This window comes from Martinezella rhizogenes, assembly GCF_007002745.1.
In the GTDB taxonomy this organism is placed as follows: domain Bacteria; phylum Pseudomonadota; class Alphaproteobacteria; order Rhizobiales; family Rhizobiaceae; genus Agrobacterium; species Agrobacterium cucumeris.
Map to the genome: position 1 here is coordinate 846060 of NZ_SGNY01000001.1, position 115343 is coordinate 961402.

Annotated in this window: 99 protein-coding genes, 4 tRNA genes and 1 riboswitch (2 of these 104 cut by a window edge); of the genes, 39 read left to right on the top strand and 64 right to left on the bottom strand. The window is 59.4% G+C overall.

Annotation, left to right across the window (positions count from 1 at the left end; all coding sequences use genetic code 11):
* The 4 genes from EXN68_RS04270 to EXN68_RS04285 all read right to left on the bottom strand — a co-directional run.
* Nucleotides 1–119: the beginning of an ABC transporter permease gene (locus EXN68_RS04270; RefSeq protein WP_269699565.1), read on the bottom strand. Its footprint begins 796 nt before the window's first position; 119 of the gene's 915 nt are visible here — the first part of the coding sequence; its start codon is at nucleotides 117–119; the stop codon falls past the left edge of the window.
* A 6-nt stretch (nucleotides 120–125) separates the two neighbouring features.
* Nucleotides 126–1622, bottom strand: coding sequence for an ABC transporter substrate-binding protein (locus tag EXN68_RS04275; protein ID WP_142839744.1), 1497 nt, complete (start codon nucleotides 1620–1622; stop codon nucleotides 126–128).
* Between the two features lie 16 nt (nucleotides 1623–1638).
* The gene (locus EXN68_RS04280) at nucleotides 1639–2430 is read right to left on the bottom strand and encodes a (2Fe-2S) ferredoxin domain-containing protein (RefSeq protein ID WP_237681350.1); all 792 of its coding nucleotides are present in this window, start codon (nucleotides 2428–2430) and stop codon (nucleotides 1639–1641) included.
* A gap of 90 nt (nucleotides 2431–2520) precedes the next feature.
* Nucleotides 2521–2714, bottom strand: a riboswitch (cobalamin riboswitch).
* Between the two features lie 208 nt (nucleotides 2715–2922).
* Nucleotides 2923–3810, bottom strand: a complete 888-nt coding sequence (locus EXN68_RS04285; RefSeq protein ID WP_142839745.1) for a LysR family transcriptional regulator — start codon at nucleotides 3808–3810, stop codon at nucleotides 2923–2925.
* A 119-nt stretch (nucleotides 3811–3929) separates the two neighbouring features.
* On the opposite strand from EXN68_RS04285, the gene EXN68_RS04290 reads away from it, so the two are divergent.
* Complete coding sequence (locus tag EXN68_RS04290; RefSeq protein ID WP_142839746.1) at nucleotides 3930–4124, top strand: hypothetical protein; 195 nt, start codon at nucleotides 3930–3932, stop codon at nucleotides 4122–4124.
* 37 nt (nucleotides 4125–4161) lie between these two features.
* On the opposite strand, the gene EXN68_RS04295 is transcribed toward EXN68_RS04290, so the two are convergent.
* From EXN68_RS04295 to EXN68_RS04385, 20 genes are all read right to left on the bottom strand, one after another.
* Nucleotides 4162–5391, bottom strand: coding sequence for an SDR family oxidoreductase (locus EXN68_RS04295; RefSeq protein ID WP_142839747.1), 1230 nt, complete (start codon nucleotides 5389–5391; stop codon nucleotides 4162–4164).
* A gap of 13 nt (nucleotides 5392–5404) precedes the next feature.
* Nucleotides 5405–6172: an SDR family NAD(P)-dependent oxidoreductase gene (locus EXN68_RS04300; protein ID WP_142839748.1), complete on the bottom strand. Its 768-nt coding sequence runs from the start codon at nucleotides 6170–6172 to the stop codon at nucleotides 5405–5407.
* A complete protein-coding gene (locus EXN68_RS27800) occupies nucleotides 6169–7533 on the bottom strand; it encodes an aspartate aminotransferase family protein (protein WP_205125313.1) in 1365 nt (454 codons plus the stop codon). The genes EXN68_RS04300 and EXN68_RS27800 overlap by 4 nt, the downstream gene beginning before the upstream one ends.
* Nucleotides 7530–9227 carry a PfaD family polyunsaturated fatty acid/polyketide biosynthesis protein gene (locus EXN68_RS27805; protein ID WP_205125314.1) on the bottom strand — a complete coding sequence of 566 codons (1698 nt, stop codon included), beginning with the start codon at nucleotides 9225–9227 and terminating at the stop codon, nucleotides 7530–7532. The genes EXN68_RS27800 and EXN68_RS27805 overlap by 4 nt, the downstream gene beginning before the upstream one ends.
* Nucleotides 9224–13387 (bottom strand): hotdog fold thioesterase, encoded by a 4164-nt coding sequence (locus EXN68_RS04310; protein WP_142839749.1) that lies wholly within the window; start codon nucleotides 13385–13387, stop codon nucleotides 9224–9226. Before EXN68_RS04310 ends, EXN68_RS27805 begins: the two co-directional genes overlap by 4 nt.
* A 132-nt stretch (nucleotides 13388–13519) precedes the next feature.
* Nucleotides 13520–20623, bottom strand: a complete 7104-nt coding sequence (locus tag EXN68_RS04315; protein WP_142839750.1) for a type I polyketide synthase — start codon at nucleotides 20621–20623, stop codon at nucleotides 13520–13522.
* Between the two features lie 412 nt (nucleotides 20624–21035).
* Nucleotides 21036–21692: a TetR/AcrR family transcriptional regulator gene (locus tag EXN68_RS04320; RefSeq protein WP_142839751.1), complete on the bottom strand. Its 657-nt coding sequence runs from the start codon at nucleotides 21690–21692 to the stop codon at nucleotides 21036–21038.
* 95 nt (nucleotides 21693–21787) lie between these two features.
* The gene (locus EXN68_RS04325; protein WP_142839752.1) at nucleotides 21788–22567 is read right to left on the bottom strand and encodes an amidohydrolase; all 780 of its coding nucleotides are present in this window, start codon (nucleotides 22565–22567) and stop codon (nucleotides 21788–21790) included.
* Nucleotides 22568–22591: 24 nt separating this feature from the next.
* On the bottom strand, nucleotides 22592–23359 hold the full coding sequence (locus EXN68_RS04330; RefSeq protein WP_142839753.1) for a 4'-phosphopantetheinyl transferase family protein: 768 nt from the start codon (nucleotides 23357–23359) through the stop codon (nucleotides 22592–22594).
* Entirely contained in the window at nucleotides 23356–26475 is a 3120-nt protein-coding gene (locus EXN68_RS04335) for an efflux RND transporter permease subunit (RefSeq protein ID WP_237681351.1), read from the bottom strand. Before EXN68_RS04335 ends, EXN68_RS04330 begins: the two co-directional genes overlap by 4 nt.
* Complete coding sequence (locus EXN68_RS04340; protein ID WP_161991188.1) at nucleotides 26475–27722, bottom strand: efflux RND transporter periplasmic adaptor subunit; 1248 nt, start codon at nucleotides 27720–27722, stop codon at nucleotides 26475–26477. The genes EXN68_RS04335 and EXN68_RS04340 overlap by 1 nt, the downstream gene beginning before the upstream one ends.
* Before the next feature lie 59 nt (nucleotides 27723–27781).
* Nucleotides 27782–29083, bottom strand: coding sequence for an MFS transporter (locus EXN68_RS04345; protein ID WP_142839756.1), 1302 nt, complete (start codon nucleotides 29081–29083; stop codon nucleotides 27782–27784).
* A gap of 424 nt (nucleotides 29084–29507) precedes the next feature.
* The gene (locus tag EXN68_RS04350; protein ID WP_142839757.1) at nucleotides 29508–31289 is read right to left on the bottom strand and encodes a chloride channel protein; all 1782 of its coding nucleotides are present in this window, start codon (nucleotides 31287–31289) and stop codon (nucleotides 29508–29510) included.
* A gap of 100 nt (nucleotides 31290–31389) precedes the next feature.
* Complete coding sequence (locus EXN68_RS04355) at nucleotides 31390–32214, bottom strand: MBL fold metallo-hydrolase (RefSeq protein WP_142839758.1); 825 nt, start codon at nucleotides 32212–32214, stop codon at nucleotides 31390–31392.
* Nucleotide 32215: 1 nt separating this feature from the next.
* Nucleotides 32216–32998: a TatD family hydrolase gene (locus tag EXN68_RS04360; protein WP_142839759.1), complete on the bottom strand. Its 783-nt coding sequence runs from the start codon at nucleotides 32996–32998 to the stop codon at nucleotides 32216–32218.
* Nucleotides 32999–33009: 11 nt separating this feature from the next.
* The gene (metG, locus tag EXN68_RS04365) at nucleotides 33010–34560 is read right to left on the bottom strand and encodes a methionine--tRNA ligase (protein ID WP_142839760.1); all 1551 of its coding nucleotides are present in this window, start codon (nucleotides 34558–34560) and stop codon (nucleotides 33010–33012) included.
* A 305-nt stretch (nucleotides 34561–34865) separates the two neighbouring features.
* Nucleotides 34866–35891 carry a DNA polymerase III subunit delta' gene (locus EXN68_RS04370; protein WP_142839761.1) on the bottom strand — a complete coding sequence of 342 codons (1026 nt, stop codon included), beginning with the start codon at nucleotides 35889–35891 and terminating at the stop codon, nucleotides 34866–34868.
* Nucleotides 35884–36558: a dTMP kinase gene (gene tmk / locus EXN68_RS04375; protein WP_142839762.1), complete on the bottom strand. Its 675-nt coding sequence runs from the start codon at nucleotides 36556–36558 to the stop codon at nucleotides 35884–35886. Before tmk ends, EXN68_RS04370 begins: the two co-directional genes overlap by 8 nt.
* Before the next feature lie 136 nt (nucleotides 36559–36694).
* Nucleotides 36695–37861 carry a D-alanyl-D-alanine carboxypeptidase family protein gene (locus EXN68_RS04380; RefSeq protein ID WP_142839763.1) on the bottom strand — a complete coding sequence of 389 codons (1167 nt, stop codon included), beginning with the start codon at nucleotides 37859–37861 and terminating at the stop codon, nucleotides 36695–36697.
* A gap of 72 nt (nucleotides 37862–37933) precedes the next feature.
* Nucleotides 37934–39022 carry a septal ring lytic transglycosylase RlpA family protein gene (locus EXN68_RS04385; RefSeq protein ID WP_142839764.1) on the bottom strand — a complete coding sequence of 363 codons (1089 nt, stop codon included), beginning with the start codon at nucleotides 39020–39022 and terminating at the stop codon, nucleotides 37934–37936.
* A gap of 320 nt (nucleotides 39023–39342) precedes the next feature.
* Here EXN68_RS04385 and EXN68_RS04390 point away from each other — a divergent pair, with 320 nt between their 5' ends.
* The gene (locus EXN68_RS04390) at nucleotides 39343–39687 is read left to right on the top strand and encodes a hypothetical protein (RefSeq protein WP_142839765.1); all 345 of its coding nucleotides are present in this window, start codon (nucleotides 39343–39345) and stop codon (nucleotides 39685–39687) included.
* 145 nt (nucleotides 39688–39832) lie between these two features.
* Here the strand turns inward: EXN68_RS04390 and EXN68_RS04395 are convergent.
* From EXN68_RS04395 to EXN68_RS04415, 4 genes are all read right to left on the bottom strand, one after another.
* Nucleotides 39833–39922 (bottom strand) — tRNA-Ser (locus EXN68_RS04395).
* Between the two features lie 89 nt (nucleotides 39923–40011).
* Nucleotides 40012–40164: a hypothetical protein gene (locus EXN68_RS27590; RefSeq protein ID WP_193559496.1), complete on the bottom strand. Its 153-nt coding sequence runs from the start codon at nucleotides 40162–40164 to the stop codon at nucleotides 40012–40014.
* Between the two features lie 355 nt (nucleotides 40165–40519).
* Nucleotides 40520–40747 carry a hypothetical protein gene (locus tag EXN68_RS04410; protein ID WP_142839768.1) on the bottom strand — a complete coding sequence of 76 codons (228 nt, stop codon included), beginning with the start codon at nucleotides 40745–40747 and terminating at the stop codon, nucleotides 40520–40522.
* Between the two features lie 14 nt (nucleotides 40748–40761).
* Nucleotides 40762–41025 carry a hypothetical protein gene (locus EXN68_RS04415; protein ID WP_046800151.1) on the bottom strand — a complete coding sequence of 88 codons (264 nt, stop codon included), beginning with the start codon at nucleotides 41023–41025 and terminating at the stop codon, nucleotides 40762–40764.
* A gap of 137 nt (nucleotides 41026–41162) precedes the next feature.
* Here EXN68_RS04415 and EXN68_RS04420 point away from each other — a divergent pair, with 137 nt between their 5' ends.
* From EXN68_RS04420 to EXN68_RS04430, 3 genes are all read left to right on the top strand, one after another.
* Nucleotides 41163–41882: a hypothetical protein gene (locus EXN68_RS04420; RefSeq protein WP_142839769.1), complete on the top strand. Its 720-nt coding sequence runs from the start codon at nucleotides 41163–41165 to the stop codon at nucleotides 41880–41882.
* 139 nt (nucleotides 41883–42021) lie between these two features.
* A complete protein-coding gene (locus tag EXN68_RS04425; protein ID WP_142839770.1) occupies nucleotides 42022–43503 on the top strand; it encodes a D-alanyl-D-alanine carboxypeptidase family protein in 1482 nt (493 codons plus the stop codon).
* Nucleotides 43504–43585: 82 nt separating this feature from the next.
* Entirely contained in the window at nucleotides 43586–43846 is a 261-nt protein-coding gene (locus tag EXN68_RS04430) for a hypothetical protein (RefSeq protein ID WP_046800148.1), read from the top strand.
* A gap of 96 nt (nucleotides 43847–43942) precedes the next feature.
* Here EXN68_RS04430 and gyrA read toward each other — a convergent pair whose 3' ends face one another.
* Complete coding sequence (gene gyrA, locus EXN68_RS04435; protein WP_142839771.1) at nucleotides 43943–46735, bottom strand: DNA gyrase subunit A; 2793 nt, start codon at nucleotides 46733–46735, stop codon at nucleotides 43943–43945.
* A 217-nt stretch (nucleotides 46736–46952) separates the two neighbouring features.
* On the opposite strand from gyrA, the gene EXN68_RS04440 reads away from it, so the two are divergent.
* Both EXN68_RS04440 and EXN68_RS04445 read left to right on the top strand, forming a co-directional pair.
* On the top strand, nucleotides 46953–47582 hold the full coding sequence (locus tag EXN68_RS04440; RefSeq protein WP_142839772.1) for a MarC family protein: 630 nt from the start codon (nucleotides 46953–46955) through the stop codon (nucleotides 47580–47582).
* A gap of 132 nt (nucleotides 47583–47714) precedes the next feature.
* On the top strand, nucleotides 47715–48863 hold the full coding sequence (locus EXN68_RS04445) for a CBS domain-containing protein (RefSeq protein ID WP_142839773.1): 1149 nt from the start codon (nucleotides 47715–47717) through the stop codon (nucleotides 48861–48863).
* A 53-nt stretch (nucleotides 48864–48916) separates the two neighbouring features.
* Here the strand turns inward: EXN68_RS04445 and EXN68_RS04450 are convergent, their stop codons facing one another.
* Together EXN68_RS04450 and EXN68_RS04455 are read right to left on the bottom strand one after the other, a co-directional pair.
* Complete coding sequence (locus EXN68_RS04450) at nucleotides 48917–49186, bottom strand: hypothetical protein (RefSeq protein ID WP_142839774.1); 270 nt, start codon at nucleotides 49184–49186, stop codon at nucleotides 48917–48919.
* 39 nt (nucleotides 49187–49225) lie between these two features.
* A complete protein-coding gene (locus EXN68_RS04455; protein WP_052760243.1) occupies nucleotides 49226–49819 on the bottom strand; it encodes a single-stranded DNA-binding protein in 594 nt (197 codons plus the stop codon).
* Nucleotides 49820–50096: 277 nt separating this feature from the next.
* Here EXN68_RS04455 and uvrA point away from each other — a divergent pair, with 277 nt between their 5' ends.
* From uvrA to EXN68_RS04470, 3 genes are all read left to right on the top strand, one after another.
* Nucleotides 50097–53018: an excinuclease ABC subunit UvrA gene (gene uvrA / locus EXN68_RS04460; RefSeq protein ID WP_142839775.1), complete on the top strand. Its 2922-nt coding sequence runs from the start codon at nucleotides 50097–50099 to the stop codon at nucleotides 53016–53018.
* 57 nt (nucleotides 53019–53075) lie between these two features.
* The gene (locus tag EXN68_RS04465) at nucleotides 53076–53876 is read left to right on the top strand and encodes a DUF72 domain-containing protein (protein ID WP_142839776.1); all 801 of its coding nucleotides are present in this window, start codon (nucleotides 53076–53078) and stop codon (nucleotides 53874–53876) included.
* Between the two features lie 188 nt (nucleotides 53877–54064).
* Nucleotides 54065–54589 (top strand): GNAT family N-acetyltransferase, encoded by a 525-nt coding sequence (locus tag EXN68_RS04470; protein WP_142839777.1) that lies wholly within the window; start codon nucleotides 54065–54067, stop codon nucleotides 54587–54589.
* Nucleotides 54590–54777: 188 nt separating this feature from the next.
* On the opposite strand, the gene dusA is transcribed toward EXN68_RS04470, so the two are convergent.
* Nucleotides 54778–55788 (bottom strand): tRNA dihydrouridine(20/20a) synthase DusA, encoded by a 1011-nt coding sequence (gene dusA / locus EXN68_RS04475; RefSeq protein ID WP_142839778.1) that lies wholly within the window; start codon nucleotides 55786–55788, stop codon nucleotides 54778–54780.
* A 138-nt stretch (nucleotides 55789–55926) separates the two neighbouring features.
* Here dusA and EXN68_RS04480 point away from each other — a divergent pair, with 138 nt between their 5' ends.
* Nucleotides 55927–56616: a fumarylacetoacetate hydrolase family protein gene (locus EXN68_RS04480; RefSeq protein ID WP_142839779.1), complete on the top strand. Its 690-nt coding sequence runs from the start codon at nucleotides 55927–55929 to the stop codon at nucleotides 56614–56616.
* Between the two features lie 35 nt (nucleotides 56617–56651).
* The gene (locus EXN68_RS04485; protein WP_142839780.1) at nucleotides 56652–57185 is read left to right on the top strand and encodes a gamma carbonic anhydrase family protein; all 534 of its coding nucleotides are present in this window, start codon (nucleotides 56652–56654) and stop codon (nucleotides 57183–57185) included.
* Between the two features lie 38 nt (nucleotides 57186–57223).
* On the opposite strand, the gene zur is transcribed toward EXN68_RS04485, so the two are convergent.
* From zur to znuC, 3 genes are read right to left on the bottom strand one after another with little or no spacing between them, the layout of a single operon-like run.
* A complete protein-coding gene (zur, locus tag EXN68_RS04490) occupies nucleotides 57224–57637 on the bottom strand; it encodes a zinc uptake transcriptional repressor Zur (RefSeq protein ID WP_065115613.1) in 414 nt (137 codons plus the stop codon).
* Nucleotides 57634–58452, bottom strand: a complete 819-nt coding sequence (znuB, locus tag EXN68_RS04495; RefSeq protein ID WP_142839781.1) for a zinc ABC transporter permease subunit ZnuB — start codon at nucleotides 58450–58452, stop codon at nucleotides 57634–57636. The genes zur and znuB overlap by 4 nt, the downstream gene beginning before the upstream one ends.
* The gene (znuC, locus tag EXN68_RS04500; protein WP_142839782.1) at nucleotides 58445–59368 is read right to left on the bottom strand and encodes a zinc ABC transporter ATP-binding protein ZnuC; all 924 of its coding nucleotides are present in this window, start codon (nucleotides 59366–59368) and stop codon (nucleotides 58445–58447) included. Before znuC ends, znuB begins: the two co-directional genes overlap by 8 nt.
* 104 nt (nucleotides 59369–59472) lie before the next feature.
* Between znuC and znuA the strand changes: the two genes are divergently transcribed.
* A complete protein-coding gene (gene znuA / locus EXN68_RS04505; RefSeq protein WP_142839783.1) occupies nucleotides 59473–60456 on the top strand; it encodes a zinc ABC transporter substrate-binding protein ZnuA in 984 nt (327 codons plus the stop codon).
* Nucleotides 60457–60647: 191 nt separating this feature from the next.
* Here the strand turns inward: znuA and EXN68_RS04510 are convergent, their stop codons facing one another.
* Entirely contained in the window at nucleotides 60648–61700 is a 1053-nt protein-coding gene (locus EXN68_RS04510; RefSeq protein WP_142839784.1) for a LacI family transcriptional regulator, read from the bottom strand.
* Nucleotides 61701–62189: 489 nt separating this feature from the next.
* Here EXN68_RS04510 and EXN68_RS04515 point away from each other — a divergent pair, with 489 nt between their 5' ends.
* The 3 genes from EXN68_RS04515 (at nucleotide 62190) to EXN68_RS04525 (ending at nucleotide 66875) form a co-directional block, all read left to right on the top strand.
* The gene (locus EXN68_RS04515; RefSeq protein ID WP_161991190.1) at nucleotides 62190–64688 is read left to right on the top strand and encodes a beta-mannosidase; all 2499 of its coding nucleotides are present in this window, start codon (nucleotides 62190–62192) and stop codon (nucleotides 64686–64688) included.
* 103 nt (nucleotides 64689–64791) lie between these two features.
* A complete protein-coding gene (gene mgrA / locus EXN68_RS04520; protein WP_142839786.1) occupies nucleotides 64792–65823 on the top strand; it encodes an L-glyceraldehyde 3-phosphate reductase in 1032 nt (343 codons plus the stop codon).
* Between the two features lie 725 nt (nucleotides 65824–66548).
* Nucleotides 66549–66875, top strand: a complete 327-nt coding sequence (locus tag EXN68_RS04525) for an RcnB family protein (RefSeq protein ID WP_003525025.1) — start codon at nucleotides 66549–66551, stop codon at nucleotides 66873–66875.
* Nucleotides 66876–66944: 69 nt separating this feature from the next.
* On the opposite strand, the gene gndA is transcribed toward EXN68_RS04525, so the two are convergent.
* From gndA to ccoG, 5 genes are all read right to left on the bottom strand, one after another.
* Entirely contained in the window at nucleotides 66945–68375 is a 1431-nt protein-coding gene (gndA, locus tag EXN68_RS04530; RefSeq protein ID WP_142839787.1) for an NADP-dependent phosphogluconate dehydrogenase, read from the bottom strand.
* A gap of 163 nt (nucleotides 68376–68538) precedes the next feature.
* Nucleotides 68539–68697, bottom strand: a complete 159-nt coding sequence (gene ccoS / locus EXN68_RS04535; RefSeq protein WP_035223387.1) for a cbb3-type cytochrome oxidase assembly protein CcoS — start codon at nucleotides 68695–68697, stop codon at nucleotides 68539–68541.
* Nucleotides 68694–70985 carry a cation-translocating P-type ATPase gene (locus EXN68_RS04540; protein ID WP_142839788.1) on the bottom strand — a complete coding sequence of 764 codons (2292 nt, stop codon included), beginning with the start codon at nucleotides 70983–70985 and terminating at the stop codon, nucleotides 68694–68696. The genes ccoS and EXN68_RS04540 overlap by 4 nt, the downstream gene beginning before the upstream one ends.
* Nucleotides 70982–71482, bottom strand: coding sequence for a FixH family protein (locus EXN68_RS04545; protein ID WP_142839789.1), 501 nt, complete (start codon nucleotides 71480–71482; stop codon nucleotides 70982–70984). The genes EXN68_RS04540 and EXN68_RS04545 overlap by 4 nt, the downstream gene beginning before the upstream one ends.
* On the bottom strand, nucleotides 71479–73062 hold the full coding sequence (gene ccoG / locus EXN68_RS04550; protein WP_142839790.1) for a cytochrome c oxidase accessory protein CcoG: 1584 nt from the start codon (nucleotides 73060–73062) through the stop codon (nucleotides 71479–71481). Before ccoG ends, EXN68_RS04545 begins: the two co-directional genes overlap by 4 nt.
* Before the next feature lie 119 nt (nucleotides 73063–73181).
* On the opposite strand from ccoG, the gene EXN68_RS04555 reads away from it, so the two are divergent.
* Genes EXN68_RS04555 through EXN68_RS04565 form a run of 3 tightly spaced genes read left to right on the top strand, consistent with a single transcriptional unit; the run spans nucleotide 73182 to nucleotide 74417 of the window.
* Nucleotides 73182–73586, top strand: a complete 405-nt coding sequence (locus EXN68_RS04555; RefSeq protein ID WP_142839791.1) for an SRPBCC family protein — start codon at nucleotides 73182–73184, stop codon at nucleotides 73584–73586.
* 11 nt (nucleotides 73587–73597) lie between these two features.
* A complete protein-coding gene (locus EXN68_RS04560) occupies nucleotides 73598–73954 on the top strand; it encodes a VOC family protein (protein WP_142839792.1) in 357 nt (118 codons plus the stop codon).
* Between the two features lie 16 nt (nucleotides 73955–73970).
* Nucleotides 73971–74417: a VOC family protein gene (locus EXN68_RS04565; RefSeq protein WP_142839793.1), complete on the top strand. Its 447-nt coding sequence runs from the start codon at nucleotides 73971–73973 to the stop codon at nucleotides 74415–74417.
* A gap of 55 nt (nucleotides 74418–74472) precedes the next feature.
* Here EXN68_RS04565 and ccoP read toward each other — a convergent pair whose 3' ends face one another.
* The 5 genes from ccoP to cobU all read right to left on the bottom strand — a co-directional run bounded on the left by ccoP (nucleotide 74473) and on the right by cobU (nucleotide 78630).
* Complete coding sequence (gene ccoP / locus EXN68_RS04570) at nucleotides 74473–75336, bottom strand: cytochrome-c oxidase, cbb3-type subunit III (protein ID WP_142839794.1); 864 nt, start codon at nucleotides 75334–75336, stop codon at nucleotides 74473–74475.
* Nucleotides 75337–75339: 3 nt separating this feature from the next.
* Nucleotides 75340–75492, bottom strand: coding sequence for a CcoQ/FixQ family Cbb3-type cytochrome c oxidase assembly chaperone (locus EXN68_RS04575; protein WP_003502810.1), 153 nt, complete (start codon nucleotides 75490–75492; stop codon nucleotides 75340–75342).
* A 12-nt stretch (nucleotides 75493–75504) separates the two neighbouring features.
* The gene (gene ccoO, locus EXN68_RS04580; RefSeq protein WP_137003548.1) at nucleotides 75505–76236 is read right to left on the bottom strand and encodes a cytochrome-c oxidase, cbb3-type subunit II; all 732 of its coding nucleotides are present in this window, start codon (nucleotides 76234–76236) and stop codon (nucleotides 75505–75507) included.
* 10 nt (nucleotides 76237–76246) lie between these two features.
* Nucleotides 76247–77869 carry a cytochrome-c oxidase, cbb3-type subunit I gene (ccoN, locus tag EXN68_RS04585; protein ID WP_052818410.1) on the bottom strand — a complete coding sequence of 541 codons (1623 nt, stop codon included), beginning with the start codon at nucleotides 77867–77869 and terminating at the stop codon, nucleotides 76247–76249.
* Between the two features lie 239 nt (nucleotides 77870–78108).
* Nucleotides 78109–78630 carry a bifunctional adenosylcobinamide kinase/adenosylcobinamide-phosphate guanylyltransferase gene (cobU, locus tag EXN68_RS04590; protein ID WP_142839795.1) on the bottom strand — a complete coding sequence of 174 codons (522 nt, stop codon included), beginning with the start codon at nucleotides 78628–78630 and terminating at the stop codon, nucleotides 78109–78111.
* Between the two features lie 502 nt (nucleotides 78631–79132).
* Here cobU and EXN68_RS04600 point away from each other — a divergent pair.
* Both EXN68_RS04600 and EXN68_RS04605 read left to right on the top strand, forming a co-directional pair.
* Nucleotides 79133–79825 carry a DUF599 domain-containing protein gene (locus EXN68_RS04600; protein WP_142839970.1) on the top strand — a complete coding sequence of 231 codons (693 nt, stop codon included), beginning with the start codon at nucleotides 79133–79135 and terminating at the stop codon, nucleotides 79823–79825.
* Between the two features lie 60 nt (nucleotides 79826–79885).
* Nucleotides 79886–80851: a heparan-alpha-glucosaminide N-acetyltransferase gene (locus EXN68_RS04605; RefSeq protein ID WP_142839796.1), complete on the top strand. Its 966-nt coding sequence runs from the start codon at nucleotides 79886–79888 to the stop codon at nucleotides 80849–80851.
* A 300-nt stretch (nucleotides 80852–81151) separates the two neighbouring features.
* On the opposite strand, the gene EXN68_RS04610 is transcribed toward EXN68_RS04605, so the two are convergent.
* Both EXN68_RS04610 and mgtE read right to left on the bottom strand, forming a co-directional pair.
* Complete coding sequence (locus EXN68_RS04610; RefSeq protein ID WP_046800119.1) at nucleotides 81152–81538, bottom strand: MerR family transcriptional regulator; 387 nt, start codon at nucleotides 81536–81538, stop codon at nucleotides 81152–81154.
* A gap of 69 nt (nucleotides 81539–81607) precedes the next feature.
* Entirely contained in the window at nucleotides 81608–83035 is a 1428-nt protein-coding gene (gene mgtE, locus EXN68_RS04615) for a magnesium transporter (protein ID WP_142839797.1), read from the bottom strand.
* A 327-nt stretch (nucleotides 83036–83362) separates the two neighbouring features.
* Here mgtE and EXN68_RS04620 point away from each other — a divergent pair, with 327 nt between their 5' ends.
* Genes EXN68_RS04620 through EXN68_RS04630 form a run of 3 tightly spaced genes read left to right on the top strand, consistent with a single transcriptional unit; the run spans nucleotide 83363 to nucleotide 86474 of the window.
* The gene (locus EXN68_RS04620) at nucleotides 83363–85663 is read left to right on the top strand and encodes an FdhF/YdeP family oxidoreductase (protein WP_142839798.1); all 2301 of its coding nucleotides are present in this window, start codon (nucleotides 83363–83365) and stop codon (nucleotides 85661–85663) included.
* Entirely contained in the window at nucleotides 85663–85962 is a 300-nt protein-coding gene (locus tag EXN68_RS04625) for a hypothetical protein (protein ID WP_142839799.1), read from the top strand. The genes EXN68_RS04620 and EXN68_RS04625 overlap by 1 nt, the downstream gene beginning before the upstream one ends.
* 17 nt (nucleotides 85963–85979) lie before the next feature.
* Nucleotides 85980–86474, top strand: a complete 495-nt coding sequence (locus EXN68_RS04630) for a peptide deformylase (RefSeq protein ID WP_142839800.1) — start codon at nucleotides 85980–85982, stop codon at nucleotides 86472–86474.
* A gap of 3 nt (nucleotides 86475–86477) precedes the next feature.
* Here the strand turns inward: EXN68_RS04630 and EXN68_RS04635 are convergent, their stop codons facing one another.
* Nucleotides 86478–86906: an OsmC family protein gene (locus EXN68_RS04635; protein ID WP_142839801.1), complete on the bottom strand. Its 429-nt coding sequence runs from the start codon at nucleotides 86904–86906 to the stop codon at nucleotides 86478–86480.
* 123 nt (nucleotides 86907–87029) lie between these two features.
* Between EXN68_RS04635 and EXN68_RS27595 the strand changes: the two genes are divergently transcribed.
* Nucleotides 87030–87197 (top strand): Thivi_2564 family membrane protein, encoded by a 168-nt coding sequence (locus EXN68_RS27595; protein WP_003495928.1) that lies wholly within the window; start codon nucleotides 87030–87032, stop codon nucleotides 87195–87197.
* A gap of 66 nt (nucleotides 87198–87263) precedes the next feature.
* Here the strand turns inward: EXN68_RS27595 and EXN68_RS04645 are convergent, their stop codons facing one another.
* Together EXN68_RS04645 and EXN68_RS04655 are read right to left on the bottom strand one after the other, a co-directional pair.
* Nucleotides 87264–87689 (bottom strand): PAS domain-containing protein, encoded by a 426-nt coding sequence (locus tag EXN68_RS04645; RefSeq protein ID WP_142839802.1) that lies wholly within the window; start codon nucleotides 87687–87689, stop codon nucleotides 87264–87266.
* Nucleotides 87690–88242: 553 nt separating this feature from the next.
* Nucleotides 88243–88327: transfer RNA gene (locus EXN68_RS04655), tRNA-Leu, on the bottom strand.
* A gap of 189 nt (nucleotides 88328–88516) precedes the next feature.
* Between EXN68_RS04655 and lipB the strand changes: the two genes are divergently transcribed.
* The 3 genes from lipB (at nucleotide 88517) to EXN68_RS04670 (ending at nucleotide 91390) form a co-directional block, all read left to right on the top strand.
* A complete protein-coding gene (gene lipB, locus EXN68_RS04660; RefSeq protein WP_142839804.1) occupies nucleotides 88517–89248 on the top strand; it encodes a lipoyl(octanoyl) transferase LipB in 732 nt (243 codons plus the stop codon).
* A 66-nt stretch (nucleotides 89249–89314) separates the two neighbouring features.
* A complete protein-coding gene (locus EXN68_RS04665; protein WP_142839805.1) occupies nucleotides 89315–90382 on the top strand; it encodes an NAD(P)-dependent alcohol dehydrogenase in 1068 nt (355 codons plus the stop codon).
* 72 nt (nucleotides 90383–90454) lie between these two features.
* Complete coding sequence (locus EXN68_RS04670) at nucleotides 90455–91390, top strand: DMT family transporter (protein WP_161991192.1); 936 nt, start codon at nucleotides 90455–90457, stop codon at nucleotides 91388–91390.
* A gap of 16 nt (nucleotides 91391–91406) precedes the next feature.
* Here EXN68_RS04670 and EXN68_RS04675 read toward each other — a convergent pair whose 3' ends face one another.
* The 5 genes from EXN68_RS04675 to yajC form a co-directional block, all read right to left on the bottom strand.
* On the bottom strand, nucleotides 91407–91865 hold the full coding sequence (locus EXN68_RS04675) for a hypothetical protein (RefSeq protein ID WP_046800099.1): 459 nt from the start codon (nucleotides 91863–91865) through the stop codon (nucleotides 91407–91409).
* Between the two features lie 129 nt (nucleotides 91866–91994).
* Complete coding sequence (locus EXN68_RS04680; protein WP_142839806.1) at nucleotides 91995–92840, bottom strand: phytoene/squalene synthase family protein; 846 nt, start codon at nucleotides 92838–92840, stop codon at nucleotides 91995–91997.
* 23 nt (nucleotides 92841–92863) lie between these two features.
* Nucleotides 92864–93256, bottom strand: coding sequence for an Mth938-like domain-containing protein (locus EXN68_RS04685; RefSeq protein ID WP_142839807.1), 393 nt, complete (start codon nucleotides 93254–93256; stop codon nucleotides 92864–92866).
* A complete protein-coding gene (gene secDF / locus EXN68_RS04690) occupies nucleotides 93256–95820 on the bottom strand; it encodes a protein translocase subunit SecDF (protein ID WP_142839808.1) in 2565 nt (854 codons plus the stop codon). Before secDF ends, EXN68_RS04685 begins: the two co-directional genes overlap by 1 nt.
* 82 nt (nucleotides 95821–95902) lie before the next feature.
* Nucleotides 95903–96250, bottom strand: coding sequence for a preprotein translocase subunit YajC (gene yajC, locus EXN68_RS04695; RefSeq protein WP_003495911.1), 348 nt, complete (start codon nucleotides 96248–96250; stop codon nucleotides 95903–95905).
* Between the two features lie 207 nt (nucleotides 96251–96457).
* On the opposite strand from yajC, the gene EXN68_RS04700 reads away from it, so the two are divergent.
* Together EXN68_RS04700 and fdhA are read left to right on the top strand one after the other, a co-directional pair.
* A complete protein-coding gene (locus EXN68_RS04700) occupies nucleotides 96458–97330 on the top strand; it encodes an ATP-binding protein (RefSeq protein ID WP_142839809.1) in 873 nt (290 codons plus the stop codon).
* A 341-nt stretch (nucleotides 97331–97671) separates the two neighbouring features.
* The gene (gene fdhA / locus EXN68_RS04705; protein WP_046800115.1) at nucleotides 97672–98862 is read left to right on the top strand and encodes a formaldehyde dehydrogenase, glutathione-independent; all 1191 of its coding nucleotides are present in this window, start codon (nucleotides 97672–97674) and stop codon (nucleotides 98860–98862) included.
* Between the two features lie 93 nt (nucleotides 98863–98955).
* Here the strand turns inward: fdhA and EXN68_RS04710 are convergent, their stop codons facing one another.
* The gene (locus EXN68_RS04710; protein WP_142839810.1) at nucleotides 98956–99615 is read right to left on the bottom strand and encodes a TetR/AcrR family transcriptional regulator; all 660 of its coding nucleotides are present in this window, start codon (nucleotides 99613–99615) and stop codon (nucleotides 98956–98958) included.
* Nucleotides 99616–99726: 111 nt separating this feature from the next.
* Between EXN68_RS04710 and EXN68_RS04715 the strand changes: the two genes are divergently transcribed.
* A complete protein-coding gene (locus EXN68_RS04715; protein WP_142839811.1) occupies nucleotides 99727–101100 on the top strand; it encodes a cytochrome P450 in 1374 nt (457 codons plus the stop codon).
* A 69-nt stretch (nucleotides 101101–101169) separates the two neighbouring features.
* On the opposite strand, the gene EXN68_RS04720 is transcribed toward EXN68_RS04715, so the two are convergent.
* The 3 genes from EXN68_RS04720 to EXN68_RS04730 all read right to left on the bottom strand — a co-directional run bounded on the left by EXN68_RS04720 (nucleotide 101170) and on the right by EXN68_RS04730 (nucleotide 103285).
* Nucleotides 101170–101373 carry a DUF3126 family protein gene (locus tag EXN68_RS04720; RefSeq protein ID WP_003502851.1) on the bottom strand — a complete coding sequence of 68 codons (204 nt, stop codon included), beginning with the start codon at nucleotides 101371–101373 and terminating at the stop codon, nucleotides 101170–101172.
* A gap of 119 nt (nucleotides 101374–101492) precedes the next feature.
* Entirely contained in the window at nucleotides 101493–102317 is an 825-nt protein-coding gene (cysE, locus tag EXN68_RS04725; RefSeq protein WP_046800091.1) for a serine O-acetyltransferase, read from the bottom strand.
* Nucleotides 102318–102508: 191 nt separating this feature from the next.
* On the bottom strand, nucleotides 102509–103285 hold the full coding sequence (locus EXN68_RS04730) for an alpha/beta fold hydrolase (RefSeq protein ID WP_142839812.1): 777 nt from the start codon (nucleotides 103283–103285) through the stop codon (nucleotides 102509–102511).
* A 170-nt stretch (nucleotides 103286–103455) separates the two neighbouring features.
* Here EXN68_RS04730 and EXN68_RS04735 point away from each other — a divergent pair, with 170 nt between their 5' ends.
* Both EXN68_RS04735 and EXN68_RS04740 read left to right on the top strand, forming a co-directional pair.
* On the top strand, nucleotides 103456–103701 hold the full coding sequence (locus tag EXN68_RS04735; RefSeq protein ID WP_046800090.1) for a zinc-finger domain-containing protein: 246 nt from the start codon (nucleotides 103456–103458) through the stop codon (nucleotides 103699–103701).
* Nucleotides 103702–103729: 28 nt separating this feature from the next.
* Nucleotides 103730–104911: an FAD-dependent monooxygenase gene (locus EXN68_RS04740; protein WP_142839813.1), complete on the top strand. Its 1182-nt coding sequence runs from the start codon at nucleotides 103730–103732 to the stop codon at nucleotides 104909–104911.
* Nucleotides 104912–104939: 28 nt separating this feature from the next.
* Here the strand turns inward: EXN68_RS04740 and EXN68_RS04745 are convergent, their stop codons facing one another.
* Nucleotides 104940–106127 (bottom strand): cystathionine beta-lyase, encoded by a 1188-nt coding sequence (locus EXN68_RS04745; RefSeq protein ID WP_142839814.1) that lies wholly within the window; start codon nucleotides 106125–106127, stop codon nucleotides 104940–104942.
* 375 nt (nucleotides 106128–106502) lie between these two features.
* Between EXN68_RS04745 and EXN68_RS04750 the strand changes: the two genes are divergently transcribed.
* From EXN68_RS04750 to EXN68_RS04780, 6 genes are all read left to right on the top strand, one after another.
* Nucleotides 106503–107525, top strand: coding sequence for an amino acid ABC transporter substrate-binding protein (locus tag EXN68_RS04750; protein ID WP_161991193.1), 1023 nt, complete (start codon nucleotides 106503–106505; stop codon nucleotides 107523–107525).
* A 108-nt stretch (nucleotides 107526–107633) separates the two neighbouring features.
* Complete coding sequence (locus EXN68_RS04755) at nucleotides 107634–108830, top strand: amino acid ABC transporter permease (RefSeq protein ID WP_142839815.1); 1197 nt, start codon at nucleotides 107634–107636, stop codon at nucleotides 108828–108830.
* Nucleotides 108831–108833: 3 nt separating this feature from the next.
* The gene (locus EXN68_RS04760) at nucleotides 108834–109991 is read left to right on the top strand and encodes an amino acid ABC transporter permease (RefSeq protein WP_142839816.1); all 1158 of its coding nucleotides are present in this window, start codon (nucleotides 108834–108836) and stop codon (nucleotides 109989–109991) included.
* Between the two features lie 12 nt (nucleotides 109992–110003).
* Nucleotides 110004–110777, top strand: coding sequence for an amino acid ABC transporter ATP-binding protein (locus EXN68_RS04765; protein WP_142839817.1), 774 nt, complete (start codon nucleotides 110004–110006; stop codon nucleotides 110775–110777).
* 422 nt (nucleotides 110778–111199) lie between these two features.
* Nucleotides 111200–111274 (top strand) — tRNA-Glu (locus tag EXN68_RS04770).
* A 448-nt stretch (nucleotides 111275–111722) separates the two neighbouring features.
* A tRNA-Glu gene (locus EXN68_RS04780) sits at nucleotides 111723–111797 on the top strand.
* 128 nt (nucleotides 111798–111925) lie between these two features.
* Here EXN68_RS04780 and recJ read toward each other — a convergent pair.
* From recJ to EXN68_RS04795, 3 genes are all read right to left on the bottom strand, one after another.
* Complete coding sequence (gene recJ, locus EXN68_RS04785; protein WP_142839973.1) at nucleotides 111926–113734, bottom strand: single-stranded-DNA-specific exonuclease RecJ; 1809 nt, start codon at nucleotides 113732–113734, stop codon at nucleotides 111926–111928.
* A gap of 103 nt (nucleotides 113735–113837) precedes the next feature.
* Nucleotides 113838–114062 carry a hypothetical protein gene (locus tag EXN68_RS27360; protein ID WP_046800083.1) on the bottom strand — a complete coding sequence of 75 codons (225 nt, stop codon included), beginning with the start codon at nucleotides 114060–114062 and terminating at the stop codon, nucleotides 113838–113840.
* A gap of 211 nt (nucleotides 114063–114273) precedes the next feature.
* A protein-coding gene (locus EXN68_RS04795; protein ID WP_142839818.1) for a homoserine dehydrogenase crosses the window boundary here: on the bottom strand, nucleotides 114274–115343 show its 3' portion. The gene runs 241 nt beyond the window's last position; only the last 1070 of its 1311 coding nucleotides appear in the window; its start codon lies off the right edge, out of view — the gene reads right to left on this strand; it ends in the stop codon at nucleotides 114274–114276.

A 115343-nucleotide genomic window follows, 5' to 3' on the forward strand; every position in this document is an offset into this window, starting at 1 on the left:
CACACCCGAATGGCAATCTGCACCGGATCGGCGGGCATCCATGCGATGAGCGTGAAGGATGCGAATGAAAGCGCAACCATTCCCACCACGGAATATATGCCGAACCGGAGCAATTGCATCTGACCTTACCGCGCTTCGCCTATATCGCCGCGCAGGACATAATAGTCGGAACCCCAGGGCTCGTAGTTCTGCAGCCGCTTCGAAACGCCGACATACCAGACCGGCGAAACCAAGAAGGATGCGGGAACGTCGGTAAACAGCTTTGCCTGCGCATCAAGCGCGATCGTGGCGCGTTCGCCGGCCTCGCCAGCCGTCGCGAAACGATCGAGAATGGCATCGAATTCGGGCGAGGCGTATTTCGCATAATTGAGCGAGGCGCCGCTGCGCAGCATCGAATTGAGGAAAAAGGCCGGGTCTCCGTTCGGTGCGGTATGCTGCGCCCAGAGCGCGATGTCGAATTCACCGGCAGCAGCCACGTCCTGGATATTTTCAACGACCTTCGTGTCGAGTTCGATGCCTATTCTGGCCAGCTGCGCCTTGACCACCGGCAGCATGGTGACGAGGTCCGGGCGCTGCGGATAGGTAATGGCGAGAAGGCGCAACGGCGTGCCGTCCTTCTCACGCTTCCCTGACCCGTTCTTCGTCCAGCCGGCTTCGTCGAGAAGCGCTTCGGCCTTTACAAGATCGGTCTGTCGCTGCTCTTTCCCGGCAAAGGGGAAATAGGCGGCATAAGCACCGGTCGCGGGTTCACCGCCATTGATGGCGGCCGCCAGTTCCCTGCGGTCGAAGCCGAGATCGAGCGCCTGGCGTACTTTAATATCGGCGGTAACCGGCCTCGTTGTGTTCAGGAAAGCGAGATATTGATAACCGACAGGGAAAGACTTGATCGTCAGATCCGGATTGGCTTTCAAACGGCTTACGACTTCCGAAGGCAATCCGAAGGCAAGGTCCAGTTCACCCGCCTCCAGCGCCAGTGTCATGCTTTGCGCATCGCCGAACCTGCGGAAATCAACCGGGGAACGGGCATCCGCATTGGCAAATTGGGTGTTCGGCGTAAGTGTCAGTGATGTATCGGCCTTGAAATCCGCAATCTGGTACGGCCCGGTGAACAGCGCCTTATCATCGGTTGCTGGCTTGTAGGCGATCAGCGGCCATTCGGCGAAAAGCGCCTGAAGAAAAGCCACCGGCTTTTCCGTGGTGATCATCAGCGTCAGGTTGTCAGCCGCCTTGAAATCCAGCTTTCCACCCGTTGCCAGCGCCGCCTTGTTGGTCGCAAATGTGTGGTCGAAACCGGCGGCAAGCGCAGCCGCCGTTACAGGCGAACCATCAGAAAAGGCGCGGCCCGGTTTCAGCGTCACCTTCCAGCTGAGATCGCCGGTGCGTTCCGCTTTTTCGGCAAGACCGGCCACAAGCCGCCCTTCCCGATCGACGGTGAAGAGGTTTTCACCCACGCCATGGCTGACAAGCGCCCAGCCGTTCGATCCCTTTGCCGGGTCGAGACCGCTCGTGATGTAGGTGGCGCCAACGCGCAACGGCTCGGTGGCGAGAGCGCTGGCGCCCACACCCGTGATCAAGGCCGCAAGCGCGGCCGCGGCCAGACGTGAAAAGCTCTTTGCCGACATTCTATTTCCTCTCATGCTATTCGGACAGATTACGAAGCCGCTGTTTGCGGCCGGTCGGGTGGTAGGCGAAATCGTCAACGACGCGGCCACCCAGCAGATGTTCGGCAACGATGCGATCGACTGCCTCTTCCGTGACGCCGCCATAATAGGTGCCCTCGGGAAAGACCTGCAGGACAGGCGCAAGGTTGCAGGGGCCAAGACAGGTGGACTTGGCGGTCATGGTCCCCTCTCCCGTTACCCGAAGTTTCTGCCGTTCCTGCTGGTTGCGCAGATGGCCCCAGATCACATCCGCACCCGCCGAGTTGCATGGCGCCCCCTGGCAGACGAGCACACGACGCTTCTGCGCCGGGACCAGCGATCCTTCACCTGCCGGGCGAACAGGCCCTGAAAGGTCAAGCGCCTGCGCCGTTTCGGCCAGATCTTCGAGCAGGCGCGCCATCAGGCTGCTCGATGTGGGACTTGCTGTTATGGAAAGGGACGGCCATGGCCGGAGGTCGCCTGCCCGCCATCGTTTCAATGTCTTGGTCATCCAGTTGTGAAAACTGGGCTCGAGCGGCAGCATCAGCGGAACGATCAGGACATGGCCGACATCCTCATCGATCAGCTCGAACAGCGCTTCATGGAGTGACGGTGTTCCCTGCTCCGTGAAGGCGATGCGAACGGTCTGAGCGCCGCAAAGCCCTTCGGCCTGCATTGCCAGCCGCTGCATGTCCTGATGAGGCGCGGCGGCAAAGGCCGACTTGGCGACAAGCAGCACCGCGTCCGGCACGGAAGGCTCGCGATGGGTGGGATGGGTACTATCTGTCACATTGCCTCATTCACGAGGCGGCGTCGAAAATGACGGGTCTCCGGCAGAAGACCGGAAACAGCCATCATTCCCATGGCACCCCCCGACCACGGAATTACATGATGTCAGGCAGGTCTCCTGGCTTGCGGGTCGAGGCCGTCTCACCTGTCTTCCCGGCATCGCTGCCAGTGACATCGTGGGCGATCGGCTCACCGCTTACAGTTGCGGGACAGCTCCGGAATTTAACCGGATTCCCTCTTAGCTTCCGCCGGGCGGCGAAAGAACCATGACGGAGCGACCCTACACTGCCGCCGGTCACTGTCAACCGCCTGCACGGGTAGTCTGATTTCCACGCAACAAAGCTTTATAATCATGTTACGTTATAAAGTAACGTTAAACATGACAGATACCTGGCCGTCAAGGCTCTCCTCTAAGGAATTGGCTGAGAGACTGGCGGGACGCGAAACCACAATGTTTGATGTCTGTGGGTCAAATCGACGAAAGACAGGCGACCTAGCCTTTCAACGCCGTCAGATAATCGACCACGGCGCGGGCATGCACGGGAAGTCCCGCAAAACTTCGCGCGCAGATAAGCAGATGACGGCGCGCCCAGACATCGGAGATCGAGACTGTCCTGAAGGGCAATTCGGCCTGATACCTCAAGGCATAGACCTCCGGCACGATGGCAAGCCCGACACCGCTGCTGACCATGGCGCAGATATCTTCGAAACTATCCAGACGGATACGCAATTTGAACGGCCGGCCCTCGCGCGCCGCATGGGTTGCCAGATGCCCCTGAAGCGCACTTTCCGCCGGCAGACCGACAAAGGGTTCGTCGAGAAGCTCCGCGAACGTCACCATATCCCGGTCCGCGAGCGGATGGCTGGCAGGTGTGATCAGAACAAGGCTGTCGATCTCGAAAGGCCGTGTTTCCAGCGTTCCCGTATCGGTCGTGTCCGCCGCAATGCCGAGATCCGCTTGCCCGGCGGCAACGGCTGCAACCACATCGGGGCTCTGGCGCTCTTCAAGGTCTATGTCGATGGTCGGGTGATCCACGAGATATCGGAGAAGGGCGCCGGGAAGATGCGCCATTGCCGCCCGCCCCGAAAATATCCGGACCTGCCCTCGCAGACCCCGCGCATAAAGCTGCAGATCACCCCTCATCTGCTCCATCTGCCCAAGCACGATACGGGCATGATGGGCCAGAGCATCCCCCGCCGGCGTCGCTTTGACCCCGCGGGCGCCACGATCGAGAAGGGATACGCCGCTCATTTCTTCCATGCCGCGAATACGCGCGCTCGCCGATGGCAAGGCCATGCCCGTGCGGTCTGCTCCCTGCGTAATACTTTCCGCCTCGACCACGTGAAGAAACAGGCGGAGGTCGGTCAAATCGAAGCGCATTTGCCCCTCCGGTCCGGACCCTTCGGATAATCCGAAGGGTTTCCTTGTATCTTCCGCATTGTGCGAAGTCACGGACAACGATCATTGTCGCCGTAGTTTATTGATCCGGAACGACATACATGGACGCCTCAGAAGCCCTCCTCCGCGCCATCGCCTTCAGACTGGCGCTGCTCGTCCTTGCTGTGTTCGCTGCAAGGACGCTCCCCGACAACAGGTCGGCAATCGACGCAACAGTTACCGCATCCGTCGCCTACGGATCACTGCATTCGGACAAGGACAGCGCCCTCATGCACGACATGGCTTTGCACGACTAGGGAGCCGGATGCCCGATAGACACGGAAGCACTCGCATCTAAACCAGCTTCGCGTCGTAAAGCCGCTCCATGAAACCGCGCGGCGCAACCGTCCTCGAAATTTCCGCCAGCGGAAAGCCGCTTCCGGCCAGCGGCAGGAAACCTTTTTCGAAGGCGTAATCGAGATAACGCATCATCAGCATCACATCGCATTCGTGGCAGTTGATTCCGGTTCCGGCGAGCGCCTGCCGGGCTTTGCTGGTGTCGTATCTGGCGCTGTCACGCACATAATCGGCATTGCCCAGCATCGACAGAAGATCGGTGAAGACCGAGCTGTAGGCTTTACCGTCCCGCAGCATCCGGCCCTGATTGAGCGCATCGAAATAATTGTCGCGTGACAATTCGCGCACCACATAGCCGCAATCGCGCACCTGTTCCACCAGCGTGTTCCAGTCGATCGGTTTCGGATTGACGAGATTGAAGGTGCGGCGGTTGTGAGCGCGCCAGTTCATGGCGAGATTCAGGCTCGCCCGTGCCACGTAATCGACCGGCGTGATATCGAAATCTTCATCCGATGCGAAAGTGAAGCCGGTTTCCACAATGGCGCGCACCGCTTCGTAATAGATACCCTTCACCTTGGTCTGCGTCAGCGGATAACGACCGGTGCGGCTGTCACCCCAGATGTTGCCCGGGCGTACGATGATGAAATCGAGACCCTTTTGCCCGGCGGCGTGCATCAGCTTTTCCGACTCGAACTTGGAGCGTTCGTAATCCATGTCGGGAAAACGCTGGCCGACGTCGAGCGCATCCTCATAGAGCGTAAACTCCTCGTAGAGCTTGTCGCCGATGACGCTGAAGCTCGATGTATGCATCAACGGGATCTTACCCTCGAGGCAAAACTCCACCATATTGGCCGAACCGCCGACATTGACCGGCGCGATCTTGCTATAGGATGCGATGAGATTGACATTGGCCGCGCAATGCAGCGCAATATCGATCCTTTCGGCAAGGTCACGCCATGCATGCCTTTGCAGGCCGAGATGCGATCTGGAAACATCGCCGAGAACAGGCACGATGCGGGCGGCGGCCTCCCCCTTGAGGCTGCGTTCCTCGTCATAGCAGAAGAGGATGCTCTCGATCTTGCCCATCGCCTCCGCCATGTCGGCGGCACGCACCAGGCAATAGATCGTGGCTTTCGTTGTGTTGAGCAGTTCCTGCAGCAGGCGTCCGCCCATGACGCCGGTGGCGCCGGTTAGCAGAATATTGTCCACGCCGTTATCGTAAGTCATCGCCGATCTCCGTTTAGAGCGTTCCGACCCGCATGCCGCCATCCATCGGGATCACTGCGGCATTGAGGTAATTGGTTTTGCAGGTGGCCAGAAACGTCACCACTTCCGCCACATCATCAGGCGTGCCCCAGCGTCCGACCGGGACGATCGAGCGCACCAGACGTTCATCGGCCACCGTGTCGTTGATGCCTTCCTGTTCGAAGGGTTTGGACATGTTGGTCTTGCAGATGCCCGGCGCAATCGCCGTGACGCTGATGTTGAACTGTCCGAGTTCCTGCGCCCAGGATTCCGAAGCCTTGATGAGACCGGCCTTGGAGGCGGCATAAGCCGCCCCACCCCCTGCCCCCCAGATGCCGGCAATCGAGGCGATGTTGATGACCCGCCCGTAACGCTGGCGCACCATCGAGCGCGTAAAGACACCCGTGCAGTTGAACGCACCCGCAAGGTTGACGTCGATGACCTTGCGGGACTGCGTCTGGCTGCGGTCGTTGACGCAATAGGTGCGATCGAGAATGCCGGCATTATTGACCAGTACGGTCACCGGCAAACCCATTTTCTGGGCAATGGCACCCGATGCCTGCTCGACGCTGCCATGATCGGTGACATCCATGGCGAAAATGCCAAGGTGCCCGGGTTTTCCGATCTCCTGTTCAAGGCGCTGCAGCGCGGTAACGTCGATATCAACAGCCGCTACCGCATAACCAACATCGAGCAACGCAAGGGTAATGGCGGCGCCGAAGCCGCCTGAAGCACCGGTCACGACCGCAATTTGCTGGCTCACGCGACTTCCTCGTCCTTGAAGGCGATTTCCATGACCTTGCGGGCATTGACGAGCGCATCGGAGATGCGTTCCTCGAAGAAATGCACGTCGTCCTGGTTCATCAAGAGGTTGGAATAGATGCGCGACAGCGGTGAGAACTGGATGCCGTGGCGCTTGCTCACCTCGCGGATGATGATGTCGCAGAATTTCACCTTGTGCGAATAGCCCTCGGAGCGATCCACCGGCTCTTCCTGCGAATGGTAGACCAGCGCCGTCGGCATGCCCTGAATGACGAGCGGCATTCCGGCAGCCTTCGCCGCCTTGGTGAAGACGCCCGAAATTTGTTCGGTGTAGCGACGCATCCGGTCATAGCAACCCGGATCCTTCTCGACGATATCGAAGGTCGCCTTGATGGCGGCGAGACCCAGCGGGTAACCGTTGAAAGTGCCGGCATGGATGACTTTGCCGCGCGTATAGAGATCCATGATGTCGCGCCGGCCGGCAATGGCGGAAATCGGCATCGATCCGCCGCCCAGCGCCTTGCCGAAGGTGGCGAGATGCGGCGTGACGCCGAGAATATCCTGCGCGCCGCCGAGACCCAGACGCACGCCGGTGATGATCTCGTCGAAGATCAGGACGATATTATGCTCTTCGCACAGTTCCTTGGTGCGCTCCAGATAACCTTCGACCGGGAAGATACCGCCGCCATTGATGCAGATCGGCTCCATCAGCACGGCGGCGATCTCGTTACCGTAGCGGCGGATGGTGGCTTCCAGCGCGTTGATGTCGTTCCACGGCAGCATGAAGCTCTGGCTTTCCAGCACGCCCTCGGCGCGGCCTAGCGTATCGAGCATGTCGCCCTGGTATTTTTCCGGTACGGGGAAATCGAGATTGTCCTTCTTGCGGAAGCCCATGACGTTGTCGGCATTGCCGTGATAATGGCCATGAAAGCGGATGAAGCGGTTCTTGCCGGTAAAGCCGCGCGCCAGCCGCAGCGCATTCTGCACCGCCTCGGTACCGCTCAGGCAAAACCGGACCATCTCGGCGCAGGGAATATGCTTGATCATCAGTTCCGCCACCTCGATCTCCAGATCGCAGGTATCGACGGAAGTGACCTTCTCCATGTAGCGGATCAGCGCCTCATTATAGGCCTCATTGTGGTGGCCGACGAAAAGTGCGCCGAATTTGCAGAAGAGATCCAGATGTTCATTGCCGTCGAGATCCCATACGCGGGAATTGCGGCCCTTGTTGAAGGGCACCACGAAGGCACGCTCGGCGTCGCCGAAATTATAGTGGGTGCCGCCCGGCATCAGTTCCCAGAGCCGTTTGTAAAAATCGCGCGAAATCTTCAGCGTCAGCTTGCTGTCCGTATCTGTGATCATGGCTGTGCGTTCTCCAGTTTGGCCGGCGATGCTGCCGGGGCGGTTCCGATTGACGGGGATGGATGCCGTGTTGGCGGCGTTGAAGGACGGGCCGGATTTTCCGTCCAGGGCCGGCAGCGGTAGAGTTCGTCTGGCACCGGTAGGCCAGCGTTTTTCAGCGCTTCGAGCCTTGCAAGATAGGCCGCGTTGCGCATCAGAAGATCGGCGATAACGACGACGGAGCGGTGCTCGACCGGCTCGTAAGGGCTGCCACGCAACCATTCATTGATCGCGCCCATGGCCGGGCCACACCAGATCTGGTAGTCGACCGCGCGGGATTTCTCTCCGGCAATCGCCCAGCGGGAGGATTGGCCGAGATACCACTGGAAGACCAGCGCCATGCGCTTTTTCGGATGCGTTTCCGCCGCCTCGATAAGTCGGGGGTTGCCGCGTGCCTGAAAGAACTGCCGGGTCTCTTCCCAGACCTGCGGCAAGGAGCGTTGGAAAAATCCGCTTTCCAGGCTGGCGATTTCCGCTGCCGGAATGTCTTCGAGGCCGTCATATTGCTTGTAGAGATTGTAAAGCTTCTGGGCGCGCATGGCATACATGGTGCCGCCCTTCAGCACCTGCACCTTGGAGCCGATCTCGAACATGTCGGCGGATGGCGCCATCGCCATGTCGTCCATCTTCGCCCGCCCCAGCAGGGTCTTCACCTGCGGCGACGTGCCGGCCTCGATGCAGGCCTGATTGATCGACCCCGTGCAGACATAGGCCGCGCCCATGGCGAAAGCCGCATAGACCGCCTGCGGATTGCCGATGCCGCCAGCTGCGCCGATGCGGATGCGGAATGCCTCTCCCCTGAGGTCGGCTATTTCATCTCTTAGCGCCGCAACGGAAGGAAACGCGCAATTCAGCACGCCATTATCGGTATGGCCACCGGAATTGGCCTCGACGGTGATGTCGTCGGCCATCGGCAGCTCGCCCGCCATCGCCGCCTGTTCGGCGGAAATCAGACCGTCCTCGACCAGCCTTGAAAGGATTTTTTCCGGGGCCGGATTGATGAAATGCTGCGCCACTTCGCGGCGCGAAACCTTGGCGATGATGCGATGGCGTGCTTCGACTGTCCCCTGCCCGTTACGAACAAGCCCGGCCGCACGCCAATAAACGATGGCCGGCGAAAGGTTCATATAGGCAGAAGCCTCTACCACCTTCACGCCATGGCGGATGCACAGACGCACCACATCCATTTCCCATTCGGCATCGCCGGGATTATGCAGCAGATTGACGCCGCAAGGCCCATGCGGCAGGACGGCGCTGATGCGCGCCAGCGCCGAGACGACACGCTCCCTGCCAAGGCCCCCTGCACCGAAGAAACCCAGAAGCCGCTCCTTGCCAAGTGCGATCACCATGTCTTCGGAGTGAATGCCATTGGCCATCGCCCCGGCATAATAGGCCATGCGCACGCCGTAATCGCGCAGGAAACCCGGATCGCCGAGTTGGCTGGGTGTCAGCACGGGTACAATTCCCCGGCATTTTTCCACGTCGGTACAGGAAGCTTCGAGCGACCGCTGGCCACCAAATTCGAGTACATAGAGGCGTTTATCGAGATCAGCGAGAAGCCCACCCATTGCCTCGATGGTAGTGGGGTCAATACCCGCCTGTTTTTTCCATGTCCGGAAAAGCGGTGTGGAATTGATGTGCGGATTTTCATTCATGCTGCGGCCACCCATGATGATTGGTCGGTGCGGCGACGGGCAAAACCGGCGCCGAGATTGTCGCAAATGCCGATGACATTGCCTTTGTGGATGATCTCGGCGACGAAGACGAAGGATGCGGTCTCCAGCGTCACACCGTCCTCGCCATAAGCGAGGTCGATCGACTTGCAGGTCAGGCGATACCTCAGCGTATCGCGCTGTGGTTTCACCTCCCCCCGGAACTTGGCGCTGTATTGATGGTCGGTCAGCGTATGTCCGCTCAGGTGAGGCACCGAATAAAGCCCGAGATAGGCCAGGTAGAATTTCAGAAGCTGTTCGCAACCTTCCACCAGCAATGTTCCCGGCACACAGGGGTCGTTCTTGAAATGCGCCTTGAAAGCCCAGTGATCAGGATCAATGTCGCGCTCGCCGACCACCACGCCGAGGCCGAACGCGCCGCCTTTGGGGTCGACATCCACCACCCGGTCGAGCATTCTGGCCATCGGTGTCCACAGCTTTGGCGCGGCAGTTTCAGTTCTGTAGTCAAGACCAAAGCAGCTTGCCGGATCGCCGTGGCCCAGTGCCTCGATATCGTCTTCGGTGAAACGATCCTTCGTGCAGTTCAGCAGCGGTGTGAAGGGTTGCCGCACAGCGCCGTCATTTTTCAGGAAGGGAGCCGGATCGACACCCTTTGAGCGTTCCAGATCGCGCGGCAGGAAAAAGCCGGAATTAGCCTCCAGCCGGAAAACGGGCCGCTCATCGGCAAGGCACCAATATTCGTAGGAAACCAGAATATTACGGCCGACCTTGAGGAAGGATTTGATATCCACCCGACCGCGCAGCAATTCGCCGGCGCGCGGCATTTCGCCATAAACGAAGGTGCGGCTGTCCACCGCCCGATAGCGCAATTCACCCCGGAACAATTGATCGCAGCCGATAAGCGTGAAGGCGACGATCATCGCATGTGACGATTCCAGCGCCACGAAAGCTGGAACCTTGTCCTCGCACATGAACCAGGCATCGGCGGGCAGATCGAGTTCCCATTCGATGCGGCAGGGCTCCAGCGCACCGGCCTTGGCCGTCGTGCCGGTAATGCGCGAGGCGAACATATAGGGCGGCGATGGCATGCGCGTGCGCACCGCATAGGTATCGGCCAGCGCATAATCCGGCCCGAGCACGCGGCTGACCGCACCATCCGTCAGCTCGATCAACTGCGCTTCATCGAACAATGCGGCACGCGCTGGACTAACCGTCTCACCGGACATCATATGGCTCAAGCGACGATAGAACGCCTGCTCGGTCTGCATGAAGCGCAGGTTCGTCTGCGCATTCCGGATCGCCTGCCGCTGCTGCCAGGTCAGCGGCAGGCGTGGGAAGCAGCCGGAGACCGGGCCATCGAGAGCTTCGGTCACCACTGCCGGGGACATCTGTGGCCGCATTGCAGGTGGAGATTTTCCAAACAGGGCAAAATTGGCGGGATCGAGAATGATCTCGGCCATGGTCCGCTCCCGCCCGGTGAAGACCCTTACGAGCAAAGGATCGGTCGCCGAAACACCCGCGGGAGCGCTGACCGCCTGAGGCCGCGCCACTGTCGGGCTTTCCAACAATATATGCGTATAGGCCCGATCGACCCCCATACCACTGATTGCCGCCAGTTGCGGCCCCGTCGAGCGCTGCGGTGACAGGCCGTAATGCAGGACCAGCGCGGTATGGATGAGGCTCAGCATGCCGGAAGCCGCGCCAAGATGGCCGTAGTGACGCTTTGAACTGTCCGCAGCAACGGTGGCGCCATAGACCCTGGCAAGCCCCTCCGCCTCGATGCGGGCTTCCACATCATCCGCCATGCTGTAGCGTTCGAGATAACTTATCTCTTGCGGCGCAACGCCTGTTTTTTGCAGGCAGGCCTCCGCCACATTGGCCACGGCATCCGCCGATGGCTGGAAGGTGGTGCCCGGCGTTGTGTCATGGCGGATTTCAAGGCCACGAAGGCGGGCATAGGCGCGTCCGGCCGGTCCGCCATCCGCTCTTTCGAGCATAAGCACGCCGCAGCCTTCCCCCACGGGCTGGCTGCGATTTGGGTTGGCATAGATCATGTTTTCCAGCCCGCCATCACAGGCGCTGCTGGCCAGAATGACCGCATCGACCATATTCTCGGAAAGCATGTAGCGCGCCAGTTGCAGCCCCTTGAAAGCCGAGCTTTCATGCGCGCACAGGGCAAAAGCCGGTCCATCCAGCCGCAGATGCGCAGCCACGCGGCTTGCGGCTATATTGCCCACCCCACCGGTAATGCCTTCGGCGAAGGGTTCGGGAAAAAGACTTTCTTTCACGATTCCTTGCAGACCGACGAGCTGCTCTGCCGAAAGTTTTATGCCCGACCTCTCGAGGCCGTCGCGCAATTGCCAGCCGATCTCGTTGCGCGCCTGATAACGCAGGCAGCTATGATCGACATCCCGTGCGACGATGACCGCGATGTTACGCCTCTGCCCGTCCAGCGCATAACCCGCATCCAGAAATGCCCGCTCGGCCACCGGCAGCAGAAAGGCGTGGGCCAGAAGGTGATTGCCGATGACTTTCGGCGGCAGCTTGAAGTGGCGGCAATCGAAATCGAAACTCTCGATATAGCCGCCGGCCGGCGCTTCTCCGATCCCACCCAGCGCCAGAATATCGGCACGCTTTTCGAGACCCAGCCAGCGCGTGCGTGGCAATGGCTGAAACCATTGACGTCCGGTCGTTATCGTCTCGCGAAACGCCTCGATATTATCGGTTCCCGGCAGGGCCATGGCTATGCCGACAATATCAATTCCGGCCGGAGTGGTGGTAGGTGGGGTTGTAATCGTCGGCACCATCGCGCCCGCAACATGCTCGCGCAGCACCATGTGGCCGTTCACGCCGCCGAAACCGAAGGCATTGATGCCGGCACGACGCGGTTTTTCACCCCTCGCCCAGGGTTTGTTTTCGCGAACGATATGATCGCGATTCACAAGCCCTTTGGGCGTCGTCACAAGGTTTTCTATTTGCAGCGTCGCCGGTATCAGGTCGTGCTGCATCGCCAGCAGCACCTTCAGCAGGCTTGCCATGCCCGATGCGGTGAGGCTGTGGCCGTTATTGGCCTTGTTGGCGCCAAGAAGCGGTATCGACGTTTCGCCAAAGAAGCGCTCGATGGTCGAAAGCTCCACCTGATCGCCCGCCGGTGTGCCCGTCGCATGGCATTCCAGATAATCGATATCAGGCGAAATGCTGGCATAGGCGCGTTGCAGCGCCAGCATCTGCCCATGCGGATCGGGTAGCAGCATGTGCTTGGCGCCGCCATCATTGGAAACGCCGATCGCCTCGATGACACCGTAAATCCGGTCGCCGTCGCGCAGCGCGTCTTCGTAACGTTTCAGCGCCACGATGCCGGCGCCTTCCCCGGCCTTCAATCCTTGCGAGGACTGGTCGAAGGGGACCGAGCGGCCATCGGTCGGAAAAGCCTTCAGAACGTTGAAACCATGGTCGAGATAGATATGGTCCGCATGGCAGACCGCGCCCGCCAGCATCATGTCGGCGCTGCCGTCGAGAAGATAGGAACTAGCCACGCGGATGGCGTAAAGCGCCGAGGAGCAGGCCGCGTCGATGGCATAGGTCGGCCCTGAAAGACCAAGTGCCAGCGCCGCGATCGTGGCATTGTGACTGCCGGTCATGAGATTGAGCCCGGACAGGCCGCTGGTATCCCAATAGGCGGGGAAGGAAAAGTCCGGCCGGTCCAGCAGTTCCCGCAGATAGGGCTCGAGAATCCGGTGATAAAAGCCCGACATCAGGCGTTTGCCGGAATGAGTCGGCATGCCGATATTGCCGGCGATCAGGCCGCAACGCTGTGGAGATGCGCCGCTGTCTTCAAGCGCCTGACGTGCCGCATGCATGGTCCAGTGAAACAGCGGGTCGAGTGTGGCAAGGTCCTCCGCCGGCAGGCGATAACCTTCGGCCTCGAAACGGAAGTCACGCACGTGGCCATTTCGGTTGTAGCAGATATGATCGGCCGTACCCGGCTCGGGATGATAATAAAGCGCTGGATCGACACCCAGTTCAGCAACGGAGAGCGGCGACGTACTGTCCCTGCCCTCGACCAGATTGCGCCAGTAACGATCCGGGGTATCCGCACCCGGAAAGACGCATCCAAGCCCCGTAATTGCTATCTGTCCCATCGCGATCATCCTTCAAATGGCGCGCAGAGGGAGAGCGTCTCCGGCCTGAACCGGAACACGGAAACGCTTCTCACTGCCTGTCGTTATGAGTTTATGGCAAGCCTTCGCTTTTCCGGACCTTGATCGGGGCGGCTATTCTGCCGCCTCGACCTTGTCTTCGCGCCCGACCAGCCGCTCTCGCAATTGCCGGGAAACGGTGAACTGGACATCCGAGAGCCGGAAATAAAGTTGTCCTGTCTCGTCATGCACGGCGATATCCACCAGAAGGCTCGCCTGCGTCAGGGATTTTATCGTCATGGAGAGGAAGAACGGCTGGCCGAAACCGAGCGCTGCAAACTGGTCGACGCGGCCGATGGCGGAAGGAAGCCCAGCATAATCGCTGCCGAGGATCAGCCACAACCACGGCGCCTGCATGAAGACATCGCCGAGATAGGCATTAAACGAGGTGGTGCGAAACTGCCCTTGCATTTCCTCTTTCACCGGCGTCAGCTCGCAAGCGAGTGTGAGGCCGTGATCGCCACCGTTCAGCACCTCCCGCAGCCCCCGGAAGCTCGGGCCATGGAACAGAAGCGGACCTTCCTGCGGCATGCCGTAAAGCGGGTAACCCAGCGGCTCGTCATCCTTACCCAGATCAAAGGCCCCGAGACGTGGGCGAAGGCTCAGCTCGTGGCTTAACACCACGGTGCCCATATAGCGGTTCTGACGCTCGGAGCCCGTCCGGCTATAGACCGAGATCGTCAGGGCATGCCTGTCACCGGCCATAGGGCCTGAAACGTCCGCCGCCGGTTCTATCTGCGCTTCCAGCAAGCAGGATTCTTCCGCCTCCAGCGTGACACCCTTCAGAACCTTGAAACCGAGCAGGGTTTCAAAACGGTAGCCAGGCAGCATATCTTCCGCCAGCTTGACCAGCCAGCTGGCCGCGGCCGTGGCAGGCAGGACGTAACGTCCGTCGACCACATGGTCGGCCAGGAAAGGCGCAGTAGTGAGATCGACCCTGCGCTCCACGACACGCGGTGCGACCTTCGTCTTGACCGTTTTTGCGACCCTGTAGCTGTCGCCGCCGACGAGAATTTGTGGACCATGACCGGAACCGAATTCTTCAGCGAAGAACCGTGTCCCCGTTTCCACCGGAATGATCGCCAGCCCGCGTTCACCATAGGCCTTCTTGAGCACGTCATTGACCATGCCGCTGTCCCAGGGACCCCAGCCTATGCTGCGTACGAAGGCATCCGGATAATGCGCCTTGAACATATGCGCGAACTTGTTCAGCACCTCGTTCGCCATCGCATAGTCGGTCTGTCCGGCATTGCCGAAGAAGCCTGATACGGATGAAAAGAGCATAAGCTGCCTGATGGTATCCGGCTGCATTGCCTGGATCAGATTTTGCAGACCCCGCACCTTGGTGTGGAAGACCGCGCGGAAATCCTCCGCCGTCTTTTTCTCGATCCGCTTGTCCGCAAGCAGGCCCGCACCGTGAATGATGCCGGTTATCTTGCCAAAGGTCTCCTCCACCGCAGTCATGGTGCGTTCGACATCCTTCGCGTCGGCGATATCGCAGGCGAAATAGGCCGCCTTGCCACCAAGCTCTTCGATCTTCGCCAGCGTCTGCCGAATTTGCACCACATGGCGTACACCATTCAGCATTTTTTCGACCTTCACCGGCGTAGGCTGTTCACCTTCGGCCTGCATCGCCGCAATCGCGGCTGCCTTCAGCGCCTCATCTCCCTCGATGCCTTCTGCCCAGTCGGGCAATGGCGCGTCGATATCGGTTCGTCCAAGGAGAGCGAAACGAACGGGATGGCGCTCCGCAAGAGCGATCACGCAATCCGCGGTAATGCCACGCGCGCCGCCACTGACGAGAAGCACGCTATCCGCATCGAGCACGGTTTCCGGCTGGTCGACCACCGGTTCGGCCTGGTTCGTCAGGGTCATGCGGGATCCATCAGGACCACGTCCCACCTCCGCCAGTGCGGTTTGCGGGTCTTCCAGCTCTTCGATCAGGATGCCGGCTGCTTCCTCGTCGGGCAGTGCCGGATCGATATCCACAAAGCGGCAGAAAACATCGTCCCACTCAACGGCAAGTGATTTCGACAATCCGCCGAAACTTGCACCGATGGCGTTGAACAATCCCCTGCCCGATGTTCCAAGAGCACCGTCGCATCGGCTGGCGATGAAGAAGGAACTGCGTGCTCCCGTCCCCGTCAGGCGTGGCTGAAGCACTCCAGCCAGCGTGAAGAGTATTTCCGCCGCCTCGTAACCCGTTTCCGTAAACACCTCGCCGATCGATGCCGCAGCCGTTGATGGCTGCAGATGGATGAAGCCGCCAATCGGGCCTTCCGCCTGTTCGATTTCAGCGATCATGGCCTCTATAGCCACCCTGCCGCGATCCTGAAGACCGTAATCCCGCACACCTTCCATCGTCGGCATGGACGATGACTGTTTTGCGGTTCTCTTGCCCTTTGCCGGTTTGGCCGGCGCGGACAACTGAAGGCGTGCGACCTTCTCGCCCAGGGTAACGAGGCGGGAAGCCACCGCCTCACTCAGTCCCTTGCCATCATCAACAAGCAGCCAGATCCGTCCGGCACCAAGGGTCAGCGATGTCCGGTCGGGCCGGGCAAGGGCCTGACGAACCACCCGCTGACGATAGACGGAAGGGGCGGCATTGAGCGGCTGAGCAGGAAACGCAGACGCATCCCGCTCAGCCGAAGCTTTTTTTGGCTGTGATATCTCCTCATCGCCGATGTCCGACAGTTTCGTTGATGTCACCACGCCGAGACGTTGCAGGGTCACAACTGAGGCGCCGGTTGAAGCCGGGGCGCTGGCGGGTGCAGTCGACGCGGAGGTTTTGGCGACGGCCGCGGCCATTGGAGTGGCCCCTTTGATATCGGCCAGCAACTCACCGATAGTGCGCAGGAAGAACTGCGTCATCTTGTGAATATTGCTCATGGTTTCGATATCGAAATTCTCGTCGTTGCGGTTCTTGTCCGCATCTTCAAGAAGCCGGGAGCCGTTCGACAGGCGATCGAACATGGCCCCGAAAATCTCCAGCCGCTTGATGGAGTCGATGCCGAGATCGGCCTCGAGATCCATCTGATCGCCGATCATGTCGACCGGATAACCCGTGCGCTCGCTGACGATGTCAGTCAGTTCGCGGATCAGCCGCTCCTCGGTGATCCCTTCAAGCACCGTAATTCTTGCCTGATCCTCGGCGCTGAGTGCCGGGGCCGAGATAACCGGTGCTGGGGCAGCAGCAACGGCTGAGCTGCCTTTCACGGCCACAAGCAACTCATCGACCGTACGCAGGAAGAATTGCGTCATCTTGCGGATATTGCTCATGGTTTCGATGTCGAAATTCTCGTCGTTGCGGTTCTTGTCCGCATCTTCAAGAAGCCGGGTGCCGTTCGACAGCCGGTCGAACATCGCCCCAAAAATCTCCAGCCGCTTGATGGAGTCGATGCCGAGATCGGCCTCAAGGTCCATCTGGTCGCCAATCATATCGACCGGATAACCCGTGCGCTCGCTGACGATATCCGTCAACTCGCGGATCAGCCGCTCTTCGGTGATACCTTCGAGAACGGCGATCCTCGCCTGGTCCTCGTCACTGAGAGCAGGAGCCGGTGCGGCGGGTGCCGGCGTTTGAGGCACGGTTATCTGCGGCGCAGCCATCACCGGCATCACCGGTTTCGGTGCAGCTATGGAGGCGATCGGTGCAGAAACCGCCCTATCGGCAGCCCTGGGGGCAGCCAATGGCGCCGGCGCGAAACTCTCCTGCCGCGTTACCGTAACCGGCTGCGCCGGTTTCGGCATGTCCAGCATATTGGGAATATAGGCGGGGGAATGCGGCAGGCTACGAACCACCTCGCCGCTGATCAGGGACATCTGGTTGTCGAAATAGCGCTCGTGATTGAGATGGTAGAGTTCCTGATTGCGCTCCAGCAATTGCAGGCTGCGCGCAAGGCTCGCGGTCATGCTTTCCATCTGCGGATGACCTTGGAATTTTTCCAGAAGGTTATGCTGCTTGCTGACCAGAGATCCCAGCATATTGATATATTCGCTCTGGTTGGTCTGAAACTGCTGGTGAAGCTGGCTGAGCAGATTCTGGCTTTCGATCTGCCTGTCCATCTGGTCCGGCTTCGACATATTTTCGGATTGGCTGGTCATCGCTATCTCGATCCTGTCAGTGTCATGGGAGGGCTGAATGGAGGAGGACAAAGGGGGAAAGGAAGGAAGAGTTTTCGCAATCGGCGCAACAGGTTGAGGCACAGCCTGAACGACCGGAGAAGTGGCCGGTTCAGGCGATCCTGCAGCACGCTCAGCGATGAACTTCTCCACCACGGCCGTATCATGCCGCAGCGCGTGTTCGCGCCGCGCCCGGTTTTTGTCGGTCAGATAAAAGCCGCCCTGCAGCCTGAAGCTAGTCGCCGGCTTCACCGATCGATCCTCCGGCGGGCGCGGGCGGGCATAGGGGTCGGCTTCGGCAAGAGCCACACCTTCCACCACCAGTTTTGCCAGTGCCCGGCGGAATTGCAGTGCTTCCTCGCCATTGGCGCTTGGGTTGAGCGAAACCACCGCATGCGGTTTGCCCTTCAGTATGTCACCGGTCAGTTTACCGAGAATGCCTTTCGGGCCGATCTCGACGAACAGATAACCGCCATCGGCGTGTAGTCGCTCGATCATGTCCCGGAACCGCACCGGCTGCACCAGTTGCTCGACAAGTGCATCACCATAAAGTGCGGGGTCGCTGCCGTAAGGCTCCGCCGTCGCGCTTGAATAAAGCGCGCAGTTTGGCTGCGAGAATTCAATTCCGGCAATTCCATCCCGGAACGGATCCGCCGCATGTCTGACGTAAGATGTATGAAAGGCCGTCGAAACCGGAAGCGTCTGGCAACGGCGGCCCCGTTCGGCAAGCCAGGCCTGGGCGCGGGCAATCGCCTCGGTTGCACCGCCGAATACCAGCTGCTCCGGCGCATTATCATTGGCGATTACGATATCCGGCACGGCCGCCAGCAGTTCCGCCGCATCCTCCCGGCGCATCTGTGCCGCCAGCATCGCACCGGGATCGTCAAGCCCGCTCGGAGTTTCGACAGCCCGGCCACGGGCAAGCGAGGCCCTGTGAAAATCCGCATCCGAAAGCACGCCTGCCGCCCACAGGGCTGTAAGCTCGCCATAGCTGTGTCCAGCAACAAAATCCGGAGTGAAACCAAGCCGTTTCAGCAATTGGAAATAACCCGCGCTTACCGCACCGATAGCCGGCTGCGCATTGGCGGTGCGGGTAAGTTCACGGGCCTGCCGCATGATCTCTTCGTCGGAAAAGGCTGGCGGCGGATAGATCACACCCGAAAGGGCTGGCAGGCCTGCCTCTACAGCCACGGCATCCGCGGCTTCCACGGCATGACGCAACTCCGGGTAATCGACCGCGACCCCGGACCCCATATTGACATATTGCGCGCCCTGCCCGGGGAAAAGTGCGACGATACGGCCTGCCACTGGGGCGGCCTCAGGCTTGTAGTAAATTCCGGCCGGATGATCGAAACCCTGATCGGGACTGGATTGCAACAGCGCCAGAGCTTCCGTCAGCAACGCGCGCGCCTGTTCGGGCGTCGCGGCCGCAAAACCGAGGCGAGCGGATGCCGCAGGTGGAGAAAGCCTGCCGCCATCGGCCAGATGTGCGTCGAAGAACGCCGCCCTGCCCTCGCCGGAAAGCTGCGAAAGCGCATCACGGCAGGTCGCCTCCAGCAGAGCCGGGTTTGCCGCATGAAACACGAAGACCTCAGCGGCGCGGTTCAGCCGGTATGTCTGTTCCCGCGTTTCCGGTTCGTATTCCTCGAGAATGACGTGAAAATTGGTGCCGCCGAAACCGAAGGCGCTCAGGGCGCCGCGCCGCAGCTCGCCGCCGGCCGGGCGCATCCATGGCCGTGCGAGGCTGTTGACGTAAAAGGGTTTTGCGAGAACATCGGTGGGGTCTTCCACATTGATGGTCGGCGGCAGGACCTTGTGATAGAGGCCAAGCGCCACTTTCATCATTGCCACCGCACCTGCCGCGCAGCGCGTATGCCCGATCTGCGATTTGATGCTGCCAATCGCAATGGCATGGCCCGCATCGATGCCCTGTTCCTCGGATAGTCTGATAAGGCTTTTGATCTCGGTCTCGTCACCGGATTCCGTGCCGGTGCCATGCGCTTCGATCAGCTGAATATCGGCAAGCGTCAGCCCGGCCTGGCTATAGGCGCGCTTCAAAGCCTTCACCTGCCCTTCGGAACGCGGCGCAAAGATGCTTTTGGCGCGACCGTCGCTGGAGGCGCCAAGCGCGCGGATCACTGCATAAATGCGGTCGCCATCACGCTCGGCATCCGCAAGCCGCTTCAGCACCAGATAACCGACGCCATCACCCAGCATCATGCCGTCCGACTGCTTGTCGAATGGCCGCGAACGGTTGCTTTTCGACAAAGCCGGCGTCTTGCTGAAGCACAGGAACGAGAAAATCGAGTTTTCGAGATTGACGCCGCCGGTCAGAACAGCGTCACAGCTGCCATCCGTCAGTTCACCAATGGCGGCCTTGATGGCGGCGAGACTGCTCGCGCAGGCGGCATCCACCATATAGGACGTGCCACCGAGATCGAAATAACTGGCGATACGGCCACAGGCAACGTTGCCGAGAAATCCTGGAAAACTATCCTCGTTCCATTCCAGCGACAGCCCCTGCAAGCGTTCAATCGTTTCTTCCGCCACTTCGGCTGACAGCCCGCTATTTACAAGAATCTGGCGCAGGAACGGAACCTGCTGCCGCACGGCGAGCGAGAACGCCGTATTGCCGTTGCCGGAGCCGCCCAGAATGACACCGATGCGGTCACGGTCGGTCTTTTCAGCGCCTGCGCCGAGCAGCCCTGCATCCGCCATCGCCTGTTTTGCAACATGCAGCGCGAAAAGCTGCGCCGTGCTGATTGATTGAAGCATCAGCGGCGGCAGCTTGAAACCGGCGGGATCGAAATCGATCGGCGGCACAAAGCCAGCCTTGCGGCCATAGACCTTGTCAGCGGCGCGCGGATCGGGATCGTAGAAGTCCTCCGGCCGCCAATATTCCACAGGATCGACCGTGCCTATGTCGCGGATCGCATCATGACCGTTCACGATATTGGACCAGAAATCATAGAGATCGGCCGCATCGGGAAAATGGCTGGCCATGCCGACAATGGCGATATCGAGAGGTGGCGGTGCGGAATTACGGTTTTGCAGCATCACAGGAATAGTCCTTCCCTGGGGACGAGAAGCAACGCTCCCGTCAGAGACAAGAAAAATTACGATGTAATTCAGAAATGGAGGCCGTATCGCATGCAAAAAATATTATTAATACTCCGAGTTCGGAATATTAATATGAGAGTTTTCTCAGCTCATTTCGCCTTTATGCGTCTGAGGCTGTATAAAACATACATTCATTCATTTGAAAAGCATTAATATACTTTGCGTTGAAATTTTCATAAATCCGACATCTTCAGTTGAATTAATGAAAACTGACTGTCAAAAGCCCCGCTTTAAATCTCGGATTTTCTCGTAAATATCCGCGAACCCGGAGCCGCCTGTCAGCGACTGCCGGAAGCAAAGGAACAGAAAACCGCGGACCGATTTTCCCTGGGCATTCCCTGCAGGCCTATCAACCAGCCGTTGCCGGCGTCGGATTTTGCCCGATCTCAGCCATTTCACCGGCAGATTGTCTTGCAGCCAGAAAGCGGCCGATAATCAGATGCATCATGTCGGCTTCTTCGAGTGGCCGGAAATCGGGATCAACCGCCAGGCGTGAGAAAACGCCGTCTATCAGCGCCGCGATCCATGTCGCAGCACGCTCGGCGTCGAGATTGGCGTCGATCTGGCCACGCTCCATTCCCTTGCGCAAAAGATCGGTGATCCCTGCCCGGATTTCCTGATCGGCTGCCCTGACAAGCGCGTGAATAGCCGGGTTGCGGATCGCCTCGGAGGCGATCTCCAGCACCAGCCGGGCATAGGTGGGGTCGGTGGCAAGTTCCAGCGATGCATCGACAAAGCCCAGAACCGCACCGAACTGATCGTCCGCCGCGCCAAGTTCGGCAAAATAGGCGGCGGTTTCCCGCCGCTCTTCGGCAACGATCGTTTCGATGATCGCTTCCTTGCTGGCGAAATAATGGAAAAGATTGCCGGAGCTCATGCCGACCGCCGCGCATATCTGCGCCGTGGTGGTCTGGTGAAACCCGTTTTGCGCAAAGCAGCTTATGGCAGCTTCAAGTATCTGCTGCCGTTTGGCTTCATGCTTTGCCGGATCGAGCTTGCGGGCCATCGTTGCTCCCATAAATTAACTGAGCGCTTAGTCCATTAATTATATCGAGGCGGACTGTCAACCCGCCACGACTGGACCTGTGCGCCGATTACACCTTAAACGGTCAATTCAAACTGCTCGCATTCACGCAGGAACGGCAATTTCGCCCTTGTATCGTCGAGCATCCGGCGCGAAAGCTGCTGTTGGTGCACGACAGCATTCACATTGGCGTGAAAACATATGTCTCCCAGGGGATCGATGACCATGCTGTCGCCTTCATAAGCAAGGTCGTTGCCGTCAATGCCGACGCGGTTCACCCCTATGACATAGGCCTGGTTCTCAATGGCGCGTGCCGGCAGCAGGCTTTTCCAATGCGCAGCCCGGCGGGCGGGCCAGCTCGCAATATAAAGCGCCGCGTCATATTGACCGCGATTGCGCGACCAGACCGGAAATCTGAGATCGAAGCAGATGAAGGGCGCAATGTTCCAGCCCTTCAGGTGCACCACCTGCTGCACCTGCCCCGGCGTATAGTGCTCATGCTCCCCGGCATAGGTGAAGAGATGCCGTTTGTCATAATGAATGAGCGTACCATCCGGGCGGGCCCAGAGCAGCCGATTGAAATAACGGCCGTCCTCTCTAATCGCCACACTCCCGACGATGTCGGCATCGTGCTGACGGGCAGTCTCCCGCAACCATTCCACCGCCGGCCCGTCCATGGGTTCCGCGACAGCCTGCGGATTCATGCTGAAGCCGGTTGTGAACATTTCCGGTAAAACGATCAGGTCCGTCGCACCGATCTCATCCAGATGACGGTCGAATTGCAGCAGGTTCTGCCCGGCATTTTCCCAGGCCAGATCCGCCTGCACCAGCGTTATGCGAAGATCCCTGTCACTCATGAATATCTCCTTGAAAACATGGTTTTAACGACAAATCAGCCAGGTGCGGACGAAACTGCCTGTCACTGAAAAACGAATATGGAAACGGCTGCCGGCCGGAAGCGACCGATGCAGCGGGCGTGTCAGCTCCAGCCGCAATTCGTCACGGTCGGGCCTCTCGAAAAGACGTGCGGCATGAAAATCGAAGTGACGTCCAACGATCGGATAAAGTGCTTTGAACAGCGTCTCCTTGGCGGAAAACACCAGAAAAGGCAGCACCCGACCGTCGCATTGTTCCCGGTCGGCAATCAGCTCTCGCTCCAGCGTGTCGAGGGCGCGTTTCAGGATGATCTCGGTAACCGCGCTAGGTTCTATTTTCTCGACGTCAACGCCAACCATCGCTTCACCGTCCAGCGTCGCCATGCTGACGCATATGCCGTGGGAATGGCTGATGGAACCGGATATGCCCGGCGGCCACACAGGCTCGCGCTTGTTGCCGATGCCGATCGGAACAGAAGGCCTGCCCAGAAGCTTCAGCGCCGCCTGCCCCAGAAAACGCCCTGCGAGAAACTCGGCCTGCCGTTTGGGAACAGCCTCGGCAAGCAGCGTTGGCATCACCACCTCCAGCCTGTCGAACAGCGCCGGCCGATAACAGGGCAGATGATATTGCGCTTCGAGCGCGACGACGTTTTTCGAGCCGGTATCGAGAAAAACCGGGCCGGACAGGAAACCGTCCGAACGGCAAACGGCGGCGGCAATATCGTCTCGCATGACGGGTGCGTTGGTGCCTGAAATCTGGTGGCCGGGCATCATCCTTGCCCCCGCAACGTTTCGGCCCCGCCGGTCATCAGCTGTTCCGCCCCTGCCCGGTCAGCGGCCGTGACGGAAGTGAGGCGCTGCAGCCTGCGGCCCAGCCAGCCGCGCAGGTCGTCCATATAGGTGAAAACGACAGGCACGAAAACGAGGCTCAACAGGGTGGAGGTGATGAGGCCACCAATGACGGCAATCGCCATCGGCGCGCGAAAACCGGCATCCGCCCCCACGCCCAGCGCCGCCGGCATCATGCCGGCAACCATGGCAAGCGTGGTCATGATGATCGGCCGGGCACGTTCAACCCCGGATTCAACCAGCGCTCGATGGCGGTCAAGGCCGTTGTTTCGCTTCTCGATGGCGAATTCCACCAGCAGGATGGAGTTCTTGGTAACGATGCCCATCAGCATCAACAGGCCAATGACGGCCGGCAGATCGAGGGCGCCGCCGTAAAGCATGAGGCCGACGATCGCTCCCCCCACCGAAAGCGGCAACGCCACAAGAATGGTGATCGGCTGGAGAAAGTCCTTGAAGAGGACGACCAGTACGGCGAGCACCATAAGCAGGCCGAACAACATGGCCGCGCTAAAACTCTGGAACATCTCGCCAATATATTCCGCATCGCCATATTGCACTTCCCGCACCCCGGCTGGAAGCGACGCCATGGCAGGTAAGGCGTGAATGCGCTCCAGCGCCACGCCCAGCGGAATGCCGGCAAGATCGGCACTGATTGTCACACGGCGCTGACGGTCAAAGCGGTTGAGTTGTCCCGGCCCTTCCGAAACTGAAAGATCGGCGATGGACATCAGCGGCACGCTGCCATTTGCTCCCGACACCCTGAGCATGCCGAGCGTATCGAGATTGCTCTGCGCATCCCTGTCGATCATCACGCGGATCGGCACCTGCCGGTCGCCAATGTTGAACTTGGCGGAGTTGGCGTCGGTATCGCCCGTGGTTGCAATGCGCATGACGGCGGCGATGGACTGCGTGGAAATGCCAAGCCGGGCCGCTTCATCGAAACGTGGCCTTATCTGCAATTCGGCGCGTGGCAGGGGTTCGATGGTCTGCACATTGGCAATGCCGGCAAGGCCGCGCATTCCTGTTTCGACGGCAAACGCCGCGGCCGCGAGCTTCTCCGGCGCATCGCCGACGAGAATGATGGAAATATCGCGCGCCGCATTTTCGTTCTGGAATGCAAAGCGAATATTCGGCGTGCGGGCTATGACGTTTGCGGCAGCCAGTTCGAACTGGCGCTGGGAAAGCGTCCGCTCGGACGAAGGCACCAGATTGACCAGCAGCGAAGCGCGAGCAACATCCGGCCCGTCATCAGTGCGGCCGACAGAGGCGAAGATGCTTTTGACCTCCGGCATTTGCCGGAGCGCCGCCGTTACCGACTGCACGGCATCATCCGTATCGCGCAACGTCGATTCCGGCGGCAGTTCGATCTGGATTCGCGACAGGCTGCGGTCGTCGCTCGGCAGGAAGCCCGATGGCAGGAGTGGAACGAGAAGGAAGGAACCCACCAGCACCAGAACGCCAATGCCACAGGTTTTCAACCGGTGGCGCAGCGCAAGCTCGAGAAGCGCAACATAAGCCCGGCCAAGGCGTGATTTCGGCGCTCCATGCTCCTCCACTTTCACCGCCTTCGGCGCCAGAAGATAGGCGGCCATCAGCGGGGTGACGAGACGCGCAACCAGCATGCTGGCAAGGACTGCGACCGAAACGGTAAGCCCGAACTGCTTGAAATATTGCCCGATCACCCCACCGATAAAGCTGACCGGCAGAAACACTGCAACAATGGTGGCGGTGATTGCCAGAACCGCAAAACCGATCTGGTCCGCCGCATCGATCGACGCCTGAAACGGCCGCTTGCCCATATGGAGGTGGCGGTCGATATTCTCCACCTCAACGATGGCGTCATCAACGAGAATGCCGATCACCAGCGTCAGCGCCAGAAGGGTGATGCTGTTGAGCGTGAAATCAAGCCACAGCATCACCGCAAACGTAGGCAGGATCGATAACGGCATGGCAACGGCGGCGATCAGCGTTGCACGCCAGTCGCGCAGGAAGAAAAACACCACCACGACCGTCAGCACCGCGCCCTCGATCAGGGTTTCCATGGCGACCTCGTAGCTCGCCCTCGTATAATCGACCGTCGAAAGCACCCGATCGATTTCGACGCCCGGATAAGTGTCGATCAGCCGTGCGATGGTGGCGTTCACGCCATTTTCGACGGCCGTATCGCTCGAACCCTTGGTCCGGAACACCGAAAAGCCGACCACCGGTTCACCATCAAGGCGCGACAACTCGCGCGGTTCGGCCGATCCGTCCGTTACCTTGCCAAGCGTGGCGAGTGTCGTCCATTGGCCGTTGGGAAGGCTGATCGGCCGTTCCGCAAGCTCGCCGGCGGTAATCGCGCCGCCGACGGCGCGGATCGACTGTTCCTTTTCATTGAGCCGGCTTCTGCCGCCGGGCACATTGGTGTTGAACGCCTGAACCTGATTGTTGATATCCTCGGCGGTAATGCCGAAGGCAATGAGCTGGTCGGGGTCAAGCTGCACCGTGATTTCGCGGCTGACGCCGCCAAGCCTTTGCACGCGCTGCACGCCCTTGGTTGTCAGGAGTTCCCGCGCAATCGTCTCGTCAACGAACCATGAGAGATCGACAGGCGACATCTGCGGTGCACGAACGGCGAAATAGAGGATCGCCCCACCCTCGACATCCAGGCTGGCAATGATCGGCTCCTCGATGTCGCGCGGCATTTCGGTACGGATTTGCAAGACTGCCTGGCGCACATCATTGGTGGCGCGGGCGGTGTCAATGCCGAGCTGGAACTCCACCGTCGTGGTCGACAGGCCGTCACCGATGGTCGACTGGATATGCCGGATGCCGGCAAGGCCTGAAATCGCGCCTTCGACACGCCGGGTCACCTGTGTTTCCAGTTCGGCCGGGGCAGCACCGGCCTGGGCGATGGACACCGTGACGATCGGAAAATCGACGCGGGGATTGGCGTTGACCGGCAGCTTCAAAAAGGACTGAATGCCGACGATCGTCAACAGCAGGAAGAGAACGAGAGTGGGGATCGGACGGCGGATGGCCCAGGACGAAATATTGGTCATCAACGCCCCTCCCCTTTCTGCGCCATCTCATCCACGCCGACGATCTGGTCGCCGTCACGCAGAAAAGCACTGGCGCTTTTAACGACGCGTTCGGCCGGCTCCAGCCCCTCAAGGATTTCGATGATGCCGTTCTGCGCCTGCCCCAGGCGAACGGTGCGTCGCGCCACCCTGTCATTGTGATCGACCACGACGAGCTGTGCGGTGCCTCCACGGCGCAGCCGCAGGGCCGCCTCGGGCACGGCGACACGGAACCGGCGCTCACCAAGATCGACCTTGCCACGGGCAAACGCGCCGGTGCGCAGATCTGCGAACGGAGAAACGGCGATCCGCACGATACCGAGGCGGCTCTGGGTGTTGACCGCCGGTTCGACGACACGGATGGTGCCCTGAATGGGCCGGCTGACACCATTGACAGTGATCGTCACCGACTGGCCGGCCTGCAGCGACGGCAGCACCCGTTCCGGCGCTTCGGCCAGAAACTCCAACTCTCCATCCTGCAACAGACGAAACAACGGTTCAGTGCTATCGGGCATCGCGCCGATGCGGGCGTAACGCTGGGTGATGACGCCGGGTTTGGGCGACAGGATTTCGGTACGCTCCAGTTCAAGACGGTTCTGGGTAAGCTGCGCCTGCGTGCCGGCAAGTTCCGCCCGCGCGCCTTCGATTTTCGCCGCCGCCATGGCCGCCGCAGCGCGCCGCTGGCCAAGCTGCTCCTTGCTGACGCTGGAGCCGGAAAGCCCTTCTGCGCGACGCAGATTTTCGCTTGCCTCGATCTCGGCGGCCTCGGCTTCCGCAAGCGCAGCACGCGAACGGGCAACATTGGCCTCCGTCTGCTGGACCTGTGCGGCGAGCGTCTTGCTCTCCAGCCGCGCCAGCAGCTGCCCGGCGGCGACGGTATCGCCGACATCAACAGAAACCTCGACAATGCGTTGACCGGTCACGGCCGTTCCGATCGAAATATCATTGCGGGCGGCCAGAAGACCGGCCACATCCTGGCTCGCGTTAAAGTCATAGGACGCTGCCGCAACAACGGACACATGCGGCAACACTTTGGCGGCCTGCGCATTCTGCGCCGCTGCCGGTGTTTCTTCGCCAGCCAGCATCAGCCACACAGTGACACCCAAAAAAGCGGCAGCTGCCGCCCCCCACCAGAACAGTCTGGTGGTGAAACCCCGCCTGCGTTTTTCGGAAGATGTGGGCTCGGCATATCCGGTGGAATTTTCAGCGATAGAGTTCGGTTCGGTCATGATGGAAGCGGTCCGGATGGGAAATTGAAGGAGATGGGAGGATTGCGACGGCTCCCCGATCATGGCGGCGATTTGCCGAGCATCCGCGTCGCCCGGCTGAGGAGAACCCAGAGCACCAGCAAACAGAGGGTTGCCGTCAGCCCCCACAGGAACAATGCGGGACCGACAGCCTCCATGCCGAAACCGGCGATCAGCACGGCGAGCGGCGTCGCCATCATGGCAATTGCCGCGGTCGTCCCAAGCACGCTGCCCCGGATCGAGGCCGGTGCGCGTTTCAGGAACATCGCATTGGCGAGCGGGCCAAGCGCCCCGGTCGACAGGCCGATCAAGGCAGCCGCGAAAAATAGATATGGACCGGTCTCAATGAAGGCTATCAGACCGATCGCAAGCGTGGCGCCGGATATGCCCGCCAGAAGCACAAAGCGTCCGTTCCAGCCATGGCCCCATATGGCAAAGGTGACAGCCGAGAAGGCCGCCCCTGCCCCGGAAACCGCGAGGAACAGCCCGAGGTCGAGAACATCCGCCCCGCTTGCCTTGAACAGGACCGGTAGAACAACGGCGTTGAGCGCACCGAAAACCGCCAGCATCACCATGGCGACGACAAGCATGAGACGCAGCAGCGGTTCGGTCAGCAGGAAGCACAGGCCCGCAAGCGCCGCACCGCCCTTGTCCGGATCGGTGATCCTGCGGCGATGACGCGGCAGGCAGATCGCGCCGATGACGGCGGCAAGCAGCGAGCAGCCGGCCGTGATCAGCAGGGCATATTCAATGCCGAAAGCGGCGATTGCGATGCCGGCGACCGGCGGGCCGAAGATCAGCGCAGTGTTTTCCAGCAGTTCATCAATCGACGTCACCCGCTCGATCGGCATGCGTGCAACACGGGCGAGTTCCGGCACCCTTGCATCATGGGCGATCATGCCCGGCCCATCGAGAAGCGCGCCGATCACGATCAGGCCGATCAGCAGGCCGATATCCAGCTGTCCGGTCATCATCAGCAACGGAATGGCTGCAACGCTCAATGCGCTGGCAAGATCGGCAGTAACGGCAACGACACGCGAACCGAAACGGTCAACGATCGGCCCGCCGAAAAAAGCGCCGATCACCAGCGGCATCATGCCGGCCGCCGCCGCAATCCCGGTCCATGCGGCATTGCCTGTCAGGGAAAGCACGATCCATGGCAGCACGACGCCGGCCACCGCATTCCCGAAAAGCGACAGGGCGCCGGCAAGGATGATGCCATAGAGCGGAATGCGGCTGTGCGGAAGACCAAGTCCGCGAGGCCCCGCCTCGGAGCCGGCGTCGAGATCAGCATATGCCGCCGCAAGGCGCATCGTCTCGGCAGGGCTGCTGTCTGAAGGCATTACGATCTCCAAATTTCACCGAACCAGTGCTGCGGGCGATGATGACGGCGGCAAATGACTTGAGCGCACGGCTGCGCCAAGGCGCGCGACAGGTCACGTCAGCAACCCCGCTCGCCCACTCATAAGCATCAAATGTTTCATTAATTAAGTAGTCAGTCTATTTATTATGGAGAAGTCTTTTTTGTCAAGCTGGCACGAGAAAAATCAGGAAGGCAGCGAGAACGCCGTGCGGGCTAGCGCGCTCCAGACATTGGACCGTGCATGAATGCAGGACGTTGAGATGGCTTGAAGGTCAGGGCGTCACAGGTTCGACACTTGCGCTTGCATGGTTTTCACGCGTGAACATATCAAGCCGTGCTAATTTCCGTATTCGTAAAGAAATGCGAATTATATCAATATATAAAAAGAATTTTCTAATCCAAATTTATAGTTCTCCGGATGCCTCCCGGCGTCTCAGTTCCAGCTCTTCGCTGTAGCGCCTGAGCGTATGGCTCTCGGTAAGCAGACCAACCGGGCGGTTCTCTATCTTGTCGTTAACGACAACCAGCGCTTCGCTTTCCGTGGCATCAAAGGCGGCTGCTGCCTGACGCGCATTCATGGTCGGCAACAGCACGTCGTTCTTATATTGCAGATAGGTCTCAAGGCTGATCTTGCTTGGATCACGATCCATCGGGTCGGCGTAAATTTCCGGCACGAGGACGATGCCGGCATAACGCCCGTCATCATGGGTCATGATCACCCGCTGCGTCGAACCGAGCGGGAACTTCTCCTTGAAGGCCGGGAGCCCCATGCTGACATTGGCCTTGCGGATATCGGCACGCATCATCTTGCCGACCGTCAGGTCGCGGATCCAGCCAATATCATGGGCGCTGCGAATACTCTCTCCGCGCAGGTGAAAACGCCACGTGGCGAAGGAATAACCGAAGGTCGTGCGCACCACCAGCGACGTTGTGATGACGGCGGCGAGCACCAGAGCCGTGATCTGGAAGTCACCCGTCAGTTCCAGCGCCAGGAACGTCATCGTCAAAGGGCCACCGATGATGGCGGCGGCAAAGGCGCTCATACCGATCACCGCATAAACGATGGGCGCTGTCGAGCCATAGCCGATATAGGGGGCGCAGAGCGCAAAAACTTTACCCAGAAGCGACCCCATGAACAGCGAGGCGAAAAACAGGCCGCCGCGAAAATTGGAACCGATGGAAATGGCGCTGGCCGCCGCTTTCAGCAGGAAGAGCCCGACCAGCCCGTAAATCGTCAGTTCGGCATCAATATTGAGATGCAGCGCGCCGTGGCCGCTCGACAGGACCTGCGGTGAAATCAGCGCAAGAGCGCCGACCGCCATGCCGCCAATCGCCGGACGCAGCCAGCCGGGAATGGCGCTTTTGCGGGCCGTCTCCTCAATGAAGGAAACCGTCTGCATCAGCACGATACCGATCGCCGCGCACACGACTCCCAGAAAGATGGCGGGCACATAATCTGCAGGCGTCACGCGGCTGGCATCGACAATATCGATCGACAGGCCATGACCGCCGATAATCCCGATAACGGTGGTGGCCACCAGCGCCGACACAATGAGCGGCGCAAGCGTCACGACGGTGTAGGTGCCGATAATGAGTTCGATGGCGTAAAACGCCCCCGTCAGAGGCGCATTGAAGGCCGCCGCAATCGCACCTGCAGCACCACAGCCGACGAGGATGCGCATATCCCCTCGCCGCAGTTTCAGCTTGATGCCGATCTTCGAGGCCACACCGCTGGCGATCTGCGTATAACCGGCTTCAAGCCCGACCGACGCGCCGAAACCGTTGGAGACGATGTTCTGCACGCAAACGATGATGCTGTCCGTCAGCGACAGGCGGCCGCCATGCAGGGCATTGGCCTCGATCGGGTCGACCATCGGTTTCTTGCGGGTCTTTGAAAGAATGAAGATAATCACGCCAAGCACGATGCCGCCGACAACCGGTCCGGCAAGCACGACGGGGCCAGAGAGATCGCTGCTGCTCAGCCGCTCGGTACCGAAGACCAGCACATGCAGCGCCGTGCTCAACGCGCCGATCAGCGCCACCAGAAGGCCCGCTGCAATGCCAATGAGAGCGGCAAGAGCCACCAGCCCCAGTTCGCCGCGACGGAACATTGCCCGCAACCGGCTGGCGCGCAGATTGTCGAAAAAGCTCGCCATACTGGGTGCACGGAAAGGCCGGGTCGACATGCTGTTCCTTCTCAGGCAACGTCAAAGCGCGACGCGCCTGTACTAGTGTTTCAAAGCACGTCTCTGTTCCAAAACCGGCAACCGATTTTGAGAGACATGCTCAGGGCGCTTCGAACTCCACTTCAAAACGCATCTGGTCGTAGGCCGGTTCGACGCGATCAGGCGTTTCACGCATTACCGTCTCATAATCGAGCGGAATATGCATATGGGTCAAGATCGCCCGTTTGGGTGCGAATCTTTCGATCCAGCCAAGCGCCTGTTCCAGCGAAAGATGGCTGGGGTGGTAACGGTGCTGAAGCGCGTCGATGACGAGAATATCAAGGCCAGAAAGCTTGGGCACACTTTCAGCAGGAAAATCGCTGACGTCAGTGCAATAGGCGACATCGCCTATGCGGAAGCCGAGCGAATGTACATCACCATGTTGCTGCATATGCACGTTGAAAGCTATCGGCCCACCTGCCCCGTTAATAATCACCGGCGCATTGATGTCGGCGATGATCCGCGGTTCAACGATTGGCGGATAACTGCTGCCCGGCGGGGTCTCCAGGCAATAGGCAAAACCATCCCATATGCGCGCCATGGTGACGGGATCGGCATAGATCGGAATACGGTTTTGCTGGATGGCGAAATAGATGCGCAGATCATCAATGCCATGCAGGTGATCGGCATGGGCATGGGTGTAAAGCACCGCATCGACGGCCTCCACCTTGGCTGCAATCATCTGTTCGCGAAAATCCGGTCCAGTATCGATGACGACAGTTGTCTTGCCGCCATCCGGGCCGATCTGCTCCACCATGAAGGCCGTGCGCGTGCGCCGGTTCTTCGGATTTTCGGGATCGCAGGCACCCCAGTCGCCGTTGATGCGCGGCACACCGGGCGAAGACGCGCAGCCGAGAACCGTGAAGCGACGACGGTAGATTGCCACGCTACACCCTTGTCATCTTCGAAAAGCAGCGGAAGGCGTTCTCGGTGGTGATTTCGGCCATGCGCTCGAAAGAAACACCATGCACTTCGGCCAGAACTTCTGCCGTATTGACCACGTAGGAAGGCTCGTTGCGTTTTCCCCGCCAGCGCTTGGGGGCAAGATAAGGCGCGTCGGTTTCGACAAGCAGCCGGTCAAGCGGGACGGTTGCGGCAATATCGCGGATATCCTGTGATTTCGGGAATGTGAGAATGCCCGAAAAGGAAACATACCCGCCCAGTTCGACACCGGTTTTCGCCAGCTCAGGACCAGCGGAGAAGCAGTGCAGGATGAAGGGGAATGCCCCCTTGTCGCTTTCCGCGCGCAAAATAGCGGCCATGTCGTCATCCGCGCTGCGGCTGTGAATGACGAGCGGCAGCTTCGTCCGTCTTGCCGCCTCGATATGGCGAATGAGGCCGGTCTTCTGGTCTTCCGGCTTCTGCGTATCGTAGAAATAATCCAGTCCCGCCTCACCGATCGCCACGATCTTGTCGTGGCTCTCCGCCAGCCGAACCAGATCGTCAGCCGAGATATCCAGTTCCTCGGCAGCGCTGTTGGGATGCGTGCCGACCGAGCAGAAAACCGACGGATACTTTTCCGCGATTTTTAGAAGCTCGGGCAGACGACGCACCCGGGTCGAGATCGTCACAATCTGGCTCACGCCGGAGGCATGGGCGCGGGCGATGATGTCGTCGCGCTCAGCATCGAAGTCAGGAAAATCCAGATGGCAATGGGTATCGATCAGCATGGTTGTAGCCTTCACGCTTCCGGCGCAACGTAACGCGGGAAGACCGGCTTCGGTGCCTCGAGCGGCGTGCCCGGAACCAGACGACCGGCCTCGCCGAGCGCTGCGAAATCGCGTTTGTCAGCGGCCGCTGCCACAAGATCAAGCAGTTTGTCGCAGGATTCCGGCATGAAGGGCTGCAGGAGAATGCCGATCTGGCGCACCACTTCCGCCGTCACGTAAAGCACGGTGCCCATGCGCTCCGGATCGGTCTTCTTCAGAGCCCATGGCTCCTGCGATGCGAAATAACGGTCGGTTTCCGAAACGACGGCGATGATGGCAGCGAGTGCGCGGTGAATGAGCTGCTTGCCCATTTCCTCACGGCACACTGCCAGCAGGCCGTCGGCCGAAGCGAGCATCGCCCTGTCTTCGTCGGTGAACGCGCCGGGTGCCGGGATCTGGCCATCGCAACTCTTGACGATCATCGACAGCGAACGGCTGGCAAGATTGCCGATGCCATTGGCGAGATCGGCATTGATGCGGGTGGCGATGCCGTCTTCGCTGTAGCTGCCATCCTGGCCGAAGGAAACTTCACGCAGGAAGAAATACCGCACCTGATCAAGGCCGAAGTGAGCAACCAGATTGGCAGGATCAACGACATTGCCGAGCGACTTCGACATCTTCTCGCCCTTGTTGAGCAGGAAGCCATGCGCATAAACGCGCTTGGGAAGCGGCAGCTTGGCGCTCATCAGGAAGGCGGGCCAATAGACCGCGTGGAAGCGGATGATGTCCTTACCGATGATGTGTACATCGGCCGGCCAGTATTTGGCGCGCGGGCCGTTCCTGTCTTCGATGTAACCCGTGGCGGTGATGTAGTTGGTCAGCGCATCGACCCAGACATACATGACATGCTTGGGATCATTCGGAACCTTGATGCCCCAGTCGAAGGTGGTGCGGGAAATCGACAGGTCCTTCAGGCCGGATTTCACGAAGGAGATGATCTCGTTGCGCCGTTCGGCCGGGCCGATGAATTCAGGGTTTTCCTCGTAGAGCTTCAGCAGCCTGTCCTGGTATTCGGAGAGCTTGAAGAAGTAGCTTTCCTCTTCCACCCATTCCACCGGTGTGCCCTGCGGCCCATAACGGACGCCATCGGCGCGCACTTCCGTTTCGTCTTCGCCGTAATAGGCTTCGTCGCGCACGGAATACCAGCCGGCATAGCTGTCCTTGTAGATGTCGCCGCTATCGGCCATCAGGTTCCAGATATTGCGCGAGGTCTCGTGGTGACGCTCTTCCGTGGTGCGGATGAAATCGTCATTCGAGGCGTTGAGCAGCTTGCCCATCGCGCGGAACTGGTCGGAATTGCGCTGCGCCAGCTCTTCCGGCGAAATGCCTTCCGCCCGCGCCGTCTGCTGCATCTTCTGGCCGTGTTCGTCGGTGCCTGTCAGGAAGAAAACATCCATTCCATCCAGGCGCTGGAAACGTGCCATGGCGTCCGTTGCAATCAACTCATAGGCATGGCCGATATGCGGCTTGCCGTTGGGATAGGAGATCGCAGTGGTGATGTAGAATGGTGTCTTGTCTGTCATGACGGTCGATCGACTTTACAGGCTGTTTTTTGGATAGACCGCTCTTAAACCATTGTTCGCAGCAGCGAAAGAAAAAGCGTACGTTTTGTACGACAGCTTGCAGACAAAGTGGATTTTGGCGAACGCTCGGCTCCGCACTCCGTCACCCCGGACGAGATCCGGGGTCCAGCGCGATCAAGTCCTTGATCGCAAAAGACTCGTCTCACGGCGCAGACGCGCCGTGGCTGGATGCCGGCTCAAGGCCGGCATGACGGAAGAGGTTTATACGCCATCGAAATCGTACGTTCCATACGATCTCTCGCCCGTCAGACGCCCCGAACATCTTCCAGAATGGAAAGCACCATCTGCTTCTTGTCGAGATTATAGGCCTGCGCCACGCTGATGCGCTCCGCAAGCATCGAGGATAGCCGCGCATGTCTTTCCGCTGCCGCGATGTCACCCGCCATGGCCGCCGCCCGGGCCCGCTCCATCAGCTCTTCCGTCACATGCTCCATGAAGAAGCCGAGGACGATGTCGCCATCCTTCTGCGCCAGAACTTCGGCCAACTTGTGCATCTTCTTGCGGGCGCCCGGCCCTTCCGCAGACATCACCTCGGCAAAGGCCTCGACAATGTCGGAACCGCCGTAATTCATCAGCTTGAGCGCCTGCGTCACGCTGCCCTTCGAGGCGGCAATCAGGGCATCGCGCTTTTCGCCGGCGGAGCCGATGCCGAGATGATCGAGTGATTGCACCATATCCGCATCGGAAAGTGGCAGGAGCCGGAGCGGCATGCAGCGCGAGCGGATGGTCGGCAGCAACTTGCCCGGCGCGTGCGACAGGACGAGGAACATCGCCCGCTTGGGCGGCTCCTCCAGTATTTTCAGGATCGCATTCGCGGCGTTGCGGTTGAGATCATCAGCCGGATCGATGATGACGATGCGCCAGTTGCCGGTGCCCGAGGTTTGCGAGAAGAAATGCCCGGCCCGCCGCACCTCATCCACGGTGATGGCGGATTTCACGCGGCCGGTCTTTTCATCCACCGGACGTGTCAGATGCAACAGGTTGTGCGACGCCCCGGCAGTGATCTGCCGGCTGACGAGCGATTGCGGATCGGGATCGGCAAGGACATCCGGTGCCAAAGACGGATCGGGATGGTTGAGGACATGATTGGCGAAACGGAAGGCGAGTGTTGCCTTGCCGATCCCTTCCGGCCCCTCGATGAGAATGGCGTGATGGCCCTTGCCGGAACGATAGGATTGGGCGAGGAACGCTTCGACTTCCTCATGCCCGAAAAGCTTCGTGTTCTGCTGCGGCGCAATCGCGCCGTCGAGAACGCCCTGAACCTCACTCATGCGCCGCGCCCGCCGCAGTTCCCAGTTGTTCGAGCAAGGGCTCGACAAAGGACCTCACATCCTCCGCCACCTTCTCCTCCGGCTGGTCGGCATTGACGATACGGCAGCGACGCGGCTCGGCAAGCGCTATATCAAGATAGGCTTCCCGCCGCTTCTCGTGGGTTTCGATTTCCTCTTTTTCGAACCGGTCAGGCGCAGCCCCCTCATCCGCCCGTTTTCTGGCGCGGGCCAGCCCCTTTTCGGCGGCAATGTCGAAGATCAGCGTCAGTTCCGGCACCACACCATCGATGGCAATGCGTTGCAGCGTCTCGATGAAATCCGGCTCCAGATTACCGGTCGTGCCCTGATAGACGCGGGAGGAATCAAGAAAGCGGTCGCAGAGCACGATCTCGCCACGCGCAAGCGCCGGGCGAATGACCTCCTCGACATGGTCGTTGCGCGCCGCCGCAAACAGGATTGCTTCCATGCGCACACCGAAGGATTCCGCCGCACCGGACAAAATCACATGCCGAACGGCCTCCGCACCCGGCGAGCCGCCCGGCTCGCGCGTCACGACCACCTCGAAGCCCCGACCACGAAGCACCTCGGCAAGTGTGCGAATCTGCGTGGACTTGCCGGCGCCCTCGCCGCCTTCGAAGCTGATGAACAATCCAGTCTTTTCGGCCAATGTCACGTCCTGCGAGGAATTCCCGGAAATATTGAAATGCCTGTTTACAGCATCGAACCAAAAAGTGTGAAGCGCTTTTCAGAAAATCCGGTGCCTGAACAAAAGCATAGAGGAAAGTAGCGCAAAGCGCGGATTTTCAGAGCCAGAACAGTAGCAGTTCTTTCAACGCGCCCGCCGCATTCTGCGTCAGCGAGCCCTTGCCGACCGAACCCTTGGTATAAAGCGGCACTTCGCGCAGCAGCCGCTCACCGGAAAAGACCTTGAGCGTTCCCGCATTGGCGCCCACGTCCAGCGGTGCGTTCAATGGCCAGCGATAAACAATCCGTCCGGAAATTCGCTCCGGATTGTTGACCGGCACCAGCACGCTGACATCTTCCTTCGGCGAGAGATCGACATAGGACGCATCACCGCCATAGACGCTGACCGACCCCACCACTTCATCCTTGCTGAAAAGATGGCGCTTTTCGAAAGCTGTGAGGCCCCACTCGACCACACGGCGGGCTTCTTCCTGCCGCGTCTTGTCGTCTGTTATGCCTGACAGCGCGAGATAGACCCGCCGACCCTCCCGCTCAGCCGAAACCACGGCCGCAAAGCCGCTGCCTTCCGCAAAGCCAAGCCCGAGCCCATCTATGCCGCTTCCAAGCAGTGTGTTCTTGTTGCGCTGGAATATCCGGTTCCATTCGAAATCCGGCTTGGTGAAAAGCCCATAACGATCCGGATAGGTATCGTGCAGATGCTGGGCAAGACGCACCATATCCCTGGCCGTCGTCTGGTTGCCCGGATCAGGAAGCCCCGTGGAATTGGTGAACCTGCTGCGGTTCATGCCGAGTTCACCCGCCCGCGCGGTCATGCGCTTGGCAAATGCCGGGTCCGACCCCGCCATGCCTTCGGCGATGATGATGCAGCCATCATTGGCGTTCTGCACGATGATGCCGGTCAGGAGATCGTTGATGCTGACGGAAGATTTCAGCGCCGCGAACATGGTCGAGGTTCGTGACGGCGCGCCGCCCGTGCGCCAGGCATATTCAGAGACGGGATAAGCGGTCTCCGGTGTCACCTGCGCCTTGGAAAGCGCATCCAGCGCCACCTCCACCGTCATCAGCTTGGCAAGCGAAGCCGGTGGAAACGACTGATCCTCATTTTGCGAGAGAAGCACGGTGCCGGTTTCGGCATCGATCATATAGGCCTGTTCGGCCTTGGCGATGAAGGGTGCAGTCTGCGATTGCGCCGCACCCGCACTGAAAAACGCCAGTCCGGCCGCGACGACGACCGAACAATAGGAGCGATAAATGGCCTTGCGCATGAAACCGCCCAGTCCTGCCTGCCGCAACCGGCCGCCCGAAATGAAACGGATGCAGCCCTACCCTTCAATCCGTCAGCGAGACTTCGCCTGCTGACGCTTCACATGGGCGAGTATCGATTGCTCGTTGAGCGCGCCACGATCGACCAGCACGCTGTCGAAGGCACGTGCGGTCCGGGAAACCGTAGCAGATTCTTCCGAATAAGCCGCTGCATATTTGGACGATGGTGTCGGCACGCGAAGATAATTGCCGCCGGGTGCTGTCGGCTCACGCATGAAGTTTCCTTCGGGACGCTCGGCCAGGAACGGACCGATTTCCGGCAGGATCGCAAATTGCTCGAATACCGGCGCCGGACCATTGACCAGCGGCATGGCCTGCAGGGCCGCATTCTTCTTGGAACCGACCAGCGCCGTCTGCGTCGAACCGCTATAATTCGGATTGGAGGCCGGAGCCGGAACGAAATTCGGAGAGGCCGAAGCCACCATCACGCCCGTTGCGATCTGCCCTTCCGGCGCCACACCCGGCGAGCGCGAGCCCTTCGGAATATAAGACGCCATCAGATAGGGCATGTCGTGACCGTCAAGCGGGGCGCGGCCGGCATATTGCACCCGCACATTCGCCGTACCTGTCGCCTTCATGTCGAGAAGATCGGCTGTCTTGCTGGAAACGTCGATCAGGCGGCCTTCATGGAAAGGTCCGCGATCGTTGACGCGCACCAGAACCGATGCGCCATTTTCCGTATTGGTGATGCGCGCATAGCTGGGCAGGGGAAATGTCGGATGTGCGGCAGAAAGATGTTCTTTATCGTACACTTCGCCATTCGCCGTCAGGCGGCCATGGAAGGCGGAACCGTACCAGGAGGCAAGACCGGTCTTGTTATAACCCGGCTCTTCTTTCGGAAAATAACGACGTCCCTTGACGGTATAGGCATTGCCGATCAGCTCTCGCCCGCCGCCCTTGGGAATGCTCTTGCCATCGGCAACGCGCGGGCTGGCTTTGACGCCATATTCCGATTCAGAGAAATATTCCTTGCTGCGCTTGGGCTTAGGCTTGGTCTCGGTCGTGGTGGAACACGACGCTGTCGCAGCGCAAAGCACGGAAATTGCAAGCCACTTCGCACCCGATCTGGTGCTGATGCCGAGTTTCTTGACCGTAGAATTCAAATCGTCTGCCCCACGCTGCTATTGGCTCGGAGAACCGCACCCTCACTTGCCTCGATTAATTGCCCCTGCCATCGAAGCACCTAACAGTCGCTTAATCTTGTGCATAACGTGGCGAAAATGCGAACGACTTCTGCAAATTCGATAAAATTGTAATGAACGTGGTTAATGATTTATCTCTTTTTTGGGTGCCTGAAATCTGCCGTTGACGCTCATCCGCACCTTACCCGGCATCCGTGATTACGGAACAAAGGCAGTGCGACCGCGTTTCTTCCCCGCAAACAAACAAGCTTCCGCCGGTTTTTCGGCTGAGGGAGGAAACCATGATCAAGTCAATAAAAGCTACGGGTCTGGCGCTTGGCATCGCCCTGGTATCCATCACCGCGCCGGTCCCGGCCGCGGCGCAGGACATGGAATTGAGGATTGGTCCCGATGGCGTCCGCCCCGTCATCCGCGATCGAGATCGCGACAGAGACGTTGACCGCCGTGGCCCGCCCCGCATGCGCGGCTGCAGCGAACGCGAAGCCCGCGCCGCCGCCCGTGAGGCTGGCCTTCGAGATCCTGAAGTCGTGCGCGTCACCCCCGGCCGCGTCGTTGTTCAGGGTTTCACCCGCCGCGGCCCGGATCGCATCACCTTCGCCAACGAACGGGGTTGCCCCGAAATCTGATGACGAAATCTAATTCAATGTGAAATCTGGAGCCCGCCGAAAGGCGGGTTTCTTCGTTGTGGATAAGATTAAAGCAGCACCGGCGAGACGACGCGACAAGGATCGGCAATCGTTGCGCGTTTTAAAGAGTCACTTTTGAGCTGAATGGCAGATGGGGTGGGATTCGAACCCACGGTACGCTCTCACGCACGCCGGTTTTCAAGACCGGTTCCTTAAACCACTCGGACACCCATCCTTCGGTGGTGAGGCTTTATAGCGGTTTGAAAAGGGCCGTCAATCCCGGCAGGCGCACGCCGTTGCGGTCCCTTGTCTTCCGTTCACCCGTCATTGGCCGGGCGTTGTCGCCGGCGGCAGCAGAGACCCCTCGCCCGCGGGAACCGTTGGACCTTGCTCGGCCGAATCAAACAGCGTCAGGCTGAGAACGATTGCAACAAGCACCAGCAAAAGCGCCACGAAGAAGATTCCGGATTTATCCATGCGTCTGCTCATGTCTCTTTATGTTAGGAGCAAATATGTGCAATTCGAGGCAAGCGAAAGAATAGGATGGCTTGCTGTCAAGTTGCCTGACAGATTTAGCGAGTTCATCTCTTTAAATCCCCCTCACTTGAGCAAATTTTATGCGCCGGAGTACTGTTTGGGACGGAAGTGGCCTATCGCGTCAGCAATATTGTCGCTTATATAGTCACATCGCTCCCGGGCATTGCCCAACTTTCCCCGAGCGATCAACCTGCCCCGCCCGTTTGCGGGGCTTTTTTTCTTTTATGCGCCTCTAAAAAACGTCTGTGTGCGAGAGACCCGGCCTGCAGGCAAACCCTGTTGTCGGCTTGTCTATTCAGACCCCGATGCTGGGGCCGCCATCACCGTGTCGTCCGCCACCCCGGAGAATATCCTCGAACAGGTTCAGCACCGCTGGCGGCAACGTGTCAGACAATTCGGCAAGGATTTCGTTGGCGCGATTATAGGAGTAGATGGCGCAGAGCGTCAGCACCAGAAGCACGATCCACGGCCAGATTGGCTTGCGCCTTGGCGGCGCTCCGTTCGGTTGTTGCGGCATGGTCATCCGGCACCTCCCGTTCAGGCCTTCACGCGCGGTTCGCCTCCGGGCGCATAGGCAGTTTTCTGCAGGAAACGAAATATGTTGCCGCACTGGCCGCAGCGGATCATGAAATCGGTCGGATCACCCGAGGCGCGTTCGGTGCGAAACCCCCGCGGCATTTCATCGACGCGAAAATCGACATCGGCGCGGCTCTTCTCGTCTGATTCCGACACTTCGGCAAAACCCTGATGACCACATTTGGAACATTCGAGTTTCCGGGAATATCTGTCGCGCGCTGCCATATGCCGTCCTTTGCTTGCGCCCTATCAGGTAGCAGCGGCAAAACAGCATTTCAATGGCGATCGCCGCAGGTTAAAGCTTTGTCAGCCAATTTTCGGCCCGGAAATCCCGCCCGCGACAAGAACGAATCTGGACGCCCATGCAGAACGGAACACCCCTGCTTTCATCGTCGCTGATGCGCCGCGCCGCCATCATCGCCGGAATCCTTCTCGTTTTAGTCGTCGCTCTTAATTTCGGCGTCAAATTATATGGCGAACGCATACTGAAGGCGGGCCACACGACGGCGACCGACGAGGTGCAGATAGTGATCGGCAACGACCGGCTGAAGCTCGCGAAGAACACGCTGCGCCTGCCCTCCGGTCGTGAGGGCGGCGAACAGGAGCGGGTCGATCTTTATCTGACTTGGCCCGGTCTCAAGGGATACGAGGAAGGGAATCGCGCAATATTCGACGATCCGGCTGAGGCAACGGGGCTGATTTATATTCAGCTGTCGCAAAGCACCATGTCACAGGACATGTCCGGCCGCTTCGCGCCGATCTATACACGGCTGACGGAAGGAGACCCCGTACAGCTGAAGCACGGATTGTTGCTGCACCGCCTGCGTGCCGATTCCGGTTACGGCAAGGAAGTTATCCTGACCGGACGGCGCGAAGGCGAAAGCGACTATGTTGTGCGCTGCCTTCTGCCGCAGACACCCCAGGAGGCCACGGGCAGCGACTGCCAGAGGGATATCCACGTCGGGCAGGATCTCAGTCTTTTTTACCGATTCTCCTCCGGCCTGCTGCCGCAATGGCAAAAGCTCGACACCGATGTGAAACATTATATTGAGCAGCGCCTCGCAAAAGACGGAAATCCGTGAAACGGCATGGCACAGATTGCGTGCGAAAAGTCGCATTTTATGGAGGGTGGATACCTTTCATAAACCACTTGGTAACGCCATCCCGATAAAGTTTCTCCCCGGAGCTATCGGGCGGGGCATGTCCGAGCGGAACAGAAATATGCGATTGAAGAGTTCAGCAGTGTTGAAAAGTGTATCTTGGGCACATTCGCGCAAAGCGGGTGCGACGTCTTTTGTAAGGTTTCTGGCGTTGACCCTTGCTGCGGCGTTCATAACCGCAACATCCGTGGGCACCGCGCAGGCGGAACCGAAATATGCGGGCATCGTCATCGACGCCAAGACCGGCAAGGTTCTCTACGGCGAGGATCCGGACGGTTTGCGTTATCCCGCCTCTCTGACAAAGATGATGACGCTTTATCTGACGTTCGAGGCGCTTAATTCCGGACGCATCTCACTTGATTCCAAGGTGCCGGTCTCGGCCAATGCCGCCAAGGAGCCACCATCCAAGCTTGGCGTGCGCGCTGGCGGTGCCATTACGGTCGAGCAGGCCATTCTGGCTCTCGTCACCCGCTCCGCCAATGATATGGCGACGGCGCTCGGCGAATATCTCGGTGGCTCGGAAGACCGTTTCGCCAGAATGATGACCGCCAAGGCCCGTGCGCTCGGCATGACCCGCACGACCTACCGCAATGCCAACGGCCTGCCCAACACGGCGCAGATGACGACGGCACGCGATCAGGCCCGCCTCGGCATCGCCCTTCGCCAGCATTATCCGCAATATTACGGTTACTTCTCCACCCGCACCTTCAATTTTGGCAAGCAGGTCATCGGCAACCACAATCGCCTTGTCGGAACCGTCAAGGGCGTGGATGGCATCAAGACCGGTTACACCCGTGCAGCCGGCAGCAATCTTGCCACTTCGGCGCAGATCGATGGTCGTTCCATCGTTGCCGTCGTTCTCGGCGGTCGCTCCAGCGCCGCCCGTGACGCCACCATGCGCAAGCTTGTCGCAACCTATCTGCCGCAGGCATCGCGTGGCGGCAACAGCAACCTGATCGCCCAGACGCGGTCTGCACCCGTCGAAGAGCCCGTCGCCGTGGCGGCAGCTGTTCCTTCCGTTGCGGTTGCGGCTACCAATGCCGGCCTGCCCAATGCCGGCCCTGTACCGCAGGCCCGTTATGAAGAAGCGCCGGTCACCGCCTTTGCAGGCTCCTCTTCCAATGCCGCCGTCAAGGCCATGGAAGCCGCTACCTGGCAGAAGGGCAAGGATCCGATTGTTCGGGCGCCGATCGCTCCTGATCGCAGCATGATCACCAACTCGACCAAGGTGGACAATATCGTCACCGCCTCCGTCGCCCCTGCCCCTTCGGCGTCGGCTACGTCTGCCGCACCTCAGGGTGGCTGGGTAATCCAGATCGGCGCATCGCCGGACGAAAACTCCGCCCGCGGCCTGTTGCAGAACGCACAGGAAAAAGGTGGTGCGGCCCTGCGTTCCGCAAAGCCCTTCACGGTCGCCTTCAGCAAGGACGGCTCCCAGATCTACCGCGCCCGTTTCGGCGGCTTTGATGGCCAGAATGCCGCGGTAAATGCATGCAATGCATTGAAAAAGAAAGGCGTCAGCTGCTGGGCGTCACTCCAGTAACCGACGTTTCCGCAGGCGGTGTTCATTGTCGCAACATCGCCTGTCTCCTCGAATTGTGTAATGTGTAGCGAGGCTTTCCAAGATGGCAGTTAACGAGAATTATTCGGACATTGCGTCTGGCAACGGGCAAAGCAGTCTGTCGGTTCTGCATCCCATTCATGAAGCGGCGATGCGGATCGCCGATCTCGGTCTCAACCGTTCCAAGGCAAAGACGCGCGATCTGGTCAGCCTGCTCCTGTCGCATGGCGCCCGCGCCTGGCGCGCCAACCAGCCGGAAGCCAGCATCCACCTTCACGTAGCCCGCCGTTCCGGACGTGCGCCGATCCATATCCGCATTCGCTAACAAACCGAACTAACCAGATAAGACTCAAAGAAAAACCCCGCGGTGCCTGAGCGCCGCGGGGTTTTCCGTTGATTGACGAAAGGGAAACGAGGCGGCTTACGCCTCGCTCTCCGGTGCCTCAGGCGTATCCGGCAGATTGTCTTCCGCCTCGTCGCCATTGCCGTTTTCCGCCTCTTCGTCGCCTTCCGGCTCGTTGATGCGTTCCACGGAAACCACCTTCTCATCCTTGGCGGTGGAGAAGATCGTCACGCCCTTGGTGGCGCGGCTGGCGATGCGGATGCCGTTGACCGGCACGCGGATAAGCTGGCCGCCATCGGAAACCAGCATGATCTGGTCGCCTTCGTCCACGGGGAAAGCCGCGACGAGTTCGCCGATCTCCGCCGTCTTCGAGGTATCGGTGGCGCGGATGCCCTTGCCGCCGCGACCAGATGTGCGGAAGTCGTAGGAGGACGAGCGCTTGCCGTAGCCCTTCACGGATACCGTCAGCACGAATTCTTCGCGTGCCTTCAGCTCCTGATAACGCTCTTCGCTGAGTTCGCCCTCTTCCGTCACTTCTTCACCAACGAGCGCGATGTCGTCTTCATCGACGCCTGCGGCACGCCGTTCGGCTGCCGAGCGCTTGAGGTAAGCGGCACGTTCCCACGGTTCAGCGTCCACATGGCCGACGATGGTCATGGAGATGATGCGGTCGCCATCTGCCATGTTGATGCCGCGCACGCCGACCGAGTTGCGGCCGGCAAAGACGCGCACATCGTCCACGGGGAAGCGAATGCACTGGCCAAGCGCCGTGGTCAGAAGCACGTCATCCCGATCCGTACAGGTTTCAACGGAGAGGATTTCATCACCCTCTTCATCGAGCTTCATGGCGATCTTGCCATTGCGGTTGACCTGGACGAAATCGCCGAGCTTGTTACGGCGAACCGTACCGCGAGTCGTCGAGAACATCACATCAAGCGTTTCCCAGGTGGTTTCATCCTCGGGCAACGGCATGATGGTGGTGATGCGTTCGCCGGGTTCCAGCGGCAGCATGTTGATAAGGGCCTTGCCCTTGGACTGCGGCGTGCCGATGGGCAGGCGCCAGACCTTTTCCTTGTAGACGATGCCGCGCGAGGAGAAGAACAGCACCGGCGTATGGGTGTTGGCAACAAAGAGACGGTTGACGAAATCCTCGTCGCGCGTCGCCATGCCGGAACGACCCTTGCCCCCACGACGCTGCGCCCGGTAGGTGGTGAGCGGCACGCGCTTGATATAGCCGAGATGCGAAACGGTGACGACCATGTCTTCCCGGGCGATGAGGTCTTCATCGTCCATGTCAGGACCGCCCTCGACGATCTCGGACCGGCGCGGCGTGCCGAACTCGTCACGGATGGCGATGAGTTCCTCGGTGACGATCTGCATGATGCGCAGGCGTGAAGACAGGATGTCGAGATATTCGCTGATTTCCGCGCCGATCTTGTTCAGTTCGTCGCCGATTTCATCGCGACCCAGCGCCGTCAGACGGGCAAGACGCAATTCGAGAATGGCACGCGCCTGCTCTTCGGACAGATTGTACGTGCCGTCTTCATTGATGCGATGGCGCGGATCGTCGATGAGCAGGATCAGGCTTTCCACATCCCGCGCCGGCCAGCGCCGCGTCATCAACTCCTCGCGGGCCGAAGCCGGATCGGGAGCGTGACGGATAACGCGGATGACCTCGTCGATATTGGCAACCGCAATCGCCAGACCCACCAACACATGCGCGCGGTCGCGCGCCTTGCGCAGCAGGTACTTGGTGCGGCGGCTGACGACATCCTCGCGGAACGCGACGAAGGCGCGCAGCATGTCGAGCAGCGTCATCTGCTCCGGCTTGCCGCCGTTCAACGCCACCATGTTGCAGCCAAACGAGGTCTGCAGCGGCGTGTAGCGATAAATCTGGTTCAGGATGACGTCGGCATTGGCATCGCGCTTCAGCTCGACGACGACGCGATAACCCTGACGGTCGGATTCGTCGCGCAGGTCGGAAATGCCCTCGATGCGCTTTTCCTTGACCAGTTCGGCCATCTTCTCGATCATCGAGGCCTTGTTCACCTGGTAGGGAACTTCGGTGATGATGATCTGCTCGCGGTCGCCGCGCATCGGCTCGATGGTGGCGCGGCCGCGCATGATGACCGACCCGCGACCCGTCTCGTAAGCCGAGCGGATGCCGGAGCGGCCCATGATCAGAGCACCGGTCGGGAAATCCGGGCCGGGAATGATCTGCATCAGTTCAGGCAGCTCGATCGCCGGGTTCTCGATCAGCGCAATACAGCCGTCAATGACCTCGGACAGATTGTGCGGCGGAATATTGGTGGCCATGCCCACCGCAATGCCACCTGCCCCGTTGACCAGCAGGTTCGGGAACTTCGCCGGAATAACCACCGGTTCCTGCAACGTGCCATCATAGTTGTCACGGAAATCGACGGTTTCCTTGTCGAGATCGTCGAGCAGCGAATGCGCGGCCTTTTCCAGGCGGCATTCGGTATAACGTTCGGCCGCCGGCGGATCGCCATCGATGGAACCGAAATTGCCCTGGCCGTCAATCAGCGGCAGGCGGAGCGACCAGTCCTGCGCCATACGCGCCAGCGCATCATAGATCGCCGAATTGCCGTGCGGGTGGAATTTACCCATCACGTCACCGGTGACGCGGGCGCATTTGACGTATTTCTTGTTCCAGTCGATGCCGAGTTCGGACATGCCGTAAAGAATACGGCGGTGAACCGGCTTCAGACCATCACGGACATCGGGAAGCGCGCGGGACACGATGACGCTCATGGCGTAATCGAGATAGGACCGCTGCATTTCCTCCATGATGGAAATCGGTTCAATGCCTGGCGGAAGTTTTCCGCCGCCGGGGGGGCTCTGGTCAGTCAAAACGGATCACATTCTCTGTTAAGAATCGGATGGATTTTTATAGCGGAAACAGCCACGTTAAGCCAATTTCCCGGCGAGTTTTGAACAGTCTTTTGCGTCATTTGCAAGACGAACACCGCTTTTCGCGATTTAGCCCGGCAAAAGCAACGCCGCTCCCTTTCAAAGCAGCCGCGACTTGCGTAGGCTCGCGCACAAAAAGGCAATAAGCGGGGAAAGAATGGCCAGCAGCGAAACGCTCATCAACGCGCTTACCACACTTTTGGTCACGCTCGATCCGCCCGGTCTTGCGCCCGTATTCCTTGCGCTTACCGCAGGGATGACGCGCAGCCAGCGCAGTCAGGTTGCCCTGCGCGGCTCGCTGATTGCTTTCGGCATTCTCGCCGTCTTCGCCCTGTTCGGCCTTACCATCCTCAACCTGCTCGGCATTTCGCTTGGCGCCTTCCGCATCGCCGGTGGCCTTCTGCTGTTCTGGATTTCTTTCGAGATGATTTTCGAGAAGCGTCAGGAGCGCAAGGAAAAGACCTCCGAAATCGCCATAACCAAGGACCATCTGCACAATCTGGCGGTCTTTCCGCTGGCCTTGCCGCTGATTGCCGGGCCGGGCGCCATTTCCGCCACCGTGCTTCTTGCCGGCACGATGAAGACCACCATCGAGATGGTCGTACTGATCCTGATCCTCGCTTTCGCCATGGCCCTTGTCTACGCGGCCCTGATCGTTGCGGAACGCATGGACCGTTTTCTCGGCAATACCGGCCGGGCGATCCTCACCCGGCTGCTTGGCGTGCTGCTTGCAGCCCTTTCGGTGCAATTCGTGGTCGACGGCATAAAATCGGCCTTTGCCTTCTGAAACGCGGCATGGTGGCGATATCTCGCAACAAAATCCCGCATCCCGCTGAAACTGTAAAAAATCCATCCTTTAAATCCGGCCATCGTTTCGGTTAAAAGACGCGCATCTTTTCCGGATTCGAAAGTTTTCTTCATGCGCTCCACGCTGCGTCGCCTCATCCCGGATGCCGCACCCGTCAGTATCAGGGAAAGGCTGCGTTCCGCGACCGGCGCCTTCGTGGGCATTCTCCTGACCGGATTTCTGGGCAGTCTCGCACTCAGCTTCGACCCCACCCTGCCCGCCATGATCGCGCCGATGGGCGCTTCGGCCGTGCTTTTATTCGCCGTGCCCTCGAGCCCGCTGGCGCAGCCCTGGTCCATCATGTGTGGCAATCTGGTATCGGCTTTCGTGGGTGTCACGGTGGCGCTGCTGGTTCCGGATCTATTCCTCGCCAGCGCGCTCGCCATCAGCCTTGCCATCGCCGCCATGATGGCGCTGCGCTGCCTGCACCCGCCAAGCGGTGCTGTGGCGCTGACGGCGGTTCTTGGCGGCCCCGCCGTGCACAGCCTCGGATATGGTTTCCTTCTGTGGCCGGTCGCCGGAAATTCGCTGATCCTTCTTGCGCTGGCGCTCGCCTATAACAATGCCACCGGCCGCGCCTATCCGCATGGTCTGAAGCTCGGAAAGGCCGCCCACGGCACGACGGATCCGACCCCCATCCAGAAAATCGGCTTCTCCTCCACCGACCTCGATGAGGTGCTGAAAGAATATGACGAAGTTCTCGACATCGATCGCGAGGAGCTGGAGACCATCCTGCGCAAGACCGAGCTGCGCTCCTATCGCCGCCGCGCGCTGCATCTCGATTGCGCCAGCGTCATGTCGCGCGATGTGGTCGGCGTTGCCCCTGACGACAGCCTGCGCCATGCCCATGCGCTGATGCACAGCCACCATTTCAAGGCCCTGCCCGTCACCAATGACAGGGCGGAAATCGTCGGCATCGTCACCCAGACGGATTTTCTGGAAAAGGCAAGCTGGAGAAACGGCCGCCCCTCCATCGGTTTCCTGCAGCGCCTGCGCCTCATTCTTTCCGGTGCAAGTGCCCCCAACGATACCGTCAAGGACATCATGACATCGCCGGTCAGAACCGTGCGACCGGAAACCTCGATCGAAGAAGCCATCATCCGTTTTGCGGAAGAAGGGCTGCATTACCTGCCGGTGATCGATGCCAATGGCAAGATGGTGGGGATTGTCTCACAATCCGACGTCATGGTGGCGATGCTGGCCGACAAAGTCGCGGCGTAACCACCGCGACATCGAAATAACCGGCTCCCCTAAAAACCGGCAAAGCCTTTTGGCTAACGTTTAGCCTTCAAAAGCCGCTGCCACAGCGTGCCGCCGAAAAACCGGCCGAGCACGATGAAATAGGCGATGATCAGCATTAAGGCGATAAAGGCAGGCAGGCCGTTCAGCGCGAAACCATGTGGCGTGCGCCCGCCTGCGACCGCTGCGACGAGAAATCCGGCGGCGAAAAACGCTGTCCAGAAATCGAGGAAAAAAGCGAGAATGATGCGCCAGGAAGCCGGTTGTTTTGAGATCGGCTGTTTCGGTGCCGTATCATCACTCATGCCCGCCTCCTGTCACGCATAACATCATTCGTCTTCGGCTCAGAACGGAATATCGTCGTCCATATCGTTGGAGAAGCCGCCGGAAGGCTGGCCGCCGCCACGTGAAGAGCCGCCGCGCGATGAGGACTGCTGGTCGTAACCGCCGCCATAACCGGAGCTGGAGCCGCCACCGCTGCTGCCGTAATCTCCGCCACCGCCAAAATCACCACCGCCGCTACGGCCACCGCCGCCGCCCTCACCGCGACCATCGAGCATGGTGAGCGTGGAGTTGAAGCCCTGCAACACGATTTCGGTGGAGTAGCGGTCGTTCCCGGTCTGGTCCTGCCATTTGCGCGTCTGCAGCTGGCCTTCAATATAGAGCTTGGCGCCCTTCTTGACATATTGCTCGACGACCTTGCACAGGCCTTCGTTGAAAACCACGACCGTGTGCCATTCGGTCTTTTCCTTGCGCTCGCCGCTATTGCGGTCCCGCCAGGTTTCCGAGGTGGCGATACGCAGGTTGGCGATGGGGCGGCCATCCTGCGTACGGCGGATTTCGGGATCTGCGCCGACATTCCCGATCAGAATTACCTTGTTTACGCTACCAGCCATCTCGTCATCCTGTCCGCCGGCCATCATGACCGGCAATTGCATTTCAAAAAATTCCGCACACAATAACCATCACCGCCCGCAAAGGGCACCGCAGGCGTGGAACTATCCACAACGAATAATCCAGAGCTTCGAACAGCGGATATTCGCACTTGCTATTTGTTCCTTTTTTGTTCTATTTAATCGCGAAATTCGAGTCAAGTGGGCTGAAAAGCTCCGACCGATGGGGAATAGACCTCGACACCTCCGGCTGCGTCACTACATAAGGACACGCCGCCATCAAGCCTGTTATTTTTGTCCGAGCCTTGCCACGAGCCTTGTCATGAGTGAACTGAAGACGATTTCCATCCGTGGTGCCCGTGAGCATAATCTCAAGGGTATCGACCTCGATCTGCCACGCAACAAGCTGATTGTCATGACCGGGCTGTCCGGCTCGGGCAAGTCGTCGCTTGCCTTCGACACCATCTATGCAGAGGGCCAACGCCGTTATGTCGAAAGCCTTTCGGCCTATGCGCGCCAGTTCCTGGAAATGATGCAGAAACCGGATGTCGACCGTATCGAGGGTCTGTCGCCGGCCATTTCCATCGAGCAGAAGACCACCTCGAAGAACCCGCGTTCCACGGTGGGCACGGTCACGGAAATCTATGACTACATGCGCCTGTTGTTTGCGCGTGTTGGCGTCCCCTATTCGCCGGCCACGGGCCTGCCGATCGAAAGCCAGACCATCAGTCAGATGGTGGACCGCATCCTCGCTTTTGAGGAAGGCACGCGTCTTTATATTCTTGCGCCGATCGTGCGTGGCCGCAAAGGCGAATATAAGAAAGAACTTGCCGAGCTGATGAAGAAGGGCTTCCAGCGCGTCAAGGTGGATGGCCAGTTCTACGAAATCGCCGATGTGCCGGCACTCGACAAGAAATACAAACACGACATTGATGTTGTGGTCGACCGTGCGGTGGTGCGCCCGGATATGGCCGCACGCCTTGCCGACAGTCTCGAGACCTGCCTCAAGCTCGCCGATGGGCTGGCTATCGCCGAATTCGCCGACAAGCCTCTGCCGCCGGAAGAAACCGCCGCCGGCGGCTCCGCCAACAAGTCGCTCAACGAAACCCATGAGCGGGTGCTGTTTTCGGAAAAATTCGCCTGCCCCGTCTCCGGCTTCACTATTCCGGAGATCGAGCCGCGGCTGTTTTCCTTCAACAATCCCTTCGGCGCCTGCCCCAGCTGCGATGGCCTCGGCTCGCAGCAGAAGGTGGATGAAAACCTGATCGTTCCGGAACCGGCCCGCACGCTGCGCGACGGCGCCATTGCCCCATGGGCCAAGTCGTCTTCTCCCTATTACAACCAGACGCTGGAAGCGCTCGGCAAGGCCTTCGGTTTTAAACTGTCCAGCAAATGGTCGGAGCTTTCGAAGGACGCGCAGCACGCCATTCTTCAGGGCACCGATGACAAGATAGAATTCAACTATCAGGACGGCGCCCGCGCCTACAAGACGGTGAAAAATTTCGAAGGCATCGTTCCCAATCTGGAGCGCCGCTGGAAAGAGACCGACAGCGCCTGGGCGCGCGAGGAAATCGAGCGTTATATGTCGGCAGCGCCCTGCCCGGCCTGCGCCGGTTATCGCCTGAAACCCGAAGCCCTCGCCGTCAAGATCAACAAGCTGCATATCGGCGAAGTCACCCAGATGTCGATCCGCAAGGCACGCGACTGGTTCGAGGTGCTGCCGGAAAGTCTCAACGCCAAGCAGAATGAGATCGCCGTCCGCATTCTCAAGGAAATCCGCGAACGTCTGCGCTTCCTCAATGATGTCGGACTGGATTATCTCAGCCTGTCGCGTAACTCCGGCACGCTGTCCGGCGGCGAAAGCCAGCGCATTCGCCTCGCTTCGCAGATTGGCTCAGGCCTGACGGGTGTTCTCTACGTTCTGGACGAGCCGTCGATCGGCCTGCATCAGCGTGACAATGCCCGCCTGCTCGAGACGCTGAAGCATCTGCGCGATATCGGCAATACTGTCATCGTTGTCGAACATGACGAGGACGCCATCCTGACAGCGGATTATGTGGTCGATATCGGCCCGGCCGCCGGCATTCACGGCGGTCAGGTGATCGCCGAAGGCACGCCGCAGGACGTAATGGCCAATCCGAAATCGCTAACCGGCAAATATCTCTCCGGCGAACTCGGGGTCGCCGTGCCGGCAGAGCGCCGCAAGCCCAAGAAGGGCCGCGAGATCAAGGTCCATGGCGCACGCGGCAATAATCTCCAGAATGTCACGGCGGCGGTCCCGCTTGGCGTCTTCACGGCCGTGACCGGCGTATCGGGTGGTGGCAAATCCACCTTCCTGATCGAGACGCTTTACAAGTCGGCGGCACGCCGGGTGATGGGCGCCCGCGAAATTCCGGCCGAACATGATCGCATCGACGGTTTCGAATTCATCGACAAGGTGATCGATATCGACCAGTCGCCGATTGGCCGCACGCCGCGCTCCAACCCGGCCACCTATACCGGAGCCTTTACACCGATCCGTGACTGGTTCGCCGGCCTGCCGGAAGCGAAGGCGCGCGGTTATGCGCCCGGCCGTTTCTCCTTCAACGTCAAGGGCGGCCGCTGCGAGGCCTGCCAGGGCGATGGCGTCATCAAGATCGAAATGCACTTCCTGCCTGACGTCTATGTCACCTGCGACGTGTGCCACGGCAAGCGTTACAATCGCGAGACGCTGGACGTGACTTTCAAGGGCAAATCCATCGCCGACGTTTTGGATATGACGGTGGAGGAAGGCGTGGAATTCTTCGCCGCCGTGCCGGCGGTGCGTGACAAGCTGCAGGCTTTGTTCGATGTCGGCCTCGGTTACATCAAGGTCGGCCAGCAGGCCAACACCCTATCCGGCGGCGAGGCGCAACGCGTCAAGCTCGCCAAGGAACTGTCAAAGCGCTCGACGGGCCGCACACTTTACATTCTCGACGAGCCGACGACCGGCCTTCACTTCCACGACGTCAACAAGCTGCTGGAAATGCTGCAGGCGCTGGTGGACCAGGGCAATTCCGTCGTGGTGATCGAACACAACCTCGAGGTCATCAAGACGGCCGACTGGATCATCGACATCGGCCCCGAAGGCGGCACGGGCGGCGGCGAAATTGTGGCGACCGGCACACCGGAAGACATCGTCAAGATCGAGCGCTCCTACACCGGTCATTTCCTGAAGGAACTTCTGGAACGCCGGCCGGCCGGCAAACGCGAGGCTGCGGAGTAATCCGCAGTCTTTCACAGCAAAGGTCGAATGGGCCAAAGGCTGAAGGAGGAACAGCATATGTCGACATCAGGCACGATCCGCACCGGTATCGGCGGCTGGACATTCGAGCCATGGGAAGGCACGTTTTATCCGGAAAAGCTGCCGAAGAAACGCCAGCTCGAACATGCCAGCCGGCAATTGACGGCCATTGAGGTGAATGGCACCTATTACAGCAGCCAGAAGCCCGAGACCTTCGCCAAATGGGCATCCGAAGTGCCTGAGGATTTCATCTTCTCCCTGAAGGCCAGCCGCTTTGTCACCAACCGCAAGGTTCTGGCCGAAGCCGGGGAATCCATGACGAAGTTTTTGACTCAAGGGTTGACGGAACTCGGCTCTCATCTCGGCCCCATCCTCTGGCAGTTCGCCCCCACGAAAAAATTCGACGCGGATGATTTCGGCGCCTTTCTGGCGCTCCTGCCTGAAAAGCAGGATGGTATCCGTCTTCGCCATGTGGTCGAGGTGCGCAACCCGACATTCCAGGTGCCGGAATTCATCGATCTTCTCGCCAGACACAAGGTCGCCGTCGTCTGCGCCGATCACCACGATTACCCGATGCTGCCTGACGTCACGGCCGATTTCGTCTATTGCCGCCTGCAAAAGGGCGAAGACGACATCGCAACCTGTTACCCGAAGGCGGAGATCGGCCATTGGGCAGAACGGGTCAAGACCTATGCGGCGGGCGGCCTACCCGACGATCTGCCGCTGATCGCGCCCGACCGGAAAGCGGAAAAAACGCCGCGTGACGTTTTCGCCTTCTTCATCACCGGTGGCAAAGTCAATGCGCCCAACGGTGCACAGGAATTGCAAAAGGCTGTCTGAGTGACGCGGCGACGCCGAACACCTGATGTTGCGGCGTCACCGATAAATCGTCGTACCGAAAAACATTCGGTATCCGGAGAATAAACAGCTCGCGTCTCATTCCCGTCATCTCACGCCGGCAAGAATGCCAATGACGGCACAAGGCGCTTCGCCGGCAAAAGGCTGTCGTTATCAGAGGGCTGGCCGGAATGAATATGATCGAGACGGAACGTTTACGCCTGCGCCTTTGGCGGGACGACCATTTTGAAGCCTTCGCCGCGATGCAATCCGATCCGGAGGTGATGGCCGATCAGGGCGGGCCGGCGGACGAGGCGCGGAGCAGGGAGAAATTCGAGCGCTACCGCAGGGCAGAGCGCGAACAGGGCATCGCCCGCTGGGCTGTTGAAAATCCCGATGGCCTGTTTCTCGGTTATGCCGGCGTCATGCCGCGCCTGTCCGAAGACCATCCACTTGGCCAGCACCACGAAATCGGCTGGCGTTTCATAAGGCAGGCCTGGGGAAAAGGTTATGCGACCGAAAGCGCAAAAGCCTCGCTGACCCATGCTACCGGATACGCGGGAATAGCTGGGATCATCGCCTATACCAGCCCCGATAATTTTCGCTCCCAGGCCGTCATGTCGCGCCTTGGCCTGATCCGCGAACCATCGCGCGATTTCTCCATGCCCGGTCATACGGACAAGGAATGGCGCGGGCTGGTCTGGGTCGCTCCCTAGAGCAGTCCGGTCCAAACGGAATAGCCGGACCTGCTCAAGCCCATTGTTTTTCCGCACGTTCCGGACGTAAAACCACTACGCAGTTTTACTCGAAATGCTCCAGGATATCTCCCGATTGAGGCTGCGGAACTCTCCGCAACGCCCTGGTTGCCGACGGCATAAAATCGAAAGAATGCCGTTTCCAGCCTTCAGCCCGCCAGTTCCTTCGTCGGGTTGAAATCGATCGCTGCGAAAGCCGCCTCGATCACCTCCGTCCCTGCCCCCGGACGGGTGGCATCGCTGGAGAGGATTTGCCGGAAACGGCGCGCGCCCGGCATGCCCTGAAACAGACCGACCATATGGCGGGTGACGTGGTTGAGACGCCCACCAGCAGCAATATAATCGGCGGCATAGGCCATCATCGCGTCGCGCAACCCCATCCAGTCAGCTTGCCGGGCCTCGTCACCGTAGATGCGGTGATCGACATCGGCGAGAATGGAGGTGTTGTGATAGGCGGCGCGGCCGAGCATGACGCCATCCATATGTTGCAGATGGTCACACGCCTGATCGAGATCGGCGATACCGCCATTGATGCCGACGAAGACATCGGGATTTTCCCGCTTCATACGATGGACGAGATCATAATCGAGCGGCGGCACCTCGCGGTTTTCCTTCGGCGAGAGCCCCTGCAGCCAGGCTTTACGCGCATGGATCCACACGGCATCCGCGCCGGCCGCGACAACACGCGCCAGAAAATCCGGCAACACGGTTTCCGGCTCCTGATCATCCACCCCGATGCGACATTTGACAGTCACCGGCACAGTGGCAACCGCCTTCATCGCCGAAACGCATTGCGCCACGGCTTCGGGCTCGCGCATCAGGCAGGCGCCGAAGGTGCCGGATTGCACCCGATCCGAAGGGCAGCCGACATTGAGGTTGATTTCGTCATAGCCGTAATCGCCGGCAATACGAACCGCCTCGGCAAGCTTGGCCGGGTCCGATCCACCAAGCTGCAGCGCGACGGGATGTTCCTGCGGATGATAACCGAGCAGCCTGTCGCGCTGGCCATGGATGATGGCATCGGCAACGATCATTTCAGTAAACAGCAGCGCGCGCTTCGACAATTGCCGGTGCAGAAACCTGCACCTCGTGTCGGTCCAGTCGATCATGGGGGCCACGGCGAAGATTTTTTCGCCGCTGGCAAGCGCTTGTCTGTACATGGATTAACCTCTTTGCGCCGGCTTCTACAGCAAAGGACCGCAAAAAGCCAGTTTTGCACTCGACAGCATTTTCAACTGGAAATCAGCCCGGAATCGCGGGACAAGAATTGCACCTTAAAGACACGACAGGAAATTCCCATGGCCGCCACCGTCATCCCCGCCCCGAAACCCGTTCTCCTGCCCGTTGAAGGTACAGGCGACATGTTCCCCGTGCGGCGGGTCTATTGCGTTGGCCGCAATTATGCCGATCACGCCATCGAGATGGGCCACGATCCCTCGCGCGAGCCGCCCTTTTATTTCCAGAAGAACCCGGACAATCTTCTGCCCGCCGGCAATGATTTCCCCTATCCGTCCCTGTCCTCGAACGTGCATTACGAGGTGGAATGCGTCGTGGTGCTGAAAAGCGGCGGCGCGGATATTCCAGCTGCCGAGGCCCTGAACCACGTCTGGGGTTATGCCGTCGGCATCGACATGACCCGCCGCGACCTGCAGGACGGGCTGAAGAAGATGGGCCGTTCCTGGGAAGGCGCCAAGGCGTTTGAATATTCCGCCCCGGTTTCCGCCATCGTTCCCGCGGACAAGATCGGCCATCCCGCAACCGGCGCGATCTGGCTTGATGTCAATGGCGAGCGCAAGCAGACGGGCGATCTCGCACAGATGATCTGGAAGGTGCCGGAAGTGATCGCCGAGCTTTCCAAGCTCTTCACGCTTGCCGCCGGTGACGTGATCATGACCGGCACGCCGGCCGGCGTTGGTCCGATCGTGCGCGGTGACCGCATCGACTGCGGCGTCGATGGTGTCGGTACGCTGTCGGTCACGGTCGCCTGATCGCTGCCGGCGCATATTCCAGAGGGAGAAACCGAATGCCGCTTTACCGCCTCGCCGACCGGGTGCCGCAAACCCCTGCCCCGGATCGTTACTGGGTCGCCCCCGATGCCAATGTCATCGGTTCGGTAACGCTCGGCGAAGATGTCGGCATCTGGTTCGGCGCGACATTGCGCGGTGATAACGAGCCGATCAGCGTCGGGCGCGGCACCAATATCCAGGAAGGCGCGATGGTGCACAGCGATCCCGGCTTTGCCGCGACCATCGGCGAAATGTGCACAATCGGCCACCACGCCATCGTGCATGGCTGCAGCATCGGCGACAATTCTCTGATCGGCATGGGCGCAACGATCCTGAACGGCGCAAAGATCGGCCGCAACTGCCTCGTCGGCGCCAATGCGCTGGTGACGGAAGGCAAGGAATTTCCCGACAATTCACTGATCGTCGGCTCGCCGGCGCGGGCCATCCGAACGCTGGATGACGAAGCCGTCGCCGGCCTGCGCCGTTCCGCGGAAAAATACATTGAGAACTGGAAGCGTTTTTCGAAAGATCTGGCGATTATCGAAGGATGAGCAACGGTGGGCAACCATGCCCACCCCGCAAACAAAGCCTAGGACGCGCAGTTTGCGCAGAGACCACGAATCTCGATGGTGGTCTTTTCCGCCTTGAACTTGCTGTCCTTCACCCAGCGCTCAAGACGGTGGTCGATTTCGTGATCATGGAACTCGGTCACCTGCCCGCAGGATTCGCAGATGGCGAACGCCACGGTGCCATGGTGGTGCGAGCAGCACTCGGCCTGCGTATGCGTGCAGGCAACGAAAGCGTTGAGGCTTTCCAGCCGGTGCACGAGACCGAATTCCACCAGCTTTTCCAGCGCCCGGTACACCTGCAGCGGCGCGCGGAACCCGTCATCCCGCAGCTTGTCGAGGATCATATAGGCACTGAGCGGCTGATGCGCGTTTGACAGGGCATTCATGACCAGCGACTGGTTCTTGGTGAGGTTCTGCTGGGTCTGCGCATTCATGATTTGCCTCCTTCATCCGCGGAGCGGGAAAAACCCGGCGCCGGCAACAGGCTTATAACGAACAGGATCACCGCGGCAACCACGATGGAGGGGCCGGACGGCGTATCATAGGTCAGCGAGCCGAACAGGCCGCCGATAACCGCGATGGCGCCAATCAGCGACGCGACCACGGCCATCACCTCCGGCGTGGCAGAAAAACGTCTGGCAGTGGCAGCCGGTATGATCAGCAGCGAAGTGATGAGCATGATGCCGACCACCTTCATCGCAATGGCAATCACCAGCGCCATCAACAGCGTGAAGATGAGCTTCGCCCGCTCCGGGTTCAGCCCTTCGGCTTCAGCCAGTTCGGTATTGACGGTGGAAGCGAGCAGCGACCGCCACAGGAACACCATGGAAACGATGACCACCAGCCCGCCGCCCCAGATCAGCGCGATATCGCTGCGGGTGACAGCAAGAATATCGCCGAACAGGAACGAGACGAGATCGATACGCACCCAGCTCATGAAGGCGACGATGACAAGGCCAATGGCGAGAGCTGAATGGGACAGGATGCCAAGCAATGCGTCGGACGACAGTGCCTGCCGCCGCTGCAGAAAAATCAGCAGGATCGAAACAGCGGACGCCACCAGAAAGACGCTGATGATGAGGTTGAGCTGCAACAGCAGCGAGAGCGCGACGCCAAGCAGCGCTGAATGGGCCATCGTATCCCCGAAATAGGCCATGCGCCGCCAGACCACGAAACAGCCGAGAGGTCCGGCGGTAAGGGCAACGCCGATGCCGGCGACCATGGCGCGAACGAAGAAATCGTCAAACATGCCGTTCTCCCTGCGCGTGTTTCGAGGGCGCATGGTCCCCATGTTCATGTTCATGGCCGCAACCGCATTCGTCGCCATGGTCATCATGATGGTGGCCATGATCATGGGCATGGTGGTGGCCGTCTTCAGGGTGGCAATGATCCGTCACCGAACCATCCGCGTGCTGCACCCGGCCATCGGGCAGATGGGTGTGGTCGTGGTGGTGGCTGTAGACGGCAAGCGCCTTTGCGGCAGAACCGCCGAACAGCCGCATATATTCCGGGCTCTGGCTTACCGCCTGCGGTGTTCCCCGGCAGCAGACATGGCCATTCAGGCAGATCACGGTATCGGTTTCCGCCATCACCACATGCAGGTCATGCGAGATTAACAGAATTCCGCAATTACTTGAATTTCTGATATTTTTTATCAGATCATAGAGCGCGATCTCACCGGAGAAATCCACACCCTGCACGGGCTCGTCAAGTACGAGAAGATCGGGCTTGCGGGCGATGGCGCGAGCCAAAAGCGCACGCTGGAACTCGCCGCCGGAAAGGTGTTGAACTTCGGCGTTCGCCAGATGTGAGATGCCTGTCGCATTCAACGCCGCATCGATCTCGCGGGCGGGCAGCGGCCCGGTCAGCGTCATCAGCCGCCGTACCGAAAGCGGCATGGTCCAGTCCACCGAAAGCTTCTGCGGCACATAACCAACGCGCAGGCCGGCAATGCGCGAGACTTCACCCTCGGTTGGTTTCATTACGCCGATCGCCATTTTCGCGCTTGTGGATTTGCCGGAGCCGTTCGGGCCGATCAGCGTCACGATCTCGCTCTTGCTGACGGAAAACTCCACGCCGCGCACCAGCCAGCGGCCATTGCGCTGCACGCCGGCATTGGCAAGGGAAACCAGTATATCGTTACCCTGACGGGAGGAATGAAGCATGGGATTGTCCGTTCGGCGATGTTGCCTACCGCTATTGCATACGTTATAGAGTTACGCAATAAATGTAATAACATAACTATACTTCTTCAAGTGGAGTGCATTGCATGAAATCGATCCTGATCCCGCTCATGGCGTCGGTCGCAATCGCGGCCGCCGCTTCGGGCGCCACAGCCGCGCCCGATGTCGTGGTCTCGATCAAGCCCATCCACTCACTCGTGGCAGCCATCATGCGCGGCGTTGGTGAACCGCAGCTCATCGTTGAGGGTGCCGCCTCGCCACATACCTATAACCTGCGGCCCTCCAATGCGCGCAAGCTGGAAAAGGCGGATGTGGTGTTCTGGGTTGGGCCCGGGCTGGAAGCTTTCCTGGAAAAGCCGCTGGAGGCACTGGCCAGCAAGGCGACGGTGGTGGAACTGGAAGACGCCAAGGGGCTGGAAAAGCTGCCTTTCCGTGAAGGCGGCCCCTTCGAGGCGCATGACCATGGCGAAGAGGGTCATGAAGACCATGCGGATGGCGAGGCGGCACACGATCATGGCCATGACCACGGCGACCATGATCATGGGCACGGCGCCTATGATACCCATCTCTGGCTTGATCCCGCCAATGCCAAGGCCATGGCGCAGACGATCGAAACCGCACTGATTGCGGCCGATGCCGGCAATGCTGCGACCTATCAGGCCAACACCAAAAAGCTGATCGACGATCTCGATGCACTCGACACGGAACTGGCTGAAACGGTCAAGCCGATCAAGGACAAGCCTTTCATCGTCTTTCACGACGCCTATCAATATTTCGAGCACCGTTATGGCGTGAAGACGGCGGGGTCGATCACCGTCAGCCCCGAGACCCTGCCCGGTGCGGACCGCGTCAAGCAGATGCAGGAAAAGGTTCGCCAGCTAGGCGCAACCTGCGTTTTCGCCGAACCGCAATTCGAGCCGAAACTGATCTCGGTCATCACTGAAGGCACGGCGGCAAAGTCCGCGACGCTCGATCCGGAAGCGGCCACGCTGGAGCCCGGTCCCGACCTCTATTTCAAGCTGATGCGCGGCATTGCCGGCTCGCTGAAGGACTGCCTGGTCCAGCCGTGAGCGATAACGCTTCTTTTCCGTCATTCCGGCCTTGAGCCGGAATCCAGCCGACGCGCGTCCGCGCGACGGGGAGACTCCTTCCAGCCCAAGGACTTGGGCTGGCTGGATGCCGGCTCGAGGCCGGCATGACGGCGAGTAAGTGGCAACCCGCAACAGAGGCGGGTGCAAAGCATCGATTCCGACGCTGCTCTTTACGGCTTCGGCGCCATGGAAGACCAGACCGGCTCGCTGACGCTCTGCAGGGTTTCCGGCGGAGCGCCGTTGATACGTGCCAGAAGGGCTTTCGCAAGCTCCCTGCCCGCCAGCTTGATATCCTCGTTGACGGTATGGATTTGCGGCTTGATCCAGTTCAGGAACTCGGCCGACTGTTTCGAGACGATATCGATATCCTTGCCGATCTTCACACCCGCCGCTTCGAAACCCGCCAGCAGCGCGATGGTGCTGCTGCCGCTGATCGAGACGATGCCATCGGGACGATCATCCGATTGCATCAGCCTCTGGCCGTAATCGCGGATTTTGTCGAGCGGCGTCTCGATGGTGACGACATCAATGGGAAATTCGGTAAGGCCGAAATCCCTGATCCCGCGATTGAACCCCTTGCGCGCATGATCGTGGTAAGAAAATCGCGATGGCGGCATGATCACGGCAATCCGTTTGCGCCCGCATTGCGCCAGACGCTCGACTGCCTCGTAAGCGTAGGCCTCATTGTCGAAATCGTGAAAGGCATGTTCGATGCCCATATCGGACCGCCCATGGGTGACGAAGGGCATGTTGCGCTCGGTCATGAAACGGACGCGCGGATCGTTCGGCTCGATCTTCGAAATAATGACCCCATCCGCCGAGCCGGTCTCGAGAATGTAGCGGATCGGCACCATGGAATCCTTGGCGTGGATATGTGGCGTGACGACCAGGTGATATTGCGTGGTGGAGAGTATCTCGGTGATGCCGAACACCATCTGGCTGGTGAAACCCATCAGTTCTTCGTCGACACTCAACACCAGTGCGATGACATTGGTCTTGCCGGTGCGAAGCCGCACGCCGGCGCGGTTGGGCTGGTAGCCGATCTGCCGGGCGATCAGCCGCACGCGCTCCTTGGTCTCGGCGCCGATATCGGGCGCATCCTTCAATGCACGCGAGACTGTGGTGATGCCAAGACCTGTCATATAGGCGATGGTCTTCAAGGTCGGGCGCTCGCCCGTCGTCGCGGGTGCTTCGCCCCCGCCGGATTTACCAGTATCGTTCATGTCATTTCGCCACGCTTTACCGAACGATAATCATAGATAGCTTTTGCGCTGTTGCAAAGGCAAACGTCCCCTCGCACCGCTCGGCCTCATCCCATCACGCCTCAATTCAGCTATAACGATGCAGGTGCAGAAAATATTTCCTCCCATGAAACTGTTCCCGCAGCCATGAAACCCAAGCCTCGAAAACATACAGAAATTAATTATTTAAATTAAAAAACAAATATAACTTATTGATATATATAAATAAATTATCGAATAATTAGAATAAGGCTACCTCTTCACCGCGTGACGTTGATGACAGACGCATTTAACCTCGCCAGTCGGCAATCAAAGGCATGACGGCACGTTTGTTTTACGGTAACGTTGCCGAAGGGAGAAGATCGTGACGTGGAGCGAACCGGCAAAAGCCGTTTTGCCGGCATGCAGTTCCCCCAGATTCTGACACAAGCCTGCTTCACAATGCCGGGCCGTCTTTGTTGAATTCATATTATGCAGGGTCCCACCATGATCTCTTCTTCCACGCCCGAAACCACCATCGATCTGGCCGGGCTCTGGCGCCTGAGTTCGGTGGAGGGAGACCATGCCACCGAGCTTTCCGTCCCCGGCGATATTCACACCGCGCTCAAAAATGCGGACATCATTCCCGACCCCTATCACGGCGCCAATGAAAACGCGGTGCAATGGGTGGCGCAGCGGGACTGGATCATTGAGCGCACATTCATCCTCGATGAGGCCGATGCCAGCTGGTATCTCGATATTGATTATCTCGACACCGTCGCCATCGTCTTTGTCAACGATGTCCCGGTCCTGAGCGCCGACAATTGCTTCCGCCGTTACCGCCCCGATATTTCGCGCGCAGTGCGGCCGGGTGAAAACACCATCCGCATCCATTTCCATTCCAACATCGTGGCCGGTGCAGAACGTCAGGCGCGGCAGCCCTTTTATATTCCCTATCACCCCGGCAATTCGCCGATCGCCAATGGCAACATGTTGCGCAAGCCACAATGCCATTTCGGCTGGGACTGGAACATCGCCATTGCGCCGCTTGGGCTTTACGGCAAAATCCTGCTGAAGCGCCTCGATACGGCCCGCATCGAGCATGTCATCACCTCGCAGCATCATGTCGAAGGCGGCGTTGAGTTGCATGTGGCCGTGACGCTGTTTGCCGAAGGCCCGGCAAGCCTGCCGGTCTACCTCTCCCTCAACGATGAAAGACTGCGGCTCGATTGCGGCGTCGGCGCGGGCGAGACGGTGGTGCGCCACGTCTTCTTCGTGGAAAATCCGCAACTCTGGTGGCCGGTCGGCAGTGGCGAGCAGACACTCTACAGGCTGACGGTGGAATTGCCCGACGAGACCGTCACCCGCCAGATCGGCTTCAGGACCATCGAACTACTGACGGACAAGGATGAAGCGGGCAGCCGTTTCGCTTTCCGCATCAACGGCCGGGAGATATTCTGCCGCGGCGCCAACTGGATTCCGGCAGATGCGCTCCATTCGCTGACCAGCCGGGAAAAGACCGAAGATCTCCTCTGCTCCGCGGTCGAGGCCAACATGAACATGATCCGCGTCTGGGGCGGCGGGTTCTATGAGGAAGACTGGTTCTACGATCTCTGTGATCGCCTTGGCCTTCTGGTCTGGCAGGACTTCATGTTCGCCTGCAATCTTTATCCCTGCAGTGAGGACTTTCTCGACAATGTCGAACACGAGGTCGATTACCAGGTGAAACGCCTGTCCTCGCATGCCTCCATCGCGCTGTGGTGCGGCGATAACGAGCTGGTGGGCGCGCTGACCTGGTTCGATGAATCCCGCAACAATCGCGACCGCTATCTCGTCGCCTATGATCGCCTGAACCGCACCATCGAACGGGCCCTGAAAAAAGCCGCCCCCGAAGCGCTCTGGTGGCCATCGAGTCCCGCGTCGGGTTATCTCGATTACGGCGATGCATGGCACGCGGATGGTTCCGGCGACATGCATTACTGGTCCGTCTGGCACGAGAATAAGTCGTTCGACAATTACCGGTCGGTCAAACCGCGTTTCTGCTCCGAATTCGGTTTCCAGTCCTACACATCCATGCCCGTCATCCGCACCTATGCCGAAGACAAGGACATGAACATCGCCTCCCCGGTCATCGAACTGCACCAGAAGAATGTCGGCGGCAATGAACGGATCGCCGGCACCATGTTCCGTTATTTCCGCTTCCCCAGGGATTTCGAGAACTTCGTCTATCTGAGCCAGGTTCAACAGGCGCTGGCCATCCGCACGGCGGTCGACTACTGGCGCTCGCTGAAACCCCATTGCATGGGCACGCTTTATTGGCAGCTGAACGACACATGGCCGGTCGCCTCATGGTCGAGCCTCGATTATGGCGGTGGCTGGAAGGCGCTGCATTATGCCGCCCGCCGTTTTTTCCAGCCGGTCACGGTCTCGGCCATTTCCTCCAGGGATGGGCGACAGGTGAGCTTTTCCATGGTCAACGACACGGCGGAAGATGTCGAGATCGACATGAACATCGTTGCGCTGACCATGGACGGCAACCGCGTGCCGCTGAAATCCGCCAACGGCACATGCGCGACGGATAAGGCCGCGACGCTGACCGAAATCGACATGGACAGCCTGCCGGATGGCGCCATCCTTGCGTGGAGCTTCATTGCCTCCAACGGCATGACCGGGGAAGGCCATCACGTGCGCGACACCTACAAGGCGCTGGAGCTTCAGCCCGCCGGGTTGGATCTGTCAGTCGGCCCGCTGAAGAACGGTCAGTTTGAAATCGATGTCACCGCCGCCGGTCTCGCCCTCTTCGTCATGCTGGAGGCGGACCAGCCGGGGCGATATTCGGACAATCTGTTCGATCTTTCCGCCGGCGAAACGCGCCGCATCATCTTCACCCCGAAGGCGGATGGCCCCCAGCCGCATTTCCGCATCTTCGATCTTCATTCCTGCCAATCCTCGCCCAATCGCGGCATTGAAACAATGCAGAGAAAGGCATAACCATCCCTCTGGGGAATGACAGGTGCGCCCGCACCTGTTTTCATCGGTTCAAAGGGTTGCCGGGTTCTCCGGCAGCCAGTCATCAGCAAGTGGAGGAAGACCCATGGTTTGGCAACCGGCCGAAAACCGATACGCGTCCATGAAATACAATCATTGCGGCAAGACCGGCCTGAAGCTGCCGGCAATCTCGCTGGGGCTCTGGCACAATTTCGGCAACGATACGCCGCACCAGACGAAACAGGCCATTTGCCGCCGCGCATTTGATCTCGGCATCACCCATTTCGATCTCGCCAACAATTACGGCCCGCCGCCCGGCAGTGCCGAAACCGCCTTCGGTGAAATCCTGAAGACGGATTTCGCCGGCTATCGCGACGAGATGATCATCTCCTCCAAGGCCGGTTACAACATGTGGCCCGGCCCGTATGGTGAATGGGGCAGCCGCAAATATCTGATCTCTTCCTGCGACCAGAGCCTGAAGCGCATGGGGCTGGACTACGTCGACATATTCTATTCCCACCGTTTCGACCCCAACACACCGCTTGAGGAAACCTGCGGCGCGCTGGACCAGATCGTGCGCTCGGGCAAGGCGCTTTATGTCGGCATCTCGTCCTACAACTCGAAGCGCACCCGCGAGGCCGCCGCCATCCTCAAGGACCTCGGCACGCCTTGCATCATCCATCAGCCGAGCTACTCGATGATCAATCGCTGGATCGAGGAAGACGGTCTCGTCGATACGCTGGAAGAACTGGGCATCGGCTCCATCGTCTTTTCGCCGCTGGCGCAGGGCATGCTGACGACGAAATATCTCGGCGGCGTGCCGGATGGCAGCCGTGCATCGCAGAGCAAGTCGCTGAACCCGGCCTTCCTCAACAAGCGCAATGTTGAAAACATCCGCTCCCTCAACAGCATTGCCGAACGCCGCGGCCAGACGCTGGCGCAGATGGCGATTGCCTGGGTTCTGCGCGGCGGTCGCATCACCTCGGCGCTGATCGGCGCAAGCCGTGTCGAACAGGTCGAGGATTGCGTCAAGGCGCTCGACAATGCCGAGTTCTCCACCGAGGAGCTGGCGGAAATCGATCGTTACGCCAGGGATGCGGATATCAACCTCTGGGCAAAATCCGCCGAACGGGTCTGATGGAAAAAACGACCGCCCGGTTATGCCGGGCGGTCCGATCACTCAATTAGGCGGCTTTAACCGCAGAACACCCGAATGACGGTCGACTTCGGATTAGTTACAGATTCTGTGGCAGTGCCGCTATGAACAAAGTTCAGTCTTGACGGTGTGTCGTTGGCAACGTGCTCTTGTCGCCCATAATGCCGCGAGTCTCCGGGAATATTCAGACCAACCGTCGCGGATGATAGCCCTCCAACATATTTCTGATAGCGCGACGCACCACAAGCGTCAGAAGTCGGCCCGGAGTTCTTAAGCGTTGCCGGCGCAGTTGTGCAGCCAGTAAGGGTGATCAATATGAGCGACACTGATGTAACTAGTCTTGGCTTCATGCTTATCTCTTCTACTCGCTTTGGTCGTGGATGGATATTTTGCTCTCACTAAAGTGGTGTTTATCTATTTGCAAATGTTTCAGAATTGGAACGCTTTTTGAGGTGAATAAAAGTATAATTGACACAGATAGACATTGAACGCCTTCCAGTATTTACATGTAACCGCGGGGTGAACAAAACGGCGGCCCAATTATGCCAGGCGGTCCGATCACTCCGGCAGCAGAAAAATCTCAAAACAAAAGATTAACTCCCGCCCCTAAGCATTAACAACCATTACATAAATGTAATTTTAAATTCAGTTTCCGTTCATTCGTTTATTCGTAAGTTCTTCTCATCGAAACCCGAGAGGAAACTTCCATGAAAAAGTTCGTCACCATTCTTCTGGCAGCCACCGTTCTTGCAGCTCCGATGGCACAGGCCCAGAGCCGCCACGACGATCGCCATCGCGGCGTCACCGTCGAGCGTCAGGTCACCACCAAGAAAGTCATCGTCAAGAAGCACCGCTGGGATCGCGGCCAGCGCCTCTCGGCCCGTGAGCGCCGCAACATGGTGGACCGCCGTGACTACCGCCGTTACCACCTCGCAGAACCGCGCCGCGACCAGCGCTGGGTACGCGTCGACAACCAGTTCCTGCTGATCAACGCCGTCAGCGGCCTCATCGTCGGCCTCGCCGCCGCCCGCTGAGTTGAAGCAGCAACCGAAATGAAAAAAGGCCCGCTTGCGCGGGCCTTTTGTTTTTATCGTTTCAGCCGATCAGAAAATGTCGGCGCCGCTGCCCCATGGGCCGTGCGGCTTGTCCACACTGTCGGTGCGTTCGAAACCATGCGCGCCGAAGAAGTCGCGCTGCGCCTGAATGAGGTTGGCGCTGCCGCGACCGCGGCGATAGGCGTCGAAATAGCCGAGCGCCGAAGCCAGCGCCGAAACCGGCAGGCCAGAGAGCACGGCGTAGGAAACCACGCGGCGCAGCGGCGCATCGGTATCCTTGACGATGGCGGCGAAGGCAGGCGTCACGATGAGGTTGGCCACATGCGGATCCTTGGTGAAGGCCGAGGTGATCTCATCGAGGAATTCCGAGCGGATGATGCAGCCAGCGCGCCAGATGCGGGCGATCGTCGGCATCGGCAGGTTCCAGTTGAACTCCTTCGATGCCGCCGACATGATGGCGAAGCCCTGCGCATAAGCGCCGACCTTGGCGGCCAGAAGCGCGCTTTCCAGATCGGCGATGAAGGCCTTTTTGTCAGCCGGTGCCGCCGCGAGGGTCGGCAGGCCGAAGATCTTTTCGGCAGCTTCGCGCTCATCCTTCTGCGAGGAGAGAATACGGGCAGCCACGGCCGCTTCGATGGCGGTTGCGGCGACGCCCATGTTCTGCGCCTCGATGACCGACCACTTGCCGGTGCCCTTCTGGCCGGCCTTGTCGAGGATCAGATCGACCATCGGCTTGCCGGTGATCGGATCGGCGGCGCGCAGAACCTTCTCGGTGATTTCGATCAGGTAGGAATTCAGGCGGCCCTTGTTCCATTCGGCGAAGACATCGGCGATTTCGACGGCGCTCATGCCAAGGCCATCACGCAGGATGCCGTAGATTTCGGCGATCATCTGCATGTCGGCATATTCGATGCCGTTATGGATGGTCTTGACGAAGTGGCCGGCGCCGTCATTGCCGAGCCATGCCACGCACGGATCGTCATTATATTTGGCGGAAATGGAGGTCAGCACCTTCTCGACACGCTTCCAGCTGTCTTCGGTGCCGCCAACCATGATCGACGGTCCGTGACGCGCGCCTTCTTCACCGCCGGAAACGCCCATGCCGATAAAGGTCAGGCCGCTATCCTTCAGATTGTCGAAACGGCGGATCGTATCGCGGAAATTGGCATTGCCGGCATCGATCATGATGTCGCCATTGGCGAGATGGGGCTTCAGGATTTCCATCTGCTGATCAACAGGATCGCCGGCCTTGATCATGATGATGATCGGGCGCGGAGGACGAATTGCAGCGACGAATTCCTCGATGGTTTCGCAGGGAATGATCTGGCCCTGCAGTTCGCCCGCATCGGCGTAGAATTTTCGTGTAACTTCCGGGGTTCGGTTGAATACGGCAATCTTGTTGCCCTTTTCCGCGATGTTCAACGCCAGGTTCGAGCCCATGACGCCGAGACCGATCAAACCGATTTCTGCCTGTTCCACGGATGTGCCTCCATCTTGCTTTTAGGTGGTCGTGTTGTGGCACTGTAATGGACAAACGGCAAGGCTAGCCGGGACTGAAACGATTAAATTTTGATGACGCAAGTCAGCTTTGCATATTTGCGACAGGTCAAGACCAGTTCAAAACTGACCTTTTGCTTCCCCTTCAAGAGGGCCGTGGCCGGTCGTCACCATCATCGATTACCCGCCAGGCAGCCCCGTCCATATCGTCATATTGCCCTGATCGAACCGACCAGAGGAAAGCGAAAAGCCCGAGCGCGCCCAGAAACAGCGCGACGGGAATGAGATAGATCAGCATGTTCATGCCAGTTGTGCCCCCTCGCCCGCAAATCCTGTTTTTACGTCGCTCCGGGGACGGATGGTTTCCGCCGCACCGGCAAGGCGCAACGCATTGGCAACGACGATCAGTGAAGATGTCGACATCGCAATGGCCGCAATCATCGGCGTCGCATAACCGGCAATCGCAATCGGCACGGCGATGATATTATAGCCGATGGCAAGCGCGAAGTTCTGCCGGATAAGCCTTCCGGCCCGCTGAGATGTCTCGATCGCAAAAGGCACGGCATCGAGATCCTCCTGCATGAACACGAAATCGGCGGCCTGACGGCCAATATCGGCGCCGGTGGCGGGCGCCATGGAAACATGTGCAGCGGCAAGCGCCGGCGCATCGTTGATACCGTCTCCCACCATCAGCACCCTGCGCCCCTCACCGGCAAGTTCGGCGCAGCGCGCCGCCTTGTCCTTCGGCGACAGGTCCGCACGCCAGTTGCCGATCCCCAGCCGCTGCGCCATGGCGCTGACGGCGGCGGCCCGGTCACCCGAAACGATTTCCTGCATCAGGCCCCGCACTGAGAGATTACGCAAAGCCGCAACCGCACCCGCGCGCGGATTATCCTCGAAACCGAAGCTTGCCAGTTGATGGCCATCGAGCGACAGCACCACTTCCGACCGCGCATCGCCATTGTCGGTCCGTGCCTCATCCGGGCAGGCGAAACGGCGATTGCCGAGCCGGTAAATACCGGCTTCCGTCTCGGCCTCGACACCCGAGCCCGGAATTTCCCGCACCGCGTCATAGATCGGCAAGGCACCGTTATAGGCGGCATGCAGGGCTTTCGAGAGAGGATGACGCGAATGAGCGGCAAGTCCCGCCGCAATTGCCATGGTGGCCGGCTTCACATCCCCTGTCTCGACCAGTCTCGGTTTACCGACGGTCAGCGTGCCGGTCTTGTCGAACAGCACGGTGTCGATTTCGGCCAGCCGCTCCATGGCCGAGCCTTCCTTGACCATGATGCCGTGCCGAAAAAGCCGTCCAGCGGCCACCACCTGCACGACGGGAACGGCAAGGCCGAGCGCACAGGGGCAGGTGATGATGAGAACCGCAATGGCAATCAGCATCGCCTGTTTCCAGTCCCCGCCAAAAACGCCCCAGCCGATAAACGTTACCAGCGCGAGAAGATGCACCACGGGTGAATAATAGCTTGCGGCGCGGTCGGCGATACGGCGGTAACGCGCCCGCCCGCCTTCGGCCGCCTCCATCAACCCGATCACTTCCGACAGGAAGGAATCCCTTGCCGAGGCGGTCACCCGGGCGGTGAGCGAACCGGTGAGGTTGAGCGTACCGGCCTGCAGGCTGTCGCCTGCCGCAACGCGACGCGGCGCGCTTTCACCATTGACGATGGACATGTCGAGATCGCTGCTGCCGGAGACGACAATCGCATCCACCGCCACACGATCACCTGCCGCAATCGCAATCGACATTCCGGGTTGGACATCGGCAAGCTGGCGGTATTCCCGCGTTCCATCCTCCCCGATGACGGTCGCGCCGCGCGGCGACAGCCGGGCCAGTCCGGCAATGGCCGAACGCGCCTTGTCGCGCATGATATGGTCCAGCGTACGGCCGATCAGCAGGAAGAACAGCAGCGATACGGTCGCATCGAACCAGGCATGCTCACCGTGATGGATCGTTTCCCACAGTGAAACGGCATAAGAGAGCGTGATGGCAAGCGCGATCGGCACATCCATATTGGTACGGCCGTGTTTCAGCGCGTTCCAGGCAGATTGATAGAAGAAACGCCCGCCATAGATCAGCGCCGGCGCGGCAATCATCGCCGAAATCCAGTGGAACATGTCGCGCGTCGCCGCATCCGCCCCCGACCAGACGGAGACGGACAGAAGCATGATATTGGCGGAGGCAAAACCGCACAGCGCCACCGCCCTGATCAGCTGCGAGCGCAACGCGTCCGAAGCATCCTGCCCGCTGGCGAAAAGATGTGTGCGATATCCCGTCGACAGGATTGCACGGGCAATCTCGGCGGGATCAGTCCTGACGCCATTGACCTCTTCCTTCCAGACGACCGCCACACGTTTGGACGACAGGTTCACCCGCGCCCGTTCCACCTGTGGCAAACGGTTAAGCGCAGTCTCGATGGTTGTGATGCAGGCGCCGCAATAAACATCCGGCACGCTGAGATCGGTCTGGCGCAGCCCCTGCCCCAGATCGCGGCTCGCCAGCAGCAATTCCTCCGACGATGGTGGATTGACCGGCTCGCCGAGTTGAAGCGAGCCTTCCGTTCCCGGTGCGCAGCAGCTCATTGACGTCCCCTGATAACGGCAATCCGCGTGCCCTCATGCACGATGATCCGGCCGTCCTTGACGGCAGTAACCTCGACGATCCATTGCCCCGGCAGCATGTCATGTGCGCCGGTAAAGACGCCGGTGGTGGCCGGGGTCAGTTCCATGTCGAAATTCTGGCTTTCACCCACGGGCCGGCGAAAATGCGCCGTCACCGTATCCGTATCGATCGGACCTTTATCCGGATGGAAAACCTCGTAACGTACGGTCTTCTCATCCACCACGAGCCTGCCCTTGATGCCGGTTGCGGCCCGTGCCTTGGCGGCTTCCGCCTTGGCATTGAACTGCTGACTGGCAACATAGGTGTTGGGCACGACGAGCCCGCTCCAGCTGTGGACCGCATTCCAGGCCATGATCATGTTGACGGTGATGATGGTGCCGAAGAACGTCACCATGACGCCGAGCATGTGCCAGCCGGTGAAAACGAAGCCGGATGTCTGGCGATTGTTGACTGTCATTTTTTCACTCCCGGAGCATTAAAGACCGCATCGTAACGGGCCGTTTCGTGGCCGGCCGTATCGCTGACGATGAATTCGAAGTTTTCCGCCGCCCGCGCGATATCCTTGCCCGGCAGGGTGACGAAGACCTTCAGCGTCGTCGCCTCATCCGGTTCCACCGTCACCTCGAAGGCGCGCGCGGCCGTATCCGGCATGCCGTTTATCTTCATCACCGCATTCGGAAGGCCTTCTATCGTCAGGTTCATTATGCGCGGCTGCGGCACCATGTTGAGAATGCGCACGGTATAGCCGTTACGGATCGAACCGTTCGATTCCAGCACATATTGCGGATTACGGTCGTGCAGGACATTGAGCGCCAGCCGCTCGCGCGTCACCAGCGCAAACAGCATGCCGATGCCAACGGCAGCCCAGATGGCGGTATAAAGCAGCGTGCGCGGCCGGAAGATGATGCGCCAGTTGAAGTGGCGGACACGCTTGCTGAAACTGCCGTCCTCCTCACGCACATTGGCGGGGCGGATGGCGTATTCGCCATTGCCGGTCGCCAGCGCCATGTTGGACTGATATTCGGACAGCGTCGCATAGGCGATCAGCCCGCGCGGCTTGCCGATCTTGTCCATCACCCCGTCACAGGCATCGATGCAGAGCGCGCAGGTGATGCATTCCAGCTGCTGCCCGTCCCTGATGTCGATGCCCATGGGACAGACCGCGACACAGGCATTGCAATCGACGCAGTCGCCGATGCTCTCCCCAGCTGCCGCAGCCTTCTTGGCGTGCCGCGAGCGCGGTTCGCCGCGCCAGTCATTATAGGTAACGACAAGCGAATTCTCATCCAGCATCGCCGCCTGGATGCGCGGCCAGGGACACATGTAGGTGCAAACCTGTTCCCGCATCAGCCCGCCGAAGACATAGGTGGTGGCGGTCAGCGTGGCGACGGTCGAGTAGGCGATCATCGGCGCCTGCCCGGTCATGAACTGCATCGCCAGCGTCGGCGCATCGGCGAAATAGAAAATCCAGGCGCCGCCGGTCAGAACGCCGATCACCAGCCAGATCGCATGTTTCAGCACCCGCTTGCGCAATTTGCCAAATGTGAAGGGCGCCGCGTCCAGTTTCATGCGGGCGTTCCTGTCGCCCTCGATCGCCCGTTCGACCACCAGAAACAGGTCGACCCAGACGGTCTGCGGACAGGTGTAACCGCACCATGCACGCCCGACGGCTGATGTGACGAGAAACAGCCCCAGCCCCGCCATGACCAGCAGGCCGGCAACAAAAAAGAACTCCTGCGGCCAGATTTCGATGAAGAAGAAATAAAAGCGCCGGTTGGCGATATCGATCAATACCGCCTGATCGGGCGCATAGGGACCGCGGTCCCAGCGCAGGAACGGCGTCAGATAATAGATGCCGAGCGTCACCAGCATCACCAGCCATTTGAACCGCCGGAACCTGCCCTCGGCGCGCTTCGGAAAAATCTTCTTGCGCGCTTCGTAAAGCGGTTTGCGCGTTTTTGCGGAATTGACGGCTTCCGCCTCCAGCCTTTCGACGGGCTGCTGCGGGCGATCCTGTCCGGCGCGATAGATGTTCATGATAGGAGTCCATTTTTATCTCCTTGCTTTCTCCCATCTCAGCAGGGAAACATCCTTGACTTACATCAAGTGACGACAAAGTGGCGCAGGGAGGGACCGCGCCGCAGAGGGAGGACGAGATGCCTGTCATGCAGTCGAGAATCATTCACCTGTCAGTCGAAAAGCCGTGGGCACAGGTCTATGGTTTCGCCTCCGACCCGCAGAACATGCCGCGCTGGGCGGCAGGTCTGGGCGGCGGGCTGAAGCCGGATGGCAACGAATGGATCGCCGATGGCGGGCCGCTTGGCGAGGTGCGTGTCAATTTCGCGCCCGCCAACGAATTCGGCGTCATAGATCATGTCGTCACATTGCCGGACGGCCTGAAGGTCTATAACGCGCTTCGGGTAACGCCGAATGGCAGCGGCGCGGAAGTAAGCTTCACGCTGCTTCGGCTTGACGGCATGACGGACGAGGAGTTCGAGCAGGATGCGAGCGCAATCACGGCCGATCTCGAAACGCTGAAATCGCTGCTTGAAGCGGATTGATGGAGTAAATGATGACAGAAAATGCCAATGACCGGCGCATCGACTATGTCGAATTCAACGTCGCCGACATCGAACGCAGCAAGGAATTTTACGGCGGCGCATTCGGCTGGACCTTCAAGGATTACGGTCCGCAATATTGCGAGTTTTCCGATGGCCGGCTGACCGGCGGTTTCACCACCACGGCGCCGGTTTCGGCCAGGGGCGGACCGCTCGTCATTCTCTACGCCGCCGATATCGAGGACGTGCAGCGGCGTGTCGAAGCCGCCGGCGGACAGATCAGCGTCGCGCTATTCGAGTTTCCGGGCGGACGGCGTTTTCACTTCACCGATCCGGACGGATATGAACTGGCCGTCTGGTCGAAAAGCTGATCGGCAGGAGCTCGCCATGACTTTGACAACACCGCCTTTTTCGTTGGTCGGTATCGATCATATCGTCTTCATCGTCGACGACATGACGCGGGCGCTCGATTTTTACCGGAACGTGCTGGGATGCAGGGATGGTTACTCTTACCCTGCTCTCGGGATGGAACAAGTCTGGTGCGGAAATGCCCTGATCGTGCTGTGGGATGTCACGCACCCCGGTGGCACAAAGGCCGCTCCGCCCGTCTCCGGAGGTCGTAATGTCGATCACATCTGCATAGCGACCGGTCCCCTGAACCATGATGCGCTTCGCACCCATCTGGCGAAATTTAACGTCATGATAGAACAGGAAGCCTTTCACGGCGGCGCGAGAGGGATGGGACATTCGTTCTATTTCCGTGATCCCTTCGGCAACAAGATCGAGCTGAAGGGACCGGCCGAATATCCGGATGGACGGTCGGAAAGCGCCTGATCTGAACAATAAAAAAGGGCGCCTCCCCGGCGCCCTTCCTTACATTCTACTTGCCTCATTCGCCCCCACCAAGCGAATGCACGAAGATCGCCAGCTGCTTGACGGTCGTGTCACCGAGACGCTCACCCCAGGCGGGCATGACGCCGTGCTTGGGCGAACGGATCTGCGAAACGATGCCTTCCTCCCCATGCGACTTCAGCCAGATCGCGTCGGCCAGATTGGGTGCGCCGAATTCGCGATTACCCTTGGCGTCTTCCCCGTGGCACGAGGCGCAATTGTCGGCAAAGAGCTGCTTGCCGGGTTCCACCAGCGCCGGGTTGGAAGGCGTGCCGGTAAGGCTGACGACATAGGCCGCGACCTCGCGGATTTCGTTCAACTGGAGGATGTCGCCGAAGGCCGGCATTTCCGAAGCGCGCGTATCAGGATCATCCGCAAAACGAATGCCGTGCTTCACCGTCGTGTAGATATCGTCGGCACTGCCGCCCCACATCCAGTCATCGTCATTGAGGTTGGGATAACCCTGCCCGCCTTCCGCGCCCGAACCGTGACACTGAATGCAATTGACCTTGAAAGCGGCTGCACCGCCGGAAAGGGCAAACTGCATCAGGGTAGGGTCCGCCTGAATTTCGGCGAGCGAAGAATTGGCGATTCTGTCGACATAGACGCTCTGCGCCTGTTTCGCATCGGCAATTTCGGCGGCGATTTCGCCGCGGCTGCTCCAGCCGAGCAGCCCTTTTGTTGCGCCTGATATCAGCGGGTAAGCCGGATAGGCGATGGTATAACCGATGGCCCAGAGGATCGTGAAATAAAAGGTCCAGACCCACCAGCGCGGCATGGGATTGTTCAGCTCGCGGATACCGTCCCATTCGTGGCCGGTGGTTTCGACGCCGCTGATGTCATCAATGTGTTTTTCGGACATATCCTAGTCCTCCTTGAGCGGAATGCTGGCGGCATCGTCCGCGGCCTTCTTGGAGCCGGGGCGAAGGGTAAAAACGACGACGCCGGCGAAGAACAGGGTCATGGCAAGCAGGCCCCAGCTGTCGGCGAAGTGGCGCATGGCCGTATAGGTTTCCATCGTTTCGCCTCCTCACCGGTATCCGGCGGCATCGTCATAGGTCGAGAAATCGACCAGCGTGCCGAGCATCTGCAGATAGGCGACCAGAGCATCCATTTCGGTAAGCTTGGCCGGATCGCCGTCGAAATCGCCGACCTTCGCCTTCGGGTAACGCGCCAGAAGTTCCGACGAATCCGCATTCGGATCGGCCTGGGCGACAAGATCAGCCGCGGACTTCTCGATCATCTCATCGCTATAGGGCACACCAACGGCGCGGTTGGCCTTCAGCTCCATCGAGATGTCGGTGATCTTCAGCGGTGTCGTCTTGAGGAACGCGTAAGACGGCATGATCGATTCCGGCACCACGGAGCGCGGATCGGCCAGATGCTGCACATGCCATTCGTTCGAATAACGATCACCGACGCGCGCGAGGTCCGGCCCCGTGCGCTTCGAGCCCCACTGGAACGGATGGTCGTACATGGATTCCGCCGCCAGGCTGTAATGCCCGTAACGCTCCACCTCGTCGCGGAACGGCCGGATCATCTGGCTGTGGCAGACGTAACATCCCTCGCGGATGTAGATGTTGCGCCCGGCCAGTTCCAGCGGCGTGTAGGGTCGCATGCCCTCCACCTTCTCGATGGTGTTTTCGAGATAAAAGAGCGGTGCGATTTCCACGATACCGCCGATGGAGACGACCAGCAGGGAGCCGACCAGAAGCAGCGTGGCGTTGCGTTCGATGACGCCGTGTTTGTCAAGTATGGACATCGGCCTCTCCTTATTCAGCAGGCTGCAGCGAAGGAGCCGCGTCCTTGCGGGCGCCCTCCTCGCGTTGATGACCGAGGATGGTCATCGTGACGTTGTAGGCCATGATCAGCGCGCCGCTGAGGAACATCAGGCCACCCAGTGCACGCATCACGTAATAGGGGAACAAGGCCGCGACCGATTCCGCGAAGGAATAGACGAGGAAGCCCTGGCTATCATATTCGCGCCACATCAGAGCTTGCTGGATACCGGCCACCCACATGACGGCGGCGTAAACGACGATACCGAGCGTGGCGAGCCAGAAGTGCCAGTTGACCAGTTGCAGGCTGTAGAGACGGTCCCTGCCCCAGAGTTTCGGCGTCAGGTAATAGATCGCGCCGAAGGTGATCATGCCGTTCCAGCCAAGCGCGCCGGAATGAACGTGGCCGATTGTCCAGTCGGTATAGTGGCTGAGCGAGTTGACGGCCTTGATCGACATCATCGGACCTTCGAAGGTCGCCATGCCGTAGAAGGCCACGGCCATCACCATCATGCGCACGACGGGATCGGTGCGGATCTTGTCCCATGCGCCCGAAAGCGTCATCAGGCCGTTGATCATGCCGCCCCACGAGGGCATCCACAGCATCACCGAGAACACCATGCCGAGCGTCTGCGCCCAGTCGGGCAGCGCGGTATAGTGCAGGTGATGCGGACCGGCCCAGATATACATGAAGATCAGCGCCCAGAAGTGGATGATCGACAGGCGGTAGGAATAGACCGGGCGGTTCACCTGCTTCGGAATGAAATAATACATCATGCCGAGGAAGCCGGCCGTCAGGAAGAAGCCGACGGCGTTATGGCCGTACCACCATTGCGTCAGCGCATCCTGCACGCCGGAGAACGCCGAATAGCTCTTGACGCCCAGGAACGACACGGGCACCGCCAGATTATTGACGATGTGCAACATGGCGATGGTGACGATGAAGCCGAGATAGAACCAGTTCGCCACATAGATATGTGGCTCCTTGCGCATGAAGATCGTGCCGAGGAAGGTCACGAGATAGGCGACCCAGACGATGGTCAGCCAGATATCGACATACCATTCCGGCTCCGCATATTCGCGGCCCTGGGTGATGCCCAGCAGGTAGCCGGTGGCGGCCATGATGATGAAGAGGTTATAACCCCAGAATACGAACCAGCCGAGATTGCCGCCGAACAGGCGCGCCCGACAGGTTCTCTGCACCACGTAAAAGGACGTGGCGATCAGCGCATTTCCGCCGAAAGCGAAGATCACCGCCGAGGTGTGCAGCGGCCGCATGCGGCCGAAATTGAAATAGGGTGCGATGTTGAGATCGGGAAAGGCAAGCTGAAGCGCCACCACGACCCCAACCAGAAAACCGACGACACCCCAGAACACGGTGGCGATGACGCCGTATTTCACCACCTCGTCGAAATATTCCGACTTGCGGCGGGCGAGCGCGGCCGGATCGACAGGCGCGAAGGAGACACGGCGCAACAGAAGCACCGTGCTGACCAGCAGTGTAAAGAACAGCACCCACATATGGGCGGCGAAAAGACTGTCATGGGCAAAAGCTGCCCCAAGCAACGCGAGAAAGGCCCCAAGGGCCACGATCGCGGTTTCTAACGTGTAATTCATTGTTGGTTTCCCCCAACGTGCAAGCCGACCGACGAAAGGCAGGTTGTGCGCCTGGGAGAGCGGAAACGCGCCTTTGCGTCGGTTGGAGCATTGCCACCGGCAGGGCAACGCCACCTTGATCCAGATCAAGAAAGCAAAGCTGTCGCAGCCCCGGTAAAACAGGGCACGGCTTTACGAGGGGAATTTGCGTAAAAACAAAAGCGCGCGGTGATGGCGATCCTGCTTTTGCAGGTGTCGCGTCAGCCCTTCATCTTGAGGGGCAGTCCGGCGGCGACGAAAAATACGTCGTCGGCAATGGCCGCGATACGCTGGTGCAGCCGGCCGGCATGATCGCGGAATTCACGCGCCATGCGATTTTCAGGCACGATGCCAAGACCGACTTCGTTGGAGACGAGAATCAGTTTCGCTTTTGCCGACCCCACCGCCGCCGCCAGAACGTCGAAGGCGGCCTCGATATCGGCATTTTCCATCATCAGATTGGTGAGCCACAATGTCAGGCAGTCGATGAGGATGACATTCTCCGGCCGGTCGAGGCGCGCGAGCACCGAAACTATGTCGACCGGCGCTTCATGGGTCGTCCACTCGCCGCCACGCCGCGCCTGATGATGGCCAATGCGGTCACGCATCTCCTCATCCCATGGCCTGCCGGTGGCCAGATAATGCAGGCTTCCGCCGGCATTTACCGCAAGCTCTTCCGCAAAACGCGACTTGCCGGAGCGCGCGCCGCCAAGAATGAAAACGGAGCGGTTTTTATCTGTCATCGGAAACCTGAATGAGGAAAATGAAACGGACCGGCGTCTTTGCGATGTCGCAAGCCAGAAACAGGCGGCCATGAAGGGAACGATTCGTAGAAAAAGGCGTCCCCCGGTTGTTCATGCCGGACTGCCGCTGATACCGGACCGGAGAGACAAAACCTGCCTGCGGGATGCGGGACATATCAGCCTTGGCAACTCCGGATACCGGAAACACCGGTCCTCATGAAAGGCTAGGTGCGAATGGCTGTTCTGTCAATCGGCCGGGGATAGTGCCGGGAATTTACACGGAACCGGTACGCAAAACCTCACCCGGAACCGGCAGACCTTCCGTCCGCGAAGCGATTGATAAAGCCATAGGGTTACCGGAAGGTTAGCGAAACCGCGCCATGACGAAGCTGCAACGCGGCCGCAGAATATTCGGACGAAGGGGCGGCCGCCATTGCCTTGCCATGACCTTCAAATCAATATGCTTTCGAAGATTCGCAAACAGCAAGGTGACCCGCCCGTGATGACCGTCATGGACTATATATCGATCGTCATTTTCGTCGTGCTGTGGGCTGCCTATACCCATATCACGACGGGATCGCGGCTGTTTTCGCGCGCCAGCCTCAACCAGGCCATGGCCGAACGCCGGCGTGACTGGATCATGAATTCGCTCAAACGCGACCTGAAGATGATCGACACCCAGATCATGGCCGGCCTACAGAACGGCACGGCCTTCTTCGCCTCAACCTCCATCTTTGCCATCGGCGGCTGTTTTGCCCTGCTGGGCGCCACCGAACAGGTGGAATCGGTGTTTCGCGACATGCCTTTCGTGCATTATTCCGGACGCACGGCTTTCGAGCTGAAGGTCATCGGGCTGACCTGTCTGTTCGGTTATTCCTTCTTCAAATTCGGCTGGTCTTACCGCCTGTTCAACTATTGCACGATCCTGTTCGGCGCCATTCCGATGGTCCATGATGCGAGTTCCGACCGCGAGGCGGCCGAGCGCGCCGCCGAAAACGTCATAAAGATGAACATCATCGCTGCTAAGAATTTCAATGACGGCCTGCGGACGATCTTTCTGTCCATCGGTTATCTCGGCTGGTTCATCAGCCCCTATGTCTTCATCGCCAGCACCGTCATCATTATCGTGGCGCTCTTGCGCCGGCAGTTCTTTTCCGAGGCGCGTCGCGCCATCATGGAAGACAGCAGGCCTTGAAATAGCCGCACTTCAAGGGCCAAGCCCGAATGAATACCGGTCTCGTGAAAAGCGGAAAACATGGATAAAAACGCAGCCATCACCGAAACCAGCCGCAGGGGCCGCATAGGCGGTCTTGATACCCTGCGCGGGCTGGCGCTTCTCGCCATGGCATCCTACCACTTCACGTGGAACCTGGAATATTTCGGTTATCTCGAACCCGGCACGGCAACCACAGGCCTGTGGAAGCTTTACGCCCGCGGCATCGCCACTTCATTCCTGTTTCTGGCCGGTTTCAGCCTGTTTCTCGCCCATGGCAAAGGCCTGAACTGGCCGTCCTTCGGCAAGCGTTTCGCCATGGTGGCAGGTTCGGCGCTGCTGATTACCGCCGCCACCTATTTCGCCTTTCCCGACAGTTTCATCTTCTTCGGCATCCTGCATAATATCGCCGCCGCAAGCCTCGTCGGGCTGCTGTTACTGCGCGCACCAGCGCTGGTGACGCTGCTTTTCGCGGTGATCGCCTTCGCGTTGCCGCAATATCTGCAATCCGATCTCTTTAATGCGAAATGGCTGGCCTGGATCGGCTTTTCCACCATGCCGCCCCGTTCCAACGACTATGTGCCGTTGCTGCCCTGGCTCGCCCCGTTCCTCGCCGGACTTGGCGTTTCGCAATTTGTCACCCCTCGCGGCTGGCTGGATCGCTTTCGCAACCCCAGCTCACCACGCAATCTGGTTGCCAGCGCCGGCCGGCACAGCCTGGCTTTCTACCTCATTCATCAGCCGGTACTGATCGGCCTCGTTTATGTCCTGTCGGTCGTGGCACCGCCTCCTCCCGTGGATCAGGTGGAGCTTTACAAATCCAGCTGCGAAAAAAGCTGTGTCGAACAGGCGAACGGGGTGGAACTATGCCAACGTTTCTGCGGCTGCACGCTGGAAAAACTGCAGGCGGAAAGCCTGTTTGACATCATGATGGAAGGCAAGCTCAGCGCCGATCAGCAGACGAAGGTCAGCGAACTGGCACAGCAGTGTACGGTTGAGGCGCAGTAAGGGGAACCATCAGGTATTGCCGCCGCTTTGCCGGACTTCCGATAAGGGCGGCGACATTGCCCGTTGTTTCTTCTCCCCGCCGGGGAGAAGGTGGCCCGAAGGGTCGGATGAGGGGAAAACGTTGCCGGATTTCGGAGAGCTTGCCCCCCTCATCCCGCTGCCGCGGACTTTTCCCGGCGGGGAGAAGAAACAAGCGGCTATCGCCCGCTCCAGATATCACCTCACAATTTTCTGTCTCAGAAGTGAAATCAGAGGCGCCGATGTTTCATCATTTATGAAGCGGGAGCTATCGAGCTATGCTCAAGTCCCGACGCCGATTTCGGCAAGCCGCGTCAGACAGGCCTCTTCGACATTATCGAGTTCCGCCAGCGTCTCCTCGATGTCCTTGCGCTTTTGCCTGAGATCGGCACGCTTTTCGTCGACCTTCTTCATCAAAAGCACGAGCTGACCCGATTCGCCCGGCGGCTCCTTGTAGACGTGAATGATCTCGCGAATTTCGGCTATCGTAAATCCAATACGGCGGCCGCGCAGGATTTCCTGAATGAGACGACGGTCGGCGGCCCTGAAAAGCCGTGTGCGACCGCGGCGCTCAGGGTGAATGAGGCCCTCATCCTCGTAAAAACGCAAGGTGCGGGTGGAAACACCGAATTCGCGTGTCAGTTCGGTTATGCTATAATACTTGTCCAAGGGCCTATCCGATTCATCACCGGATAATATTATTTGACCTTCACGTAAAAGTCAATTTTTGCCATCCGCCTACCCGGAAATACCATACCACCAGGTTGCGATGCCCAGAAAGGCAAAAAAGCCGACAATATCGGTGACCGCAGTCACGAACACCGCCGAAGAAACGGCAGGATCAGCCCCGAACTTGTCCAGAACCAGCGGAATGAGAATGCCAGCCAGCGCCGCCGCCAGCATGTTGAGACACATGGCCGTGGCGATGATGCCGCCAATATGGATATCCTGAAACCAGATTCCGGCAACGATGCCAATGGCGCAGCCGAACAACATGCCGTTCAGGATACCGACACCCGCTTCGCGCCGGATGATGCGCGCGGCGTTGTGAATATCGAGGCTTTTGGTCGCCAGCGCCCGCACCGACACCGTCATGGTCTGCGATCCGGCATTGCCGCCCATGCCGGCCACCGCCGGCATCAGGATTGCAAGTGCAATGATCTGCTGGATCGTCGCATCGAACAGGCTGATAACGGAAGCAGACAAAAACGCGGTGAGCAGGTTGACCGCAAGCCACGGCACACGCGAGCGCGAGGTGCTGACGATACTATCCGACAGCTCTTCATCACCCACACCGCCGAGGCGCAGCAAGTCCTCTTCAGCCTCTTCCTGAATGACGTCGACCACATCATCGATGGTCAGCACGCCGACCAGCCGGCCGTTACTGTCGACCACGGCGGCGGACAGAAGGTCATATTGCTCGAAAAGCTGCGCCGCCTCTTCCTGGTCCATTTCGGCCGGAATGGCATGGTTGGTCTCGTGCATGATCGTTTCGATCTTCACCTGCCGCTTGGCCCGCAGCACCTTGTCGAGATCGAGCGCGCCGACCAGCTTGAAGGTGGGATCGATGACGAATATCTGCGAGAAAGATTCCGGGAGTTCCTCCTCCTCGCGCAGATAATCGATGGTCTGGCCGACGGTCCAGAACGGCGGCACGGCGACGAATTCCGTCTGCATGCGGCGACCGGCCGAGCTTTCCGGATAATCCAGCGCCCGCATCAGCCGCACCCGCTCGGTAAACGGCAGCTGCGAGAGAATATCCTCGCGATCGTCATCATCGAGATCTTCGAGAATATAGACGGCGTCGTCCGAATCCAGCTCGCCGATACCGGCGGCGATCTGTTCGTTCGACATCTGGTCGACGATATCGAGACGGATGCCTTCATCCACCTCGGTCAGCGCCGTCATGTCGAAATCGGAACCGAGAAGCCGCACGAGTGCGTGGCGCTGTTCGGGCAGAATGGATTCCAGCACGTCGCCGAGTTCAGACTCATGCAGCCGCGCCACATTCTTGCGCAGGAAAAGCAGGTCGCGGTCGGCGATCGCCGCCCCTACCATCGCCAGAAAATCCGAACGGACGGACCCGTCCTCGGCATAGATGTCGGAGGGTGCTTCTGTCGGCCTCAACTCTTCGGGAGCGGCAAGATCGTCGTCACGGTCTGTCATCTGGCGTCCCCCTGTTCTTAAAATGCCGCAGTGCACGAATGCGCAGGCAGAATGGCGTTAAAAAGCGCATTGTCAACAACCGGATAGGCGGAAAACAACAAGCCTCGCAACTGCGACGAAAATGTCATGAACCGCCCTTTCACGCGACAATAATCCACGAGCGCCGCACTTCGCACAACGCCCCGCAATGCCCGACTGTTCCGCAGAAAACGGCAAGTTAAAGATTGACATATGTCGCCTAAAGACGATTCTGAAGAAGCTTCTTTACATATGATCGGCCTCATTCGCCACATGGCCGATCACGCAGATTTCAGGAAAAATACAGCAATGAGCAAGACGGATTTCATCGGCAAGGCATCTTCGGCCGCAGGCGGCTGGGGCGCGCTGAAAAGCGTGGGCAAACGGCTTATGGAATCCGGTGCGCCGCTTTCCGGCGCGCGTGCGCTGTTGAAGGCGAACCAGCCTGATGGTTTCGATTGCCCCGGTTGCGCATGGGGCGATCCCGAACACGGGTCTTCCTTCGAATTCTGCGAAAACGGCGTCAAGGCGGTGGCATGGGAAGCGACGGAAGCCCGGGTGCCGCCGGATTTCTTCGCCACCCGCACCGTTTCCGAATTGCGCGGCTGGTCCGACTACGAGCTGGAAAAACAGGGTCGCCTCACCCACCCGATGCGTTACGACCGGGCGACCGACAAATATCTGCCTGTCTCCTGGGACGACGCCTTTGCCGAAATCGGCCGGATTCTCAACAGCCTCGACAATCCGAACCGGGCGGAATTTTATACATCAGGCCGCGCCTCCAACGAGGCCGCCTTCATTTATCAATTGATGGTCCGGCTTTTCGGCACCAACAATTTCCCCGATTGTTCCAACATGTGCCACGAGGCAAGCGGTGTTGGCCTGAAAGCCTCGATCGGTGTCGGCAAGGGCACGGTGCTGCTCGAGGATTTCGAGCACGCCGATGCGATTTTCGTCATCGGCCAGAACCCCGGCACCAACCACCCGCGCATGCTGGGTGATCTGCGCCGGGCAGCCCTTCGTGGCGCGAGGATTGCTGTCTTCAATCCCATTCGCGAAAAAGGTCTGGAGCGTTTTGCCGATCCGCAGGACAAGATCGAGATGATCACCGGCAGCAACACCAGGATCGCTACCAACTATTATCAGCCGCGACAGGGCGGCGACATGGCGGCGGTGCGCGGCATGAGCAAGGCGGTCTTCGCCGCCGACGATGCCGCAAGGGCTGCGGGTGAAGACGCCATGATCGATTACGATTTCATCGCCGAACATGCGGTGGAGTTCGAGGCCTACCGCGCTGCCGTGGAGGCGACAAGCTGGGAAACCATTCTCGACCAGTCGGGCCTTACCCACGCGGAAATCGAGGAAGCGGCACGCATCTACATGAATGCCGGTTCCGTCATCACCACATGGGCCATGGGCGTTACCCAGCACCGCCACTCGGTCATCATTGTCCGCGAAATCACCAATTTCATGTTGCTGCGCGGCAATATCGGCCGTCCCGGCGCCGGCCTCTGCCCGGTGCGCGGCCACTCCAACGTGCAGGGCGACCGTACCGTCGGCATCGATGAAAAAGCCCCACCTGCCCTTCTCGATGCGCTGGAGAAAGAACTCGGCATTCCCATGCCACGCAAGCCCGGCCACAACACCGTCGAGGCCGTGGCCGCCATGCTGGATGGCGAGGCTCAGACCTTTATCGCGCTTGGCGGCAATTTCATGCGGGCGACACCCGACAGCCCGCTGATCGTCAAGGCGTTCGAAAAGCAGAAGCTGACGGTCAACATCGCCACCAAGCTCAACCATTCGCATCTGGTGCCAGGCGAAACCTCCTTCGTGCTGCCCTGTCTCGGACGAACGGAAATCGATCTGAATTCATTGGGCCGTCCGCAGATCGTCACCGTCGAAGATTCTATGAGCATGGTGCATGGTTCCGGCGGCATCAACCCGCCCGCTTCGAACGAACTGCGTTCCGAAGTCGCCATCGTCGCCGGCATTGCCCAGGCAACCCTCGGTAATGTCCATGTGAACTGGAAGGCGCTCGCCGATGACTACGATCTCATTCGCGACATGATCGAGCGGGTCATTCCCGGTTTCGACAATTTCAACGAACGCGTCCGCGTGCCGCGTGGTTTTCGTCTGCGCAACACAGCATCTGAACGGGAATGGAACACGCCGGCGAAAAAGGCGACCTTCTATAGCGGCCCACTGCCCGAAAAGACCGAACACCAGCAGGCGCTGACGCGCGACGACCTATTCGTGCTGCAGACCTTCCGCAGCCACGATCAGTATAACACCACCATCTACGGCATGGATGATCGCTATCGCGGCGTTTATGGCGAACGCCACGTCATCTTCATGAACCCGAAGGACATGGAGACGCTCGGCGCCCATTCCCGCCAGCGTGTGGATGTCATCGGCGAATATGGTGACGGCGTCGAGCGCATAGCCGAGAATTTCCGGCTGGTGCCCTATAATATCCCGCAGGGCAGCGTCGGCGGTTATTATCCGGAACTGAACGTGCTGGTGCCGCTGTCAAGTTATGGTGATGGCAGCTTCACACCAACGTCGAAATCGGTGCTGGTCTCCATCCGCCTGCGACCGGACGCCTCCTGATGGATGACGAGCAATCCGCTGCCGCCTTCATGGCGGCGGTGGAACAGATTAAAGGGCAATCGCAGGAACTGACGGCCACGGGTGCCGCAATCCTTCTGGCAATCCATCTCGACATTGCCACCGACAGCCGCAGCATCGCCAACCGGCTGGGGCTTGCGCATGCCCTCGTTCTGCGCGAAATCACTGCCCTGTCCCCCCGCTTCGTGCGGGTCACGAAACGCGATGCCCGCACGCAGCGTAGCTTCTTGCAGGCAACGGCGGAAGGACAGGCACTGGCCGCGTCCTCCACCCGGATTTGAAACGAACGGAGCATCCCTTGGCAATCAGGCCGATCCTGCCCTATCCTCATGCCGGCCTGTCCGAAACCTGCGCGCCGGTCACCGCTTTTGATGATCATCTGCAAAATCTGGTGACAGATCTGATCGACACCATGCGCGCCGCCCCCGGTGTCGGCATCACCGCCGCCCACATCGGCATAAAACAACGCGTTTTCGTGTTGGAACTGACACCGGGTACCGTTCTGACCTACGTCAATCCTGAAATCATAACCCAGTTCACCCAGACCATGCGCCATATGGAGGGCAGCGTTTCCATGCCCGGTTTCACGGATGAGGTGGAGCGGCCAGATAAGGTCGAGGTACGGTTTCAGGATATATCAGGTGCGGAGCATCGGCAGACCGCCGAAGGATTTCACGCCATCTGCATCCAGCATGAAATCGACCAGCTGGATGGCATTTTCTGGCTTAAACGCCTTTCAAAGCTGAAGCGCGACCGGCTGGTGAAAAAATGGGAAAAGTCCCGCAAGCCGTGATGGTCAGTCGGCAATCGACAGCACGAATTCAGCGTCACCCTTCAATGTGTTGCTGACGGTGCAGATATCCTCGGCCGCATGGGCGAGCGCGTTGCGGGTCGCATCGTCGAAATCCCCGACAAACTCGATCTTGATATCGAAACGGATGATACGATAGGGCTCCGCGGCGGATTTTTCACCGGAGACCTCAACGACGACACCTTCGAAACGATCAAGCAATCCCATTTGGCTTGCCGCGATTCGGGCGCTGAGCGCCAGACAGGCGGCGAGTGAGGAGTAGAGGAGATCGATCGGGTTAAATCCCGGTTCCGAGACACCGGTGACGATCTCCAGCGCGCCGCCGGTCACCGTCGAAATAACCGGGCGACCAAGCCGCCCGAGTTTGGCGGCAGCGCCTACCGGTCTCGACCTCACCTTCGCACCATCAGCCATTCAAACAAATCCTAATTTAATCGCGTGCAACTGAACGCATGGAACAAAAATCTATCTGGCGCTTTTTACTCACACAACGGTGAACGACCGTTGAAACCTTTATTTTACAGGGAGCTGGGACATATGGTTACATCTACGCTCGTCAGCATTCTGATCACCTTCCTGGTGATCGTGCTCGTATTGTGGCTCATCGCAAGACTGCCAGTCGGCGGCGGCGCGAAACAGATCGCGCAGATCATCGTCATCATCATCGGCATTATTTCGCTGCTGAAATATCTCGCGGTCTTCTGATGTCCCGGTGAAGCGCGAACGGAAAAAGGCGGCGAAAGCCGCCTCTTTTTGTTGGAGACTCTCGACCTACTGTCGAGGCTCGAACTGATAGGGTTTCTTGAGCGTAATATCCCGAACGCTGCCAATACCCAGAAACGGCGTATTGTCGGCATCAAAAATCGCCCTGCCCTTCGCCAAAATCCAGCGGACTGAACCATCTGGCAAATTGACCTTGTAACGCTGATCGAAGAACACACCGGTGGTTATGCTGTCAAAAATGGCCTGGGCCACCCGATCACGCATTTCCACATCGATTTTTTCAAGGACTTCCTCGATCGTCACCCCGCGCGATGCCGCCGGTTCGGAAAAACCGTGGCATTCCGCAGTCACCGCATCCATGATCAGCCTGTTATCGGAAATGCTCCACATGTAATAACCGAGCGCATCGTCCGAATCCGTCTTGTCTCCCAGCACGAAAACCCCCGGACATTTTTTTCTGACAAAAGCTAACACCAGACCTCTAATATTCCACCCCTCGTTTTTGTAGGGGTAACCGCCCGGCTACTGCAGCGTGCATCGATATCCACCGAAATTTTATAATGAGTGAATCCATATATCGTTCTCAAAGCCACGATAAATCCCGAAGAGATATCGCAAAGCCCCCCGCCTGCACCTACATAGCTTTTCGATATCATTTCGAAGGAGGTCAATATGCTGCGAACCGCTCTTACTTTTGGACTGCTGACGACAACTGTCGTTCTCGCAGGTTGTCAGACGTGGGAAAGTCCATATCGCGGAAGCGGCTGGCGAATGGATCAGGTCATGGATGGTGACCCATATCGCGTCGGCGATGGAAACCATCAGGAAAACGGGACCGCTTCGAATATTATTCGACGCTGAACCGTGACTGGCGATACATAATTTTCCGCCCTTAAAGCATAGCGCTCCGGCTGTACATTAACGCAGCCGGATTACGCCAGATCTACACCGATGGAACTTACCGCTTAGCAAAGCGAAGGTCTAACCAATTGGCCAAAAAGAAAAAACCCGCCGAAGCGGGTTTCTTTGGTGCGGTCGAGAAGACTCGAACTTCCACGGGTTGCCCCACAGCGACCTCAACGCTGCGCGTCTACCAATTCCGCCACGACCGCATCGTGGTAGATGTCAACTTGCGCCGACGGGGGTGCATGTAGCAAAAGGATTTTCGGTGCACAAGAGCGTCGTGACAGTTTTTTGAAATTAAAAATCGCCCCGACCCACCCTATATGCAGGAAGCCCGGAAATGCTGGGGTTGCCGCCTTGTCGCCATTTTGCGAGAAGGCTGTGGAAAGGACTTTTTCATGCTCACACGCACGGATATCGAGACAAATATGTTCCCCCTCGCCGGTTCGCCGCCCGTTCGCTGGCGAATCTCGGAAGGTCTCGTCCCTTACGGACAGGCGATCGAGGAAATGGAGCGCGAAGTTGCAGCCATCGCCAGCGGCGAGGCGGACGAACTTGTCTGGCTTCTTGAGCATCCGCCGCTTTATACCGCTGGCACCAGCGCCGATGCCGCCGATCTCATCGAGCCGGACCGTTTTCCCGTCTTCGCCACCGGTCGTGGCGGCGAATATACCTATCATGGCCCGGGGCAGCGGGTCGTTTACGTCATGCTGGACCTGAAACGACGCCGGCAGGATGTCCGCGCCTATGTGGCGGCGCTGGAAGACGTGATCATCCGCACGCTGGACAAGATGAATGTTCGCGGCGAGCGGCGCGAAGATCGGGTCGGCGTCTGGGTCAGGCGGCCTGAAAAACCGTTACTGCCGGGCGGCGGCATGGCCGAGGACAAGATTGCCGCACTCGGTATCAGGCTGCGCAAATGGGTGAGCTTCCACGGGCTATCGATCAATGTCGACCCTGACCTCGGGCATTTCTCCGGCATCGTTCCCTGCGGCATCAGCGCCTATGGCGTCACCAGCCTTGTCGATCTCGGATTGCCGGTTATGATCGGCGATGTCGACGTTCTGCTGCGTGAGGCCTTCGAGGAGGTTTTCGGACCGGCAGCGCCCGAAACCGGCGCAGGCGGCTAATCCCACCGCAACCTTTGTCGCAGGCCGGTGTTTGATGCATCGATCACCACAAGAGGAGGAACGACCATGTTCACAACGTCCGCTTATGCCTGCGATGACGGGTCTTCGCCGATGAAGCCCGCGACGATCAAACGTCGCGATCCGGGTCCCCGCGATGTCGAAATCGAGATTGAGTTCTGTGGCGTCTGTCACTCGGATATCCACACGGCCCGCAGCGAATGGCCGGGGTCTCTCTACCCCTGCGTTCCCGGCCATGAAATCATCGGCCGCGTCGCCCGGCTGGGTTCGGACGTCACGAAGTTCAAGGCAGGCGACCGTGTCGGCGTCGGCTGTATCGTCGATAGCTGTCGTGAATGCGCAAGCTGCGCCGAGGGGCTCGAACAATATTGCGAAAACGGCATGACCGGCACCTATAATTCGCCTGACAAGGCGATGGGCGGCAGCGCGCATACGCTGGGTGGCTATTCCGCCCATGTGGTGGTGGATGACCGCTACGTGCTCAATATTCCCGAAGGGCTCGATCCGGCGGCCGCGGCACCCCTGCTCTGCGCCGGCATAACCACCTATTCCCCGCTGCGCCACTGGAATGCCGGCCCCGGCAAACGTGTCGGCGTCGTTGGTCTCGGCGGTCTTGGCCACATGGCCGTCAAGATCGCCAATGCCATGGGCGCAACGGTGGTGATGATCACCACCTCGCCCGGCAAGGCGGAAGACGCAAAGAAGCTGGGTGCCCACGAGGTTATCGTTTCGCGCGACGCCGAACAGATGAAGAAAGCCGCTTCCAGCCTCGATCTCATCATCGACGCGGTTGCGGCCGATCACGACATCGATTCTTATCTTGCACTGCTGAAGCGCGATGGCGCCCTGGTGCAGGTCGGCGCGCCGGAAAAGCCGCTCTCCGTTCACGCCTTCAGCCTTATCCCCGGCCGCAAGACCTTTGCCGGTTCGATGATCGGCGGCATTCCGGAAACACAGGAAATGCTGGATTTCTGCGCCGAAAAAGACATAGCCGCCGAAATCGAAATGATCGATATCGGTCAGATCAATGACGCTTATGAACGCATGATAAAAAGCGATGTGCGTTATCGTTTCGTCATTGATATGAAGAGCCTGCCACGCCAGAAAGCCGCCTGATCCTGAGAGGGGGCGGCCTTGTGGGCGTCCCCTTCCTCATTGGACCTTCCGGTCGAAAGCGCAGCCCCAACCATGACCAGCCAGACCGGTTTCAGCGATGTCGCCAAGGGCATGACCATCATGGCAGGCTGCATGTTCGTGCTGCCGGTCATGGATGCGATTGCCAAATACATGGCGGTCAGCGGCGGCATGTCGCCGGCGCAGGTGACCTTTTACCGCTTTTTCTTTCAGGTGGTGTGCACCCTGCCGCTGCTGCTCCTGGTTTCGCCGAAAGCCCTGTTCAGCGCCAAACGGCCGTGGATGAACTGCCTGCGCGGCGTGCTGCATGCCTCGGCCAGCCTGATGTTCTTCGCCGCCGTCAAATACATGCCGCTTGCCGATGTCTTTGCCATCTATTTCGTCGAGCCCTTCATGCTGACGATGATGTCGGCCCTCTTCCTGGGTGACAAAGTCGGCTGGAAGCGCTGGACGGCGATCGTCGTCGGTTTTGGTGGCGCGCTGATCGTCATTCAGCCGAGTTTCGAAATCTTCGGCTGGACTTCACTGCTGCCGGTCGCCTGCGCCTTTCTCTATACGCTTTATCTGTTCCTGAACCGCGCCATTGGTGATGCCGACAGCCCGCTCGTCATGCAGACCATGTCCGGCATTGCCGGCACGATATTCATGGGTGTGGTGCTTCTGGCCGGCGATGCGATGGGCGACAAGGATTTCACCATGTCGCTTCCGCAATCCGGCTTTGCGCTTGTCCTGCTCATCCTGTTGGGATCGATATCCGGCTACATGCACCTGCTGATCGTCAGGGCTTTCAGGCTCGCGCCGCTGTCGCTTCTGGCACCGTTCCAGTATTTCGAGATCATCTCGGCGACGGTTCTCGGTTATGCGCTGTTTTCGGATTTCCCGACGCCATCGAAATGGCTTGGCATCCTCATCATCGTCGCATCCGGCCTGTTTATCATCTGGCGGGAAAGCAAGCAGGCGCATGCCACCCCGCCGCTTGATGGGCAATGAGACGCCAAGCCCACGTTCAAGTGCCCGAGGGCAGCGGTCCTTCGTCGTGATGATCCTGCGCCTCCACGAGGCTGCCGAGCAGCCATAGGGATACCTCAGCCGCTTCACCGGCGGATTTGAAGCGATATGAGCCGCTATATTTCGGCATGTCAAAGAAGGTGACGACAAAACCGTCACCGCTTTCCAGGCTCTCGACCCTGATCCGCTCGGGGTCGATCATCACGCAGACATAGTGCGATCCCATATTGCGCATGAAGCCGGCCTTGTTGTCGTGCAGCCGCACGAAGGCCGCACCGCCATCCACCGTCATATGCAGGCTTCGGATCGCCTCATTGGGAAAAGCCCGGGCGAAATCCATGATCGCCTGCCCCACATCATGGCTGTTGTCCTCATCCGTTGCCCGCGTCATGCGCCAGGCATAAACGGCAAAGACCGACAGCAGCACGAAGACGATAATCCAGATCGCCATATTCATCGGGGACGCTCCCTCAGCACTGAAACATCACGACTCGCGAATCGAAACGACGCGAACCTGATTCAGCTTCATAGAGATCGAGGCTTGTGTGAAGTGTGGCTTGTCGGAAGACCCGGGACGGATGGAAAATCAGAACCGCTTCAGGAACGATGCCTTTGCAAGAGCCCATTGCCGGCGAAGCTGCGACAGCTGCAACTCGCCCTCGAACACGCCCACCCCGGCCTTTCTTGCCGCGAGGATGACCGGTCCGGACAGGGCAACGGGCAGATAGGCGGCAAAGACGGACCTTGGGATTTTCGCGCGTCTTGCCTTTTCCAGATGATCGAGCGCATGAGCAGCAAATAGCTCTATGGCGATGCCGACGCGTTGTCGGTCATCGCCTTCAAGAAAGGTCTCGCGATCGAGCCCGGCGGCCGCGAGCATATCGGCGGGAATATAGACCTGCCCGCGACGGCGATGCAGCGGCATCAGCAGCAGAATGCCGGCCATGGCCTGCGCGACGCCCGCATGTCCGGCCGCCTCCGCACTTGCGGTCGCGTCTTCCGCCGAGAGCACGAGGCTCGCCAGCTGGATCAGCGCCGAGGCGGTCTCCCCGGCATAACCTTCAAGCGCGTTTCGATCCTCGAACAGATCGTCATAGAGATCGAAAATACGCGCCTCGATCATATTGGCCAGCACCGGGCGCGGCAGACGATATTGCTCGATAGCGGTCAAGAGAGCCGCAGCAACGGGATGGGACAGACTGTCGCCATGCGCATTGCCCTCAAGCAGATCGCGCCACCATTGCATGCGCACTTCGCCAGGCAGCGCCTCGCGCACGGAATCGCGGATACGGGCGATCTCGGCATTAAAAGCGTAAAGCGCCGCCAGAGAATTGCGTTTATCGGCAGGCGACAGAAGACAGGCGAGATAGCGGTCGCGATCGGTGTCGCGCAGCGTCGCGAGGCAGACGTCGAGATTTTCTGTGGGTGCCATGGTTCCCCGCGCGAAACGTCCTGTCAGCCTTCGACGGCAATCAGCGCCGCAGCGACGGCGCGCGATTCCGAAAGCATGATATTATAGGTGCGCACGGCAGCACCCGTGCTCATCGGGTCGACCGAAATGCCCGCTTCCTTGAAGGCCGCGCGCAGTTCCTTCGGCAGAACACGCATGCCGTCCCCCGTACCGATCAACAGCACCTCGATGTCCTGCGCTTCCGCCAGAACCTTTTCGAAATGCCCGACGGTCAATTCTTTCGCATCGACCGGCTCCCAGCCATGAATGCCGGACGGCAGAAGCAGAAGCGAGCCGCGATGCGACATCTCGGCAAAACGGAAACCGCCATTGCCATAGGCATCGATGGGCGCCCGGCCGGGAAAATGGGCCGGGCGTATTTCTATCCCGCCGGCCATCAGACGGCAGGCTTGCCGCCGATGGCGTTGCCGGGCTTTTCATCCTTCTCGTCTTCCGCATCCTTGTTGTCGGGACGCAGCTTGAAGGCGATCAGCACGGGCGCGGCAATATAGAGCGAGGAGAACACGCCGATACCGACACCGAACAGCATGGCGAAGGTGAAGGAGCGAATAACCTCGCCACCGAAGAGGTAGAGCGCGAGCAGTGCCAGAAGCACGGTCAGACCGGTAAGGATCGTACGCGACAGCGTCTGGTTCAGCGACACGTCGATGACCATCGACAGCGGCATCTTTTTGTAACGCCGGAGGTTTTCGCGGATACGGTCATAGATGACGACGGTATCGTTCAGCGAATAACCGATGATCGTCAGGATCGCCGCGATACTCGTCAGGTTGAACTCAAGCCCAAGGAAGACGAAGAGGCCTATGGTGAAGACCACGTCGTGCACCATCGAGATGACCGCACCGAGCGCGAACTGCCATTCGAAGCGAACCCAGATATAGACCATGATCGCCGTCATCGCGAGCAGGATGCCGATCGTCGAGGTGAAGGTAAGGTCACCCGACACGGCCGGACCGACGACTTCGACGCGGCGGAAATCGTATTTGTCCTCAAGCTCGCCACGCACCATGGTGATGGCGGACTGTTCGGCATTCTCGCCGCCTTCCTGCGCCTGAATGCGGATGAGAACATCCTGCGGCGTGCCGAAGTTCTGTGCCTGGATTTCACCGAGGTTCAGCTGGTTCAGACGATCGCGGATTTCTGCGAGATCTGCCTCACCCTGCTTGGCGCGCACTTCGATGACCGAACCGCCCTGGAAGTCGATGCCGAGGTTCAGGCCCTTGCCAACGAAACCGCCGATGCAGGCCAGCATGATGGCGCCGGTGATCATGAACACCACGCGACGATAGCGCATGAAGGGAATATCGCGGCCATCGAACATGGCGGTGCGGACACCCTTCGGCAGGTGTTTCGGACGGCTGCGGCGAACCCAGTAGCCGAACATCCACGCCGTCAGCGTATAGGCGGTAAAGACGGTGGTGATGATACCGACAGCCAGCGTCACCGCAAAGCCCTTAACCGGACCGGTGCCCATGTAGAACAGCACGCTCGCCACGATCAACGTCGTCAGGTTGGCGTCGATAATGGTCGCAAAGGCGCGGGTGAAGCCGTTATCCAGTGACTGGATCAGCGGTTTGCCGCTTTTCACCTCTTCGCGTATTCGCTCATAGATCAGAACGTTGGAATCCACCGCCATACCGATCGTCAGAACGATACCGGCGATACCTGGCAATGTCAGCGTTGATCCGATCACACTGAGGACCGCCAGCAGCATGACGACGTTGACGACAAGGGCGATGTTCGCCAGCAGGCCGAAGAAGCCGTAGAAGACGAACATGAAGATGAGAACGCCGACGGCGCCGATGGCGCTTGCCGTCAGGCCGGCGGTGATGGAGTCGTTACCAAGGCTCGGGCCGACGGTGCGTTCTTCAACGACGGTCAGCGTGGCTGGAAGTGCGCCGGCACGCAGCAGAACCGCGAGGTCGTTTGCACCCTGCACCGAGAAGTTACCGGAAATCTGTCCCGAACCGCCGATGATCGGCTCACGGATGACAGGTGCGGAAATGACCTGGTTATCAAGAACGATGGCGAAAGGCTTGCCGACATTCTGCTGCGTCGCCTGCGCAAAGCGCTGCGCGCCGCGGCTGTCGAAGCGGAAGGTGACGACCGGCTCGTTGGTCTGCTGGTTGAAGCTCGCCTGCGAATCCACGAGGTTGTCGCCAGAAACGAGAGCACGGCGCTCCACCAGATAGGGAACCGGCGGATCGTCCTGCGAATAGAGAACTTCGGAGGTTGCGGGCGGACGGCCATTCATCGCTTCCTGCACCGGCATGGTGGTGTCGACCATGCGGAAGGACAGCTTTGCCGTCTGGTTGAGAAGCGATTTCAGGCGCTGCGGATCCTGAAGGCCCGGCACCTGCACGATGATGCGGTCGGAACCCTGACGCTGGATGAGCGGCTCGGTGGTGCCGACTTCGTCGACGCGGCGGCGCACGACTTCAATCGACTGCGATACGGCCGATGACAGGCGGTAATCAACACCTTCGTCGGTGAGGTTGAGCCGCAACAGATTGTCGCCGCCGTCGCTCATCGTCACTTCGGTGATGGAGCCGCCGACCAGCGTTCCGGCGGAAACCGGCTGCGTCAGATCGCGAAGCGCCGTCTTGGCGGCTTCCAGCTGGGCGGGATCGCTGATGCGAACCTGAATCTGCTGGCCGTTGCCGGCAAGCCCGGAATAGCGGATATTGGCGTCGCGAAGCTGGGTGCGCACATCGCCGACAATCGTCTCAAGCCGTTCCTTGACAATGTCGGAACGCTCGATCTTGAGCATGATGTGCGAGCCGCCCTGAAGGTCGAGACCGAGCGTTACCTTGTTGTCCTTGTACCAGGCAGGCATGCTCTCCAGCTGTTTTTCCGAAAACAGGTTAGGAGAGGCGATAAAGACGCTTGCCAGCACAAGCAGCCAGATGAAGACTGTTTTCCAACGGGAAAAATGAAGCATTTCGATCTCGGTCAGGGTTGGGGTTGCGCGGACAGCGCAACCCGTCAAAATTCGCAATCGGGCGTCCGGTTATCCGGCAGGATCAGGAAGCGGCTTCCGTCTTGACCACTTCACCCTTCACACGCACTTCGGCGATATAAGCGCGGGCAGCGCGGATTTTCACGCCTTCGGCGATTTCGACTTCGAGTTCATTGTCGTCGATGACCTTGGTCACCTTGCCAACGATGCCGCCGCCAAGAACGACCTGATCGCCACGGCGAATGCTGGTCAGTGTTTCCTGGCGCTTCTTCATCTGCGCGCGCTGCGGGCGGATGAGGAAAAAGTACCAGACGACCATAAGGGGCGCAAACAGGAAAAGCATTTCCAGGCCGGAACCGAAGGCCGATGCGCCGCCCGTTGCGTCCTGGGCAAAAGCTTGACTAATGAACATATAAAACTCCTCAACGATTACGGCACGACCTCGTATGCCGCCCCAGCTTTCAAGCCGCCGGAATATAGTGGGGAACGCCGGGATTGCAACAGATGCAAGGCCCACGCCGTACCGATTCCGGACCTCTTAACCTTTATGGGCCGGAAACGCCATGCTAGGCCGGTCGCAAAACAGAGTTTTGAACACCAGACAAGCGGAAGAAACACCATGATTCGAGAAGAAACGGCCACCCTGCTTCTTGCCGAACTGCGCCGGCTGAACGTTGCCGTGGAGCGGCTGGCAGGCCCGGCCCCCGCCGTAAACGACTGGAATGCAGCCGATTGTTTCGTCTGGTCGCCGGTCAATTCGTTTTTGCAGCCCGTCCCCCGCCCCAACCGCATCGCACTCAAACTCATTCGCGGCGTCGATCATGTGCGTGACATCCTGCATGAAAACACCCTGCGTTTCGCCGATGGTTTTCCCGCCAACAACGTGCTTTTGTGGGGCGCACGCGGCATGGGCAAGTCCTCGCTGGTCAAGGCGGTTCACGAAGATGTGCGCACCGCAAGCGGCGTTCCCCTGAAACTGGTGGAAGTGCACCGTGAGGATATCCACACCCTGCCCGCTTTGCTCGACATACTGAAAACCTCGGATCAGCGCGTCATCCTGTTCTGCGACGATCTCTCTTTCGATCACGACGACACGGCCTACAAATCGCTGAAGGCGGCGCTCGATGGTGGTATCGAAGGGCGGCCGGACAATGTCCTTTTCTATGCGACCTCCAACCGCCGCCATCTGCTGCCACGCCACATGATGGAAAACGAACAATCGACCGCCATCAACCCGTCGGAAGCAGTCGAAGAAAAAGTCTCCCTGTCCGATCGCTTCGGCCTGTGGCTCGGCTTCCACAAATGCGGCCAGGAAGACTATCTGACGATGATCGACAGCTATGCCGAACACTTCGATCTGGGTGTGGACCGCGAAACCCTGCATCACGAAGCGCTGGAATGGGCAACCACCCGCGGCGGCCGCTCTGGCCGCGTTGCCTGGCAATATATTCAGGACGCCGCTGGCCGTTTGAGGAAATCCATCGACCGATAACGCGACAGTGACGGCTGGCGAAAGCCAGTGTCGTTACGGCCACAAAGCGTGTCGTATTTCCGAACGACAAGCCGCGCCCCGCATGGTTTGCTGCAGCCATCCGGTTCCGCTTCGAATTTCGAGGCGGAACAGTCGGAACACCGGCGAAATGCCGGTGGCTGCGGCGGGCGGTGATCGGGAGGCAGGCTGCGTCCTTTATGGACATATGACCATTCCCCTTTCCATCCCTTCGCCGAAAAATTCCGCTCGAACCGGACATCGGTTCAGGCGCGTATTTCGACGATATCCTGTCCGCGGAGGAGCGGGCCGGCATTGGCGTTCAACCCGAGGAGGAGATGGATATGAGCAGGAACAGAGGCGTCGTTTACCTGAAGCCCGGACAGGTCGAGGTGCGCGACATCGACGACCCCAAGCTTGAGGCGCCGGATGGCCGCCGTATCGAACACGGCGTTATTCTCAAGGTGATTTCCACCAATATCTGTGGCTCCGACCAGCATATGGTGCGCGGCCGCACCACGGCTATGCCGGGTCTCGTCCTTGGCCATGAAATTACCGGCGAAGTCATCGAAAAAGGTGTCGATGTCGAGATGCTGGAAATCGGCGACATCGTCTCGGTGCCGTTCAACGTTGCCTGCGGCCGTTGCCGTTGCTGCAAATCGCAGGATACCGGCGTCTGCCTGACGGTGAACCCGTCACGCGCCGGCGGCGCTTACGGTTACGTCGATATGGGCGGCTGGATCGGTGGACAGGCCCGTTATGTCACCATCCCCTATGCTGATTTCAACCTTCTGAAATTCCCCGATCGCGACAAGGCGATGTCGAAGATCCGCGATCTCACCATGCTGTCAGATATCCTGCCGACCGGCTTCCACGGCGCCGTCAAGGCGGGCGTCGGTGTCGGTTCCACGGTCTATGTCGCGGGCGCCGGCCCGGTCGGTCTTGCCGCAGCCGCCTCCGCCCGCATTCTGGGTGCAGCCGTCGTCATGGTCGGTGATTTCAACAAGGATCGCCTCGCCCACGCCGCCCGCGTCGGTTTCGAGCCCGTCGATCTTTCCAAGGGTGACCGCCTGGGCGACATGATTGCCGAGATCGTCGGCACCAACGAGGTCGACAGCGCCATCGACGCCGTCGGTTTCGAGGCACGCGGCCATTCCGGCGGCGAACAGCCGGCCATCGTTCTCAACCAGATGATGGAAATCACCCGCGCCGCCGGCTCCATCGGCATCCCCGGCCTCTACGTCACCGAAGACCCCGGCGCGGTTGACAATGCGGCGAAACAGGGCGCCCTGTCGCTGCGTTTCGGCCTCGGCTGGGCCAAGGCGCAATCCTTCCACACCGGCCAGACGCCAGTGTTGAAATATAACCGCCAGCTCATGCAGGCGATCCTGCATGACCGCCTGCCCATCGCCGACATCGTCAATGCCAAGATCATCGCGCTCGACGATGCCGTGCAGGGTTATGAAAGCTTTGATCAGGGCGCGGCAACCAAGTTCGTGCTCGACCCGCACGGTGATCTGTTGAAAGCGGCCTGACGCCTCGATCAACAGGCAAGAATGACAGAACGCCCGCGACACACCCCGTCGCGGGCGTTTTTGCATGCCCAAGCATGTCTCCGGCCGGAGATATTATGCTTCGCTCTCGGCAAGCGCTTCAAGCTCGGCCACCGCCTCCGCGGAAAGATAAGGCCTGAACAGGCTGGAGACCTGCTGCAGCCCCCAATCCAGCTGCTGCTGCCCGAATTCGCTGACGCCTTCCTGCAGATTGAGATAGGCCGCCCAATAGGTCGAGACGATCCACAGATTGGTCAAAACCGCGTCGCGCTCGCTCTCGGGAATAGTCACCAGACCCACCTTCTGCATGCGGCCGACAATGTCGCCAACTGCCAGTCGCATTGCGGCGCTTATGGTTCTGACCGGCTCCACCAGTGATGGTGCCAGTGCGATCAGGCCGACCAGATCGCGAAACAGAAAGCGGTAGCTCCATACCAGCGAGAACCATTGCCGAAGAAAACCGGCATAGGTGGCCGCCGCCCCCTCGTCTGCCCCGTCAACGGTTGTGACCAGCATCATCGCATCGGCTTCGAACCGCGCAAACAGCGCGAGAACCAGCGCTTCCTTGGTGCGGAAATGATAATAAAGATTGCCCTCATTAATATCGACCGCAAGGGCGATCTCCGCCGTCGTTACGCGATCAGGCCCGCGCCCGTTGAACAGTTCCAGGGCGGCATCCAGAATTCTGTCGCGCGTACGTGCTCTGCGTGGTCGCTCCGGCTCATTGCTCTTCATCAAAATCCTGTCCTGCCATTGAAACCTAAGGCATGCACCTTAAATACCTAAAATAAGGTATGCACCTTAACAGCAAAACCCCATTGTTCAAACGCGAATAAGGAGCTGTCGATGATCGGAACCGGCCTTCACACCCCGCCCATGGATAAGACCGGGGCGGCGCCCCTGTCAAAACTGGCCACGGCGCGTCTTGCAATCTCGCTTGTCCGTAACCCGTTAAAAGCCTTGCCGCCGGATATTTTCAGCCAACCCGCCGTCTTCACCCGGCTGGGTGGCACGATGCGCGTTCATCTCGCCGATCCCGTGCTGATCCACGAAGCTCTGGTCAAGCATGCCAATCTGCTTGGCAAGGGTGAAGATGTCCGCCGGGTGCTCGGCCCCGCGCTTGGGCAGGGTCTGCTGACCGCCGATGGCGACCACTGGAAATGGCAAAGGCAATCCGTCGCGGCCGCCTTCCGGCATGAAAAGCTGCTGGAATTGCTGCCGGCCATGATCGAGACGGCGCGGCGCACGCAAGCGCGCTGGCGCTCCCCTTCGATCGGCGACATCGATATCGGCCATGAAATGATGCACACCACCTTCGACATCATTGTCGAAACCATGATGTCCGGCGGATATGGTATCGACATCGCGCGCGTCGAACAGAGCATCACCGATTATCTGAGGCCGACGGGCTGGACCTTCGCGCTCGCGATGCTCGGCGCACCGGAATGGCTGCCCCATCCCGGCCGGCGCAAATCCCGCGCCGCCGTCGATTATCTGCGCGCCAGCCTTGCAACGGTGATCGCCGGCCGGCGGCAAAACCCCACCGACCGAACCGATCTTGTCTCCATGCTGCTGGAAGCAAAAGACCCGGAGACCGGACGCATGATGAGCGATGAGGAAATCATCGACAATCTTCTGACCTTCATCACCGCCGGTCATGAAACGACGGCACTCGGCCTAGCCTGGACCTTCCACCTTCTGTCGCAGGACAGGGAAACAGAAAGAAAAGTTGTCGAAGAAATTGCGGGCATCACCGGCGGCGAGCCTGTCGCGGCCGAACATATCGCCAATCTCACCTATACGAGACAGGTGTTTTCGGAGGCGATGCGGCTTTACCCGCCTGCCCCGGTCATCACGCGCACGGCGCTGCAGGATTTCAGGCTCGGAGAGCACGAAATTGCAGCCGGAACGGTTCTTTATGTGCCGATCTATGCCGTGCACCGACACACCGCATTGTGGGATGAACCCGAACGCTTCGACCCGTCACGTTTCGAACCCGACAGGGTCAAGACCCGCCACCGTTATGCCTATATGCCTTTCGGCGCTGGCCCGCGCGTCTGCATTGGCAATGCCTTTGCCATGATGGAGGCCGTGGCGATCCTTGCCGTTCTTCTGCAGACCGTCCATCTCGAAAACAGGTCCATGACTGCGGCGGAGCCGCTGATGCGGGTGACATTGCGGCCGCAGGACCGGCTGATGATGAAGATCACCCAGCGCTAAAACAAATCGCCCGCGGTGTAATCACCGCGGGCGACCATTATTGCTGAATATGTCACCTGAAGGTGACGATCACAGATCGACGTCGAGGATCGCCATGGAGAAGTTGTACGAGCGGTCGCCGTCTTCGTCATCGATGTAGACGACGCCGAGAAACTCTTCGCCAAGATACACTTCGGCGGAATCGTCTTTGCGCGGACGCGCCTTGACAATCATCTTCTCGTTGAAGGTGCGCTTGAAATAGGCGTCGAGTTTTTTGATTTCGTCGGCTTTCACCAGTATTCTCCTGTGCGGTTCGGGTTGGCCGCTTTTGGCATGGGACAAAGGCCAAAGTAAAGTGAAAGCGGCGCATCATCCGTGTCTTCCACACGGACGAGCGCAATATTCACGACCTGTCAGATATCGGCCCCGATAACCTGGTCCATCAGACGCGAGGGTTCCGAACACCCTGCTTCTCCTACCACGCGCGCCGGCACGCCGGCCACGGTGGTCTTTGGCGGAACCGGTTTCAACACCACCGAACCGGCGGCAATGCGCGAGCAGCTGCCGATCTCGATATTGCCGAGGATTTTGGCGCCAGCGCCGATCATCACGCCATTGGCGATCTTCGGATGGCGATCTGCCCCCTCCTTGCCGGTACCACCAAGCGTCACGCCATGCAGGATGGAAACGTTGTCACCGATAACGGCGGTTTCACCAACCACCAGTCCGGTGGCATGGTCGAGGAAGATCCCCTTGCCGATGCGCGCGGCGGGGTTGATATCCGTCTGGAAGATGCTCGATGAGCGACTTTGCAGGTAAAACGCAAAATCCCGTCGGCCCTTCGCAAGCAGCCAGTGCGCGAGGCGATGGGTCTGGATGGCGTGGAAGCCCTTGAAATAAAGCAGCGGCTCCATGAAACGCGTGCAGGCCGGGTCGCGGTCGTAAACCGCCTGGATATCGACGCGCAGCACACTGCCCCATTCCGGCCAGTCATCCAGCATGTCCTGGAAGGTCTGGCGCAGAAGCACGGCCTGCATGTCGGGATGATCGAGGAGTTCGCAGATACGATAGATCACACATTCTTCGAGAGACCGGTGATTGAGGATCGTCGAATAAAGAAAGGCGGAAAGCAGCGGGTCCTGAGCTGCGGCGCTACGCGCTTCATGCAGCAGGCTGCCCCAGATCGGATCGACGATCGCCAGCTGTTCGGGCTGACGGGCCTCGGTACGTGCGACCATGAACGGTCTCCTCGTTTGCAGTGGTCGTTCTTTATACAGAAAAAGACGTGCATAAGAAATGGGATTCGAATGACGACTTTAAAGACGGCAAAGCTTCAGTTTTTCTTCATGCAGCATGAAAAACCGTTTCTTGCCGCCTGGAGCATTGCCGCACGGAAAACCGGGTTCCGCTTTCCCGGAAATGCTCCAGATCAAAGCGAGCGGTAAAATTCCAGCACCGCCGCCTTGAACACCCGGTCGCCAACGGCCAGCATATGGTCGCGACCGGGAATGTCGATTGCCCGCGCATGCGGCATGATCGCGGCAAGTTCCGCGCCCGATCCGGCAATATCGTCATTCGTTCCGACCGCAATCAATGTCGGCGCTTCGATCTTTGCCGCCTGTTCAGGCGTGACGAGAACCCGCGACGTTTCGATACAGGCGGCAAGCGCCAGCCGGTCGCTCTTCGTCTGGTCGGCAAAGGCCCGGAACATGCGGCCGCGCTCATGGGTGACGACATCGAGCGAGGGCGCAAGAAGCGCCTCGGCGATCGGATCCCAGTCGCCCACGCCTTCTACCATGCCGATGCCGAGCCCGCCGAAGACCAGCGAACGCACACGCTCCGGATGGGCCATGGCGAGGAAGGCCGAAATCCGCGCACCCATGGAGTAACCCATCACATGCGCTTCCGCGATGCCGAGATGATTGAGCAGCGCCACCGCGTCCCCGGCCATCACCGGCGGATAATAGGCTTCAGAATCGTGCGGCTTGTCGCTTGCGCCATGGCCGCGATTATCGATGGCGATCACCCGGTAACCCGCATCGCCCAGCGTCTTCAGCCAGCCGGGATGCACCCAGTTGACATTGGCGCTGGAGGCAAAGCCGTGGATCAGCAAAACCGGATCACCCGCCGGATCGCCCTCGTCGAAATAAGCAAGGCGCAGGCCGTCATGGGAAAAATCTGAAAATTGCGGCACGTTGAGATTCATCAAGGACATCCTTTTTGCCGGACCATATGGCAGGAAAGCACAAGATTGAACATATTTTCCTGACGATTTTTATGGAGATGCAATGCGTTTGAGGCTACATATCCGCAACGAAGAGCCGCTGCGCGACGATGGATTGCGGCTCGATAACGATATTGCATTTGGAGACGAACATGGCCGGGCATTCCATTCCCCACTTCCAGAACGATGGCGGACACAGCGTAATCGAGATCGGCGTCAAGGAATTCATGTGCACCGGCGCTTCCGTGCCTTACGATCACCCGCATATCTTCATCGACATGGGCGACGACAACGAGAAGGTCTGTTCCTACTGCTCCACCCTTTTCCGCTACAATCCGTCGCTGAAGGCCGAGCAGACCAATCCTCCGGGCTGCGTCTTCCATGTGAAGGCCGCCTGACCTCCACTTTTGCTGATCGGGCCGCATCATGCCCATAAAATCCGTAGCCATTGTCGGTGCCGGCATCGCCGGTCTCACCGCTGCCCTTTCCTTTGCCCGGCTCGGTATCGACTGTGACATCATCGAGCAGGCAGGCGAGCTGACGGAGGTCGGTGCCGGCCTGCAGCTCTCCCCCAACGCCGCCCGCATTCTCGCCGAACTCGGTGTGCTGCCCGAGATCGAGGCGCGCTGGACCGAACCGGTCAGCGTCGATCTCGCCTCCGGCAAGTCACTGGCCACGCTATTGTCGCTGCCAATGGGCGCGGTGGCCCGCACCCGCTGGGGCGCACCCTATGGCGTGCTGCATCGTTCGACGCTGCAAAGCGCACTTCTGAATGCGGTCAAGGATAATCCGCTCTGCCGGCTGCATCTCGGCAAGCGCATCGAAAACGCGACAGTCGATGTCATCGCCGCAACCACCTTTCGCGATCACGATCTGATCGTTGGTGCCGACGGCATCTGGTCGGCGGCCCGCTTTGCCGTGCCTTCCGCGCCGACAGCCACCTTTTCCGGCAATATCGCCTGGCGCTTCACCGTCAGCGAAAACGACGTTCCACCGGCCATCAATAAAAGCGCCGTCACGGCCTATCTCGGCTCGGGCGGCCATATCGTCGCCTATCCGCTGAAGGAAGTCGGCGGTTTCAACATCGTCGCAATCGCGCTTGGCGCCGATCCCGGCGCCACATGGCGGGCCGAATCGAGTGGACGGCAGAAAACCATGCTGCTCGAACAGTTTCGCGGCTGGAGCCCTGATCTGCTGCGGCTGCTGGAAAAGGCTGAGAACCCCACCTTCTGGCCGCTCTATCAGGCCGGCCCCGGACGCTGGCACAATGGCCGCGACACGGTACTGATCGGCGACGCGGCCCACGCCATGATGCCTTTCGCGGCACAGGGGGCGGCCATGGCAATAGAGGATGCATTTGAACTTGCGGGAACAATGGCAGGCAGCGGAGGTACAGCCTCCCTGCCCGTGCCGCAGGCCCTTGCCGCCTTTGAGGCTCTGCGCCTGCCGCGCATAGAAAAGGCCCGCAAGCGGGCCTCTCTCAATCGTTTTGCCTATCATGCAAAAGGCCCGGTTCGTATTGCCAGGGACTTCGTATTTTCCACACGTCCCTCAGAGGCCTTCCTTGGCGATTTCGACTGGCTCTATGGCTATCACGCAAAGGGCTGAGCAGTAGGGTCTGGGCACTGGAGCCTGACTAGACCCCAGCCGCGGCTGCGAAGCCGACTTCGAGGTCCTTTTTCAGATCGGCTATGTCTTCGAGCCCGATCTGCAGGCGGATGACCGGTCCCTCCGAAGGCCCCTTCGCAATGGTCCTGTCGATGAGCGACACCGAAACCGCAAGAGATTCGTATCCGCCCCAGGAATAACCAAGCCCGAAAAAGGCCAAGGCATCGAGGAAGGCCGACGCCGCCTGTTTGTATTTGCCCTCTTCCGCCTTCAAGACAAAGGAGAACACGCCGCTCGCGCCCTTGAAATCGCGCTTCCACATTTCATGGCCGGCAAAGCTCGGCAATGCCGGATGCAGAACACGCACGACATCGTCACGGCCTTCCAGCCACTGGGCAATATCCAGTGCGCTTTTCTGATGGTGTTCCAGCCTGATGCCCATGGTGCGCATGCCGCGCAGGATCTGGTAGGCATCATCGGAGGTAACGCAGATGCCGAGATTGGTGTTGGCCTGGTAAAGCGCTTTCCAGTGCTTTTCATTGGCCGAGACGAAGCCCATCAGCACATCGGAATGCCCTGAGGGATATTTGGTGGCGGCGTGAATGGAAATATCGACGCCGAAATCAAGCGGCTTGAAATAAAGCGGTGTCGCCCAGGTATTGTCCATCGTGACCACGCAGTCATGCCTGTGGGCGATCTCCGTGATCACCCGAACATCCTGAATCTCGAACGTGTTGGAACCCGGCGCTTCCAGATGCACGAGTTTCGTATTCGGCCGGATCAGTGCCTCGATGCCGGCCCCGATCGCGGGATCGTAATATTCGATCTCCACACCGAGCTTCTTCAGCATCGTGTTGCAGAAGCGGCGTGTGGGGAAATAGACGGAATCGACGACAAGCGCATGATCGCCCGCACCGAGATAGGCAAGGAATGGCACGGTGATCGCAGCAAGGCCCGACGGCACGAGGATAGTTCCGAAAGAACCTTCCAGCTCGTTGACGAGGTTGCACAGCGCGTCCGTCGTCGGCGTGCCATGGGTACCATAGGTGTATTTCTGGTTTTCAGTCGAAAGCGTTTCCGCGTCAGGAAAAAGCACGGTCGAGCCCCGTACGATGGGCGGATTGACGAAACCGAAACAGTCTGCGGGATCGTTGCCGCCATGGGTCAGGCGCGTATTCACACCTGCGGCGGAAAGCAGGTCATTTTTCTTGGTCATTTCAGATCAGCTTTCGAAGAATATTGACGCGTGCGACAATGCTGAGAGCCAGGGGCAAGGTCAAGCCCCGTAAGGCGACGCGGGATGGCTCGATTGATCCATCGCGAAACAGCATACAAGAAGTATACAAAAATCGTGCAAGTGCAAATTTCCGCAAAAATATGCTTATATTTTCACCCTTTGCACACTTCCCGACCAAAATTCCGAAAATTCCGTTTTATAGGCACAATTATCGCCGGCATGTCTTGACCCCGCTGCCAATTGCGATTGTGATAGAAAAAGCGGATCGAAAAGATCTCGCCGAGGGGGGAGCTGGGGTAAAACAAACATGCCGGTCCCCTTGCTATTGACGATAACAAACAAAGGTTGGGAAAAATGAAAAAGGCAATTCTGTCAGCCGCTATCGGCGCAGCAGTTTTGGGAGGAGCCTCGGTCGCTTCGGCTGCGACGCTTCAGGACGTGAAGGGAAAAGGTTTCGTCACCTGCGGCGTAAGCGCCGGCATTCCGGGATTTTCCAATCCCGATGACAAGGGCGAATGGTCCGGCATCGACGTGGACTATTGCCGTGGTATTGCCACAGCGGTTTTCGGTGACCCTTCCAAGGCGAAGTTTGTCGCTCTTTCGAGCAAGGACCGCTTTCCGGCTCTCCAGTCCGGCGAAGTCGACGTTCTGACCCGTAACACCACCTGGACGATCAGCCGCGACACGTCGCTCGGCTTCAACTTCCGTACCGTCAACTATTATGACGGCCAGGGCTTCATCGCCAAGAAGGGCCTCAACGTGAAGTCCGCGCTTGAGCTTTCCGGCGCCGCCGTCTGCGTTCAGACCGGCACGACCACCGAACTCAATCTCGCCGACTATTTCAAGACCAACAATCTGCAGTACAACCCGGTCGTCTTCGAAAAGGAAGCCGACGCAACCTCCGCTTATGATTCGGGCCGTTGCGACGTCTACACCACCGACCAGTCCGGTCTTTATGCCATCCGCCTGAAGCTGAAGAACCCGGACGACAACATCGTTCTTCCGGAAGTCATCTCCAAGGAGCCGCTTGGACCGGCCGTTCGCCAGGGTGACGACCAGTGGTTCGACATCGTGACCTGGGTTCACTACGCCATGGTCAATGCCGAAGAACTGGGCATCACCTCCAAGAACGTCGATGAGCAGAAGTCCAGCGCCAATCCGGATATCAAGCGTCTGCTCGGCACCGAAGAAGGCACCAAGATCGGTACCGACCTCGGCGTAACCAACGACTGGGCCTACAACATCGTCAAGCTGGTGGGTAACTACGGCGAAGTCTTCGACCGCAACGTCGGTGCGGGCTCGCCGCTGAAGATCGAGCGTGGCCAGAACGCGCTGTGGACCAAGGGCGGCCTGCAATACGCACCACCGGTCCGTTGATCGACCCCATCATCGGCTAGATCATGACAGGAGGCTGGGCAACACCCGGCCTCCATTTAAAATTATATAAATAAGCTCGCAAAGAGCATATAAAAGGGAAAGGTGCCTATGGCAGGCAACGCGGTCAGTTCGCAACGATCGCGCGCGCAAAGCGCGTCGTCACTTATCAACGATCCACGCATACGCGGAATTTTCTATCAGGTCCTGACAGTCGTCATCCTGACCGCCTTCGTCTGGATCATCGTGACGAATACGATCACCAATCTTCAACGGTCAAACATTTCATCCGGCTTCGGCTTCCTCAATGGACGCGCCGGTTTCGATATCGGCCAGTCGCTGATCGCTTATACCAGCGACGCGACCTATGGCCGGGCATTGCTCGTTGGTATTCTCAACACGCTTCAGGTTGCATTTTTCGGCATCATCGCTGCCTCGATCATCGGATTCCTAGTCGGTATCGCGCGCCTGTCCAACAACTGGCTCATCGCCAAGCTGGCGCAGGCCTATGTGGAAATCTTCCGCAACCTCCCGCCGCTGCTTGTTCTCTTCTTCTGGTACAAGGGGGTTATCTCCGTCCTGCCGCAGGCGCGCGATTCGCTGGAGCTTCCGCTCGGAAGCTACCTCAACAATCGCGGCTTCTTTTTTCCGAAGCCGCTTTGGGGAGACGGCACGTGGTTGATACCGCTTTCCTTCCTGGTCGCCATCGTCATCAGCTTTTTTGTCTATCGCTGGGCGAAGGCCAGACAGGAGCAGACCGGCAAGCAGTTTCGCACCGGGATCACCCTTACCATTCTCCTCATCGGCTTTCCTGCCGTGACATTTCTGGCGCTCGGCTCACCGCTGACATTCGACTTCCCGATTGCCGGGCGGTTCAACCTGTCGGGCGGCGCAGTCGTCGCACCTGAATTCATGTCGCTGTTTCTTGCGCTGTCCTTCTACACAGCCTCCTTCATCGCCGAAATCGTTCGCGGCGGCATCAAGGCCGTGGCGAAGGGCCAGACGGAAGCTGCGGAAGCACTGGGGCTGCGCTCCAGCACGACGACACGTCTGATCGTCGTGCCGCAGGCGATGCGCATCATCATCCCGCCGCTGACGAGCCAGTATCTCAACCTGACCAAAAACTCCTCGCTTGCGGTCGCGGTCGGCTTTGCCGATATCGTTTCCGTCGGCGGCACGATCCTCAACCAGACGGGTCAGGCAGTCGAAGTCGTCGCGATCTGGCTGGTCATCTATCTCTCGCTGTCCTTGCTCACGGCCGTGGTCATGAACTGGTTCAACGCGAAAATGGCGCTGGTGGAGAGATAATCGATGACATCAAGCAATCCCGCATTCGTGCGACACACCATCGAAGAGGCGAAACCCGCCCCTTCCAGCGCCGTTGGTTTCAGCCACTGGCTGCGCACCAAACTTTTCGCCACACCGAAGGACACCATTCTCACGGTTCTCGCCATCGCCTTTCTGGCATATATTCTGCCACCGGTGGTGAAGTGGCTGTTCATCGATGCGGTGTGGACCGGCAGCGATCGTATCGCCTGCCTTACCGCCTCGCAGGGCGGCGCGCTTCCGGACGGTCAATCCGGGGCATGCTGGGCGTTCGTCTCGGCCAAGCTCGGACAATTCGTCTTTGGCCGTTATCCGCTTGACGAGCGCTGGCGTCCTATCCTTGTGATGGTGACGTTCGCCATCCTGCTGATACCGATGCTCATCCCGAAAGCGCCGTTCAAGCGCCTCAACGCTCTGGTGCTGTTCATCATCCTGCCCTTCATTGCGTTTTTCCTGCTCATCGGCGGCGTCTTCGGCCTGCCGAAGGTAGAAACACAGCTCTGGGGCGGCCTGATGGTGACCCTCATCCTGTCATTCTTCGGAATAACGGTATCCCTGCCCTTCGGCATTCTTCTGGCGCTCGGCCGCCGGTCGAACATGCCGGTCATCAAGATGCTCTGCGTGCTCTTCATCGAAGTCATCAGAGGCATTCCGCTGATCACCGTGCTGTTCTTCGCCAGCATCATGCTGCCGCTGTTCCTGCCTGACGGCTGGACCTTCGACAAATTCCTGCGCGCACTGGTCGGTGTCTCGCTGTTCTCCTCGGCCTATATGGCGGAGGTGATCCGCGGCGGCCTGCAGGCCATTCCGAAGGGACAATATGAAGGGGCGGATTCGCTCGGGTTGAACTACTGGCAGAAAACACGGCTGATCGTGCTGCCGCAGGCGCTTAAGCTGGTCATCCCGGGCATCGTCAACACCTTCATCGGGCTTTTCAAGGACACGTCGCTGGTCTCGATCATCGGCATGTTCGACCTGCTCGGCATTGTCACACTCAACCAATCGGATGCGAACTGGGCGACACCCGTCACCGCCATGACTGGATATATTTTCGCAGGCTTCGTATTCTGGATATTCTGCTTCGGCATGTCGCGTTATTCGCTGTTCATGGAACGGCACCTCGACACCGGGCATAAACGATAAGGGACGCTCAAAATGGCAGAAAACCAAGCAAAAAAACTGGCCGTCTCGACAACGGACGTGGCAATCGAAATCATCGGCATGAACAAGTGGTATGGCGATTTCCACGTGCTGCGCGACATCAACCTGAAGGTGATGAAGGGCGAGCGCATCGTCATCGCCGGTCCTTCGGGATCGGGCAAATCGACCATGATCCGCTGCATCAACCGGCTGGAAGAACACCAGTCGGGCTCTATCCAGGTCGATGGCATCGAACTGACCAACGACCTGAAGAAGATCGATGAAGTCCGTCGTGAAGTTGGCATGGTGTTCCAGCACTTCAACCTCTTCCCGCATCTGACCATCCTCGAAAACTGCACGCTGGCGCCGATCTGGGTTCGCAAGATGCCGAAGAAGGAAGCGGAAGAAGTGGCGATGCACTATCTGAAGCGCGTCAAGATCCCCGAGCAGGCCCACAAATACCCGGGCCAGCTTTCCGGCGGCCAGCAGCAGCGCGTGGCGATTGCCCGCTCGCTGTGCATGAAGCCGAAGATCATGCTGTTCGACGAGCCGACCTCGGCGCTCGATCCGGAAATGGTGAAAGAAGTGCTCGACACCATGGTCGGCCTTGCCGAAGACGGCATGACGATGCTGTGCGTGACCCACGAAATGGGTTTCGCCCGCCAGGTCGCCAACCGCGTCATCTTCATGGATCAAGGCCAGATCGTCGAACAGAATTCGCCCGCCGAATTCTTCGACAATCCGCAGCACGAACGTACACGTCTGTTCCTCAGCCAGATTTTGCACTGAGACCTTTTACCATCAATGCATCATTCAACGGGGCCGTTTCGGCCCCGTTTTTTGTTGCAGGGTCAATGCGCCACACACCCCGTCATCCTCGCCCTTGAGGCGAGGATCCATGGGCGGCTGAAGAGTGGATCCCTCTCCTCAAGGGCAAGGATGACGGTAAACGTGTTCTCCCTCGTGACTGCGTCACCGTACTGTTCCAATCCAGCCAACAACCGCGCTGAGTCGTCATCTCGCGGCCTGCCTCCCGAGCGAAAGGCCTCGAAAGCAGCGATACTCAGACGCTTTAACCATTTGTTACGAAACAAGAATCCTTGTTTTCCAGGCATTGTGGCCGCCCATGTCATTTTTTTGTCAAATCATGCATTTTTCCGCTTGCAGACCTTCGGGAGCCTGACTATAAGGGCGCCACACCACAAGCGCACGCGCCCTTCGTCTATCGGTTAGGACGTCAGATTTTCATTCTGAAAAGAGGGGTTCGACTCCCCTAGGGCGTGCCACTTGCCTTCGTGTTACCCTCATCAAAAATATACAGATATCCTTCATGCCCGCGAATTTGCCGTGGGCAACCGATGCGTCGGAACCGATTCCCGATCGGCACGTTAGAATGCTGTCCCCCCGATGGAAGGCAAGCCGGGGGAAACGCCAACGGGCAGATCGACCGGCTTGCCTTTCCCCCACACCCGATGACAGCGCCTTTCCGATTCCCCCGGCAGAGATGCCAGCTAAGGGGATAAAAGCGGCGTCTCCGACCTCTTATGAGGCAAACTGGCAATACTCCCGCCAAGTGATAGGGGCGATATTTCAAGGCTTTGGCCAGATCATGCATGGTTTTCCACAGCCCTTCGGACTTCCTCAAAAAATCTCGTCCCGAAGCGAAAAAAATCAATTTTTCCGCTTGCGGACCAACGGGAGCCTGACTATAAGGGCGCCACACCACAAGCGCACGCGCCCTTCGTCTATCGGTTAGGACGTCAGATTTTCATTCTGAAAAGAGGGGTTCGACTCCCCTAGGGCGTGCCACTTGCTTCTCCTTAAAAATCAGCGCTCTGCATAAGAAACTTCACGTAGCACGTGAATGTGGTGACGATTGCCGTTTATAGCTCGTCCACCAGCTGTTCCCCGAAAATTCAGACAGATTGGCAACCCCGTCAGGGCGCGAAAGCCGCATCCAGAACGCGCAGCTGCACACGCCTCTGGCCCTGCCAGAGATCGGCACCCACGGTGCCTGCAACATGGATGGACCTGCCGCGCGCATTCAGCAGCATCTGCCCCAGAGGCGCCTCTGCGGCCCGGAATGCGATGCCCTCCAGCCGAGAGCCGTCCATGGCCTCGAGCGTGATCTTCACATGGGCGGTGCCGACGAGACGCACATCACGCAGGCGATGGGCCGGGACGGCAAAGATCGGCTGTGAGTGACCTGATCCATAAGGACCGGCGTGCTCCAGCTGGTCGACAAGCTGCAATGTCGCGCCCGACGCGCCGATGGCGCCGTCGATCTTCAGCACGCTGCTTTCCACCAGTTCGCTGACCGTCTTGACGGCTGCTTCTTCAAAGAACGTCCTGAGCTTGCCGAGATTGGCGCGCTCCACCGTCAGCCCGGCCGCCATGGCGTGACCGCCACCCTTGACCAGCAAACCCGCATCCACGGCGGCGCGCACCATGCGGCCCATATCGAAACCATTGATCGAACGGCCAGAACCGGTGCCCTTGCCGGAAGGATCGAAAGCGATGGCAAAGGCCGGACGACGGAAACGATCCTTCAGCCGCGATGCAAGCAGGCCAACAATACCCGGATGCCAGTTTTCCCGGGCGGTAACGATGACACCGGCGCCAGACCCGTCACCATATTCAAACAGCGCTTCCGCCTCGGCTTCCGCCAGCATCACCGCTTCCATCGCCTGCCGCTCACGGTTCAGCTCGTCCAGCCGTTCCGCGATCACTTCCGCCTGCGAAGGGTCCTCTATGGTCAGCAGACGGCTGCCGAGAGCGGCATCGCCGATGCGGCCGCCGGCATTGATGCGCGGCCCGATCAGGAAACCGAAATGATAGGGCGTGACAGGTCCGCCCAATCCAGCCTTCTTGAACAGAGCGGCAAGCCCGGCATTGTTCATATGGCGCGCGGCAATCAGTCCCTTCACCACATAGGCGCGGTTCAGTCCCTTCAGCGGCACCACATCGCATACCGTGGCAAGGGCGACGATATCGAGCAGCGACAGCAGATCGAGCGTGAAGGCCTGCCTGTTGCGTCGGTCCTTCAGCAGCCGCAGCGTGGCGACCAGCACGAGAAACACCACGCCGGCGGCGCACAGATGCCCCTGCCCTGACAGATCGTCTTCCCGGTTGGGATTGACCAGTGCGACAGCCGGCGGCAGTTCCGAACCCACCTGGTGGTGATCGATGACGACCACATCCGTTCCCGCATCCCTGGCGGCCTGCAGCGATTCATGGCTGGTGGAACCGCAATCGACCGTCACGATCAGGGTCGCGCCGTTGGCGGCAAGCTGCTGCATCGCCGCCGGGTTCGGCCCGTAGCCTTCGAAAATACGGTCGGGAATATAGATCTCCGGTGTCAGCCCGAAATGCGCGAAAAACCGGTACATCAAGGCGGAAGAAGCAGCTCCGTCGACATCATAGTCGCCGAAGATCGCCACCTTCTCGCCGGTCTCGATGGCGCGCACCAGCCGCTCGGCCGCCTTTTCGCAATCGGTCAACATATGCGGATCGGGCATCAGCGAACGGATGGTCGGATCAAGAAAAGCCAGCGCATCATCCACGCCTACTCCGCGTCCGGCCAGCACGCGGGCAATCAGCTCGGGAATGGCATGAATCTGGGACATGGCCAACGCGCGGTTCTGTCCGGCCTGATCCAGCCGTGATACCCAGCGCTGCTCTGTCGCCGACCGCTCCACGCTCAAAAATGCGCGGGCCACGGTGTCGGCCGGCTCCATCATTGCCATCCTGTCCATTCGTCCTGTCATGCGCGTATATCGGCGCTTTAATGCTTAGAACGGGCTAAATGGCGATGGCGCGTTTTTCAAGCAAAAACGCTTGTTCCGGCTTTCACACTGCAAATATCGAGAAAAACGGGCTGACGATTGATACCGCACCGACCAGCAGCAGCAGCGAGAACACGGCAAGCGAACACCAGTTGCGCTCGTGTTCGGCCATATCGAATTCCATGCTGCGAATATTGTCGTTGGCAGTGTGAGGCCGTGCCCGATGATGGGCGACCGGAACGTCTGCACGCTTATTGTCCTTGAACAGGATGATCGATGTCACGGCCACGCCTCCCTCGCTTGGTGAACAGGATTAACCATAGGGCCGAATCGTGTCGCATTCCAGCGGTTCAGCAGCCGTTTTCTAAAATTTTATGACGGCTGAAAGCCGGTGTTTCGGGGGCGTTTTTTACACCCTCACCAAGGTCTCCCCATGACAAAAAAGACCGCGCTTCCATGTGGAGGCGCGGTCGTCAATTTCAGAAAAATCGTGGACTATCTCAGGTCCGCTCGATGCGGATGACCTGCGGTTCGCTGACCAGATATTTCTCGTTCTTGATCGCCTTCACGGCCTTGCGGATCGCATCTTCCATCGTCGCATGGGTCACGAGGATGATTGTCTGCGGCGCGCCTTCCACATGCACGCGCTGGCGCTGCACGATGGATTCCAGCGAGATGTTATTGTCAGCCATACGGCCGGCGATGGAGGCGAAGACACCGGCCTGGTCCTTCACCGTCAGACGGATGAAATAACCGCCCTCATGGCTCTTCATCTTGGCGCGGCGATAATCGGCCAGCGATTTTGCCGGACGGCCGAGAACCGGCACCTGCTGGGCGCCGGGGCGGCTCTTGGCAATATCGGCGATGTCACCCAGCACGGCCGACGCCGTGGCGTTGCCGCCGGCACCCGGACCGACCATCAGCAGCTCACCGAGAATATCGGATTCGATCGCCACCGCATTGGTGACGCCATCGACCTGCGCGATGACGGAATCGAGCGGCACCATGGTTGGATGCACCCGCTGTTCGATACCGGATTCGGTCACCTGCGCCACGCCGAGAAGCTTGATGCGATAACCGAGTTCGGCCGCCGCCTGAATATCCTCGCTCGAAATATTGGTGATGCCTTCGAGATAGATGTCATCGGCCGAAATCTTGCTGCCGAAGGCAAGCGTCGTCAAAATGGCGAGCTTGTGGGCGGTGTCGTTGCCCTCAATATCGAAAGCCGGATCGGCTTCGGCGTAACCGAGCCGCTGTGCTTCCTTCAGACAGGCCTCGAAGGACAGCCCTTCCTTCTCCATCTTGGTGAGGATGTAGTTGCAGGTGCCGTTCATGATGCCGTAGATGCGCGACACATGGTTGCCGGTGAGAGACTCGCGCAGCGCCTTGATGACGGGAATACCGCCGGCCACGGCCGCTTCGAAATTGAGAAGCGCGCCCTTGTCTTCGGCAATGGTCGCAAGTTCCACGCCATGCTTGGCCAGCAGTGCCTTGTTGGCTGTCACCACGTGGAGACCACGTGCAAGTGCGGCTCGCACTGCATTTTCCGCCTGGCCGGAAGCGCCACCGA

Coding starts and splice junctions, on each gene's coding strand:
- EXN68_RS04275 (WP_142839744.1), bottom strand. CDS start 1,622: ATGTCGGCAAAGAGCTTTTCACGTCTGGCCGCGGCCGCGCTTGCGGCC.
- EXN68_RS04285 (WP_142839745.1), bottom strand. CDS start 3,810: ATGCGCTTCGATTTGACCGACCTCCGCCTGTTTCTTCACGTGGTCGAG.
- EXN68_RS04290 (WP_142839746.1), top strand. CDS start 3,930: ATGGACGCCTCAGAAGCCCTCCTCCGCGCCATCGCCTTCAGACTGGCG.
- EXN68_RS04295 (WP_142839747.1), bottom strand. CDS start 5,391: ATGACTTACGATAACGGCGTGGACAATATTCTGCTAACCGGCGCCACC.
- EXN68_RS27800 (WP_205125313.1), bottom strand. CDS start 7,533: ATGATCACAGATACGGACAGCAAGCTGACGCTGAAGATTTCGCGCGAT.
- EXN68_RS27805 (WP_205125314.1), bottom strand. CDS start 9,227: ATGAATGAAAATCCGCACATCAATTCCACACCGCTTTTCCGGACATGG.
- EXN68_RS04310 (WP_142839749.1), bottom strand. CDS start 13,387: ATGGGACAGATAGCAATTACGGGGCTTGGATGCGTCTTTCCGGGTGCG.
- EXN68_RS04315 (WP_142839750.1), bottom strand. CDS start 20,623: ATGCTGCAAAACCGTAATTCCGCACCGCCACCTCTCGATATCGCCATT.
- EXN68_RS04320 (WP_142839751.1), bottom strand. CDS start 21,692: ATGGCCCGCAAGCTCGATCCGGCAAAGCATGAAGCCAAACGGCAGCAG.
- EXN68_RS04325 (WP_142839752.1), bottom strand. CDS start 22,567: ATGAGTGACAGGGATCTTCGCATAACGCTGGTGCAGGCGGATCTGGCC.
- EXN68_RS04330 (WP_142839753.1), bottom strand. CDS start 23,359: ATGATGCCCGGCCACCAGATTTCAGGCACCAACGCACCCGTCATGCGA.
- EXN68_RS04335 (WP_237681351.1), bottom strand. CDS start 26,475: ATGACCAATATTTCGTCCTGGGCCATCCGCCGTCCGATCCCCACTCTC.
- EXN68_RS04340 (WP_161991188.1), bottom strand. CDS start 27,722: ATGACCGAACCGAACTCTATCGCTGAAAATTCCACCGGATATGCCGAG.
- EXN68_RS04345 (WP_142839756.1), bottom strand. CDS start 29,083: ATGCCTTCAGACAGCAGCCCTGCCGAGACGATGCGCCTTGCGGCGGCA.
- EXN68_RS04350 (WP_142839757.1), bottom strand. CDS start 31,289: ATGTCGACCCGGCCTTTCCGTGCACCCAGTATGGCGAGCTTTTTCGAC.
- EXN68_RS04360 (WP_142839759.1), bottom strand. CDS start 32,998: ATGCTGATCGATACCCATTGCCATCTGGATTTTCCTGACTTCGATGCT.
- metG (WP_142839760.1), bottom strand. CDS start 34,560: ATGACAGACAAGACACCATTCTACATCACCACTGCGATCTCCTATCCC.
- EXN68_RS04370 (WP_142839761.1), bottom strand. CDS start 35,891: ATGAGTGAGGTTCAGGGCGTTCTCGACGGCGCGATTGCGCCGCAGCAG.
- EXN68_RS04380 (WP_142839763.1), bottom strand. CDS start 37,861: ATGCGCAAGGCCATTTATCGCTCCTATTGTTCGGTCGTCGTCGCGGCC.
- EXN68_RS04390 (WP_142839765.1), top strand. CDS start 39,343: ATGATCAAGTCAATAAAAGCTACGGGTCTGGCGCTTGGCATCGCCCTG.
- EXN68_RS27590 (WP_193559496.1), bottom strand. CDS start 40,164: ATGGATAAATCCGGAATCTTCTTCGTGGCGCTTTTGCTGGTGCTTGTT.
- EXN68_RS04410 (WP_142839768.1), bottom strand. CDS start 40,747: ATGACCATGCCGCAACAACCGAACGGAGCGCCGCCAAGGCGCAAGCCA.
- EXN68_RS04415 (WP_046800151.1), bottom strand. CDS start 41,025: ATGGCAGCGCGCGACAGATATTCCCGGAAACTCGAATGTTCCAAATGT.
- EXN68_RS04420 (WP_142839769.1), top strand. CDS start 41,163: ATGCAGAACGGAACACCCCTGCTTTCATCGTCGCTGATGCGCCGCGCC.
- EXN68_RS04425 (WP_142839770.1), top strand. CDS start 42,022: ATGCGATTGAAGAGTTCAGCAGTGTTGAAAAGTGTATCTTGGGCACAT.
- EXN68_RS04430 (WP_046800148.1), top strand. CDS start 43,586: ATGGCAGTTAACGAGAATTATTCGGACATTGCGTCTGGCAACGGGCAA.
- EXN68_RS04440 (WP_142839772.1), top strand. CDS start 46,953: ATGGCCAGCAGCGAAACGCTCATCAACGCGCTTACCACACTTTTGGTC.
- EXN68_RS04445 (WP_142839773.1), top strand. CDS start 47,715: ATGCGCTCCACGCTGCGTCGCCTCATCCCGGATGCCGCACCCGTCAGT.
- EXN68_RS04450 (WP_142839774.1), bottom strand. CDS start 49,186: ATGAGTGATGATACGGCACCGAAACAGCCGATCTCAAAACAACCGGCT.
- EXN68_RS04455 (WP_052760243.1), bottom strand. CDS start 49,819: ATGCAATTGCCGGTCATGATGGCCGGCGGACAGGATGACGAGATGGCT.
- uvrA (WP_142839775.1), top strand. CDS start 50,097: ATGAGTGAACTGAAGACGATTTCCATCCGTGGTGCCCGTGAGCATAAT.
- EXN68_RS04465 (WP_142839776.1), top strand. CDS start 53,076: ATGTCGACATCAGGCACGATCCGCACCGGTATCGGCGGCTGGACATTC.
- EXN68_RS04470 (WP_142839777.1), top strand. CDS start 54,065: ATGAATATGATCGAGACGGAACGTTTACGCCTGCGCCTTTGGCGGGAC.
- dusA (WP_142839778.1), bottom strand. CDS start 55,788: ATGTACAGACAAGCGCTTGCCAGCGGCGAAAAAATCTTCGCCGTGGCC.
- EXN68_RS04480 (WP_142839779.1), top strand. CDS start 55,927: ATGGCCGCCACCGTCATCCCCGCCCCGAAACCCGTTCTCCTGCCCGTT.
- EXN68_RS04485 (WP_142839780.1), top strand. CDS start 56,652: ATGCCGCTTTACCGCCTCGCCGACCGGGTGCCGCAAACCCCTGCCCCG.
- zur (WP_065115613.1), bottom strand. CDS start 57,637: ATGAATGCGCAGACCCAGCAGAACCTCACCAAGAACCAGTCGCTGGTC.
- znuB (WP_142839781.1), bottom strand. CDS start 58,452: ATGTTTGACGATTTCTTCGTTCGCGCCATGGTCGCCGGCATCGGCGTT.
- znuC (WP_142839782.1), bottom strand. CDS start 59,368: ATGCTTCATTCCTCCCGTCAGGGTAACGATATACTGGTTTCCCTTGCC.
- znuA (WP_142839783.1), top strand. CDS start 59,473: ATGAAATCGATCCTGATCCCGCTCATGGCGTCGGTCGCAATCGCGGCC.
- EXN68_RS04510 (WP_142839784.1), bottom strand. CDS start 61,700: ATGAACGATACTGGTAAATCCGGCGGGGGCGAAGCACCCGCGACGACG.
- EXN68_RS04515 (WP_161991190.1), top strand. CDS start 62,190: ATGCAGGGTCCCACCATGATCTCTTCTTCCACGCCCGAAACCACCATC.
- mgrA (WP_142839786.1), top strand. CDS start 64,792: ATGGTTTGGCAACCGGCCGAAAACCGATACGCGTCCATGAAATACAAT.
- EXN68_RS04525 (WP_003525025.1), top strand. CDS start 66,549: ATGAAAAAGTTCGTCACCATTCTTCTGGCAGCCACCGTTCTTGCAGCT.
- ccoS (WP_035223387.1), bottom strand. CDS start 68,697: ATGAACATGCTGATCTATCTCATTCCCGTCGCGCTGTTTCTGGGCGCG.
- EXN68_RS04540 (WP_142839788.1), bottom strand. CDS start 70,985: ATGAGCTGCTGCGCACCGGGAACGGAAGGCTCGCTTCAACTCGGCGAG.
- EXN68_RS04545 (WP_142839789.1), bottom strand. CDS start 71,482: ATGACAGTCAACAATCGCCAGACATCCGGCTTCGTTTTCACCGGCTGG.
- ccoG (WP_142839790.1), bottom strand. CDS start 73,062: ATGAACATCTATCGCGCCGGACAGGATCGCCCGCAGCAGCCCGTCGAA.
- EXN68_RS04555 (WP_142839791.1), top strand. CDS start 73,182: ATGCCTGTCATGCAGTCGAGAATCATTCACCTGTCAGTCGAAAAGCCG.
- EXN68_RS04560 (WP_142839792.1), top strand. CDS start 73,598: ATGACAGAAAATGCCAATGACCGGCGCATCGACTATGTCGAATTCAAC.
- EXN68_RS04565 (WP_142839793.1), top strand. CDS start 73,971: ATGACTTTGACAACACCGCCTTTTTCGTTGGTCGGTATCGATCATATC.
- ccoP (WP_142839794.1), bottom strand. CDS start 75,336: ATGTCCGAAAAACACATTGATGACATCAGCGGCGTCGAAACCACCGGC.
- EXN68_RS04575 (WP_003502810.1), bottom strand. CDS start 75,492: ATGGAAACCTATACGGCCATGCGCCACTTCGCCGACAGCTGGGGCCTG.
- ccoO (WP_137003548.1), bottom strand. CDS start 76,236: ATGTCCATACTTGACAAACACGGCGTCATCGAACGCAACGCCACGCTG.
- ccoN (WP_052818410.1), bottom strand. CDS start 77,869: ATGAATTACACGTTAGAAACCGCGATCGTGGCCCTTGGGGCCTTTCTC.
- cobU (WP_142839795.1), bottom strand. CDS start 78,630: ATGACAGATAAAAACCGCTCCGTTTTCATTCTTGGCGGCGCGCGCTCC.
- EXN68_RS04600 (WP_142839970.1), top strand. CDS start 79,133: ATGACCGTCATGGACTATATATCGATCGTCATTTTCGTCGTGCTGTGG.
- EXN68_RS04605 (WP_142839796.1), top strand. CDS start 79,886: ATGGATAAAAACGCAGCCATCACCGAAACCAGCCGCAGGGGCCGCATA.
- mgtE (WP_142839797.1), bottom strand. CDS start 83,035: ATGACAGACCGTGACGACGATCTTGCCGCTCCCGAAGAGTTGAGGCCG.
- EXN68_RS04620 (WP_142839798.1), top strand. CDS start 83,363: ATGAGCAAGACGGATTTCATCGGCAAGGCATCTTCGGCCGCAGGCGGC.
- EXN68_RS04625 (WP_142839799.1), top strand. CDS start 85,663: ATGGATGACGAGCAATCCGCTGCCGCCTTCATGGCGGCGGTGGAACAG.
- EXN68_RS04635 (WP_142839801.1), bottom strand. CDS start 86,906: ATGGCTGATGGTGCGAAGGTGAGGTCGAGACCGGTAGGCGCTGCCGCC.
- EXN68_RS27595 (WP_003495928.1), top strand. CDS start 87,030: ATGGTTACATCTACGCTCGTCAGCATTCTGATCACCTTCCTGGTGATC.
- lipB (WP_142839804.1), top strand. CDS start 88,517: ATGCTCACACGCACGGATATCGAGACAAATATGTTCCCCCTCGCCGGT.
- EXN68_RS04665 (WP_142839805.1), top strand. CDS start 89,315: ATGTTCACAACGTCCGCTTATGCCTGCGATGACGGGTCTTCGCCGATG.
- EXN68_RS04670 (WP_161991192.1), top strand. CDS start 90,455: ATGACCAGCCAGACCGGTTTCAGCGATGTCGCCAAGGGCATGACCATC.
- EXN68_RS04675 (WP_046800099.1), bottom strand. CDS start 91,865: ATGAATATGGCGATCTGGATTATCGTCTTCGTGCTGCTGTCGGTCTTT.
- EXN68_RS04680 (WP_142839806.1), bottom strand. CDS start 92,840: ATGGCACCCACAGAAAATCTCGACGTCTGCCTCGCGACGCTGCGCGAC.
- EXN68_RS04685 (WP_142839807.1), bottom strand. CDS start 93,256: ATGGCCGGCGGGATAGAAATACGCCCGGCCCATTTTCCCGGCCGGGCG.
- secDF (WP_142839808.1), bottom strand. CDS start 95,820: ATGCTTCATTTTTCCCGTTGGAAAACAGTCTTCATCTGGCTGCTTGTG.
- yajC (WP_003495911.1), bottom strand. CDS start 96,250: ATGTTCATTAGTCAAGCTTTTGCCCAGGACGCAACGGGCGGCGCATCG.
- EXN68_RS04700 (WP_142839809.1), top strand. CDS start 96,458: ATGATTCGAGAAGAAACGGCCACCCTGCTTCTTGCCGAACTGCGCCGG.
- fdhA (WP_046800115.1), top strand. CDS start 97,672: ATGAGCAGGAACAGAGGCGTCGTTTACCTGAAGCCCGGACAGGTCGAG.
- EXN68_RS04710 (WP_142839810.1), bottom strand. CDS start 99,615: ATGAAGAGCAATGAGCCGGAGCGACCACGCAGAGCACGTACGCGCGAC.
- EXN68_RS04715 (WP_142839811.1), top strand. CDS start 99,727: ATGATCGGAACCGGCCTTCACACCCCGCCCATGGATAAGACCGGGGCG.
- cysE (WP_046800091.1), bottom strand. CDS start 102,317: ATGGTCGCACGTACCGAGGCCCGTCAGCCCGAACAGCTGGCGATCGTC.
- EXN68_RS04730 (WP_142839812.1), bottom strand. CDS start 103,285: ATGAATCTCAACGTGCCGCAATTTTCAGATTTTTCCCATGACGGCCTG.
- EXN68_RS04735 (WP_046800090.1), top strand. CDS start 103,456: ATGGCCGGGCATTCCATTCCCCACTTCCAGAACGATGGCGGACACAGC.
- EXN68_RS04740 (WP_142839813.1), top strand. CDS start 103,730: ATGCCCATAAAATCCGTAGCCATTGTCGGTGCCGGCATCGCCGGTCTC.
- EXN68_RS04745 (WP_142839814.1), bottom strand. CDS start 106,127: ATGACCAAGAAAAATGACCTGCTTTCCGCCGCAGGTGTGAATACGCGC.
- EXN68_RS04750 (WP_161991193.1), top strand. CDS start 106,503: ATGAAAAAGGCAATTCTGTCAGCCGCTATCGGCGCAGCAGTTTTGGGA.
- EXN68_RS04755 (WP_142839815.1), top strand. CDS start 107,634: ATGGCAGGCAACGCGGTCAGTTCGCAACGATCGCGCGCGCAAAGCGCG.
- EXN68_RS04760 (WP_142839816.1), top strand. CDS start 108,834: ATGACATCAAGCAATCCCGCATTCGTGCGACACACCATCGAAGAGGCG.
- EXN68_RS04765 (WP_142839817.1), top strand. CDS start 110,004: ATGGCAGAAAACCAAGCAAAAAAACTGGCCGTCTCGACAACGGACGTG.
- recJ (WP_142839973.1), bottom strand. CDS start 113,734: ATGGCAATGATGGAGCCGGCCGACACCGTGGCCCGCGCATTTTTGAGC.